We start from the raw sequence: 111,634 nt of genomic DNA, 5'->3' as shown, positions 1-111,634 counted from the left end.
GCCCTCCGGCACCGGCCGGGCTTCGGTGGCTTCCGCCAGCTGGAACCGGCGCGCGGCTTCCTGCCGGGCAATGCCCAGCTTCGCCCGCAGGAAATCCTCATTCGACTTGAAGGCGCCGCGTTTCTGCCGGTCCGGTGCATCCGGATCGTGGGGTTCGTCCGTTTCGCCGACGGCCGCGATGTTCTGCGCTTTGATGATGCGGGCCAAGACCAGCTGGGTTTGGGCAACGGTGTTGGACAGCTCTTCAACTTGTGCTGCCGTCCGGGCGACAGACTTTGTGCTGCGTGTCAGCCCGCCGCTCCTGAGCCGGCTGTTCAGTCCGCTGACTTCGGCGCACAAACGGGCCAGCAGAGCGGACTCATCCTGCTCTGCTCCCGGAGTCGCATCCAGCGCCTCGATCGCCATGAATCCAGCCTATGGAGCACGTGTGCCGGGGAGCAGAGCCGAGATCAGACAGGTGGATAAGGTGCCAGCGATGGGGCCTGTGGAGATGGGGTGCCAGCAAGGGCGGTCTGTGGAGGATAGGTCCTGCGACGCGGTCCTGCGACGCGGTCCTGCGACGCGTGCCCGCGACGTGCCTGGGGTACAGGCGTGCCCCACTTAGTGCGTGGCGCGCGCACCTTCCCTAGGGGCTTCGGCGGGTTCTTCTTCCACCGGTTTACGGACGAAGAACGCGGCTGCGACGGCCACCACGGAGATGATTGCCCCGGCGAGGAAGGCAGCTCGCACACCTCCGGCCACCGCCGTCGACGTTTCCGCGCCGCCAGCCGTCAGCGCAGCTGTCTGCATGGACATCACGGTGATGAACATGGCGGTGCCTGCCGCCCCGGCCACCTGCTGCACGGTGCCGATGATCGCGCTTCCGTGCGAGTACAGTGGCCGCCGCACGGAGCCCAGGCCTGCGGTGAACAGCGGAGTGAACAGCAGAGCCAGACCCAGACTGAGCACGATATGCGCGGCCAGCAGAGTCAGCGGAGCGGTGTTCTCGCTGACCGTGGACAAGTACCAGAGCACGGCGCTGACCAGCACAGTTCCCGGCACCAACAGCACCGTCGGCCCGAACTTGTCGTACAGCCGGCCCACGGCCGGCGCCAGCAGGCCCATCAGCAGCCCGCCCGGCAGCAGCATCAGGCCGATCTGCAGCGGTTCCAGCCCCAGAACCTGCTGCATATATATAGGGAGCAGAATGATGGTGCCGAACAGCGCCGCCATGCTAACGGCCATCAGCCCCACGGACATGGAGAAGTTGCGCGCGCGGAATGGCCGCAGATCCAGCAGCGCCTTGTCCTGGCGCTGCAGCCGCACCTGGCGCAGCAGGAACACCAGCAGCGCCACCCCGCCTGCCGCAAACGCAACCCACATCGCGGCACCCGAGGTGGGCTCCGCCGTCGTTGTTCCGTGTCCGGACCCCACCTGGCTGAGGCCGTAAATCAGCCCGCCGAAACCAATGGCGGACAGCACCACGGACGGAACATCCAGCGGCACCTGCCTGGGCTCGCTCACGTTCTGGATGCGGCGGTTGCCGACCAGCAGCATCGTCAGCGCGATTGGCAGCACCAACCAGAACATCCAGCGCCAGGACAGCGCGTTGAGGATGATGCCGGAGATGGTCGGGCCGATCGCCGGTGCCACCGAAATGACAATCGAGACGTTGCCCATGGTCTTTCCACGGTCCTCCGCCGGCACCAGGTTCATCAGCGTGGTCATCAGCAACGGCATCATGATCGCCGTGCCCGATGCCTGCACCACGCGCGCCACCAGCAGCACCTCGAACCCCGGAGCCAGCCCGGCCAGCAGCGTGCCCGAAGAGAACAGCAGCATGGCGGCGGTGAAAACCTGGCGCGTGGTGAAACGCTGCAAAAGGAAGCCGGTCACCGGGATGACCACCGCCATGGTCAGCATGAAGGCGGTGGTCAGCCATTGGGCCGCGCGGGCGCTGATGTTCAGGTCTTCCATCAGCTCGGTCAAGGCCACGGACATGATGGTCTCATTCAAGATCACCACAAACGCGGAAACCAGCAGGATGCCGATCACCCGGCGGTTGCGGCGCGACTCATCAGCCGTCAAACCGCCGCCCTGGGCCTGTACGGGCTGCGCCGAGGCACTATTCGTCAACGGTTCATTGCTCACGGGAGAATCCTCGGGTGGAGTGCGTACTGTTGTGGTCGGCCGCTAGAGGCCAAGAACGCCGCCGAAAACGCGGAATAGTAGTCTAACCCTGACCCATCAGCGCCTATTCCCGCTCCGCCTCAAGCCCTGCCAAATAACGACGGCGGTGCTCGCCACCTTCGGCTGCGTCGCCCGGGAGTGGCGCGGGGAAGCAAGCGCCGATCCGGATGCCGCGCCCTTGGGTCAGCGCTGAACCGCGTGACGCAGGCACCCTTCAACCGCGTGACGCAGGCACCCTTTAAAGAGGAGAGGCCCCGCCGGCGCACTGCCGACGGGGCTCCCTGTGATCCTGGCCCGGCCGTTGGGGGAATAGCCGGCCCAGGAGACTGTGGTGAACTACATGGTGTAGTAGCCGGTGACCGGCATGGCGCTCACGTCGTGAACCAAGGTGCCCTGGCTCGGGTTGAGCGCGCTGATCATCTTGCCGCCGCCCAAGTAGATTCCGATGTGGGCGCCGCCGTTCTGCACTACCAGGTCGCCGGCCTTCGGGCTGCTGGTCGGCGTCAGGGCGCTGCCCTGAGTCTGGCTGGTGCGGGGCAGATCGACGCCAACCTGGGCGTAAACCCACTGGGTGAAGCCGGAGCAATCCCAGCCGGAGGTGGAGGTGCCGCCCCAGACATAGGGCGTGCCCACACCCTGCATGGCGATGTCCACGATGCTCTGGTTGCCGGCGGTTGAAGCAGGCTTGATGTTGGTGCTGGCCAACGAGACGGTGGCGGTGTCTGCCGGTGCAGCCTGCGTCGCCGCGGCGGCTACGCCAGCGCCTGCGCCGGAGCCCTGGGCAACCTGGCCGCCGCCGGACTGAGTGCCCTGCGCGGAGCCGGTCAGCGCGATCTCGTCACCCGGGTAGATGATGGTGTAGGCGTTCAGCCCGTTGATGGCCAGTACGTCCTGCACGTTCTTTCCGTACTGGGCGGCGATCGTGCCTACGGTGTCGCCAGCGGCCACGGTGTGGGTGGCGGCGTCGGAAGCAGCTTCGGTGCTGGTAACGGAAGCCTGCTCCGCATCGGCGGCGGCGTTGGCCGGGGCCGCAACGGCGTCCGCCACATCGGCTGCACCGTAGGTCGGGACGGTGACATCGGCGGCGGCGTTGGCCGGCATGCCGACGCCCAGCATCAGGCCGCCGGCAGCCGTGACAACGGCGGCGCTGCGGCCGACGGTGCCGGCGTGGGTCGAAACGGCGTTGGACAAGCCGGCCACAGTGGTGTTGCGGACGGGGGTGGCGCGGTGGCGAGCGCGGTTGTTTTTGAGCAGCAAGAAGTAACCTCTCCCAATGCTTACGAGGTGAGCTGTCGGATTCGGATGGGAGTCACCCGGTCGTGCGGCAGTGCGGCATGCACTCCACGCGACTTAACCCCAAGGGCCCCAAGAGGGGCCCGGAAAAGTGGGTCCCCCGCCTCTGCCAGATGTCTAGCGAACGAACTCGAGAAGGTTGGCAGAGCTCAGCAATACCTTCCGAGGACGGCGGCGCATGATCGCCGACGTGATGATTACGTTACATAACGGTCCGATAACTGTCCAAGGCCTGAAATTTACCTGTGGATAACCTGAAAGCCCGACAATTTTTAGGGTTGCAAGGGCCGATTTGCACCGAATCGTAAGAGTCGGGTTGCTACATCCCTTGGGACAGACCGCCGCCGCTCACCCCTTTTTTCTGCCCATTTCCGGGCCTTCCGAGTGAAGATCATCACCAAAATGGGCCCGCTCAGACCGTCTCCACAGGGCGAATAACTGCCATTGTCCGAGCCCGGCGGCGGGAGTAGGCTCCGGACTAACCGGGCCGCGAGAACGGCCGGCGCTTCGGCTTGCGGCCGGCGGCGTGGCCCAGCCACTTCGGAGAGGAATGAAGCGCCATGCCCATCACCCGCGATCTCATCATCAACGGCGAGCACGTCCCGGCGGTTTCCGGCAAGACCACCGAGGACATCAGCCCTTACACGGGTGACACGTACGCCACCGTCGCCGCCGCCGGTCCGGAGGATGTCACGCGCGCCGTCAACGCGGCGTCCTCGGCCTTTGACTCCTGGGCAGCCACGCCTCCCACCCAGCGGGCGAAGATCTTCCTGAAAGCTGCCGACCTGCTGGAGGAGCGGATGCAGCAGGGCATCGAGCTGATGGCCGGCGAGGTCGGGGGAGTAGCGGTCTGGGCCGGCTTCAACGTCCAGTTGGCCGCCAACATCCTGCGCTCTGCCGCGGCGGCTACTACCGCGCCGCGAGGTGATGTGCTCGCCACCGACCTGCCGGGCAAGTTCTCGCTCTCGGTCCGCCAGCCCTACGGTGTGGTGGCGGCGCTCTCGCCCTGGAACGCGCCATTCATCCTGGGCATCCGCGCCATGGCCATCCCGCTGGCCGTGGGCAATACGGTGGTGCTCAAGCCCAGCGAGGACGCACCGCTGGCCTGCGGCCTGTTCCTCGCGGACGCCATGTTGGACGCCGGACTGCCGGCGGGAGTGCTTAACGTGATCACGAACGACCGCGCGGACGCGAACGACGTGGTCAGCACCCTGATCTCCGACCCGCGCGTGCGGAACGTGAACTTCACCGGTTCCACCAAAGTCGGACGGATCATCGGCACGCTGGCGGCGCAGAACCTGAAGCCGGCGGTACTCGAGCTCGGCGGCAAGAACTCGCTGGTGGTGCTGAAAGACGCAGACATCGACTACGCCGTCCAAGCGGCGGCATTCGGCTCGTTCATGAACGCCGGGCAGATCTGCATGTCCGTCGACCGGGTGATCGTTGACCGCAGCATCTCCGAGGAATTCTCCAGCCGATTTGCGGAAAAGGTGGCCAAGCTGCCCACCGGCGACCCGATGAACCAGGCGACGGTTATTGGACCGCAGGTCAACCAGAGCTCGGCCGACCGGCAGTACGCACTGATCGACGACGCCGTCTCCAAGGGCGCGCAGGTCCTGGCCGGCGGAGATAAAGCGGGCCAAGCCGTGGTGCCGGCGACGGTACTGTCCGGCATCACGGAAGAGATGCGGATCTACGATGAGGAGATCTTCGGTTCAGCCACCACGGTGATGGAGGTGGACGGGCCGGAAGAGGCGGTGAAGCTGGCCAACGATACGAATTACGGACTTACCTCCGGCGTGATCACCGAGAACCTGGCCGAAGGCTTTGAGGTGGCGCAGCGGCTAAAGACCGGAATCAGCCACGTCAACGACCAGCCGGTGCAGGACGAACCGATGGCCCCGTTCGGCGGCATCCACGAGTCGGGCTACGGCAAGTTCGGCGGCCAGGCCGGCATCAATTCGTTTACCGAGGAGCGCTGGATCACCATCCAACAAAGCGGGCACGCGCAGTACCCGTTCTAGTTTCAGTCGCGGATGCGCACGGCGGTCTCGCGCATGTAGCGGTCAACATGGGCGTACGCGTCGCGGGTCAGTGCTTTCCACAGTTCGACGGCGAGGCGCGGGTTTTCGCTCTCCAGCCGGCTGATCGTTTCGGCCGGGAGGAGTTTGACCCGTACCGTTCCGTGGGCGCGCACGGTGGTTTCCTGCCGGTCGGCGCTGCCCAGCGCCATTTCGCCGAACGTCATGCCGGCGCTGAGGGTGGAGAGCTTGACCCGGCTGTTCTCCGGACCGGGCGACGTGGTGACGACGCTGCCGGACAGGATGAAATAGACACCGCCGAAGCGCTGGCGGATGCGGCGGATCACGTCGCCGTCGTCATAGCTGTGCTCTTCCATCAGTGCGGCGAGCGCAGCGGCGTCCTCGGCGGCGAGCGGGCTGAGCGCGGGCGAGTCGGCCACGTCCACGGTGGCCGGCTGGCAGAGTTCGTCCCCGTAACTGGCAATCAACTGGTTCTCCGCGAATTCGACGGCGGAGGTGCGGGTGGCGAACGACGGCAGCGCCCGCCCGTCCTCTTCGAACCGCTGCGCCAGGGCGCCCTCGCCGTCGATGAGCACCAAGCCCCGTCCTGCCTTCGCCAGCGACGTCCGGAGCTGCTCCAGCATGTCCAGGGCGACCGGGGCGGTTTCATCCACCCGGCGCATATCCAGGATGATCAGTTCCACCGACTCGTCCAGGTCGCTGACCTCGCGCACCATGGATTCCGTGCCCGCGAAGAGCAGGTCCCCGTTCAGTTCGATCACCCGGGCACGGTGCGCGTTGTCCCGCAGCACGTCTGCGGCCTCGTCGGTGCGGCGGATGCCGGACGGGGCGTCGGCGATGTCGTAGCTGGCACGGATGGCATTGCGGCCGGTGCGGGCCGCCCGGACGAAGTGCAGCCCCATGTCGTGCGAGATCCGCCGGCTGGCCTCCACACCGCGGACGCTGCTCCCGTGATCGTTCAGCGGCGGTGAGTAGACGGCCAGGCCCAGCTGGCCCGGCAGCACCGCGAGCAGCCCGCCGCCGACCCCTGACTTGGCCGGCATCCCCACGTCCGAGAGCCACGCCCCGGCGTCGTCATACATGCCGCAGGTGGCCATGACGGAGAGGACCCGTTCCTCCACCTCCAGGTCCAGCACCTGTTTCCCGGTCAGCGGATTGGTACCGCCGTTGGCCAGCGTGGCGGCCATGACGGACAGATCGCGGCAGGTGACCAGCACCGAACACTGCCGGAAGTAGTCCTCCGCCACCGGGTCCGGCTCCTGCTCGATGATCTCGAAGGAGCGCAGCAGGTGGGCCAGCGCCCGGTTGCGGTAGCCGTGCCGCGCCTCCGACTGGTAGATGCGCTCGCTGACCGACAGGTCCCGGCCGGCGAAGGCCGAATAGTGCTCCACGATGCGGCGGAAGCCGGTCTTGCCGCCGCTGCCCTTGATCAGCGAGGTGGCGGTCAGCGCACCGGCGTTGATCATGGCGTTGGCCGGGCGGCCGGTGCCGGGAGCCAGCGAGATCTCGTTGAACGCGTTGCCCGACGGCTCCACGTCCACCTTCCGGTCCACGGCCTCCAGACCCAGATCGGACAGCGCGAGCCCGTAGGTGAAGGGCTTGGAAATGGACTGGATGGTGAACTCTTCGCCGGAGTCGCCGACCTCATACACATAGCCGTCCACCGTGGCCAGGCAGATGGCGAACCTGTCAGGGTCCACCCCCGCCATCGCGGGAATGCCGCCGAAGGGCTTGCCGTCCTTGAGTCCGGCGAGCTCGGTGTGCAAGGTGCGCAGGTAGCTCTGGATAGGGGAGTCCATGCTTGCCAGCCTATGGGGTTCGGGGGTCGGAACCGGATCCCGTTGCCCGCGGAGCCTGCCCTTGAAACGGAACGCACGCTCACCTGGCTGGGGTATGCGGGCCGCTAAATTAGCTGCATGAGTGATTCCTTGCCGAGGTCTGCCGTCGACAATCCGCTGTTCGACCTGCTGGCTGCCGGCGATCGGGCCGGGACGCTCGCTTACGCGGCAGGGATGGACGACGACGAAAAACGGCGGCAGAAGTCCCTGGTCCGGAAGCTCCGGTTGGTGGTGTCGGCGGAGCCGACCAGTGCACGCTCAACGGGCGGGTGGTGGCTGGGCCGGTTGACGGCAGACCACTGGGCCGCGGCGGACATCGCGCACATGGCCTGCATCGGCGCGGAACGTTCGGCCGACCTCTCCTACACCGACGTCAGGGTGGCCCGCGATGCGCCGCCGGCGCTGTTTCCTGACCGGCTGGACTTGTTCGTTGAATCCTGGTCGGCCCGGTACGAACGGAACCCGAAAGGCTGGGACCGCAACCGCGGTATTGAAGCGATGTTCGACTGGGTCCGTGACGGGCTGATCCCCGCACCGGCCCGGCGCGGGGCAATGCTGCTCCTGCTCAGAGAGACCCAGATGGACCGCGTCGCCTACCTGAAGTTCCTGCGGGAACGACCCGGGCTGATCGACGTGACGCTCAAGGAGTTGTTCCGCGTGCCCGGGGTCACAGGCGCCAGCGCCATGCAGTTCGACGAGACCAACCCCTGGGAGAACCGCAGGCTGTCCGTCCTGCTGCCGCAGCTGGTCAAGCTGGGCTACTGGGACGATGAATGGGTTCGGCAGCGGATCGAACGAGTGCTGGCCAGCGATGAATGGCCGGAGTACCAGAAGCGCTTTTTCAAGCTTCTGCGCAGCAACCTCGCCGAGTGAATGGAGAAAACCAGCCGGTGAAGGAGCGGCACACTGGGGTTATACCGCCCGGGCGCGGTGTTGTCCGATGAACTGTTCGTCTACGCTGTGGGAAACGGCGGCAGCGGCGAAAGGCGGGACAGCAATGACTTCCAATCCGCAGGGCACAGGGCCGGACGGCGTCGAGGCTGAAGGCGGGGGCGCCGGCCGATCGGGCACGGGACTGCCCGGCGGATCCGGCCGTGGCGCATCCGACGCAGTAGAGCCCGGGTCCGGTGGACCGGACAGCGACCGGCCGAAGCGCACACCGGCGAAGCGGATAGGCACACGCCTGGGGGTGATCTGGACGGCGGTTGTCATCGCGCTGATCCTGCTGGTGCTGCTGATCATCTTCATAGCTCAGAACCAGGATCAGGTCCTGCTGCGCTACTTCGGTTTCGAGGGGCAGGTCGCCTTAGGGCTCGCACTGTTCATCGCCTCGGTGGCCGGCGGCATTGTCGTTGCCGCTGCCGGCGCCGCCCGCATCATCCAGTTGCGCTACCGGGACCGCAAGATCCGCAAGAACGGTGCGAAGCCGCGTTAGCTCCGGTGGCGCAGATGAGCCAGAGCGGTGCCCGCCGGCTGTTGACCTTCGGCCACGGCACCAGCACGCCTGACGAACTAGCTGCACTGCTCAACGGAGCCGGCGTGCAGAAAGTCGTTGACGTCCGCCGCTTCCCGGGCAGCCGCAAGCACCCGGACATGGGCAGCGATGCGCTCGCCGGATGGCTTCGCGACGCCGGTCTCGGCTACCGCTGGGAAGAGGCGTTGGGCGGACGACGTCGGATTCCGGCAGGGGAGCCGGAGCCCGACGTTTGGTGGCGGGTTGCAGCATTCCGCGCCTACGCCGCCTACACCCGCACGCCGGAATTCGCCGGTGGCCTGGGGCGCCTGCTGGCCGATGCCGAGGCCGCCGAGGTGGCGATCATGTGCAGCGAGAGCGTGTGGTGGCGGTGCCATCGCCGGCTCATCTCTGATGTGCTGGTAGCCCTGCACCAGGTTGACGTGGTGCATCTGCTGCCGGGCGGCAAGGAATCAATCCATGAGCCGTCGGCCGGCGCCAGAAGCGACGACGGCCAGCTTTTCTGGGACCGCGCGGAGGATTAGGTCAGCGCTTGCGGCCGAAGACCAGCGACGCCACCGCCGTCGCCGCCGTCACTGTATAGACGGACGGCCAGGCGCCGATCTTCTTGGCCAGCGGGTGGGACAGTCCGAAAGCGGCCAAATATCCGGCGGTGAGGGCGGCCGCCCGGCCCGCACCGGCGTTGCGCTTCCACAGCGCGAAGGCGCCGGCACCTGCCGCGAACAGCACGGCTCCGCCCAGCGGCCGGTTCTTGGTGGCGCGTGCGGTTTGGAAGCCGCCGATCAGGCCGGCGCTGGTCAACAGGGTAGGGGCAACGGAGTCCATGGACCTCTCCTCAAATTCGGGACTTCCAGCCTAGCGCCCACTTTGCCGGCGGGGTCCGCCAGCCCCAGTCCTCGTAGCGCCTGCCGGGGAAAACGTGCACTCGTCGCCGCGGCCCATGGTCACTACAACATCGGAGTCCTTGGCCGCCTCGGTGGAACGGCGGCCTAGCAATGGGCTGACTGGGAAGCTTCGGCCTGCTTCGGCGGGCACCGGGTAGTGCCGTACGAGCAAAACACGCAGCAATCTCCCTCGAGCGGCCGTATCCGCGAGTTACAGCGCGGGCAGAACCAGAAAAACTGGCACGCATCAGTGGGCATCTGCGCGGTAGCCGCATGCCCGCAGGCCGGACACGTCAGCACTGATTCCAGTTCAATCTCCACGGCTCCAGTATCCGGCCCGGGGACGGCCGCCGCCAGATCGGTGCTGGGGCCGGTCAACCGCCCGATCAAGGCCGGACCCGGTCCACCGCCGGTCAACCGCCGGTCACCCGCGGGGGATGTTGCGCAGGTTGCTGCGGGCCATGCTCACGGCCTCGCCGGCGCCACGGTTCAGCACCACCTTGGACATGGCCGTCGCGAATCCGAAGACCTGTTCGCCGGTGATCTTAGGCGGCAGCGAGAGCGCTTTCGGGTCGGTGATCAGCTCCACCAAGGACGGCCCGGCGTGGGCGAAGGCCGTGCGGTAAGCGGTCTCGATCTCGGCTGGATCGGTAACGCGCACCGCGTGGAAACCCAGGGCCTGGGCCACGGCCGCATAATTGGCGTCCGGCACGTCCACGCCGAAGTCCGGCAGCCCGTCCACGAGCATTTCCAGCTTGACCATGCCCAGCGTTGAATTGTTGAACACCACCACGTTCACCGGCAGCCGGTAGGAAGCGGCGGTGATCAGTTCGCCCAGCAGCATGGACAGCCCGCCGTCGCCCGAGACCGAGATGACCTGCCGGCCGGGATAGGCGAACTGCGCACCGATGGCGTGCGGCAGGGCGTTGGCCATGGACCCGTGCAGGAAGGAACCGATCAGCCGGCGCGTCCCCAAAGGTCGGATGTAGCGGGCGGTCCAGACGTTGCACATGCCGGTATCGGCAGTGAACACGGCGTCCGGTGCCGCCACCTGGTCCAGCACCGAAGCGGCGTATTCGGGATGGATCGGCACCAGCTCCTCCGCCTTGCGCGTGTAGGCGCCCACCGCCTTATTCATCAGCTTGTCGTGCTTCTTCAGCAGTTTCTCCAGGAACCGGCGGCTGCGCTTGTGTTTGACCAGCGGCAGCAGTGCGGTCAGCGTGGGCAACACGTCGCCGTGGACCGCGATGTCCACGTTCGTCCGGCGGCCCAGATGCTCGGCGGCCCGGTCCACTTGGGCGGTCTTCGTGTCCGGCAGGAACTGCTCGTAGGGGAAGTCCGTGCCGAGAAGGATCAGCAGGTCGGCGTCCTCGATGCCCTCGGCGGCGGCGCCGTAGCCCAGCAAGCCTGTCATCCCGATGTCGAAAGGGTTGTCGTACTGGATAAAGTCCTTGCCGCGCAACGAGTGGCCGATCGGGGCGCCGATCAGCTCGGCCAGTGCGATGACTTCGTCGTGTGCGCCGGCCACGCCCGCGCCGGCAAAAATGGCCACCTTGCCGGCGTCGTTAATGGCGCTGGCCAGCATCCTGACACTCTCCGGATCCGGGCTCAGCGATCCTGGCCGGCACAAGGCCGGCTTCGGGGTGGGCGCCACCGCGTCGAGGCTGGCGATGTCTCCGGGGAGCGTGACGACGGCGACGCCCCGCAGGCCGAGGGCGTACTGGATGGCGCTGTGCATCACCCGCGGAGCTTGTTCTGCCGTGCTGACCATTTCCGAGTACACCGAGCACTCGTTGAACAGCCGGTCGGGGTGCGTTTCCTGAAAGTAAGTGCTGCCGATCTGCTTGCTGGGAATGTGCGAGGCGATGGCCAGCACCGGGGCGCCCGACCGGTTGGCATCGTACAAGCCGTTGATCAGGTGCAGGTTGCCTGGTCCGCAGGAGCCGGCGCAGACCGCCAGCTTTCCGGTCAGTTGGGCCTCGGCAGCGGCGGCAAATGCGGCGGCTTCCTCGTGGCGGACATGCACCCAGTCGATCCCGCCCGCGGCCGAACCGCCGGTCTGCCGCACGGCGTCGACGATTGGATTCAGACTGTCTCCGACAATGCCATAAATCCGGCGCACCCCGGCGGCCTTTAGCTGTTCGATGAGCTGTACTGCGAGTTCCTTGGCCATGGCGGATGCACTCCTGATCCGTTGCGGTGCGGGCTGGCTGATGTGGCCAATATAGCCGCCGCCGGTGCGGCGCGGCAGGCTTAGGCCGTCTCGCCAGACGTCCTCGGGCCACTAGTGCTCCGCGGGCGGAGACCCCCGATGGGTGTGGACCGGTCCTTCCCGGCGGTACCAGACCGTCAGGTACAGGCGGTGGGCGGTGATGACCAGAGCCAGCCACGCTACTCCGAGGGTCCAGGCGACCAGAACGTCAGTGAACCAGTGATGGCCAAGGTAGACCCGGCTCAACCCCATGGTCAGCGCAAACAAAACTGCGGCGCCGCCCGTGAGGAACCGGGATCTTCTTCTGGTCTGGCGGAGCATGAGCAGGTACGCCACGACGCCGGCGATGACCACCGCGTTCAGGGAGTGACCGCTGGGAAAGGACGCAGAAGATTCGAACGGCGGCACGGCATCGGCGAGCGCCGGACGGGCCCGGCCAATAAACTGCTTGGCTACCACCGTCATCAACAAGGACCCTCCGGCAGCAGTGATCATCACGATGGCCGGTGTCCAAGACCGCCGCCGGAACGTCAGGATGACCAAAACCAGGACGGCGAGGATGGGCATGCCGATGGGGCCGCCGATGTTCGTGAACGCGGTCACCGCCGTGTTGAGCCAGGGCGACCTGAGGCTTTCGGCCGCGTCGAGGGCTGGACGGTCCAATTCGGCAACCCCGTCGCCCTCCGTCACAGCCTCGTAGATCTCCGTCGACGCGACCGTGAGCAGCACGGCGACCATCGCGCCGACCGCCAACGTGAGGATCAACGCCGCGTGCGGGCCCAGCATGCTGCTGATCCGGTCCATCCACCGCGCCAGCAACTTTCCTTGCGGCGTGGTCCACCTGGTCAGGTCCCGCCCGCCCACAAAGCGCTCGTCGGCCGGCCCGCGGACGGGCGGCGACGGCTCTTTGGCGGGTCCTCGGTTGAATTCCTCAGGCACAAGTAGCTCTCAGCGCCACGGAAGCACGGTGCCGCCGGCGCACTACTACTGCGCCGCTTTGCGCCGGGCCGCCAACAGCTTGTGCGTGCCGTCGCAGTAGGGCTTGATGCCCGACCCGCCGCAGCGGCACAGCGCTACGGTCTCCCGCGACCGGGCCACCGCCGCGCCGTCGCCGTCCACCAGGTCAAAGTCGCCGCGCACCAGCAACGGCCCGTCGGGGCAAACCACGATCTCCGTCGGTTCCTTGCTCGTCATTTTGGTTCTCCTAGGTTGAGATGGCTCAACTGCCGCCGCAGCGCCGCTGGGCTGCTGGCCGCGGTTCGCAGGCGCCGGCCGGAGTACGGCACGCCTCCCGCGCACCGCCAAGCCAGCGCAATCCACGACGTCACCGCGCGTTCCAGCAGCCAGAGCGGCGCCCACAGCGCAGTCCAGGTATCGAAAACCTGTGTACCGCCGGCACGCCGCCGTCCTGCTTCCGCCAGTAGGACGGCGGTGGCTGCCAGCGCGGCGCAGGCCGCGGGGCGGCGGACCAAGACCAATATCAGTGGCAGCAGCAGCAGTTCGACGGCCAACCGGGCCGGCTGGGTCTGCGAATCGTAGGCCTGCCGGACCCGCTGGTCGGCGAAGTGCCCCAGCGTCGGCGGCAACCGTCGGACATACACCCCGTCGGCCCTGATCTGGCGGCCGCCGGCGGCTTGGACGGTCCGGATGAGCTCCAGGTTCTCGAACAAGACGTCGCCGCGGTACCCCTGTGTCTGCACCAGCACCGAGCGGCGGACCGCCAGCGTGCCGGGGTAGATCGGAGGCGAAGGCCCGGTTCAGCAGCGATCGGGCCGTGTCCCAGCGGGCGTGCCAGGGCAGCGGCTCGTAGTAGTTCTGCGGCCGGACCAGATCGGCCCGCTCCAACAATTCCGCGACCGAGGCCAGCGACTCCGGGGTGTAGCGGACGTCGTCGTCGGCGATGACCACCCACTCATGCCGGGCGTGCCGCAGTCCGGTGAGCACCCCCTGCACTTTCCCGTTGGGGGTGGCCGGCCCGTCCGGGCGAAGGTGCTGTGCACGCTGCCGCCAGAGCCGGTGATGCTGGGCGAAAACCGAATCCGGCGAGCCGTCCACCACCGTGAGGTCCGCCCACACCGGCAGCGACTCCACATAGGCGGTCAGTTCGGCGTCGCCTCCGCCGTCCTGCCATCTCAGCGGCAGGACATACTCGATCCTCACACCGATGCACCGACGGCGACCGCCACCTCCCGGCCCGGATCAAGCGGCTGCCGCAGCGCGGAGCGGCCCGCGGCCCAGGCATCTAGTTGCCAGCCGCCCGCCAGGCCGTCCAGATAGAGCGCGCGTGGCCATTTCGGGTTTACCGAATTTGTGCTGGCACATCCGGAGGCCGGCTACCGTGACCACTGGCTGGCCGAGCTCTCCGCAGGTGCCTTGGTGGGCAACGCTGAGAGCGAGCGCACCGGAACCTTCGCCGCCCAATCCACCCGGGTGGTGGAACAGGACGACAGGCTGCTGCTCAACGGCACCAAGTACTACACCACCGGATCGACCTTCGCCGACTGGATCGTGGTTCGTCGACGTGGAAGTGGACCCGCGCTTTCTGCACTTCCGCGGGAGCGAGGAAGCAGGCGGTGGCATCCAGCACGCGGTGTATCAGCTGGTGCACCTGGCCAACCTGGCCGGCATCGCGTCGGCGGCACTGGAGGAGATCACCGGCTTGTCCGGTCGCGCACCCGCAATCTGTTCAACCCGGCCGTCGCGCCCACCAAGGACCAGGTATCCCTGCAGATCATCGGAGAGGCCTTCGGCACCGTGGAAACGGTGAAGGCCGCGGTCCTCGCGGCGGCGCGCACCGTGCAGCAGGCGAGCACGGCGCAGCAGCAGGGCACCGCCGTCGTCGGCGATTTTTCCCGTGCTGACGCCCACGTCTTTGGGATCCAGCCCATCGTCATTGACCAGGTACTGCGGCTGATCTCGCGGATCTTCGAAGTCGGCGGCGCCTCCGCAACCTCCAGCTCGCGGCAGCTGGACAGACTGTGGCGCAACGCCAGGACCATCTCCTCGCACAACCCCGCCATCTACCGGCAGCAGGCGGTGGGCGACTACGTTATTAACGGAGTGGGCCCCGGCGAGGCGCTGCTGCAGCTGTTGACCGCCGTTCCGGCCGCGCACGGCGGGTAGCCGCCGCGCGGGTCAGGATTTCACCGTGTCGGTTATCCCTTGAACCCGGCCGGGAAACCCTAGACTGGCTGATGTGCTGTTGCGTAGCCATTTGCCCAGCAGGGTGAGCCCATGAGCCGCGGCGGCCGCGAACGCCCCGGCTCCAGACCGCTGCACCTGCAGCTGCCCGCCATGTTGATGGTCATGGGCGGCGGTGCTCTGGGCACCCTGTGCCGGTACTGGCTGAATACGGCCATCCCCTCGCCGGACGGCTGGCCGTTGCCGACCCTGGTCATCAATCTCTGCGGGGCTTTCGCGCTCGGCCTGTTACTGGAGGCACTTGCACGGCGTGGCCCTGATGTTGGCGCACGGCGGACGTTGCGGCTGCTCGCTGGTACAGGGTTCTTGGGAGCCTTCACCACGTACAGCACCCTTGCCCTGGACGCCAATCTTCTCCTGGCAGCCGACAGGATGGCCGATGCCGTGGCCTTTATGCTGCTGTCCGTGATTGGTGGGCTGGCAACGGCTGCGGCCGGGGTGTGGGTGGCTGCCGCCCGCCGTGCCGCCACCGGTCCCGGGAACGCCGGTGGCGCCGAAACGGACCTGACATGACCATCCTTCTGGTGATGCTTGCCGGCGGGGCAGGCGCGGTGGCCCGGTTTGTGCTCGGCGGGCTGATCAGTTCACGCTTCCGTGGCGAGCTGCCCCTGGGCACCATGCTGGTCAACGTCAGCGGTTCGCTGCTCATGGGATTCCTCGCCGGAGCCGTCATTTTTCACGGCGCCCCGGCTGCCCTGCAGACCGTGCTGGGAACCGGGTTTCTGGGCGGCTACACCACCTTCAGCACGGCGAGCGTGGACACCGTCCGCCTCCTGCAAGCCCGACGGCCGATCCTTGCGCTGATCAATGCGGCGGGCACGCTGATCATCACCGTGGCGGCAGCGGCCGCCGGACTGGCCCTGGCGCTGCTTTAACCCGACGATTTAAACCGTCCGCGCAGGTTAAACGCCACGCCGTTGACACTCCAGAATTTTGCCCACTATGCTGGGCCGCACTATCCAACACGTGCTATCCGGACACCGATTACGGTGCGTGGCGTCTAACCTCCTCAAGCGGGGTTTTAGGCCACACTCTTCAGAGCTACACCTCAAGCATCACCTGTATCGCGATGGAGCGAACATGGGCAGTGTCGGTTTATTGTATGTCGGTGCCGTTTTGTTCATCAACGGTCTCATGCTGGTGGGGCTTATTCCGGGAAAATCAGCTGCCATCCTCAACTTTTTTGTCGGTACCATGCAGGTAGTCTTCCCGACGCTCATTATTCTGCAGGCAAATAACGATCCGGCGGTGATTTTCGGAGCGGCCGGGCTATATCTTTTCGGCTTTACGTACCTTTACGTCGGAATTCTCCAGGTTACTGGGTTTCCCGGCGAGGGGCTGGGCTGGTTCTCCCTGTTCGTCGCCATCTGCGCCGTCATCATTGGAGTTATTCAGTTCACGTCGGTCAACGATCCGGTCTTCGGCTCCATCTGGCTCATCTGGGCGGCGCTGTGGTTCATGTTCTTCCTCGTGCTGGGGTTGCACAAGGAATCGCTTACCCTCGCAACCGGTTGGTTCACCATCCTCGTCAGCTTCCTGACCGGTACCATCCCGGCGTTCCTCCTGCTGCTGAACAGATATGAGACCGGAGGGGGCAGTGCCCTGATCATGGCGCTTGCGGGAGCAATCTGCCTGGCCGTGGCCTTTTTCCTGGCCAGCAGGGGCTTCCCTCATTCGACAACCGCTGACGATACAGCCACGGCCTCCACTGCTTAGGGAGTTTGCAGCAGGAAAGGAAACCGCTTCTGATGCCTATTTACGAATACCGGTGCCCCGAATGTGCGGTTTTCGACCTGATGTGTGGAATGGGTGAAGCACCGGATTCGATGCCCTGCCCGTCCTGCGGTGCAACGTCACGTAGGAAAATGAGCGCTCCGCACCTTTCCCGTGCCGGCTCGGCGGAATTTCGGCTGATGGACGACTCCAAACGCAGTGCACACGAACCGCCGGTCGTCACCGGGCTGCCCGGTCAGGGAAAAAATCGCCCGGTCTACACCGCCAACCCGCTGCACCAAAAGCTGCCCAGGCCATGAGGAAACCTATTTTTGCCGAACATCCTAAGGAGAGAGAACAATGCCCGAGGTTATATTCCCCCTTGATTCGACAAAGAAATTCGAGGACCAGGAGAAAGTTGGCCACAACCGGTGGCACCCGGAGATCCCGCCGGTAGCTACGGTCAAGCCTGGTGATGTTTTCCGCGTCCATTGCCGCGAATGGTTTGACGGCGCGATCGTCAACGATGATTCGGCGGAGGACATTCTCAACGCCCCACTTCCGACCGTGCACAAGCTCAGCGGTCCCTTCGCCATTGAAGGGGCGCAGCCGGGGGACCTGCTGGTGGTAGACATTCTGGACGTGGGGCCCGTCCCGCAGGAAGATTCCGGTCCATTGGCCGGACAGGGCTGGGGCTACACCGGCATCTTTTCTACAAACAACGGCGGCGGGTTCCTGACCGAGCAGTTCCCGGATGCCTACAAGGCGATCTGGGACTTTACCGGCCAGGTAGCCTCGTCGCGGCACATTCCGGAGGTTTCCTTCACCGGGCTGATCCACCCCGGACTGATGGGCACAGCACCGTCCGCGGAGCTGCTGGCCAAATGGAACAAGCGCGAGGGCGACCTCATCGCGACGGACCCGAACCGGGTGCCGCCGCTGGCCTTGCCGCCCCTCCCGCAAGACGCTGTTCTTGGGGGCGTGCCGCAATCCGATTTCGACCGGGTGGCCGGGGAAGCGGCCCGTACCGCGCCTCCTCGTGAAAACGGCGGAAACCAGGACATCAAGAACTTTTCGAAGGGCACCCGGGTCTTCTACCCGGTCTTCGTGAACGGCGCCAACCTGTCGATGGGCGACCTGCACTTCTCCCAGGGGGACGGCGAGATCACCTTCTGCGGTGCCATCGAAATGGGCGGCTTCCTGGACCTGCGGGTCGATCTCATCAAGGGAGGCATGGACACCTACGGGGTCAGCGAGAACGCCATCTTCATGCCGGGTATCGTGGATCCGCGGTTCAGCGAATGGCTCGCGTTCTCCGGAACCTCGGTGACCCTGGACGGTGAGCAGAAGTACCTGGATTCACACCTGTCCTATCAGCGGGCCTGTCTGCACGCCATCGACTACCTCACCAAGTTTGGCTACAGCCGGGAGCAGGCCTATCTGCTGCTCGGTGCCGCGCCGATCGAGGGCCGGCTCTCCGGCGTCGTTGACATCCCGAACTCATGCTCCACCGTCTACCTGCCCACCTCAATTTTCGACTTCGACGTCCGGCCCTCCGCTTCAGGCCCGCACCAGGTCGAATCGAGGATGGCGGCGCCCATGGCCAAGAACAAGTAACACAGGTTCCTTCCGGCCCGGAAGGTACCGATGCCGTGGCTTAGCCTCACTGCGAGTGGCTCCGATCGAAAGGATCGGGGCCACTGGCGGTGATTCCACGAGGGGCCGCTAGCCGCGTTCTTCAGGCTCAGCCGGCCGGCTCGGAGTCGCAACCGCTGGCCAACCCGGCGGCAACTGGCAGAATCGAATTCATGGATGCACGCCTGCCGCTCGCTTGGCCAGAGGTTCCGCCGGCGCATGGCGGTGTGGTGCTGCGCCAGTTCCGCAGCGACGACGCACAGTTGGCCGTGGAACTAGCCGAGGACCCGTACATTCCGCTGATCAGTTCCATCCCGTCACCATGCCCGCAGGACGAGGCGGTGGAATGGATCTTGCGCCAGAACGGGCGGTTCACGTGCGGTGCGGGGTACTCGTTCGCCGTGGCGGACGCGCAGACGGACCGGGCGCTGGGCCAGATTGGCCTGTGGCTGACCTACCTGCCGCAGGGCCGGGCCACGGCCGGCTATCTGATGGCTCCGGTGCACCGCGGACAGGGCCGCGCGGCCGACGCGCTGGCGGCGCTGGCGGACTTCGGCTGGACCATCCCGGAGCTGCACCGGCTGGAGCTCTACATTGAGCCGTGGAACACGGCGTCGTTCCGCACCGCCGAAGCGGCCGGCTTCAGCTGCGAAGGCCTGCTGCGCAGTTACCAGGTCATCGGCGGACAACGCCGGGACATGCTGCTCTACGCGGCGGTCCGGCAGCCGGCCCTGATGGCCAGCCTGGCCGCGGACCGCCGGTAGGGAGTGCCGCCGGTAGACAGTGCCGCCGGTAGGGAATGCGGCCAGTAGGCAGTGCGGCCCCCCGTCCTGTCGCTCGCGACTACCGCGGCTCGCTGCGTCAACCGGTTCCTGGAGCCGGCGGATTATCTCCAACTGTTCCCGGTTGATGGCCAGCAGCTGTTCGATCCCTTCCCGGGCGGCAGTGTCGGTCTCGAAGTCATGTTCGGCCATGGCGGCGGCGATCGCATCCTGCCCCTTGGCGGCAATGAGCAGAATGGCGCCCTGCCGCCCGGCCAGCATGGACAGGAACAGGTTCAGCAGGATAAACGGATACGGGTCCCAGGGATCCCTAGCCAAAAATTAACGATGGCCCAGATGATCATGACGGCAATGAGGCCCGCGACAAACCGCCAACTGCCCATGCCGTTGCGCAAGACATCCGCGGCCCGCTCTCCCCGGGTAAGCGACCGCTTGTGGCTGGCATGCCAGTTCTTCTTTTCTGCAGACATGCCTCAGTCTAGACAGCGCGCGTGCAGCACCGAGATGACGACGCCGGCGCCCCTGAGGCGGGCACCGGCGTCGAACGCTTTTGGCTTGGGAAGAATCAGAGGTGGATCTTGACGTCCGCCTTCTCCCGCAGGTCGGTGACCAGCGCCTGGGTGGCCTCGGTTTCCTTCTGCGCCTTCACCTGCTCTTCCAGATTCGGGCGCATTTCCTCCATCGAGGGAACCTCGGCCTTCTGGCCGGACTGTTCGCCCATCGCCTCCTGCTGCTGCTTGGCCTGATCGTAGGCGGCCTTCAGCTCTTTTTCGGAGGGCTTGGTGTCGCCGGCTTCCTCGGCGATGAGCTTGTTCACCTTCACCTGCGTCTGCATTTCGGCATTGACCTCGTTCTGGTCCATGCCCTGTTTCTTGATCGCGGCCAGGAGCTCGTCGACGGTCTTGAAGTCGTTGGACTTAGCCATCTTCTCCAGTTCAGCGTCCACGTCCTTCTGCGGTGCCTTGATGCCGCGATGGTCCGCTTCCTGAATCAACAGCTGAGTGCCGACCATGGCCTCGGCTGTCTGCTTCTTCAGCGCGTCCTGGTCAACCTCCTGGCCCGTCATCTGGGACTGCATGGCCATCTGCTGGAACTGGCCCTCGTAGGCGGCGGTGAACTTGTCCTTGGTGATCTTCGTTCCGTTGACCTCTGCCACCACATCCGGGACGCCCTTCAGGTCCGGCTCCGGCATCTGCGCCTGTCCCTCGGCGCCTGCACTGGACTCGGCCGACGCGGCCGGACTGGCGCCGCCGTCCGCGGGCGCTCCGGCGCAAGCGGTGAGGACGGCGATGGAACCGGCAACAGCCAGGCTCAACAACCATTTCTTAGTCACACTGATCTCCCATCTCGGTGGCCAGTGTGCGACGTTAGCCTGCGCAGATGGGCGCCCGCATGGCAAAAGCTGGGAGAAACCTTGGCGCCCCGGGCGGAAGGTCGTCCGGCGCGGTGGAGAGAGCGATTTCGCAGCCCGGTAGTCTGTGGCCATGAAACGCTTCGAGCGCTGGTTTGGGGCAGTCGCTTTTGCCGCAGCGGCGGTGACACTGTTGGTCTCATCCGGGAAGGACGGGGACTGGCCGGCGGGCATCGTTTTCGCCGCGCTGCTGCTGGCCGCGTGGGTGATCAGTCCGTTTTTCGGCAGCCGGCAGGAGCCGTGGGCTTCGATTAAAGACAAGAACGACGGCGGTGTGGTCATCTTCTGGCGGCCCGGCTGCGTCTACTGCCTGCGGTTGAGGGCATCTTTGGGCCGCAACGGCCGCCGCGCGCACTGGGTGAACATCTGGCGGGACCCCGAAGGCGCTGCGTTCGTACGCGAACACAACCACGGGAACGAAACCGTCCCCACCGTGCTGCTGGGCGGCGAGGTGCTGACCAATCCGGAGCCCGGGATGGTCAGCCGAGCGTTGGCCGGAAGGTAAGCACCGCCGTCGTCAGCCGTACCAAGCCCTATTCATGTACCGGGCGGCTGAGTAGCATGGTGCCTGCAGCCGTACGGGGCCGGTGGGGGCCAGCTATCCGACGGGTTGGGGAAGCACACCAAGGGGGTGGTGCCGCAGTGCGGGTCTTGATCGGTCATGCCAGCGCCCACGGTTCCACCCGGGAAATCGCGCTGCGAATCGCTGGCGTGCTGAAACAAGAGGGCCTGGCCGTGGATGCTCTTCCCATCAGCCGGCTGGGCGTACTCGACGGTTACGATGCAGCGGTGCTGGGCAGTGCCATTCACCAACAGGCGTGGCTGCCCGAGGCCATGGCGTTCGTCCAACGGCATGCAAGTGAACTAGTGGCCCGCCCGGTGTGGCTCTTCAGCGTGGGGATGTCCGCCAGCTTGCCACCTGCGGTTCGAACGTCGGCAAGCAAAGCGCAGGACCGGCGCTTGGCCGGGGCGCTGCGCGATCTGGTCCGTCCGCGTGGGCACCGCCTCTTCTCGGGGGTGGCGCGGGAGGAAGACTTTCCGCGCTGGACTAGCGTCCTGTTCCGCTTGGTGGGCGCACGTTTCGGGGACTTCCGGGACTGGGACCAGATCGAAGATTGGGCACGGGAGATAGCCCATGACGTTCGTTCGGCCCGGCTTCAGGCGTCCGCTGAGTCCTGAAGGACGTTGCAGAAGGAGCACAGCATGGGAGTAGTCGTGGTTTACGAATCTATGTACGGCAATACCCACCAGATCGCGAGAGCCATCGGCCTCGGCCTGACCGAAGCGCATTGCCCAGCAGAAGTTTTCTCCGTCGAAGCTGCACGTGAGCGCGGGATCCGTCCCGACGACGTCCTGGTAGTGGGTGCGCCCACACACGTGCACGGACTTAGCCGGGATTCCACCCGCAAGGCAGCGGCGAAGGAAGCCCCGAAGAATGAGCTGGAGATGGACCCCGCGGCCCAGGGGCCGGCGGTGCGGGAATGGCTGGCGTCGCTGGGAAAGACCACCGGGAAGGCCGCCGCGTTCGACACCCGGATCAAAGCTCCCGCGCTGTTCACCGGCCGGGCCAGCCACACGATTGCCAAGGCCCTGCGCCGGCACGGATTCGAACTGTTGGCCGAGCCGGAGAGCTTTCTGGTCACCTCTACCAACCAATTGATGCCGGAGGAGGAGGCCCGGGCGCGTCAGTGGGGAGCCGATCTGGCCGCCAAGATTCTATCCATCCAGCCCTAGGCGGCCGCGCCGACCACGGTGTTGGCGCGGTGCGAAAGGATCGCCATGACCGCCCAACCAGCCCCATCGTACGCACCCCCTCCTGGCCCGCCGCCGGCCCGGATGAAGCCCGGCAACTGGGTCCTGCTGATCCTTGGCGTGCTGCTGAGCATGCTCGGAATGGGGATGACCATCGCCGGATCGATCGTGTTGGGCGCCTCTGCCGCGCAAAGCGACGGCGGCTACCTGACCGGCGGCACCAAGCGCTACCAGAGCACCGGCTACGCCGTGACCAGTCCGTCCGTGGTGGTCGATCCCTGGTCCGAGGGAATGCCACCGGTCGGTGACCTTGCCAGCGTGCAGGTGCGCGCCGAGGCCGTGGTCCCGGACCAAGAAGTCTTCGTGGGCATCGCCAAGGCCTCCGACGTCCAGACTTATCTGCGGGACGTGCCTGTTACTCCGCTTAGCGGTGCCTCTTGGTCCCAAACCGGGGAAGGGCAGATGTCCTGGCGGGACAACCGTGACCGGACGACACCCGGCAACCGCGCCCCCGCCGCACCGGCGGAGCAGGACTTCTGGACCGAATCCGCCACCGGCTCCGGTTCTCAAACGATCTCCTGGAAGGTGCAACCCGGACAATGGTCGCTGGTGGTGATGAACGCCGATGCCAGCCGTCCGGTCTGGGTGGACCTGCAGGCCGGCGCACGCTCCGACTTGCTGGGGCCGCTCGGGGGCGGTTTGCTGATCCCGGGAATCATCGCGCTGGTCATCGGGATTCCCTTGCTGTTGCTTGGTTCCGCGGGGCTCGGGCGGAATGTCGACCCCGCCCGTGACCGCCCCGGCCAAGGCCCGGGCGCAACCCTGGCCGGAAACGCGGGCTGGCAGAGGACGCCGACGTCGGTGTATCCCGTCCGACTCGCAGGTTACTTGGACAGCCGGCTCTCGCGGGGGCTGTGGCTGGTTAAGTGGTTGCTGGCCATCCCGCACTACATTGTCCTGGCGCTGCTGTGGTTCGCGTTGGTGGTCAGTACCATCGCGGCCGGAATCGTCATCCTGTTCACCGGCCGTTACCCACGGTCCTGGTTCTGCTTCAACGTCGGTGTGCTGCGCTGGTCTTGGCGGGTGGGGTTCTACGGTTACTCGGCACTTGGCACCGACCGGTACCCGCCGTTCACGCTGGCCCAGGCCGAATATCCCGCCGACTTGGACGTTGCCTATCCGCAGCGTCTCTCGCACGGGCTGGTGCTGGTGAAATGGTGGCTGCTGGCGATCCCGCACCTGCTGATCGTCGGCATCTTCACCAGCGGCAGCGGACTCGCCTGGAGCCGGAGTTGGGGCGACGATGTATCGGTGTCCTCCTGGGGCCTGTCCCTGCTGGGACTGCTCATCCTGATCACCGCCGTGATCCTGCTGTTCACCGCCCGCTACCGGTATGACTTGTTTGCCTTCATCATGGGGCTCAACCGCTGGTCTTATCGGGTCGCAGCCTACGTGCTGCTGATGCGTGACGAGTATCCGCCCTTCCGCCTCGACCAGGGCGCCGACGAACCCCCAGCCGCGGCGCCGCCTGAGGGGCCCGCGATGCCCGGAGCACCCGGAACGGCAACGGGAAGCTGGGCCCCCGAGCCGGGGCCAGGGGCTGGCGGCTGGGGAACAGCGCCAGGGGCTGGCGGCTCGGCATCAGGGCCAGGGGCTGGCGGACCGGGAGCAATGCCCGGGGAACCGGGGCCGTGGCCCGCAGCGCCGGGCCCTGATGCAGCGCCGGGCCCAAACGCTGGCGGGCCGGGAGCAGATCCCGGAGCGCCAGGGCCGGGCCCAGGAGGCCCAGATGCTGGCGGGCCGGGAGCGGCGCCAGGCACGCCGGGTCCACCGCGCTAGGAGGACGCCGAGGATTCGCCGCCCGCCAACGCTGTAATCAAGCGCTCCATCCTGACGATGCCGGCAAACCGGCCGGCATTGTCCGTCACGGCCATCGGCTCAAACCGATGCTCTTGCGGGCGCGTCACGGCGCGGGTCAGGGCGGCCGCGATGGGCGTGTCCAGATTCAGCCGCAGCCCGGGTGAAGTCCAGCCCTGGGCCGCTGTGAATGGGTCGAGGATGCAGACCGGCCGCCGGTCGTCGGCCAGGAGCACCACGAACTGCAACCGCGCATCCGCCGCGAAGGCATCGGCCGCGGCCGCAACCGTGGACACCGTGAAGGCCGGCTCAACGATAGGGCGGACAGCGTTCCCGCGGCCCGTTCTGTCCCGGGCGGCCAGCCGGTGCGCGGTTTCCAGCGGGATCGACGCCCAGGGGGCGGACGGCCTGGCCAGATAGTAGCCCTGCACCAGCGGGACGCCAAGGGCCGCCACCGTCTCCAGTTCCTCCGCGGTTTCGATTCCTTCGGCCAAGATCCAGGCATCAACGCGGCTGGCGAAGGTTCCAAGCATTTCGATCAAGGCCCGTTTGGCCTCATCACTGTCAACGTCGCGGATCAGGTCCCGGTCAATCTTGATGATCGAAGGACGCAGAGAGATGAGGTGCCGGAGTCCCGCATAGCCAGCACCGGCGTCGTCAACCGCTATCAAGGCGCCCGCAGCCCGCAACTGGTTCAAATCCGGCGCAAGATGCCCGTATGAATCAATCGGTACTTGTTCGGTGAGTTCAATGACGAGGCCGGAAAGGTCCCCTTGCGCACGCCAAATGCGGCGGATCTCATCCGAAGCCAGCAGGTCGGGCGACACGTTGACGGTGAGGAAGCAGTTGGCCGGAAGCATCGCCCGAGCATTGAGCGCTATCCGCAGGGCGGCAGCCTCCAACTCAGCCGCGCGGCCCTCGGACCGCGCGGCCGAGAACCACACTTCGGGGCTCTTCTCATCGAACCCCGGGAACCGGGCCAAGGCCTCGTAGCCGACCACGGTGCCGCGGGCGGTGTCAACGACGGGCTGGTACGCCACGCCCAAGCCCTCGCCGCGGCAGGCCTGGTCCAGCAAGTCAGTCCACGCGGAGCGGTCCGGAGCCATCCCCACCGACATGTGTGCGGAGCTCCGCTCAGCCGACCGCCACGATGGACCCGCGTACCGCCTGCTCGAGATCATCGGTGATCCGGTCCAGCCCGTGGACTTCACGGGCGTGCGAGGCCACGTTGACCAGGATTTCATCCTCGGAGCTGCACACCCAGCGTGCCTCGCAACCAGGAACCACATCTCCACAAGCAAACGCTTTCACAACAACTCCCTTTAGGTGGCAAACCGCGGCATCGGCGTCAGGTGCTTCTGCCGGCGCTGGGGTTTCGACTCGACTTCTTCCACAGTCGGCGCCGGGAGACAACAAGTTAGCTGTGTATTCGACCGGATTCGACAAATCCATGCAGCCAGCGCCCTGAACCCGGCTAAACCGAGGCGGGCGCAGACACGAACAGGGCCCTGCCCGGCGCGGCCATGCCGCGGTAGGCTTCTCTGCGATGAGTACTCAAGAGATTCTGCTGCAGCGTACCGGCCGCTTGGGGCACATTGTGCTGAACCGGCCGAAGGCCATCAATGCCCTGAACGACTCGATGATCACCGCTGTCACCGCCGCGCTCCGGGAATGGGCGGAGGACGACGCCGTGGAGACCGTCCTCATCTCCGGCGCCGGCGAGCGGGGACTGTGCGCCGGCGGGGACATCGTGGCCATCTACCGGCACATGAAGGACGGCGGCGACGAGATCTTCTGGGAAGACGAGTACCGGATGAACTCGCTGATCTCCCGGTACCCTAAGCCGATCGTCGCGTTCATGGACGGCGTGGTGCTCGGTGGCGGCATCGGCATCTCCGCGCATGCCTCGCACCGGGTGGTGACCGAGCGAACCAGGGTCGGCATGCCGGAGACCCGCATCGGCTTCATTCCCGACGTCGGGGGCTGCTTCCTGTACTCCAGGGCGCCGGGGGAGCTGGGCACCCACCTGGCCCTCACCGCCGGTACCGGCACCGGGGCCGATGCCATCGCCCTGGGCCTGGCCGACTACTTGGTGGACAGCGCCGAGCTTCCGGCCTTGGCCGCCGCGCTCGCCGAGGCCCCTGCCCAGGAAGCCATGGCGGCCTTCTCCCACACGGACGTCCCGGCGTCGGACCTGGAAAAGGAGCGCGGCTGGATCGACGAGTGCTACGCGTTCGACGACGCGGAGCAGATCCTCGCCGCCCTGAAGGAATCGCCGGAGCAGGCCGCACAGGCCGCCGCCGAGGAGATCGAGGCCAAGTCGCCCACCGCGGTGAAGCTCACGCTCGAAGCCCTCCGCCGTGCCGGCAAGATGGAGACGCTCGAGGAAGTGCTGGACCAGGACTACCGGCTGGGGGTCCGGCTGGTCGCCGCCCCGGACTTCGCCGAAGGCGTCCGCGCCCAGGTGATCGACAAGGACCGCAACCCCGCGTGGAATCCGGCCACGCTGGCCGAGGTGGACCGCGCTACCGTCGAGTCCTACTTCGCCGACCTCGGCGAGCACGAGCTGGGGCTGGCGGCGTCGGTGCAAGCGGAGCCGGCAGCCGGAAACTGATACGACGACGGCGCGGGCCCCGTCGTCGGGAACCCGCGCCGCCGCAGCCGGAAGCGGCTGGTGGGCCGGCCCCGCCCCGGTGCGCTTCGGGGCCGTTCTGCCCGCGGGGAGCGCTACACCGGACTCAGGCTCACAGTGCTGGACTGCGGCCGGTTGCCGCTGGCGGTTGTCTACCCGGAGGTCTAGCCGTCTACCCCTAGACCTGGCCCGTCTACCCCCAGGCCTAACCAGTCTCTACCTCCAGACCTAGCGCGTGTGGCCCCAGTCCTAGCCCGTCGAGCCGTCCCGAAAGCAGGCTTCGAAAGACGTGCGTACAGGATGCGCCACATTGTCTTCCGGGTGGTAAGCAAGGCTGGCGCTCGTTCGCTCCTATGGACTGAGACCGCGCGGATCTCTTCACACAAGCATGAGGAATGCTGGCCCTTCCCCAGGGAATGTGGCGCCCAATGTACACGCCCCTGGCTGTGGCGCCCGCGGTTCAGGCCCCTAAATGTGGCCCACTGTCCGGGCTCCTAAATGTGGCCCGCTGTCCGGGCGCAGAACTGTGGCGCCCACTGCACCACTAACCGTGGCGCCCACTGCACCACTAACCGTGGCGCCCGCGGCCTGCAGGCCTAGCCCGTGCGCGACGTCACGCGGAACCGTGAAGCCGGTTCGGTTAAGGGTCGAGGTCGCGCAAGCTCGGAGGTTTTGCCTCATGGTTCTTTTGCCCGTGGGTGCGACGGTCCTCTTTCATCTCGGCCTCGAACAAGTGCTTGCGGCCGTCGGCCAGCTTCTCGCGGGCCTGCCGCTCCAGTTCCTTGCACGGGCCGTAGTAGGTCTCGTCGTACTCGTCGATGATCTGGAAAGTCCAGCGTCCCTCAATTACGTTTCGGCCGACGAGCTCCTGATCGATCCGCTCGGCCAACTCGTCGTGCCCGGCGTTGCGCAGCAGCTCCACGGCGTCGCCCAAGGCGAAGTCTGCCTTGCCGGTGAGCCGGTGGAAAGCGTAGAGGTGACCGCGGGCGTGTTCGATAATTTCGAGCGCCTCGGAGAGCTTGCCCAAGGCCGCCACAGTGGCGTCGTCGAGCCCATCGGGGCGCCGGTAGCGTTCGGACGGTCCATCGTCGTCGGGGTTCATGGTCCGTCAATCTAGCGGATGTTGGCGGCCGCGTCATCAGTCGCACCGAGCGCGGCGGCCCGGTGGATGATGTTGCGTGCCATGGACGGGAAGATCAGGCCGTGGAACGGCAGGACCAGCCACCAGTAGAGCTTGCCGGAGAGCCCGGTGGGGAAGTAGATGGCGCGCTGGCGGTACACGCTGCCGCCGTCCTTGGGGGCCACCGAGAGTTCCAGCCAGGCCTGCCCGGGCACCTTCATTTCCGCGTGCAGCCGCAGCAGCCGGCGCTCCGGTCCCTCCTCGATGGCTTCCACCCGCCACCAGTCCACGGCATCGCCCACGCCGAGCCGGCCGGCATGGCGGCGGCCACGGGTGAGTCCGGCGCCGCCCACCAGCTTGTCCAGCACGCCGCGGATCGCCCACGCCGCGGGCCACGAATACCAGCCGTTCGTTCCGCCGATCCCTTGTATCACGCGCCAGACGTCCTCGGCGGCAACCTCGGAGCCACGTTCCCGGTTGTCCACGAACACGGTCCGTCCGGCCCAGTCGGGGTCACTGGGCAGCGGGTCCGAAGGCGGGGCGTTGGACGCGTTGGTCCAGCTGGTTTCCACCTCGCCGCTGGCCATCTTCCCCAGCGCCAGTTTCACCGCCCGGCGGTAACCCGTCAGCCCGCCGTCGGGCTGGGGGATGTAATCGTCAATGTCGTGCTCGGCGGAAACGGCGTCATGCTGCAGCGACTGCACCAGGGGCACCGCCATGGCGTGCGGGATCGGCGTGGTCAGCGCCACCCACCAGCCGGCGAGCGCGGGAGCGGGGATCGGCAGGGCGTAAATCAGCCGCTGCGCCAGCCCGGCTTCGCGCGCATACCCGTACATCAGTCCCGCGTAGGTGAGTCGTTCCCGCGAGCCGATGTCGAAGGTGCGGTTCAGCCCGGCCGGGAGCTCCGGCGCGCGTTCCAGATAGTGCAGCACATCGCGGATGGCTATCGGCTCCACTGTCCGCCGCACCCAGCTGGGCGCCGGCATGACCGGCAGGTTTTCCGACAGATGCCGGATCATCTCGAAGGACGCGGAACCGGAGCCAATCACGACGCCGGCCTGGAAGACTGCCGCCGGCACCTCGCCTTCCAGCAGCGCACGGCCCACGGCGGCCCGCGAGCGCATGTGGCGGGAGAGTTCGACGTTTTCCGGATGCAGCCCGCCCAGATAGATAATCCGGCGCACCCCGGCAGCCGCGGCGGCGCTGGCGACGGTACGCGCCATCGCCAGTTCGCGTTCCTCGAAGTCGGTCCCGGAGGCCATCGAATGCACCAGGTAGAACACCGTCCGAACATCCGCACAGGCCCGCCGCGCATCATCTTCATCGGCCAGGTCGCCGGCCACAATGTCCACGTCGTCGTGCCACGGCACCGCCGCCAGTTTGCCGGGGGAGCGGACCAGTACGCGGACCTGGTACCCGCGCGCCAGCAGCCGCGGAACCAGCCGGCCGCCAATATAGCCGGTGGCGCCGGTGACCAGCACCCGCTGCGGCGTCACCACGGAACAACCACGGTTGCCACGACGCCACCACGCCCACCGCGGGCCGGCCCGCGTCCCGTCACTCTGTCACCCCACCCAGCGCCCAGACGGGTACGGACGAAACTCCCCATGCTCAGTGCACCCCGCTCATCAGGTTCTTGATCGGCTTCGCGCCCAGGAACAGCGCCACGGCCAGCACCAGCGCCACCAGACCGATCGCGCCGAAGTACGGGACCTCGTTCTCCGGGTTGTAGAAGCCCGCCAGCACACCGGACAACGCGGTGCCCAGCGACACCGAAAGGTAGTTCAGCGCCACCATCTGGGTGCGGAAAATGTGCGGCGCCAGTTTGGTGGACAGCGATAGCCCCACCGGGGAGATGAAAAGCTCGGCCAGCGTGAACATCAGCAGGATCCCCACCATCGCCAGCAGCGGAGCGGTGTTCGGGCCGCCGCCGGCCAGCGGGATGAACGCCAGGATGGCCAGCCCCATGATCGCCAGCCCGATGGCGAACTTCACCGGTGTGATGGGCTGCCTCGGGCCCATCCGCGTCCATACCGCGGCGAAGAGCGGGGCCAGCAAGATGATGAATACCGGGTTGATCGACTGCACCCACTCGATCGGCATCTCCCAGCCGAGGATGTTTCGGTTGAGCCGTTGGTCCGAGTACAGGGTCACCACGGTGAACTGCTGCTGGAACATGGAGAAGAACGCCGCGCTGGCGATGAACATCGGGATGAAGGAGAGCACCCGCCGTCGTTCTGTGTCATTGATGTGCTTGCTGGAGAGGATCACCACAAAGTAGGAAATCGCCGCGACAACCGCCACCAGCGCCACCACCGTGGCCAGGTTTCCGGCGTTCACTAGTCCGGTCAGTACCGCCACCACAATCAGGACCACCACCGCCGCCACGATGCCGCCCACCACCGGCACCTTGCTCCTGGGCAGCGGGTCGGCGATCAGGTGTGCTTCCTCCGGCAGGTTTTTGCGGGTCAGCGCGTACTGGGTGAGTCCGATCGCCATGCCCACCGCGGCCAGTGCGAACGCGTAGTGGAAGCCCAGCGTCTCCCGGGTCAGGCCCGTCAGCAGCGGCCCGAACAGCGCGCCGATGTTCACACCCATGTAGAAGATGGAGAATCCCGCGTCCCGGCGGTCGTCGTCGAGCGCGTACAGCGAACCCACCAGCGAGGTGGCGTTGGCCTTTAGTCCGCCGGACCCGAACGCTACCAGGATCAGGCCGACCGCCAGCCCCGGGATTCCGGGGATCAGCGCCAGCGAGATATGGCCCAGCATGATCATGATGGCGCTGTAGAACAGCGTCTTTTCGGAGCCCAGCAGGCGGTCCGCTACCCACGCGCCGACGATCGTGGACAGGTACACGGTGCCGCCGTAGGCGCCGATGATTCCGGTGGCCACGGCCTCGTCGATGCCCAGACCGCCGTCGGCCACCTCGAAGTACATGTAGAGCAGGACCACAACCTGCATGCCGTAGAAGGAGAAGCGCTCCCACAGCTCCACACTGAACAGATTGGCCAGCATCCGCGGCTGGCCAAAGAACGTCTTGCCGCCCGGACCATGTTCATCAGTTCGGGCTCCGGCCGGAGGGCTCGGTTCTGACGGAATGCTCATGCCGCCATGGTCCCACTCGGGCCGGGGCCTGTCACGGGTTCAATTGAACCGCCCGGATTCAGTCTTCGGCGCCGGCTTTGCCGCTGCTCAGCCCGTGCTGCAGCACGCGCGGCAGGATCCACAGCAGGAAGACCATCACCAGCAGCACCCCGCCGCCGATCGCCAGCGCCAGCACGTCCCCGGCGATCACATCCACAATGAACGCCACGCAGCAGGTGGCCAGCAGCCCGATGCCCAGCACTGCGATCTTCACGATCCGGTGCCCCTGCGCCACCGTGGCCTCCTTGAGGTGCAGGCCGAACAGCCGCCGGTGGATCGCCACCGGCGTGAGGATCAGCCCGGTCATCAGCGCCGAGAGCACCAGCAGCGCGATGTACAGGCCCACTTGATACGGAGCCAGGTCTTGGAACCTGCTCTGGAACGGAAGCGTCATCAGGAACGCCGTGATGATCTGCGCGCCGGTCTGCATCACCCGCAGTTCCTGCAGCAGATCGTTCCAGTTGCGGTCCAGCTTCTCTTCGAAAGTCTCGTTGCGACCCCTCGAGTCTTCGTTAACGCGTTCATCCGTAGCCATACCTAAAACTTAGCGTCTCTGGCGGCACCTCGCGTGCGGGAAAAGCACGACGGCGGTGCCCGGCTTGGGCTCGGACGGTCGCCACCGTGGGCATCCGGCCGTCCTTCGGGCACACTGTTTTCACAGCGCTCAGGACCGCCACCGGCAGCTGCTCGACTCGCGACCGTTCGGGAGGAACCAATGACCCGCACCATCTTCTTCACCGCCACCACCCTGGACGGGTACCTCGCGGATGAAAACGACTCGCTGGACTGGCTGTTCAAGCAGGACATCGACGGCGGCGGCCCGAACAGCTACGACAATTTCATCACCGGAGTCGGGGCGGTGGTGATGGGCCGGACAACCTATGAGTGGGTCCGTGAACACCTGCTGGCGTCGGAGGAACCGTGGCCGTACAAGATGCCCGCCTGGGTCCTCTCGCACGGAGAACTGCCGGGCGTCGAGGGCGCGGACATCCGCTTTGCGCAGGGCGACATCCAGCCGATCCACGCCGCGCTCGCGGCCGCGGCCGCGGGTAAGGACATCTACGTGGTGGGCGGTGGGGATCTGGCCGCCCAGTTTGCCGAGGCGGGGCTGCTGGACGAGCTGGTCCTGTCGATCGCGCCAGCTACGGTGGGCTCCGGCCGCCCGCTGTTCCCGCGCAAGTTTGACCTGGAGCTCACGGATCTGGCGCGCAACAGGTCCTTCATCTGCGCCATCTACAAGGTCTTGGGCCCGGCGAATGAGGGCCGCTCAAAAAATCTTTCATGAGCGTGCATCCAAACACCCAGCCCGGACGGTAGTAGGGGTGTAAGCAGCCACCAGCCTGGTACACCCGGGCCTTCGAAGGAGAAGAAAATGCGCAAGAGCATTGTTACAGTTTCAGCCTTGGGACTTCTGGCATTAGGAACGGCAGCTCCGGCCCAGGCAGCAGAACAGGAGGCCCAGCTCTCGGTCCTGCACGGCGTGCCGGACCTGACCGTGGATGTTTGGGTCAACGGCGAGCGGACGCTGGACGACTTCGTCCCCGGTGAGCTGGCCGGACCGCTGGCGCTCCCTGCGGGCGAGTACACCTTGGCCGTTACGGCCGCGGACGCCGAAAATGCAGACGACCCGGCCATTGGCCCCGTCGATGTCCAGCTCGAGTCCGGCGGCAACTACACGGCTGTGGCCAACCTGGACGCCGAGGGCAATCCCACCGCCAACCTTTTCACCAACGATGTCTCCGCCATTGACGCAGGCAAGGGCAAGCTGACCGTGCGCCACACCGCGGCCGCCCCCGCCGTCGACGTGCTGGCCGGCGGCTCGGCGGTGATCGAAGGCCTGTCCAATCCGGACGAACAAACGCTCACGCTGGACCCGGGAACCATCTCGGCCACGGTGGCAGCGGCCGGGACCACCGAGCCAGTGATCGGACCGGCCGACGTGCCGGTTACGGAGGGCACGCACACCATTGTCTACGCGTGGGGCAGCCTGGATGACGGCAACCTGGCCGTGGCCGTGCAGAACATCGAAGGACTCCACAGCGCTCCCGGCGCAGTGCCGGGTGGTCGGTCGGGAGCAGCTGCCGAAACCGGCCCGGATTACACCAGCGCCGCAGTCGCCGGAGGAGCCGTCCTGTTGCTCCTCGGCGCCGGCGCCGTCGCCCGTCGCAAGCTGGTTCGCGCCACCGATTAGCAGCGACGGGCTCCGAAGCCGGTGGTGCCTGCCCGGGGCGCCATCGGCTTCCTCCGCCGCAGGTTTCGGCCGCGGCCCCGCTGCCTCGAAACCTCGCACCCACCACCCTTCCCAGTAGGAACCATGCCAAACACAACGACGACGACGGTGGCCCGGACCGGGCTTCTGCTCAGTGCGGTCCTGATTGCCGCGGCCGGATGCGCCGCGCCATCGCAGCCGGCCGAAGGCATCATGCTGGCCCCGGCCGCTTCCGATGCCGCAGCCACGCCCTCGGCTGAGGGCCCGGGGAACACCGGCGCTCAGCCGGACGGCCGCACCCCAAACCAAGCAGCCATGTCCGAAACCTCGGTGATCCCGGACCCGGCGGCCATCCCGGTCCACCGCGCACTGCCCGCGGCGGCAGGCGAGAAAGCTCCGCCGACCCGGCTGGTGGTGGCCGGAACCTCGATTGACGTGAGCGTGGTCGCCGTCGGAATTGGAGCTGGCAACGAGATGGAAATTCCCGATTCCGTTGACCGGGCCGGCTGGTACCGCCATGGTCCCGCGCCGGGGGATGACGCCGGAACCGCGGTGATAGCGGCCCACGTGGACACCTTGTCGGGTTTGGCTCCGTTTTCCGAGCTCAGGCAGCTTCGGCCGGACACACGCATCACCGTGGAACGGGCGGACGCTGAGACTCTCACGTACCGCGTCTCGGAGGTTGAGTTGATGGATAAGGATGAATTCGATGCGGCGGCCGTGTTCCGCCGGGACGGAAAACCGCGGCTGAGGCTGGTCACGTGCGGCGGCGAGTGGCTGGACGGACGGCAGGATTACAGCCACAATGTGGTTGTCACAGCGGTCCCAGACTGACTTTTCCGGCCCTTCTGCACCAGTCAGTGGGGTAGCTTTCCCTCCCGACGACCGGAAGGACGCAGGCTTGGTACCTCCTCCTTTCGACGCTTGGGATACCGGCATCGATATGGCCTTCGCTGCCGGTGAGGAGTCGGCAATCGCTGACGCCTACCGTCACTTGGCTCCGCTCGTCCGGACGCTGGCTTCCCGAGCCCTGCGGGATCAGACGGCCGCGGACGATGTCACCCAGGAAGTCTTCATCCGGGCGTGGCGCCTGCGGGAGGGATTCGACCCTTCGCTGGGTCGGCTGCCTGCGTGGATCGTGGGGATAACCCGCCGCGCCATCGCCGATGCGCAGTCGTCCACCGCCCGTGAGCACCGCAAATTCCGCGCCGTTTCGGCGGTCCTGCCTGACCCCGAATATGCCGAAGGCTCCCAGTCCCCGGAAACGCTCGCGGACAGGTTGTTGCTGGATGGCGAGCTGGAACGGCTGGGGGAACCCAAGGGTTCCATCATGCGCCTGGCGTTCTACGAAGACTTGACCCACGAGCAGATCTCCCGCCGGCTCGATCTGCCGCTTGGTACCGTCAAGAGCCATATTCATCGCAGTCTGCAGCACTTGAGGCGCCGATTGGAGGTTGACCATGCAGCACCTTGATCCGGAATTGATCAGTTTGCTCGCGCTGGACGACACCGTCGGCGACCGGTCCGACCGGGATCACCTCCGCACCTGCAGCCAGTGCGCCGACGAGTACCAGGCATGTCGCCGAGCGGTGAACGCGGCCAAGGCCGACCCCAATCCGCAACTGGAGTCCCCGGGACCGCACGTTTGGCAGGCCATCCACCGGGAGTTGGGGCTCTCTCCGGAACTGGCGGAAGACCCCTTGCGGGCAAACAGTGGTCCCGCTCCTGTCCGCAGCCTGCCGTCCAAGCAAACTTCGGCCGGGCGGCCGCCGTCGCGAAAGCGTCCGGCGCGGAACCTTCCGGCTTGGTTGGCCGCGGCGGCAGCCGTGGTGCTCCTCGCGGCAATCGGCGTGTCCTGGATAGTCAATCGAAACGTTGCAACGTTGGCGCAGGCGGATTTGCAGCCGTTGGAGCAGTACGCGGCCACCGGGACGGCGCGGGTGGTGGAGACGAACGGGATCAGGGAACTCGAGATCCGGCTGAGCGCCAACGAGGCCCGGGGGTATCAGGAGGTGTGGTTGATCAAGCCGGACTTGTCCGGTCTCGTCAGCCTCGGCGTGTTGGACTCGGACCGCGGCAGGTTCCCCATCCCGCAAGGACTGGATCTGTCGCAGTTCCCCATTGTGGATGTCTCGGACGAGCCATTGGACGGAAACCCCGCGCACTCTAGCGTCAGCATCGTCCGCGGCAGCCTCGGCACCTGACCGATATTCCATGGTGAACTCTCTTCAGCAATGATCACACCGACGAGGGCCGGAGGAAGCATGCAGCAACGAACGGGTATCAGGACGGGACTGGCGGTGCCGGTCCTTGTGCTGGTCAGCTCCCTGGTGGCCATCGTTGCCGCCTTCATGGGCAGCGGCGTGCTGGTCGGGACTCCCATCCAGGAAGCGGCGGGCGGCTGGCTGAACGAAGATTCCACACCGCTGGCTCCGGCCTCGCCGGCCTTCCGGATCTGGTCCCTCATCTACCTCGGTCTGTTCGCCTACGCGGTGTGGCAGTTGCTGCCGGCCCAGCGGCGGTCCGCCCGGCATGCCGCCCTGCGCCGCTGGGCGGTGGCCTCCATGCTCCTGAACGCGGCGTGGATCTGGGTGGTGCAGGTCGGACTGCTGGTGATGAGCCTTGCCGTGATCATCGTCCTGCTGGCAGTGCTGGCCCGCATCCTGGTGATCCTGGTCGGCACGCCCAACGGGGGAGTGCTGGACGCGCTCATCACCGACGGTACGTTCGGCCTCTACCTGGGCTGGGTCACGGTGGCCACGGTGGCCAATGCCGCGGCCGTCCTCGCCGCGTCGGGCGTAGACGGCTTCGGGCTCCCGGTGACCTTGCTGTCGTCGATCGTGCTTGCCCTGGCGGCGGCGGTCGGCGTCGCCACGGCGTTCTACAGCCGCGGCCGGCTGGCCCCGGCGCTGGCCACCAGTTGGGGCCTGGCCTGGATCGCCGTCGGGCGCGTCGACGGTGGATTGGTCGATCAAGGCACCGCCATCGCCGCCGGCATCTGTGCGGCAGTCGTGCTGATCACGGCGGTGGTCATCCGGGTGGTAGCCGGTACCGGCCCCCGCGATTAGTAAGCCTACTGAATTTCGCCCTTGGCTGACGCAGCGTCGTGCGACGGGACGTTTCAGGGGTTCGCCGCTAGGTTGGAAAACAGCAGGATGCCGACAAGCGGCATCGCCGAGCAAGGAGGTTTCTCATGGCGGAAACGACCGGATCTAAGGCAAGCTACACAGTTCCCGGCCTCAAGCTGGAAGAAGGCCGGAAGGTCGCAAAGATCCTGCAGCAGCGTCTCCATGCGCTCAATGACCTGCAGCTCACGCTCAAGCACGCCCACTGGAACGTGGTGGGCCGGGACTTCATCGGGGTCCACGAAATGCTCGATCCGCAGATCGAAAAGGTCCGCGCAATGATTGACGCCGTCGCCGAGCGCATTGCCACCCTGGGCGTCTCCCCGAACGGGCTGCCCGGTGCCCTGGTCAAGGAACGCAGCTGGGACGACTACGACATTCACCGTGCCGGCACCGCCGAGCATCTCGCCGCGCTGGACGTGGTCTACAACGGGGTGGTCGGCAACCACCGCAAGGCCATCGAGACCATCGGCGAGATCGACCCGATCACCGAGGACCTGCTGATCGGCCAGACCGCCGAGCTGGAACTCTTCCAGTGGTTCATGCGCGCGCATCTGGAGAACAGCGCCGGCGAACTGGCCAGCGGCGGCGAGAAGACGGAAAAGGGCGCGGCCAAGAAGACCAAGTAGCCGGCCGCACGCTGTGAAACATAACGGCGCCTTCAGGGTCCGGCAGCAGCTCCAGCTCGAGTGGGGCGCTGCCGGGCCCTTGTTGGCACAAGCTTCTCGGTGCGCGGGTGATCCGCTGCCGCTGCTCCCGATCCTCCGTGCCGCGCCGGACCCTGCGCCTTTGCCCGGAACCGGCAACACCTTGGCCCTGTGGGAGTTCCTCGCCGCGTTGGCCGCCGAGGACCTGACCGCCGCCCGCGCGGTAGAGCCGCATCTGGATGCGGCAGCCATCCTGGCGCAGGCCGGGGTGGAGCTTCCCGCGGGAATAACGTGGGGTGTGTTTGCGGCGGAATCGTCGGGCACCCGGTTGGACGCCAAGCCCAGCAACGACGGCGATGCCTGGCTTTTGTCGGGCACCAAGCCGTGGTGCTCCTTAGCAGCGCAACTGGACCATGCGGTGGTCACGGCCCATGTTGACGGCGGACGCCGGGCGTTCGCGGTGGACCTGACGCAGCCGGCGGTCACCGTTGAACCCGCCGAGTGGATCAGCCGCGGCCTGGCCGCCGTTCCCAGCGGCCCGGTGTCCTTCCAGCAGGCAGGTGCCACCCCGGTCGGTGGAACCGATTGGTATCTGCACCGCCCGGGTTTTGCCTGGGGCGGGATCGGCGTCGCCGCGTGCTGGTTCGGCGGGGCCGTTGGGCTCTTCCGTACCCTCCGGGCAGCCGCGACCTCGCGGACCCCTGATCAGTTGGCGTTGGCCTGGCTGGGCGAAGCGGACCGCTTGTTGGCGGCCGGTGCCGACGTGCTGGCCGCCGCGGCCGCCGCGGTGGACGACGGCGCCGCCGGTGCGGTCCAAGCACACCGCGTCCGTGGCCAGATCGCGGCGATCTGCTCACGGATCCTGGAGATTTGCGGCCACGCGCTGGGCCCGGCACCCATGGTGTGGGACGAGCAGCACGCCCGGCGGGCGGCTGACCTCAGCATCTACCTCCGCCAGCACCATGCAGCCCGCGACGACGCGGCGCTCGGCGCCATGGTCCTGGAACAGCCGGAGCCGGCGTGGTGACCTTCTCCCACATCGAGGCCGGAACCCCCGAAGCCGATTGGCAGGCGGCCGGGATCGACCGGCTGCCTGCGCTGGCCGAGGGCGTCGTCCCGGGGCGCGGCTGCCGGCTGGTGGTGGCCGCGGCGCATCCCGACGACGAGTCACTCGGTGCCGCAGGGCTGATCCACTCCTCGCTGGCCCGGGGAGCGGATGTCACGGTGCTGCTCTGTACTGCCGGCGAAGCCTCTCATCCGGATTCGCCAACGTACTCTGCCGCAGACCTGCGCAGGCTGCGGCTGGCGGAATTCCGTGCCGCGATGCAGGCCTTGGAAACCTCCGCCCAGGCCCAAGCCCAAGCCCAGACTCAGGACCAGGCCCAAGCACAGGCCCAGGCCGAAGCCCAAGCCCGGTCGGGCCTCGGGGCATCCGCCGGCCGGCTGGAATGGCAGTTCCTGGGCATCCCCGATGGGATGGTCGGCCAGCACGCCGACGCCCTGGATGCGGCCTTCGCCAAAGCCCTGGAGGGCCATGCGCACGCGGTCGTTGCTGCGCCCTACCGTCAGGACGGCCACCCGGACCATGAAGCGGTGGGTCGTGCGGCGGCCCGGTCGGCAACGGCCCACCGAGCGGACCTGCTGGAGTTCCCGATCTGGTACTGGCACTGGGCCGATCCGGAGGCCCAGACCAGCTGGACCAACTGGAAGGCTCTACCGCTGTCTGCGCAGGACGCGGCGGCGAAACAGCTGGCCCTGGCCGCCCACGCCTCGCAGACGCAGCCGTTGTCTCCGGCGGCCGGCGACGAGGTGCTGCTCAGCGAGGCATTCCAGGAACACTTTGACCGCGGTGTCGAAGTTTTCGAGTGGACCCCGGCTGGACCCGCCGGCTCGGAGCACGCCGAGCATATCTTTGACCGGCTGTACCGCGGCGACCCGGACCCGTGGAACTACTTGTCCAGTTGGTATGAACGCCGGAAGCGGGCCGTCACTCTGGCGGCCCTTCCCGCCGAACGGTACGGCAACGCCTTGGAGGTTGGCTGCTCCATCGGCGTGCTGACCGCCGAGCTCGCCGCACGCTGCGATCGGCTGATGGCGGTGGACGCCAGCGGCGTTGCACTGGACCAGGCACGCCGCCGGCTGGCGGAGTATAAGAACGTAGAGCTGGTGCAGGCGCAGTTGCCCGCCGGCTGGCCAAGCTCCGCCGCTGATGGCCTGGACTTGGTGGCCATCTCGGAAATCGGCTATTTCCTGAAAGAAACGGAGCTGCGGGAGCTGCTTCGGAAGGTGCAGGAGACCCTGAACCCCGGAGGCCACCTGCTGCTGTGCCACTGGCTGCATCCGATCGATGGCTGGGAACTGGACGGCGAACAGGTCCACGCGATCGCGAAGGAGGCCACCGGCTGGGACGTCGTCGCCCTGCACCGCGAACGGGACTTCCTGCTGGAAGTGCTCCAAGCGCCGGAGCGCGCGCAGTGACCGCCGCGCCCGTGGCCGGCCCCACCGGGGTCATACCCGCAGACTCTGCCGCCGGGGGCCGGGACTCGGCCCCCACGCTGCGGCGCATCGCCGTCGTTGTTCCGGTGCATAACGAGGAGCAACTGCTGGGAAAATGCCTGCGCCGGCTGCGGCGGGCCATGGACGTGCTCCGAGCCGCGCGGCCGGAGTGCGGCGTGAAGCTGGTGGTAGTGCTGGACCGGTGTACCGACCAGTCCGCCAAGATCGCCCGGCATGCGGCCCGGGCGGATGGGCGGATCGCCGTGCTGGCGGGCGACTTCGGCTCCGTCGGTGCCGCGCGGGCAGCCGGAGTCTGCGCCGCGCTGGAGGCCGATGGCCGCAATGCCGCAGCCGAGGAGACCTGGCTTGCCTGCACTGACGCGGACACCTTAGTGCCGGAAGACTGGCTGACTTCCTTTGCGCTGCTGGCCAACGCCGGAGCGGACGCTGTGGCAGGGACGGTGGAACCCGAGACCTCCTCCCTTGCGCCCGGGCTACTGCGTGCCTGGCGCGACAACTACGCCGGACAGGAACCGAGTACCAGGGTGCACGGCGCCAACCTCGGTGTCCGGGCGTCTATGTACCTGGCTGCCGGCGGCTTCCCTGCGCTCGCAGAACATGAGGACGTCCGGCTGGTCGAGGCCATCCGGACGCTCGGCGGCCTGGTGCTGCCGGCGGCGCACCTGCAGGTCACCACCTCGGGCCGGCTGCAGGGCCGGACTCCGGGCGGTTTCGCCGGCTATCTCGCCAACTTGGAAGCGGCCGGCAGCTGACAATGCTTCCGCGCCCGAGCAGGCGCGGAAGCGTTGTCAGGCCACACCTTAGCGCCGGCGTGTCCGGTCTAAGCCCGGCACTCCACTGCCTTGCCAACCGGTCCTAGGTTGAAAAGGCGTCGGTCCACGATCGTCTCGATCGTCAGCACACTAAACCGCGCGTACCAGGTGATGTCGCCGCAGGGGAGGGCCAAGGCCTCGGCGAGGCCCGCCGTGTCATGGTGCCAGTAACACCGCTCCTGGCCCGCGTCGTCCAGACGGACCGTTCCTTCTGCCTCCAGATGAACGGCGACCGGAACTCCAACATCGTCGTGGAGTGCTTTCCGGGCCTGGATCCAATGGACGTTGTGTCCCGGGCCGAACCACGAGCACGGTTCCGTCCTAGTCTGGGGCTCATCGTTGGCTCGGTTTGGGTAGTTGGCCATGCCAGTTCCTTTCAACGGTCCGCCACCGCGGACGCTCTTGCCTGTTCCGGTTGGGGACAGGCCGCTTCTTCATCCGAACCACCCGTGAGGTTGGGGTTGGTGTGCGGCCATGTCGGAGCATTGCCCTCCTTGCCGGAGGGCGGGCGCGCGTCTCGTGAAGCTGCTTTCAGCCTATGTGCCGTCTCTGACAAAATTGCGAGGTATGGCTCGCCTGCGCAGCGGCGGCGGCCGGCAGTTGACGCGGCGTGGTCAGGACGCCGGGCCGGATTGCAGGATTTCCAGGTAGTGCGGGTTCTGCATGATGCCCAGCACGTTGCCGAACGGGTCGACTACCGAGGCCGTGATGAAGCCGTGCCCCCGCTCTGAACTGCTCCCCGAAAGTTGGACTGAGAAATTAGTTCTGACTCTCGGGGAGCAGTTTTATGCAAGACAGCAGTTCGTTATCTGAGGAACAGCGCGAAGCCGCGGTAGCGTTGTTCGAGACCGGTTGGGGTGCTAAGTCCGTGGCAACAAAGCTAGGGGTCCGGGCAAAAGCTGTCAGCCGGCTACATCAGCGGTGGAGAGTGCGCGGAGGTTCGACACTAGTGACCAAGTCAACCAAGCGGCGGTTTTCGTTTGAGTTCAAGCTCGCCGTCGTGCAGCGGTATCTGGCGGGAGAGGGCAAGGTTGCTCTCGCAAAGGAGTTTGAGCTGTCCTCTCCGGATCTGATCAAAAAGTGGGCTCGATACTACCGAAATGACGGTGAAGACGGCCTGCGCCCGAAACCAAAGGGACGACCTAAGTCACCTCCCGAGACAGGGGCGCAGCCAGAGTCCGAGTTGCAGCGGTTGCGCCGTGAGAACGAGCGCCTACGGGCAGAAGTCGCTTTCCTGGGAAAAGTGCAGGCCTTTAGGGACGAGGAACGGCGCTAAAGGTCCGCGCCGTCATCGCCCTCAAGGCCGAACACCGCCTCAACGTGCTCCTGGACGTGGCCGGGCTGGCCCGCGCAACGTTCTTCTATCACCAGGCCCGCCTGCAGACTCCCGATCCGCAAGCCTCCCTCAAAACCGCTATCACCAAGGTCTTCAAGGACAACCACCGCAGGTACGGACACCGCCGCATCCATACAGAATTACTCAAACAAGGGTGGACGATCGCGAAGAAGACCGTGCTGAAGCTAATGCGTGGCCTCGGGCTGGTCTGCAAAGTCCGGCGCAAGAAGCGCTACAACTCCTATCAAGGCGAGCAGGGCTCTGTTGCCCCGAACCTGCTGAACCGGGAATTCGACTCCGAAACCCCGAACGAGAAATGGGTTACTGACGTGACCGAGTTCAGCGTCGGCGACCGGAAGCTCTACCTCTCACCGGTCATGGACCTCTTCGACCGCCAGATCATCTCCTACACCATCGGCATGTCACCGAACCTTGCCCTCACCAACGCCTCGCTGCGAATGGCGTTGATGACGCTCGAGGGCGGGCAGAAACCAATGGTGCATTCAGACCAGGGTTTCCAGTACCAGCATGTCTCGTGGCGCGATCTCCTGAAGGGCGCCGGCGCGATTCAATCAATGTCCCGCAAAGGCAACTGCTACGACAACGCCGTAATGGAGAACTTCTTCGGCCACCTCAAGGAAGAACTCTTCAACCACGTCCGATTCCTCAACACCAACGCGCTGGAAACAGCACTGCACGACTACATCCGCTGGTACAACACCGAAAGGATCTCAACAAAGCTCAAGGGCCTGAGCCCGGTGCAATACCGTGCTCAGGCCCTCGCGGCTTAGGCTCATTAGTTGGTCCAACTTTTGGGGACCGGTTCAGCTTCGGTGACCGGCTCCAGTTCCGTGGCGCCCTTCTCGAGCAGCCGACGGCGAACGGTCTGCACATCGTCCACGTGCCAGTAGAGGATGGCGCCGCCCGGATCGATGCCGTGTCCCGCCGGAGCATGCCTCGTGTCGATCAGCCCGAGCTCATGCTCGTAGTCGCCGATCCGGAATTCGGCATAGCCTAGCCGCTCGAAATACGGCTTCTTGCCGAGTAGGTCCGAATACCACTCCACGGCCGCCGGCAGATCAGACGTCCAGTAGCTGACCGTGCTCATTCCTCGCAGCATGCGTGCCCTTCCGGTCGATGCCCGCGGGCTGCCCCGGGCGTTTCGCGGTGATGCTGGGGACGCTACCGCAGATCGCCCTCGCTGTCTGCCCTTCCCGGCGACACCACGGACAGCCCCGCGTCCTCTGCGGCGGCGGTCAATTCGCGGTCGTAGGCCACGAACGTGTCCGTACGGAGCCGGATCGCTGTGGCCAGATGGATTGCGTCGGCGGATCTGAGGCGGCCGGGCAAAGCGGCCGCGAACATGAGATCGTCGCGGGATAGGTCAACGAGGTTGATGGCTGCGAGCACGGTATTGATGGTTCGGGCGGGGATGGCGGCGCAGGCCCGCCGCCGCGCAGCACAGTGCAGCTCGGTATAGAGGAGCATCGACGCCGTGAGTATCTCGCCATCCGCGCTGAACCGGGTGAGCGTACGTGCCAGTTCGACAGATTCGTCCTCATCGATAACCAGTTTCAGGACCGCGGAGGTATCGAGATAGATGGTCACCGATCGCCCCGCAGATCGCTCAAAATCTCTTCGGTGCTGACGTCGGCCCGCACCCGCTCCAGCTGACTAAAGTCCACCGGCCCGGCAGGGGATTGCTGCCTCACCGCCCCTGAGCGAAGCAGACGCTCGAACGGGGAAGACGCCGGCGGTATCAAGGTCGCTGCGACTTCGCCGTTGTTCGTGACGTCGATGGTTTCGCCATTCTTGACGCGCTCCAGGATTTTGCTGCTCTCATTGCGCAACTGCCGGTGGGGAATGGTGGTCATAGCAGCCTCCGCATCGCCTGTAGCAAGTGTAGCAATCGAACGGTGGGGCGACTAGACGGCTTCCGACGGTTCCCAGGTCACTCCATTTGCCCTCGTTGTCGAAAGGCGGGTGCATCTCGTGAAGCCGCCTCAGCCTATTGGCTGCCTCCGACAAAATCCGAGTCATAGCTAGCGGGCAGCGAGGTAGAGCCACCCTCCGTTGTGTGAGCAGTGGTGCTCATTACAGCCATGTGTGACGCATTCTTGACTCCGGGTGAATGGAGTCACTAATATCAAGCGTACGAAATGTGTAAACGATGTACGGAATGCGTACGGAACTTCCCAAGCAAGAGAAAGGGGTGCCATGAGTGTCCTGACCGCGTTGCGTTCTACCTCGCGCATCCAGCCCGCTACGGCGGCCGGCATGATCGGCAAAGCGGTCTGTCTCCTCATTTTCACGTGGTTGTTCGTGTGGCCCCTGGGCATGCTGATCTACGGTGCCTTTAGCTCATCCCCGCTCGCAGGCAACCCCAAGTGGACCTTGTCGGGGTTTGAGCGCCTGATCAATGACCCGAACGCCTATGAGGCGCTCGGCGCCACCGTCGTTTACGCGGTAGTTATAACGGTCCTTTCCATGGCGGTCGCCATCTTCATGGCCACGGTTACCACGAGGATGGACGTACCCTTCCGGCGGTTGATCACTCCCGTGATGGTCATTCTGGTAGCCATGCCGACCGTGCTGTATTCGCTGAGCTGGGCGATGCTGGGTGCCGGGCAGACCGGCATGATCAATCGCTTCCTCGATGCGCTCGGCCTTGATTTCCTTGCTGAGACCTTCAATACGCGCAGCTGGTTCGGCTTGGTGTTGGTGACAGTCCTGAAGGCGAGTGCGCTGGCTTACATGATCCTTCTGGGAGCCTTCCGCAATCAAAATGCGGCTTTGGAGGAGGCAGCCCGCATTGGCGGCGCCAGCCGGATTCGTTCGTTCATCGGGATCGAGTTGCCCGCCTTGCTGCCGGCCCTTGGCGCTGCTAGCCTCTTCATTTTCGTCAAAGGACTTGAAGCCTTCGAAACCCCGGCTGTCCTCGGGTTGCCGGCGGGAATCAACGTGTTCGCCACCCAGATCTACGACTACCTTCGCGGCGGATACGAAGCTGATTATCCCGCGGCCTCTGCTTCCTCGCTTGTCATTGTTGCCATCCTTGCAGTTTTGGTGCTGCTTCAGCTCAAGTTGACCGGCGGGGGGAAGACGTTCACGTCGGTGGGCGGAAGGGCCAAGGGTGCGGATCTGCGCAAGCCGGGTAAGTGGACAGGCTCTGTGGTCGCCGGTGTGATGTTCTTCATCGTCGTAGCGCTGATCCTCCCAATAGCCCAAGTCATCCTGAGCGCCTTCCAGCCCTACCTCGGTGCGTCCGAACTGACCCTTCAGAATTTCGAGCGCCTGCTGAACACACCAAGCGTCATGAACGCGTTGGAGACTACCATCATCGTTTCGACGATCGGCGGGCTCCTGACAGTCATCCTCGCACTGGTAGTGAGCTTCGCGTTCGTCCGGATGAAGGGCCGGCTCGGCCGGTACATCCAACTGGCTTCCTGGGTTCCGGCCGCTATGCCGGGCCTCGTGCTGGGTCTGGCCTTTCTCTGGTCGGTCCTGATGACACCGGGAACCAAGACCATCTACGGCACTGTCTGGATCCTGGTCATTGGTCTGGCCGTTGCCACGGTCCCGTTGGCCACCCGGACTCTGGAGGGTGCACTAGCGCAGATCGGCGTCGATATGGAAGAAGCCGCACGGATCTCCGGCGACAACTTCCTCCGAGCCTTCGGAACCGTCACGGTGCGGCTTCTGGTTCCGAGCCTCATCTCGGCTTGGTTCCTCGTGGCCATCACGATGTCGGGCATTCTCGACGTGCCCATCCTGCTGGGAAGCGCCAACACCGAAATGATTGCGACCGTGAGCTTTGGCTTCTACAGCAGCGGCGAAACCGTTCTGGCCTCTGCCCTCTACGTCATCTTTACCTGCGCCATGGCAGGGTTGGCCGCTGCCGCATTCGTGCTCTGGCTGATCGCCCGCACCATCATTCGTCGCCGCGCCTCCCAACTGCGCGGGGAAGTAGAAGGAGTTTCTGCATGACCAGCATCGTCATCAACAACCTGCATAAGTCCTTTGGCACTAAGACCGTGCTTGACCACGTGGGGCTTGAGGTAGAGGACGGAGAGTTCATCTGCTTGCTCGGCCCCTCCGGTTGTGGGAAGAGCACTCTTCTGCGATCCATCGCCGGGCTGGAGAGTCCGGAGGGCGGAACCATCTACCTCGGCGACGACGCCGTCTTCGACGACAAGGCTGGCATCAACAAGACGCCGGAACAGCGAAAGCTGGGCATGGTCTTTCAAAGCTTCGCCCTGTGGCCGCACAAGTCGGTCTTCGAGAACGTCGCCTATCCGCTGAAGCGTGCCAAGGTTTCCAAGTCAGAGATACGTGAACGCGTCCGGGAAGCACTCATCATGGTGGACCTGTGGGAACACCGTGATGCCTACCCGGGAACACTTTCGGGAGGCCAACAACAGCGCGTCGCCCTGGCCCGTGCAGTGGTTCCCCGCCCGCGGCTTCTGCTGCTGGACGAACCGCTTTCCAGCCTGGACACCAACCTGCGCGCACAGATGCGCCGGGAGATCCGCCGGATCCAGCAACATCTCGGGGCCACGGCCGTTTACGTCACGCATGACAAGGAGGACGCGGGCGGCTTGGCAGACCGCGTGCTGGTCCTTCAGGACGGAAAGATCGTCCAACAGGGCGCGCCTCGGGATGTCTTCGTTGCGCCGAAGACGGCCTTCGTGGCTGAATTCGTTGGTTTCGACAACTTCTTCGAGGCACTTGTTGTCGACTCCGGCGAAGAGCAGGCAACCATCGAGATCGGCAATGGCAACCGTCTGACGGCCGCAGTGACGTCGCGGTTGGAAGCCGGTAGCAAGACCACTGTCGCCATCCGTTCCCGGCTTGTGCGTGTCTCGCCCCACGACGGGACGCCGGTCGACGGCGCGATCGTGGGCACAGTGGTCTCCAAGGCCCACCTCGGCGACGACGTGGAAATCGTTATCAGCGATGGCATCGCCGAAGTCGTCGCCCGAGTCCGACCCGGCTACGCCCGCGACATCGAAGTCGGCGGCTTCGCCCTGGCCCAACCGCCCGTCGGGACTGTCGTCGCCGTCGAGGGCAAGCGCAAGGGCGCTCCCGTTGCTCCCACTTCTCCCTCCATCCGAACCAACGCCTAAGAAAGAAAATCCCTCATCATGAAGAACACCACAAGATTCGCCACCATTGCCGTGGCATCCATGCTGCTCATCAGCGGCTGCGGGGGCAGCAGCGAAACGGCCAGCCAAGCGGTCAACGCCACAAGTGCTGCAGAACTCTACGAGGCCGCAAAGGCTGAAGGCAAAATAACCGTCTACGGACCCACGGAAAACCTGTACGCCGCAGTCTATGAAGACTTCAGCGCGGAGTACCCGGGCATCGAGATCGTCACCTCGGACATTTTCGGCCAGGAGCTCGACGCTCGACTCGAAGGCGAGCAGGTAGCGGGCGGATTCGAAGCGGACCTGGTCCACATTGGCGTGTCCGACACTGAACGCTATAACGACAAGGGATACCTGGCCAGCTTCACACCGGTGGAAGCCGACGGCCTGGATGAGAAGTTCGTCGGTCCTGGTGGCTCCTGGAGCGTCCCCTCTCAGCACCTTTATGCCACGGCCTACAACACCAAGGTTCTCTCGGCAGACGAAGTACCGACAACCTGGGCCGAACTGGCTGACTCGGACTTGGCGGGGAAAATCGCAACGGCGACGCCCAAGCAAAGCGGCGTCACCCCACAGGTACTGGCCTCGGCGCTGGCTGCCGGAGCGATTGACGAAGCCTGGGTGAATTCCTTCAAGGCCGAGGCACGGCCCAAGATCTTCCCCTCGGTCGCCAATGCCCTGCAATCCACCGTGACCGGCGAAACGGCAATTTCCCTTGTTGCTGGCTACGGCACCTACATGCGGCAGGTGGAACAGGGCGCACCGCTTGAGTTCGTGGCCATGGACGACGGCGCCTACTATTCCGACGTGGCTTATGCAGTCCTGGACGGCGGCCCCAACCCCAACGCGGCCCGACTCTTGGTTTCCTGGATGTTTAGCGATGCCGGTCAGGCGTCGATTGCCAAGCACATCTTTGAGTTTGGAACCATGCCGGACGCTCCGTTGCCGACCGGCGCGGACAAGATCGGCAACTCGGTGCGCCTCGCGTACCCCGGTGCCGAAAAGTACCGATCCACCCTCGAAATGCTGAACACCAAATTCTAGACCAGCAGTACAGCCGCCGCTGCTGCTGCGGCGGCTGTACTCGCCATTCAGGAGATCCTCCAGTGAATACCGAAGTCCTCATCGTCGGGGCCGGCCCTTGCGGCGTCACGATCGCCAACTTGCTCGGGGTCTATGGCGTAAAGACAACCATCATCGACCGTGCCCCTGACATCATCGACTACCCCCGCGGTGTTGGGGTTGACGACGAATCCTTGCGCGTCTTCCAGTCATGCGGTCTCGGCCCCGAAGTGCACGCAGACATGATCCAGAACCAGGCGCTGATCTGGTTCGATTCGAACCTGACCAAGCTCGCCGAGATTGCGCCGTCCGGGCAACCATTCGGCTGGCCCCGCCGCAACTCGTTCCTGCAGCCGATGCTGGAAACGAAACTGCGGAGAGGAGTGGAGCGGTTCGATCACGTGGACCTGAGGCTCGAGCGGGAACTCGTCGATCTCAAGCAGTCCAGCGACGGCGTCGAGGCGACCGTCGCAACATTGGACGGTTCAACTGAGACCATCTTCGCGCAATACGTTGTCGGAGCGGACGGTGGTCGCAGCACCGTTCGCAAGCTCATCGGTGCGGTTCTGGAAGGAAAGACGCTTCCGGCGCGCTGGCTCGTGGTTGACATCAAAGACTCGACGTACCATGCGCCGTTCTCCGGAAACTACATCAGCAGTTCGCGTCCGTTCGTCTCCATCGACCTGCCCTTTGGATACCGGCGCTTCGAGTTCCGGCTTAATGACGATGAAACCGATGAGCAGATGGTGCAGCCCGAACGGGTGGAACAGCTCATCCGCGACCACTTCAATTGGACCGGTCCTATGCCAGGGCTGGAAAGATCGCGTGTTTATTCACACCACTCTCGAGTGGCAGACCGCTTCGGAAACGGCAAAGTGTTCCTGGCTGGCGACGCAGCGCACCTACAGCCGCCGTGGTTCGGCCAGGGGATGAACTCCGGTATCAGGGATGCAGCCAATGTGGCGTGGAAGTTGGCGGCCGTGATCCGGCACGGAGCTTCCGAGGGCCTGTTGGAGACGTACGGGCAGGAGCGCCGTGGGCACGCCCGGGCACTCGTGGAACTGGCCACCACGCTCGGGAAGGTGTACGGACCGAGAACCAAGCTGGGTGAGAAAGTCCGCAGCTACGGACTGCGCGCCATGCAGCGGATTCCTGCCACCAGGGACTACCTGCTGCAGATGAAGTTCAAGCCGATGCCGTACTACGAACAAGGAGCCGTTCTTGAACCCTCGCCCAAGAACGCCGTCGGCAAGATGTTTATTCAGCCCGACGTCGAGACAGCAGATGGGCGGCGGATCAAGCTGGACGAGGCCGCGGGGGACTGGTTCACGGTCATCGGAATCAACATTGACCCGGCGGACCACCTTGACCCTGAATCGCTCCGCTACTGGCGCTCCCTTGGGGCCCGATTCCTGCGGATGAACCGATCTCGGGCCGGTCAGCATCTGCGGCAGGCCGCGTCCGACACCACCCTGCTGGACGATGTCCAGGGTGGCTTCCGGGACTGGGCGCGCGGCAACAGAAACCGCGACATTCTGGTAGTCCGCCCGGACCGTTACCTGGCCGCCACGTGCGCCCGTGGCGACGCCAACATCATGACCCGCAGCTTCAGCGAAGTGCTGCCGCTGAAGTCCTTCACGCTCATCAGTAATTAAGGAGTCCACATGGCAGAAATCGTCGGATACATCGCGATGTCCCACTCGCCCTTTTGGGACGAATCCTTCGACATCGAAGGGCCAGGTGCCGAATTTGCCGCCGGCGCAGCGACCGTCAAAGAAAAGGTGCAGGCGCTAGCCCCGGACCTGGTAGTCATCTTTGGTCCGGACCATATGCGCAACTTCTTCTACGATCTGATGCCGGCTTTTTGCATCGGTGCCGGAGAGGTCATAAGCTTCGGCGACTACGGGGGACACAAGGGATCGCTCCCCCACCGCGAGGGGATCGGACGCCGGATCATCGACAACGTTCGGGAACAGGGTTTCGACCCGGCCTTCTCCCTCAGGATGGGAATTGATCACGGCATCGTTCAGCCCTACGAGGTACTGCTTCCGGACATGTCCGTCCCGGTCCTTCCGATCATGGTGGACTGCGGAGCGGCTCCACGGCCGTCGATGAAGCGCGCGCACGAATTCGGTGGCGCTGTCGGCAAGGCCCTGCGTGAGCTCGACGAGGATCTTCGCATCCTGCTGGTTTCCTCCGGCGGACTGTCCCACTGGGTCAAGGCTGCATCTCCGTACGACGAGTCGACCGATGAAGAGACCCGGGAGTTCCTGATCGACGGCCGCGAAACCGTCGTCGAATACAACGCGGCACGGGAGGCAGGTCTGGCAGAGCGGATTGCCGCAGGCCACGAAGGCGATATCAACCATGAATGGGACCGTTGGTTTCTGGCACATATGACTTCCGGAAACATCGAAGAGCTTCTCGCCATCGACCCTGACCACATGGAAAAGGTCGCTGGCAACGGAACGCACGAGGTCCGCGCCTGGCTGGCCGGGCTTGGAGCGTGGGATGCTCCGGTGGAGACAATCGCCTACGAACCCGTCCACCGCTGGGTGACCGGTATGGGCCTCGTGGCGGCGTTTTCCGAACCTGCGGTGAGGAACTGACATGGAGATTCAAACCATTCCGGAATTCACAACAGACGAGTACTTCGGCCTCGAAGACCAGTGGTTGGAGACAGCCCCGGGCGAACTGACCCACTACCACGAGGCCGGTGAAGGAACGCCCGTCCTCTTCCTGCATGGTTCAGGAAGCGGTGTTTCGGCAGCAGCGAATTGGTGGCTGAACTTGCCACAGCTTTCCCAGAAGTACCGCACGATCGCCATCGACCTGTTAGGGTTCGGCCAGACAATCGAAGCCCCGGAGAGTGCGTTCGGGATCAAGGCCTGGGTAAAACACATCGTGCGTGTGCTGGACAGCCTGGGGATCGACAAGACTTGGCTGGTAGGCAACTCGCTCGGTGGCTGGGTGGCATTCCAATTTGCTATCGACCATCCTGAGCGGCTGGCCGGCATCATTTCCATGGGAACAGGCGGAGCTCCGCGGACCAAGGCTCTGGCAAGCCATGCGAATCCCACTGTCACCCCGGAAGGAATCCGCCAGGCTCTCCTGGATTTTGTGGTGGATGCATCATTGGTCTCCGACGAACTGGTCGAGGCACGCTACGCGGCCTCGTCCACCGAAGGCGCCAATGAACGTTTCCGCCGTGTGATCACGGCGCGCGACGAGGACCGGGAACAGCTGCCGCTAGATCTGAACGTCCTGGCCACGCTCGAGATTCCCGTGCTGCTGATCCACGGCCGCGAGGACCGCGTCATCCCCATGGGACGCAGCCTGCAGTTGGCAGAGATCATTCCGCACGCTGACCTGCACCTCTTCTCCCAGTGCGGGCACTGGAGTCAGGTGGAACGCGCGGAGGACTTCAACCGCGTTGTCGCCGCCTACCTTCTAACGCACAGCTAGGGTAATCCGTAAGTAATTGACCGCTTGTGTGCGGGGCCGGGTCGCCGGGACCGCACACAAGCGGCCGAGATGAAGAAGGGCAGGCCGAGTGGACCAGACCAGGTTCGTGCACCCCATCGCGCCGGGCGACTACGTCCAATCGCTGGACAAGGGACTCGCGGTGATCAAGGCGTTCAACAGCGACCGCCGCACGATGACCCTGACCGAGGCCGCCGAAGTGACCGGGCTGTCGAAGCCGAGCGCGCGTCGATTCCTCCTCACACTGCAGGCTCTGGGATACGTGGCACAGGAAGAAGGCCGGTTCCGCCTGCGTCCGCGGGTGTTGGATCTCGGCGGCTCTTACTTGACCTCCGGAGAGCTGCCGGGCATCGTCAATCCCTACCTAGCCGACCTCAACGCGGAGCTGCGCGAGGCCTGCTCGGTGGGTGTGCTCGACGGCGACAATGTCGTCTACATCGCCCGTGCCTCGGCCCAACAGCGCATCATGACCTTCAACGTCCAGGTGGGCACGCGGATCGACCCCGTCATCACAGCCTTGGGACGAGTGCTGTTGGCCAACTTGCCCGGGCCGGAACTCGAGACGTATCTCGAGCGCCGGGAGCAACTGGGAACACAGCCGCAGGTGCACCAGCTGGGCGGCTTCCAGGACGACCTCACGGCCATACGCGAGCGGGGCTGGTGCCTCATGGATCAAGAAGTGGAACTAGGCGTCCGGACAATCGCCGCGCCGCTGCATAACGTCGATGGTCTGGTGATTGCCGGCATTAATGTGGCCGTTCACACAGCACGGGTCTCGCTCGAACGCCTAGAAGGGGAGTTCCTTCCCAAGCTCCTTGCGATCCGTGAGCGTATCAACGAAACCTTGGCCGAGTATGGTCCGGAGCTCAAGAACTACTGAGTGGACATGGGACATCCGGCTGCTGCAGCTGCCGGATGTCGGTCGCTTGCCCGCCTAGACGGCGATCGGCTGTTCGGAGAGATGGCGGCGGCTTTCCAGCCTCAGCTCCAAGTCATTCATGACCACGGCGGCCAGATCCTCCAGCGTCAGGGTATCCGCGGCCGTGATTTCACGCGGCTCGAAGTCGAGCACGCACAGCGTGCCCAGGTTGTAGCCATCCCGGGTCTTCAACGGGACGCCGGCGTAGAACTTCAGTCCGAAGTCGCTGGCCACCAGCGAGTTGGTCAACGCGCGGGGGTCAGCCGGCGCGTTGTTGATGATCCACGGACCGTTCTGCAGGATGGCCGACGCGCAGAGCCCGGGCTCCCGGTCGATCTGCTCAATGTCCAGGCCGTGATGCGACTTGAACCAAATGCGGTCGTGGTCCACCACGCTGACAATCGCAATGGGCGTGGAGAGCAGGCGGGCGGCCAGGGCGGTGATGCGGTCGAAGGCACCGTCCGGAGGCGTGTCCAGTATGTCGTAGCGATTGACGGCTTCCATCCGCAACGGCTCGTCGACAGGAATGACCGAGGCATCCACCCTGCGGCGTCCGCGGAATGACATCACCATGTCCGCCAGCGCCAGCGCCACATCGCGTCCGGTGGGGCGGGCCTCCGGATCGGCGGCGGTCATGGCGGTCAGCAGGCTGACCCACTCCGGCCCCAAATCGGCGGGGATGACCGGATCACGCAGGAGCCGGGCCACGGCAGCCTCCAGGGGCGGCCCGGGGAAGGCGGTCTTGCCGGTCAGGCATTCCAGCAGCACCAGGCCCAGCGAATAGATGTCGCTCGCCGGGCCAACCGGTTCGCCTTTCGCCTGCTCCGGGCTCAGGTAGCCGGCAGTTCCATAGATGCCAGAGACATGGGCATCTTCTGAAATCACGACGGCGATGCCGAAGTCGGTGAGTTTGGCGCGCAGGCGTGAGCCGTCGTCGTCGTAATTGAAGAGCATGATGTTGCCGGGCTTAACGTCCCGGTGGACCACAGAGTTGTTGTGGATGTAGGCCAGGCCCTCTGCCAGATCGTGGCCAATCTGCGCAACATGCCGCGGCGGCAAGGAACCCTCCGCCAGGCGAGCCTTCAGGTCTGCACCTTCGATCATTTCCATGACCAGGTAAATCTGCGGATGTCCGGCTTCGAACCGGTCGATGCCCGCGTCCAGGAGTGTCACCAAGTTGACGTGGTTCAGCCGGGCCAGCAGCTTGATCTCCGCGTCGTCGTGGTGGAACTCTTCCTCGTTCATCGAGGGGCGTTGAATGACCTTGACCGCAACCTCGCGACCCAGGACTTCATCTTCCGCGCGGTATACCTTGGCGTTCGCTCCGGTTCCGGCCAGCTCCTTCAGCCGGTACCGCCCGTCAAGCAGCATGCCGGATCGATCTAGGTGAGGCGCCAATGTCTCCTGCTTCCCGGCCGTCACTTTGACAGCACCCTTACTAATCGTACGGGTGGGGGACGGGGACTCTTGACGAAAAAGGGCTGAAGGGCCGAATCGTTACATCAGTCGCCGGCAGGAATGGTGGAACGTTCCCCGAATTGGCGCGATACCCACTTCTCTCGGGTGGTGAAGAAAACCCCAACGATGACAACCAGTGCGCCCATGATCTGCATCAGTGTGATCGCCTCGTTCAGCAGGAGGTAGGCGCCCAGCATGGTGAACACTGGCACGAAATTCAGGAACACCGACGCCTGGGAAGCGCCGAGGGTTGCGACGGCCCGGTTGTAGAGGAGCAGGGCAATCACCGAGGGGAAGATACCCAGGTACAGCAGGCCCGACCATTGCCCGCCGCTGATCTCCGGGACACCCACGATCATCCATTCGCCCGCTACCAGCGGCAGCAGGCACAGGACGGACAACCCCGTCATGGCCAGCACCGCACCGTGGGCCGGAAACAGGTGCAGGTACCGCTTCACGGCTATCGAATAGACCGCCCAGGAGATCGCGCCGGCCACCATGATCGCGTCGCCGACGTTCCACGACGTATCCGCCAGACGCAGCAGTTGCCCGTTGGTCACCACCCACAGCGCTCCGCAGAGTGAGAGCAGAATGCCGAGCCACTGCACAGTCCGGAGGCGTTCGCGCAGCAGCCAGAAGCTCAGCAGCACCGTCACGGCGGGAATGGACGCTTCCAGCACGGACACGTTGGTGGCCGAGGTGAACTGCAGCGCGGAGTAGATCAAGGTGTTGAATCCCGCGATGCCGGTCACCGTCATCAGCAGGAGTGGTTTCCAATGCCGGATAAACAGGTGCCGGGAACGCCAAGCACTGCGGTATCCGATGGGAAGGAGCACCAGGAACGCGACGGCGATCCGGCCGAACGCGATGGTCAGCGGCGGCAGCTCGCTCAGCGCCTTGCCGGTCAGGATATTGCCGGCATAGAAGACCACCACCAACATCAGCAGCAGATAGGCGCGCATGCTGCTCCTCCTGCTTGGCTTGGCGGGTATCCGACAAACACTAGCGCCAATGGCATCGCCGGGCATCCGGGGCCTGACCTCGATCCGGAGCGTGGCGCAAATTACGGCAGGACTATGGCGCGCGGGCCGTCCGAATTGGGTTAAATTAACGTCAAGTAGAACGGAGAAAGGGCAGCGCCATGCCGGGCGAAAATCACGAGGCATCTGCATTGACGGTGGAAGAGTTCCTCCACGACGCGGCAGTCGACAGTACGGACATCGAGGTTTTCCTCAATGCCTTGTCGCGGCTGGCCGTCCACAATCTTTCGCACCTGGACGAGGAACTTCTGTGCGGCATCACGCTGCTGCGCCACAAGAAGGCCGGCACGGTGGCCAGCAGCAGCGAACGCGCCCAGCGAGTGGACGAAATCCAATACGATTACGCCGACGGTCCCTGCCTGAGGGCGGCCCGGGAGGGCGAGCTGGTGCACGTGGCCGAGGTGCGCGACGATGCACGCTGGCCGGAGTACCGGCCGCGTGTCATCGAGGAGGGCATCCGGTCCATCCTGGGCGTTCCGATTCCCATCGACTCCGGCGACTCCGCCGCCTTGAACCTGTACTCAAACGAATCCGGCAGGTTTGACGAGGGAGCCATCGAGTCGGCCCAGCAGTATGCCCGCCAAGCATCCCGGGCGCTGTCCCTGGCGGTTCGCCTGGCCCGTCACCGCGACGCCGAGGCAGATTTGGAAGCCGCACTCGAATCAAGGACCACCGTTGCGCTGGCCATTGGCATCATCATGGGGCAGAACCGGTGCAGCCAGGAGGAAGCATTCGCCCTGCTGAGGTCCGCCTCCAGCAGGCGCAACATCAAGTTGCGCGACCTGGCGGCAGACCTCGTATCCTCCGCCGATCCATCCTCCGAGGGCACACATTTCGACCGGTAATCGGCGCTGCCTAGGGCCCGCGTTGACATCGAGGTGTGTTGCTGTAGCGTGAAACGTGGCTAAGCAGTTGGCCGCAAAAACAGTCGTATCCGAAAGAGACGTCCGTGAAAAACCAGCTGCACTTTCTTGCCCAGCCACACTCTCACCACTGCCTCGCCCTGCACCTCGGTCAACGCGAACCGGAGGTGGCGGCATGAGCACCGTCATTGAAACGCCGGAAGAAACGACTTTCCCCTCGGACTTGACCGTGCTGTCGATCGACGAGCTGCTGATGCTCAGCAGCCGGTGCTACCGGCAGCTAGACCGCAAGCATCCGGTGCGCGACGCCATCGTCCAGTACTACGCCATTGCCCAAGAGCTCGAAATCCGTGAAGCCTGCGACGGCGCCGGGGGAGCGGGCGCACTCTTCGCTTAGTCCTCCAGCCAGGCCGGCGTGAACAGCAGGTTCAACCCCTCGGACACCGTCGGGTGCGTGATGACAGCATCGCGCACGGCGGTGTAGTCGAGTCTGCCGATCATCGCCATCTGCAGCACGGCGATCGCCTCGCTGGCGTCCACTCCGCGCAGCGCGGCCCCCAGGATCTTGCCGGTCTCGCGCTCCAGCACGGCCTTCCACTCGCCGGCCAGCTGTCCCACGGTCCGGGCACGCGGGATCGCGCTCACCGGCATCCTCGCGATCCGCACGTCATGGCCGGCCTCGCGCGCCTGCTGTTCGGTCAGTCCCACCCGGGCGAGCTCCGGCGTGCTAAACACGGTGTAGGGGATCAGCCGTCCCGCCGCGCTCCGCGGCTGTCCCTCGCCGCGCGCTGCGGCAAGGTTGGCCTTGAGGATCCGGTAATCGTCGTAGGACGCGTGCGTGAACTGCGGTGATCCCGCTGCATCGCCCGCGGCCCAGACGCCGTCGGCCGTGGTGTGCAGCCGCTCGTCCACCCGGATCAAGCCCTTCTCCGTCAGCTCCACGCCCACGTCCCCGAGACCGATCCCGTGCGTCACCGGCCGGCGCCCCAGCGCCACCAGCACATCCTCTGCGCTGACAGACTCCCCGGTGGACAGGCCCACAGAGACCGTCCCGTCGTCGGCGCGTTCAATCTTCTCCGCGGACGCGCCAAGCTTCAGCGTGATGCCGGCGTCGGTGAAGTCCTTGGCCACCGCCTCGGCCACGTCGGCGTCCTCGCGCGGCAACAGCTGGCCGGCCCGCTGCACCACCGTGACCTGCACGCCGATGGTGTTCAGCAGGTCCGCGAATTCGCAGCCAATGTAGCCGCCGCCCAGGATCACTATGCTCGCCGGCAGTTGCTCCAGGTGCAGCATCGTGTTGCTGGTTTGCACGCTGGATTCGGCCAGACCCTCGATGTTCGGAAGGGCCGGCTCGGTGCCCAGATTAATCACGACGTCGGTGCCTCGCAGGGTGCGGGTGCTGCCGTCGTTCAGTGAAACCTCAACCGTCTTCGGCGCCACGAATTTGGCCTCGCCCAGGATGAAGTCCATGCCGGAACCGACGAACAGCTTCTCCTGGCCGGCCACCATGGTGCCCACCACGTCCTCCTTGTGATGGCGCAGCAGGTCGATGTCCATTCGCGGATGCTCCGCCCCTGCCACCCCGAACTCCGCCGCCCGGCGCACCGTCTCCAGCACCCGGCCGGAGTGGATGATGGTCTTGGTGGGGATGCACGCCACGTTGATGCACGTGCCGCCGATCATGGCCCGCTCGACCATCGCCACCTTCTGCCCCGACTTGGCCAGATCCATCGCCAACGACTTGCCGGCCTTTCCGCCGCCGACCACCAGCAGGTCGAATTCCTCGGGTTCCATGTCTATCCTTCCCTCGGGTTGCGGCGCGCCCCGCCGCCTTAAGCAACCGTACTCCGGCCGGGGCGGGTGCTGCGGGGCTCCCTGTCGCTGGGCGCAGCGCCGTCCTCGTCGCGGACTCAACGGCGGCGGGCGATCACCACGGTGTCCTCCAACAGGCCCGGTTTACCGTCCGGTCCAATCGCCTTGCGGCTCCTGACTTCGGCGCAGCGGATGTCCCACATGTCTCCGGACAGGTCCAGGGCAGTGAGCTCCTCTTCCGGCGTCGGGAAGAAATGCCGATGGCTGCCCGAGTGCCCGGCCCACGGCGGAGCGCCGGCGTGGGACACCACCAACAGGGTTCCACCCGGCGCCACGGCAGCCGCCGCCCGCTGCAGGATGACCGCGCGGGGAAGCTGGATGGGAGAGGCCAGGAAGCAGGCGGAGACCAGCTCGAACTCGCCGGCCGGGAAGTCAGCCGCCAGATCGATCTGCTGCCAGCTGATCTGTTCCCCTCCCAGACCGCGGGACTCGGAGAGCGCGCCGGCACGTTCCAGCGCGGTGGCAGAAACGTCCACTCCGGTGACCTGCCAGCCGCATTCGGCCAGCCACACCGAGTCGCCGCCCTCGCCGCAGCCCAGGTCCAGGGCACGTCCCGGCGTGAGCCCGGGCGCCGTATCCGCCAGCACCTGATTGACCGCGCCGCTCCAGATCCGTGGGCGCTCGCCGTAACGGGCGTCCCAGAACGTGCGGGCGTCCGCCGCACGGCCGGGGGAGGAGTGGCCGGTCATGATGCCCCCATTTCGCCGGCCGCGGCGGAGACGGCGGCCGGAGTCGCGGCAGAGGTCGTGGCCAGTGCGAAGTCCTCGGTCACCAGATCCGCGTTGATCATCCCGCCGGCCATGGCGCCCGCGGCGATGCTGATCGGCACATTGGCTGCCGGCGCCGTGATGTTTCCAACCGCCCAGATCCTGGGATGGCTGGTGCGCCCGGTCGGATCGGCCTTGAGGAAGCTGCCGAAGACCGAGTCCTCGCGCTCCAGGTCCAATCCGGAGAGGTAGCCATCCTGCGGGATCAGCGTGGCGGCGGTGAAGACCGCGTCCACGTCCACCACCTCCCCGCCCTCGACCCGGACGCCAGTCAGCACGTTGTCCTCGGTCACCAGCTCGGTAACCGGCCTGGGGTCGCTGGCGACGTTCCGCGCCGCGAGCTGGGCGGCAACGGAGCCGTCCACCGGTCCGGCCAAGGCAGTGAAGAAGACCACGTCGTGGCTCCACTGCCGGATCAGCTGGGCCTGGTGGATGCCCATCGGGGAGCTAGCCAGCACAGCCAGCCGCTTCCCGCGGACCTCCCACCCGTGGCAGTACGGGCAGTGCAATACATCCCGGCCCCAGCGCTGTGCCAGCCCGGGGATTTCCGGCAGATCGTCCCGCACGCCGGACGCGGCGATCAGGCGGCGGGCGGTGAGCCGGCCGCCGTCGTCCGTCTCCACCGCGATTCCCGTGGTGGTCTCGGTGACCTGCTTGACGACGCCGGTGCGCACCTCGACGCCGTAGCCAGCCACTTCGGCGCGGGCCCGGGTAAGGAATTCCAGCGGGTTGGTGCCCTCGTTGCCCAGCACCCCGTGCATGTGGCTGGCAAAGCGGTTGCGCGGGTTGCCGCCGTCAAGCACCAGGACCCGGCGCAGCGCCCGGCCCAGCATCAGGGCCGCGCTCAGCCCGGCTGCGCCGCCGCCGACGATAATGACATCCCATTCGTTGTTTTCCATGGTCCAAGGGTGCGGGAGCCAATGTTAGTATTGCAAGTATCTTTGCAGAAATAGCAAGTCGAGGGAGAGGCCTATGAAGGACTCGGTGCTGGAACAGATCGGTCCGCGGCTACGTGCCGCCCGGATCAAGCAGGACCGCACGCTGGAGGACCTGGCAACCAGAACGGGGATGTCCGTGTCCACGCTCTCACGACTGGAAAGCGGGAAGCGGCAGGCCAGCCTGGAAATCCTGCTGCCGCTCACCCGCGAGCTGCGGATCACCATTGATGACCTGATTCCGGCCGAAGTGCCGGACCCGCGGATCAAGCCCACACGGTCCATGCACAACGGCGTGCAGATTGTCCGGCTGTCCCCGCCCGGTTCGCCGACCCGGACCTTCAAGATGACCTACCCCGCGCGCAAGACCATGCCGGTGCAACGAACACACGACGGCTACGACTGGCTCTACGTGCTCTCCGGGCGGCTGCGGCTGATGCTGGGGGAGAAGGATCTGGTGCTGGAACCCGGCGAGGCCGCCGAGTTCGACACCCGCGTGCCGCACAGCATGGGATCCGCCGACGGCAAACGGGTTGAAATCCTTAGCATTTTCGGCCCCGACGGCGAGCAAATGCACACGTACACGCACGGCACGGAAGGGCAGGAATAGTGGCTGACACCTATGTCAAGATCTGCGGACTGCGGACCCCCGAGGCGGTCGCGGCCGCTGTTGACGCCGGCGCGGACGCGGTCGGATTTGTCTTCGCACCGGGCGGCCCACGCACCGTCAGCGCCACACTTGCCCGCTCGCTCGGCGAGGCCGTGCCGGCCGGCGTCGAAACGGTCGGGGTGTTCCGCAATCAGCCCATCGGTGAGGTCATTGAGACCGCCCGGGCCGCGGCGGTGACCACCGTCCAACTGCACGGCGACGAACCGCTCGCCGACATCCGAATGCTTGAGGGCGCGGGGTTCCGCACTCTCCGCGCCTTCTCCGCCGACGCCTACAGCGCGCTGCCGGCGGATGAAAAAGCGGGCTGGGAGACCGGGCGCATCCTGCTCGACGCCGTTGAACCCGGCGCCGGTGTGACCTTTGATGCGAGCGCAATCCAGGCGCAACCGCCGCGCGGATTCTGGCTGCTCGCCGGCGGGCTGACTCCGGCCAACGTTGGCACGCTGATCGCCACGCTCCGGCCGAACGGCGTGGATGTCTCCAGCGGTGTTGAATCCAGCCGCGGCGTCAAGGACATTGGCCTGATCCGCGATTTCGTCCACGCCGCCAAAATGTAGTGAGCTAGCGGCCCACCGCCTCAGCGGCGAGTTGAGGTCCCTCCCATCATCTGCAGCATCTCCGTCAGCACGTCCGCCGGCGCGCTTTGCGCGTCGTCTAACATCTCCTGGGGAGCCCTGCATGGGGCTCCCCAGGAGCGTGCATGACGTCGTGTCTTTAATCGACTGAGAACCCGCCGGCCCGGACCATTCCGATCACGGAGTCCATGTTCACTCAAGGACAACGGGCGGCCTGTTGGTCCGCGACTCCAGCAATTGCCGGGCCCACGGGTGGCGCAGCAGAACCTCCCGGGCGGAGAGTACCCGCTGCCGGACCTCGTTCCGCCAGCCCGATCCGCTCGGCCGCGTGTCGATCTCGCCGACAATCACGTCGACCATCCCGTCCAGCAGCTCTTCCTTGTTCGCGACGTGCTTGTAGATGGCCATCGGCACCACGCCCAGTTCCTGGTCGAGCTTGCGCATGCTGAGCGACTCGACGCCGGCTTCATCCGCAAGTACGACGGCCGCGATCAGCACTCGCTCTCTGTTCAGCGGTGCGTGGCGTGCCGCCTCCGTCTGTCATCGGGACCACCCTTCACACAGACAAAAACTTTCTCTTGACAAGTGTACGGCGTACACCTACGTTGGGAAGCACGAAGGTGTACGACGTACACTAAATGACTGGAGGATCAGGCAAATGATCACAGAAACCACGAGCGCCGCCACCGTCGCCAAGCGCTCCCGAACAGGCTGGCTGGTCCCCGCCGGCTTGATTTTCATCAGCATCATCCCCGTGATCTTCGGGTCGCTGCGGCTGGCCGAGCTGGCGAGGGGTGCGGCGGTCACGCCGGCCAACGAGCGCTTCTTTGACTCGCCCATCCCGGTGCTGATCCACATTCCCGCCGTGATCATTTACAGCCTGCTTGGGGCCTTCCAATTTGTGCCCTCGCTGCGTCGAGGCAAGCGCGGCAGCCGCAACTGGCACCGCATCTCCGGGGTCATTCTCATCCCGGCCGGACTGCTCTCGGCCCTTTCCGGCCTTTGGATGGCTGTCTTCTACGATCTCCCACCCGACGACGGCGTCATCCTGCTCATCCTTCGGCTGGTCTTCGGCACCGCTATGACGGTGAGTATCGTCCTAGGCATTCTCGCGATCCGGCGCCGCAACTTCGCAGCACACGGTGCCTGGATGGCACGCGGCTACGCCATCGGCATCGCGGCGGGAACCCAAGCCCTGGTGAGCATCCCGTGGATCCTACTGATCGGCCCGACCAACGAACTGAGCCGCGCAGTGCTCCTCGGTGCGGCCTGGCTGCTCAACCTTGCAGTCGCCGAGTACTTCATCGGCTGGCGCGCCCAGCCGTCCGGGCAATCGCGTCGCGTGTCCGGCAAGTCCACTGCCACTCCCGGCCGGAGCTTCCCTATGAGGGCCGCGGTGTATCGGAAGTTTGGCCCGCCGGAGGTTGTCAGCGTGGCAGAGATTCCGCAGCCCTCGCCCGGTCTACGCGATGTGCTGGTCAAAGTCCACGCGAGCACGGTGAGCGCCGCCGACTACCGTTCCAGGGGCCGTGACGTTCCCAAAGGGCTCGGGTTGCTGGCCGCGAAAGGCCTCGGCCTCTTCCGGCCACGCAACCAGGTCCTCGGCATGGACTTCGCCGGAGTTGTAGTCTCCGTTGGGCCCGAGGTCACCAAATTCCACCCCGGCGACAAGGTCGTGGGAATGCTCGGCGCCAAGTTCGGCGGCCATGCCGAGTACGTGTGCCTGCCCGAGGACGGCGCCATCACCGTCAAACCCCGCAACATGGACTTTGAGGAAGCGGTCACCCTGGTGTTTGGCGGGCTTACCGCCCTCAACTTCCTGAACGCCGCCGATCTCAAGCCGGGGGACACCGTCCTGATCAACGGAGCTTCCGGCGCTGTCGGAACGGCTGCCGTCCAGCTCGCCAAACAACTCGGTGCGCACGTCACCGGGGTCAGCAGCGCTGCCAACGCCGAACTGGTTTCCTCGATCGGCGCCGACCGCGTCATCGACTACGCTCAGACCGATTTCACCCAGGAGGGCAAGACCTATGACGTCATCATGGACTGCGTCGGCAATGCTCCCTTTGAGCGAGTCGAGGCGTCGCTCATTCCCGGCGGGTCACTGCTGCTGGTGATCGGCGACCTCAAAGCGATCCTTCTCGCCTCCAGCCGCACCCGGAAAAGCGGCAAAAAGGTCGTGGTCAGCAGCAAGTACTCCGCCGACGACCTCAAACACCTGGTCTACCTCGGCGAATCCGGCCACTACCGCGCAGTCATCGACAGAACCTACAACCTTGAAGACATCGTCGAAGCCCACCGCTTCGCCGACACCGGACGCAAAGCCGGCAACGTCGTCGTGCGGATCGCGCCAGCCGCCACAGGCAAGACAGCACCCAATGAAAGTCGCCTCGCCACCAAGATCGAGGTGGTCAATCAGTAAGCGCGCGGCGTCGGGTTAGGGAGCGACTGCAGGGAACCACGAGTGATCCGTCGGCCGCTTCGATCGATCGCAATTGCAACGCCAGCTTGGCGGATTCCTACGGTGAGGCCATCGCCCAAGACTCGAAGGCGTTATATGGGTTGGAGGAAGTGATCAACCTCGCCGAACGCCAACGCTGGGATCCGGAACCGCCATGGCGCTTCAACTCGGGAACCATCCCTGACCGAACAACGATATCCGGGTCTCCTGCCCTGCTCCGGGGGCCTCCGTGACCTCTGCCATCGAGATTGTTGCGGCCGTGATGCAATAACTGTCTGACCACGAATATATGCTTCGATGACCTTTAGGTTTTGTGGGGGAAAACCGTCATGCTGTCTCGTTCACTTCTGCATACAGAAAGCGTCACGGTACGGCATCGTATTCCGAGGCCAGTTTCTGGATTCCCGTGCCCGCAAGGCCATGCAATCCAAGGAGAAATATGATGTCGAACCACGACTCTGAAGCAGACCCGTTAGACGAAACCAAGGACGAGCACGCCCTATTGCCGGAATCTACCCCATATACTTCCGGAACTCCCGATTCTGTTGCTGAAACCCCAGTCAAAGTATGTCGCAAATGCAGCGTGCAAAGTCAAACTAATGGAAACTTCTGCCCGCAGTGCGGCGCCACCTACACCGCACGGCGAACGGGAGTGAAAGTAACTAAGAAGCTCGCCTTGATCACGGCAGCCGTGATTGTCCTCGGTGGCACGGGAACTGGCATTGCCTTCGGGGTTCAGCATTCCAACCAGGTCAAGGAAGAGCAGGCTGCAGCGGCGGCGCAAGCAGCTGAGGAGGCCGCCGCCGCCGAGGCTACGAAACGCGCCGAGGAAGAAGCGGCAGAAGCGCTAGCAGAGCAGGAAGCTGAGGACGCCGCCGCACGCCTCATCCGGGAAACGATCGTCACAGCGCTGGAAAAATCGGTTCAAAAGGATGCTAAGGGCCGAGCCAAGGACGGGTCGTTAACTGGCCCCATAAAGCGAACCGAGTGTACCCCGTTGGGCGGCGGATCTGTCGATGATCTGACCGCAATCACTGGCACGTTTGAGTGCATTGCCGTCAACGAGGTGCGCGACGACGGTTCGGAGTCGGGCTACGTGTTCTCGGCGACAGTCAACTGGGACGAAGCCAGCTACAGCTGGCATCTGGGCAGATAGCGGCAAGGGAGTGGTCCTGGCTGGAGTTCTCTGGCCAGGACCACTCCGTCTAAGGACCTGTAACTGTTCTGGCAAATCCGTTAGGTCTGTTCGACTGACGTGATGGCGTAGGATCGGCGACGGCGGCGGCAGCAACGGGGTCGACAATGGTCGGTGTTCCGGAAACCCCAATCGGACGGAACCGGAACCCAAACAGTCGCAGACTCGAAGAGGAGAGAGACCGGATCGACTTGACGCCCAGACTGCCAGCCGGGCCTGACGAAAACAGGGGTGAAAGCGATCATCGCGAGTCCGTCGCCATAATGTCCCTGTGTTCAATTAGCCTGGCCTGGTGAATGCATTTATTGGGGGAGAAGCAGCAGAAACCCTGCACGAGGGTCTGTACGAGGCTCTGCACACAGAATCTCTGGCGCGCCGCCTGGAACATTTGCCGGACTATCAGGCGAACTTCGAGCAGATCGACGCAGCCGACGCCACAGAGATCCTTTCAAGACATATTGCCGAGGCTGCCAAGAATGCCATATCAGCGGCGAAGCCGGAGGACAGGCTGGCACTCGCCAACAAGCTGCTAGAAGGCATCCAGGCAGAAGACTGGATCAAAGATGGCCCTCAGCAGCTCCTCTCGCTTCATGCACCGGAGAAACTGAGGCGTCGTAACCTCCGTCGTCCGGTTACCCCACTGTCAGATTCTGCCCTTCTCACCAACGGCAAGGATGATCCGAACCTGGCTGCTGAGCTGCGCGCGGAAATGGCATCTGCCAATAGCGTTGATCTCCTTAGCGCCTTCATTAAGTGGAGTGGTCTGCGCCTGCTGGAGACTGCACTCGATGAGCTGGCAGAACGCGGCGCTCGCATCCGCGTCATCACCACAACCTACATGGGCGCAACGGAACGCCGTGCAGTCGATGAACTTGTGCGCCGATACGGGGCCGAGGTGCGGATCAGTTACGAGACACAGGCCACTCGACTCCACGCCAAGGCTTGGCTTTTCCGCCGCAACTCCGGGTTCGACACGGGCTACGTGGGTAGCTCCAATCTCAGCAGGCCAGCCCTGTTGGATGGGCTGGAATGGAACGTCCGCCTGTCATCGGTGACAACTCCGGCTTTGCTGCAGAAGTTCGAGGTCACGTTCGACAGCTATTGGGAACAGCGTGCCTTTGTCCCCTATGACCCGGACACTGATGCCGAAAGGCTCGACGCTGCCCTGCTGCGGAACGGCGGCACCACGGCCATGCAGCCGATGGGCGCCACGGGATTGGAAGTCCAGCCGCATCTGCACCAGGTCGAGATGTTGGAGGAGCTTGAAACGTCCCGCGGGCTCCTCGGTCACCATCGAAACCTAGTCGTTGCCGCCACGGGTACTGGCAAGACCGTCGTTGCGGCATTGGACTACAAACGGCTCTGCGATGAGGCCGACCGTCCGCTGACACTGCTGTTCGTAGCCCACCGCAAAGAGATCCTGGAGCAGTCTCTGCGCACGTACCGCGCTGTCATGCAGAGCGGCTCGTTTGGTGAACTCTACGTGGGCGACCATAAGCCAACCCGATGGAAACATGTGTTCGCCAGCGTCCAGTCTCTTGCCGCCAAGGGGATGGATCAATTCGAAGCCGGCCATTTCGACGTCGTGGTCATTGACGAGTTCCACCACGCGGAAGCACCAACTTACCGGAGCATCATCGACCACCTTCGCCCGCTGGAACTGCTTGGCCTAACTGCGACGCCGGAGCGAGGCGACGGTGTCAACGTGGCCGACGAGTTTTTCGACGGCCGGATCGCCAGCGAATTGCGGCTCTGGGACGCACTGGACGCGGACCTTCTCGTGCCGTTTCACTACTTTGGGCTGGCCGACGATGTCGACCTGAGCCAAGTGGAATGGAAGCGCGGCAACTACGACGCCGAGGCGTTGAGCGTCTTGTACACGGGCAACGACGCCCGTGCAGCCAAGGTGATCAAGGAACTGCGCGACAAGGTGCTCAGCACACGGGAAATGCGGGCCATCGGCTTCTGCGTTTCGGTTCAACATGCGCACTACATGGCGAGGGTCTTCAACCAGGCCGGCATAACCTCCGTGGCCGTTTCAGGTGCCACTGACAGCGATGAGCGTGCCACGGCGGTAACCAAACTCCGCAGCAAGGAGATCAACTGCGTTTTCGCCGTAGACCTCTTCAACGAAGGTTTGGACGTTCCTGAAATCGATACCGTCCTCCTGCTGCGCCCGACGCAGAGCTCCACCATCTTCCTCCAGCAACTAGGCCGCGGACTGCGGCGTTCCGAGGACAAGGCAGTCCTCTCAGTCCTCGACTTCATCGGGCAACAGCGCCGTGAGTTCCGTTTCGACCCCAAGTTCCGGGCCCTCACGGGAACCAGCAGGGCTGGCCTGGTCAAACAGATTGAGGACGAGTTCCCTCTGCTGCCCTCGGGCTGTCAGATCATTCTGGACCGTGTTGCGCAACAGACTGTGTTGGAGAACATCAAGTCCCAGCTGCGGTTCAACCGTAAGCAGCTCATTGCTGACGTCCGCTCGCATGCCGAGGTTCGGCTAGAGGATTACCTGCGCGAATCCGGCCGGGACCTTCGCGAGGTCTATCGGAAAACCGGAGACTCCTGGACCTCGCTGATCCGCGACGCCGGTCTAATCGACAGCGGTAGGCCGCCCGTCCTCCAGCGCGAGGGCCGGTCCGTCTTTGAGGAGCATCTGGTGCTGAAGAAGATGACCGCCCTGCTGCACGTGGATGACCCGGAACGGGCCGGGACCTACACGTCGCTGGTGTCCGCGGATGCGCCGCCCTACGAGGGCCTGGGGGAGCGGGAGAAGGTGCTGGCTCGCATGTTGTTTTTCACTCTCTGGCCGGACGGCGGCGGATTTGAAAAGTACGACGACGGCTTCGAACAGTTGCGCTCCTATCCTCACGCGTGTTCTGAGATCAGCCAATTGATGATGCTCGGTGTCCAGAAAGCCCGCCACATGCCCAAGGGCCTCGGACTCGGACTCCAGTACATTCCCATGTACTCGCATGCCACCTATCGACGTGAGGAAGTGCTGGCGGCGCTGGGAATTGCCAAGATCGGGGGTCGGAATGCGGAGCACCGCGAGGGTGTGGCCTGGAGCGCGGAAACTGCAACGGACGCCTTCTTCGTCACCCTAAATAAGGATGAAAGAAAGCACTCGACCAGCACCATGTACCGGGACTATGCGTTGAGCGAGGACCTGTTCCACTGGGAAACCCAGAACAACACATCCACCACCAGCCACGTAGGCCGACGGTATTTGAATCGTAAGGATCACGGTTCGCAGATCGTTCTGTTCACCCGCGAACGCTCGAATGATGAATTGGGGATGACCATGCCATACACGTGTCTGGGTCAACTCGACTACGTGCAGCACTCGGGAGAGAAGCCGATTGGAATTACATGGAAGCTGCACCGACCGATGCCGGCGGATGTTTACGCGGCAGGAAGCGCGGTTGCACGATGAGCCAGACTGTTGGCGGTGGTGCGCGTGTTCCGACGCGACCCTTGGTGCTCCGTTCAAGCTGAAGAGCCCCTAACGCGTCCGTCTGGGATTCCTAGTTAATCGCGCCATGGTGTGACAACGAGCACCCGGCCCCGGAGGATCAACTCCGCGCCGTTGCAGAGTCAATCTGCGGCAGCCCCAAGTCTTCAAACTGCGACCCCACAAACGTTGAGTGCAAAGAAGTCTCGCCGTGCATGCCGTGCGTCAAAGTTCGCACCTTCTGTTGCCCAAATGGAAAGAGTCCGGAGTGCGTGGACAGTCCCGACCCTGTTCCCTGGACGCGGCCGTTCAGGATCCTCGCACCATGAGCACTTCGGACCGCTGACCCACAAGCACTCGACAAACCAACTTCGTTAGACCATTATGTAGCTAAACTTTCTGATGATCAGATGGGTTGGGATTTGAGCCAGGGTGAGGGGCCGAGAAGGCCGGAGATGCATGCCGCGTCAGTGTTGATGCGGAAGGTACTGGTGCTCAACGACATGGTGGAGTACCAGATGCGTCGCGTGATGGGGACGAACGAGACGGACTTCCAAGCGATGCAGCATCTGATGGCGAAGGGGCCGATGACGCCGTCCCAACTGGCGGATGCCCTGCACATCACCACGGCTGCGGTCACCACGGTGGTGGACCGCTTGGTGCGCGCCGACCACGCACGCCGGGTGCCGCATCCGTTGGATCGCCGCAGCACGATGGTGGAGCCGACAACCCATGCGGCCGACCTGACGATGTCCAAGCTGATGCCGATGATCCAGCAGACGGACCAACTGGTCCGCGACATGCAACCCGACCAGCAGGAAGCTGTGGTCGCCTATTTGGGCGGAGTCATCCAGGCGATGGAGCAACACATTGTAGAGCTGGCGGGGGAACAACCCGTCGTCCCTCAACTGACCGGGAAGGGTTAGGCATGACCGTCAACACCACCACGTGGCAGCCTGCCCCGCCGTCGTCAAACAATGGAAGTTGGACACGGTTCAATTCACTGGTCGAAGCGGAACTGCGGGACTTCGTGGACAAGAACCGTGCTCAGGCGGGCAGGATCTCGCGGTCCTTCCCGCTGATGTGGGACCACATCGGGTCGGCCCTGATCGGCGGAAAGCGGCTGCGCCCGAGAATGGTGCATCTGGCCTACACCGCGTTCGACGGCGGGGATCCCGGCCGCTGCGCGACGATGGCCGCCGCGTTCGAGCTGCTGCACACCGCCTTGGTGGTGCACGACGACGCGATTGACCGCGATTTCGTCCGCCGCGGGCAGCCCACCATCGGCGCCCACTACCGGGACCACGCCTCCGATCAAGGATTGTCCACACCGGACGCCGAGCACTTGGGCCATTCGGCGTCGATCATCGCCGGCGATCTGCTGCTCGCGGGGGCGCTGCGGCTGGCCAGCCGGGCCGCCGCGGGCCTGCCGCAGGCCGATGAATTGACCGCTACCGTGCACGACGCCGTGTTCGCGTCCGCCGCCGGCGAGCTGGAAGATGTGCTGTTCTCCGCCTCCACAGACCGGCCTGATCTGCAGGACGTGCTGGAGATGGAGAGCATGAAGACCGCCGGCTACTCCTTCGAGGCCCCGCTGAAGGCGGGAGCGCTGCTGGCCGGCGCCGGGCTGGACCAGGCCGACGCGCTGGCTGCGATCGGCCGACGCATCGGCGTCGCCTATCAAATTGTGGACGACGTGCTCGGCACTTTCGGCGAACCGGGCACCACTGGCAAGTCGGCGGAGTCCGATCTGCGCGAAGGCAAGCGCACCGTGCTGACCGCCTTTGCCGCAGAGGCCGACGGGTTCGATGACCTGCTGGCCGCTTTCCGCAGGGGAGAAGTGGAAGCGGACGAGGTGCGGTCTGCGCTCAAGGATTGCGGCGCCGATGCCAGGGCGCAGGACCTCGCCCGCAGCCTGCTGGATGAAGGGCTGCGGGAATCCCGGAGACTGCCGCTGCATTCCGCAGCCCGGGCCGAACTCGAAGCTGTCTGCATGCACGTGCTGACCAGGGGGAACTAGGGCCATGGAACTGAACCCGCTGCTGCGCTATACCGACGCCGCCGGCCGCAGCGCCGGCGTCGTGCTTTCCGCATATTCCACGTCCTTTGGCCTGGCCTGCAGGCTGCTGGGCCCGGAGGGGCGCCGGGATATCGCCAACATTTACGCGTTGGTGCGCGTGGCCGACGAGGCGGTGGACGGCGCTGCCGCCGCGGCTGGCCTGGACGCCGCGGCCGTGCGGGACCAACTGGACCGGCTGGAGCGGGAAACTGAAACCGCGATGCTGTCCGGCTACAGCACCAACATGGTGGTGCACGCGTTCGCGGGAACCGCCCGCAGAAGCGGCATCGGCACGGACCTGACCCGCCCGTTCTTCGCCGCCATGCGCGCCGACATCACGGTGGCCGAACATACCGATGATTCGCTGGAGGAGTACATCTACGGCTCCGCCGAGGTGGTGGGCCTGATGTGCCTGCGGGTGTTCCAGGCGATGCCCGGGTCGGTTCCCGGCCATGACGAGGAGCTCGCCGCCGCTGCCCGCCGGCTGGGGGCGGCGTTCCAGAAGGTGAACTTCCTGCGCGACCTCGCGGCGGACAACGTGGAGCTGGGCCGCAGCTACTTCCCGCGGGCGGATGCCGGCAGCTTCGACGAGGCACTGAAACTGAAGCTGGTGGCCGAGATCCGCGACGATCTGGCAGCGGCCCGGCAGGGCATTCCGCTGCTCCCGCCCGGCGCCTGCAGCGCCGTGGAATTGGCCCATGCCCTGTTCAGCGCGCTGGTGGACCGGCTGGAGCGCGTTCCCGCGGAGGAGCTGCTGTCTCGCCGGGTGCGGGTGGGTACGCCGCAGAAAGCGGCGATCGCGTTGCGGGTTCTGTCCCGGCAGCGGCTGCGTGGAAGGAGGGCCGCCTGATGAGCCTGACCTCGTTCAAACATCGGCTGGCCGCGCGCCGGGTGAAGATGGGGCCGGCCGCTCCGCCCCGCGGCTCCGCCGAAAAGCCCGTGGTGGTGATCGGCGGCGGCATCTCCGGGCTGGCGACGGCCGGGCTGCTGGCCAAGGCCGGGCACCGGGTGACCCTGCTGGAGCAGCGCTCCGGCCTGGGCGGCCGCTCCGGCCGGTACGAGCGCGACGGTTTCCGCTTCGACACCGGCCCGTCCTGGTACCTGATGCCGGAAGTGATCGACCACTGGTTCCGGCTGATGGGCACCAGCGCGGCCGAGCAGCTGGACCTGGTGAGGCTGGACCCGGCCTACCGGACCTGGTTCGAAGGGCACGCCGAGGCCGCGGAGGTCCGCTCCGGCCGCGAGCACGCCGTCGGGCTGTTCGAGCAGCTGCAGTCGGGCTCCGGTGCGCCGCTGCGGCGTTACCTGGACGAGGCCGCGGAAACCTACCGGTTGGCCAAGGACCACTTCCTGTACGACGACTTCGCCAGCTTCCGCGGCCTGGCCCACCCGCAGGTGCTGCGCCGGGCGCCGCGGCTGGCCAAGCTGCTGGGCTGGAGCCTGGACCGCTACGTCCGCGAACGCTTCGCCGAGCCGCGGCAGCAGCAGGTGCTCGGTTATCCGGCGGTGTTCCTGGGCACCAGCCCGTTCCGGGCGCCGGCGATGTACCACCTGATGAGCCACCTGGATCTGGACGACGGCGTGTACTACCCGATGGGCGGGTTCGCCGCGCTGGTCGATGCGATGGAGCGGCTGGCCCGCGAGGCCGGCGTCCGGATCGAAACCCGGGCCACCGTCCGCCGGATCATCACCGGGCCGTCGGGAGAGGCGGCCCGCTGCGAGGCGGTGGTGTGGACCGACGCCGACGGCACCCAGCAGCGGACGCCGGCGCGCACCGTCGTCGCCGCCGCGGACCTGCACCACGTGGAGACCGAGCTGCTGCCGGCGCAGCTGCGCAGCCACCCGGAGCCGGCGTGGCGGCGCCGCGACCCGGGACCCAGTGCGGTGCTGGTCTGCCTGGGCGTGCGCGGCAAGCTGCCGGAGCTGGCGCACCACAACCTGCTGTTCACCCGGGACTGGAAGGACAACTTCGGCCGGATCCAGGCCGGCCGCGCCCTGGCGGACGAGACCTCGATCTATGTGTGCAAGCCCAGTGCTACCGACGACGGCGTGGCACCGGCGGGGGACGAGAACCTGTTCATCCTGGTGCCCACCCCGGCGGCGCCGGAGTGGGGGTCGGGCGGGGACGACGGCGAAGGCTCGCCCATCGTGGAGTCCGTCGCTGACGCGGCGATCGATCAGCTGGCTGCCTGGACCGGCGTCGCGGATCTGCGCGGCCGGATTGCGGTCCGCCGCACCTACGGGCCCGGTGACTTTGTGGACGGGTTCAACGCCTGGCGCGGCAGCGCGCTGGGGGCCGCGCACACGCTGCGCCAAAGCGCCTTCCTGCGGCCGGGCAACCGGAGCGGCAAGGTGGAGGGGCTGCACTATGCGGGCAGCTCGGTGCGGCCGGGCATCGGCGTGCCGATGTGCCTGATCAGCGCCGAACTGGTGCTCAAGGCGGTGCAGGGTATCAAGAAGCCGGGAGCGCTGCCGGAGCCCGAGCTGGCCGCCGATGCCGCGGGGAGCAGCGCATGATCTACCTCGCCGTGCTGGTGGCGCTGCTGGGCTGCATGGCCCTGCTGGACGCCCGCTACAAGCTGTTCTTCTTCGCCCGCCCGCTGGCGGCAACCATCACGATGGTCGCCGGGCTGGCCTACTTCCTGGCCTGGGACGTGTGGGCGATCTCGCTGGGAATCTTCCTGCACCGGGAGTCGCCGCTGATGACCGGCATCATGCTGGGCCCGCAGCTGCCGCTGGAGGAAGCCTTCTTCCTGGCTTTCCTCTGCTACCAGACCATGATCCTGTTCACCGGCCTGCTGGCCTGGGGCAGGCACCGCCGCACAGCCCGCCGTGCCGACAGAGAGCAACTGGTGGAGCACGACGGCGGCCCGCGGGCAGGGGGCGCGGCATGAACTTCGTGGAGCTGAACTGGATCTTCCTGGGCCTGGCGCTCGCCGCCGTGGCAGCCTCGCTGCTGGCCCGGCGGGTGCCCCGCGGAGCCGCCGCGGCCGCCGGCCTGACCATCGCCGCGCTGTGGGTGCTGACCGCGGTGTTCGACAACGTGATGATTGCCTCAGGCCTGTTCGACTACGGCGGCCACGCGCTGGCCGGGCTGCGGATCGGGCTGGCACCGGTCGAGGACTTCGCGTACCCGCTGGGGGCGGCCCTGCTGTTGCCCGCGGTCTGGCTGCTGCTCACCGGCGGCCCCCGCCGTCGTCGTTCCGACAACGCAGGCAGGGGAGGGGATAGCCGGTGATCCGCGAACTGGTCATCACCTCCCGGCCGGTGTCCTGGGTCAACACCGCCTACCCGTTCGCCGCCGCCTACCTGCTGGCCGCCGGCCGGATCGACTGGCTGCTGGTGGTGGGCACCATCTTCTTCCTGGTCCCGTACAACCTGGCCATGTACGGCATCAACGACGTATTCGACTACGAATCCGACCTGCTGAACCCGCGCAAGGGCGGGGCCGAGGGGGCCGTGGTGGACCGGGGACGGCACCGCGCCATCCTGAAGGCCTGCGCCGTCGCCACCGTGCCGTTCGTGGTGGTGCTGGCCCTGGCCGGCAGCGTGGCGTCCAACCTGGTGCTGCTGGTCTCGCTGGCCGCGGTGTACGCCTACAGTGCGCCGGGGCTGCGCTTCAAGGAGCGGCCGTTCCTGGACTCGCTGACCTCCAGCACACACTTTGTCTCGCCGGCGGTTTTCGGCCTGGTGCTGGCCGGGGCACAGTTCACGCCGGAGCTGTGGGCGCTGCTGGCCGCCTACTTCCTCTGGGGCATGGCCAGCCACGCGTTCGGCGCCGTGCAGGACGTGGTCCCGGACCGCGAGGCCGGGCTGGGATCGATCGGCACAGTGCTGGGCGCCCGCCGCACCGTGCTGGCGTCCGCCGCCGGCTATGCCGCCGCGGGGCTGCTGATGCTGGCCACCGACTGGCCGGGTCCGCTGGCGGCCCTGCTGGTGCTGCCCTATCTACTCAACGTGCTGCGCTTCGCCCGGATTGACGACGCCGGATCGGCCGCCGCGAACGCTGGCTGGAAGCGCTTCCTCTGGCTGAACTACGTGGTGGGCTTCCTGGTCACCATGCTGCTGATCTGGTACGCGGGGATCCGGTGAGCACGCCGGGCAAGCGGCCCGGTCCGGCGCAGGACCGGTGGTACGCGGCCGACGCCGGCCGGCTGCTCGGTGCGGTGCTGGTCGCTGCTTCCTGGCTGGTGGCCGGCTGGCCGGCGGCCGCCGCCATGTTGCTGGTCTGCGGCGGGCAGTGGCTGCTGCGCTGGTATCTGCTGGACCGGCCGGTGGATGCCGTGGGCCAGTTGGTGCTGCTGGCGGCCGGGTGGTTCAGCGCGGTCGGCCTCTACCATCAGGTGTCCTGGCTGGATGCCGTGATGCACGCGCTGGCCAGCCTGGTGGTGGCGCTGCTGGTGGCGGAACTGCTGCGGGCGGAGCTGTTGGCGCGTGGGACTCCGGCATCGGGTGGCGCGGCCGGTTCTTTGTCGGGGTCCGGCGGGCGCGGCGGCTGGACCGGCGTCGTGATGCCGGCGGTGGTGCTGGTTTGCGCGACGGTGACGCTGGGGGTGGTGTGGGAACTGGGGGAGTGGCTGGGCCACGCATACATCACCCCGGAGATCGGCGTGGGCTATGACGACACCATCGGCGATCTGGCCGCCAACTTCGTCGGGGCCGTGCTCGGCGCCGCCCTCTCCGTCCATTCCCGGCGCACGAGGCACGGCCACACGCCGCACGGCCGCACGCCGCCAGACCATGCCTACCGGCCAGGCCACAACGGGAAAAGCCACGGCGTCCGCCGTCGTGGTGCCGCGGTGGCCGCTGCTCTGGCCAGTGGCCATGTCGGCAGGCGGTGAGCCCGGTGCCGCAAGCTCACGGGACCAGACCCGCCGGGCCTTCTCTGTCCGTGGTGATTCCGGTGCTGGACGACGCCGCCGCGCTCGCCGAGTGCCTGGCATTGCTGGCACGGCAGACGCGTCCCGCGGACGAGGTGATTGTGGTGGACAACGGCTGCTCGGACAGCTCGCTCCAGGTGGCCCTCGCTGCCGGCGCCCGCGTGGTCGCCGAACCGCGGCGCGGCATCCCGGCCGCTGCCGCCGCGGGCTACGACGCCGCCGCCGGCGAGGTGATCGTGCGCTGCGACGCCGACACCCGTCCGCCGGAGGACTGGTTGGCCCGGATCAGCGCCGCGTTCGGCGAAGACCCCGGCCTGGATGCACTGACCGGCCCGGGCCGGTTCTACGACCTGCCCCGACCGGTGGCCTGGCTGGCGTCCGCCGCGTATTCGTCCGGCTACCGCTTTGGCGCGGGCGCCGCGTTGGCGGGCGTTCCGGTCTGGGGGTCCAACTTCGCCATCCGCCGCACCGCCTGGCAGCGCTGTGCAGCGGGCATCCACCGGCACCGGGCCGGGATCCACGACGACCTGGACCTGAGCTTCCAACTGGCCCCGTGGGCTAACGTCCGGTTTGATCGGCAGTTGAGGGTTGGCGCGGCTGGCCGCATGTTCTCCGACGCCGGGGCCTTTGCCCGGCGCTTCGGCTGGGCCTTCGCCACGCTGAAGCTGAACTGGGCGGTGCAGTCCGCCGGGCAGCGGTGGCTGGAACGGGCCACCGGTCGGCGGCCCGCTCTTCGGCGGACTTGAGAGAGTCGGTGGGGGAAGAAAACGCCCTATTGCTGTCCGGGGGCACGGTAGGACGGTGTCTTGCCTGCCGCCGCGTCCAGATCTTCGGGCGTCATCAGCGGTGTCAGGCGCAAATCCACCGCGCCGCTGGAATTGATCATCAGGGACAGCGCGGCGGCACTGGGCTGGTCCGGTATCTCAAAGACACCAACGACGTCGGTCTCGCCGAAGGCGTAGTAGATGCATTCCAGTGAGCCCCCCACCGATTCCAAGGCCCGGATCACAGCCTCCCGTCGCTTGGAACCGCCCTCCTGCATCAGGCCTTTAATTCCCTCGCCCACATACTTTCCCTGGAACAAGTACTTGGTCATGGCGCTTTCCTGTTCTGCTATTCCAGAACGCGGCCCCCGTCCGGACAGGCCGAACGCCCTATGGGCAAAGGTTCCGGAGGTTTTCCCGACTGGGCTGTGGGCGTGAGTATAGGCCTGCACCAAAGACCTGGCAACAGTCGCGACGTTGCGGTGGCTTCAACACGTCAGCGGTCGGCGGCCCGCTTTTCGGCGCTCTCGAGTTTCTGCTGCAGCGCGGCGTTGTCCTCTTCGAGCGCCAGCACCTTGCCCACGCCGGCCAGGTTCACGCCGTCGCCCACCAGTTCGCCGATCCGGCGGAGCCGGTCCACATCGTCCCGGCTGTACCGGCGGGTGCCGCCTTCGGTCCGCTCCGGTTCCACCAGCCCGCGCCGCTCATAGAGCCGCAAGGTCTGTTCGCTCACGCCCACCAGATCGCTGACCACGGAGATGCCGTACACCCCCTGGTCCGCCCTGGGCTGCTTCTTCTCAGCCGCCTTCTCTGCCGCCAAAATTCCTCCCGCTTCAGACTTGAAAAACATTCTAGTCCGGAGTCATAATATCTGTGCTAGCGGACATAGATTAGCTGAGCGAAGAACTAAAGATAGAACCTGAAGGAGGCTGCTGCCATGCTGATGCGAACTGATCCGTTCCGTGACCTTGACCGCTTGACCCAGCAGGTCTTCGGAAACCAGGCCCGGCCCGTTGCCATGCCGATGGACGCGTGGCGCGAGGGCGATCAATTCGTCGTAGAGCTTGATCTGCCCGGCGTCGACCCGTCCACCATCGACCTTGACGTGGAACGGAACGTCCTCACGATTGCTGCAGAGCGCAAGTCCAAGATCGAAGACAAGGACGTCGTGGCCGCCGAACGGCCGACGGGAACCTTTAGCCGACAACTGATCCTGGGCGACACGCTGGACACCGAGAATGTCTCGGCCAACTATGAGGCCGGCGTGCTGGCCCTGCGGATTCCCATCCGGGAGCAGGCCAAGCCGCGCAAGATCGAAATCAGCAGCGGGGACAAACAACAGATGATCGACGCCTGACCGGTGATGGCCCGGGCCGGCGGCTCAGTCCGTTCACGGCGGAGCCGCCGGCCCGCGCCGCTTTCATCGCGGCGCTGTCGTCGGCAGGGAGGAACTCATGAACGAGACCGATCTCTATGCCGTTCTGCAGGTTGCTCCGGACGCCAGCAGCGGGGATATCCGCCGCGCCTACCGAGCCCTGCTCCGCAGCCACCATCCGGACCTCAATCCCGACGGCGGTGGAGCGGCTCCGCGCGGCCCGGAGACGGACGCGGAGCAACGGGCGACGGCGGCGATCCTGCACGCCTACATGGTGCTGGGCGACGCCGAGCGGCGCGCGGACTACGACCGGAACAGCGTCCGGCGCGTCGCGGCCCGGCGCAACGACGAGCCTGGGGAGTCCGGCGAGCACGGGGCCGCGGAGCCCGGGGAGCACCGGGCCTCCGACCGCACTCAACCCGGCGCGCAGCGGCGTCCGCACCCCCATCCTTCGGTTCCCTCCGGCCGGCCGGTGTACCTGGGGTTCGATGACCCCCTCCCGCCGGACGCAGTCCGACTGGGTGAGCGGCCGCCGTCGTCCGCATGGGACTACCACCGATGGATTGTTTTGACCGTTGAAGGAGGGCTAATGCCTGCCACCAGTTGGCGCCGCTACGACCATCATCTGTTTCCGGTGTTCCATGAGCGGTTCGAGGAGCGGTGGGGACCCGGAACCGCTCCGTTCCTTGACCCCAGCGTTTTCGAGGAAGGGCAGCCGCGGCCTCGGGCGCAGTGGATCAACGTGGACACCGGTGCGGCCGCGGCCGTGGTTCCCGTCTGGGAAGACGACGCAGAGCACCGGTCCTTCGCCGTCTTCTACCTGCCGCCGGCGGGCGGGATCTGGGTACTGCGCCGCCCGGGGTTCACCGAGTACACGGAGAGCTTGAAGGGCGGACCCGAACAGCTGGAACTGCGCAACGACTCGTTCAAGAAAGCCGTGGCCCACGCGGAGGAATTCATCTTCGGCCCGGAGGGTGACCGCGCCTAGTACCCCTTGCGGACGAGGGGCCCGCTGCCGGCGGCTCGGCGGTATTCTTGCGGGATGCGGCCGCTTCGGTACTCCATCAACGTCACCTTGGACGGCTGCTGCGATCATCGTGAAATCCCCGCGGACGAAGACTTGCATCGTCACCACGTCGGGAACCTCGAGCAGGCCGATGCCCTTCTTTTTGGCCGGGTGACCTACGAGATGATGGAGGCAGCGTGGCGGCCACCGGCGCCGACCGGAGCGAGGCCGGCTTGGATGGAGCCCTTCGCCCAGACGATCAGCGCGGCGAAGAAGTACGTCGTGTCGAGTACCTTGGAGCAGGTCGATTGGAACGCGGAACTCATCCGCGAGGATCTGGCCACGGCCGTTCAGCGGCTCAAGCAGGAGCCGGGCAAGGGCCTATTCGTAGGAGGCGTGCAGCTCCCACAGGCGCTGACGGAGCTGGGACTGATCGATGAGTACGAGTTCGTAGTGCATCCCAGGCTCGCGGGCCACGGGCCGACGTTGTTCGCAGGGTTATCGAACCCTGCTGACTTGAAGCTCGTGGGCCGGCTGGAGTTCGCCTCTGGGGCGGTAGCGCTGCGGTACGAGCCGAAAAGGTAGGCGGCTAAGAGTCAGACTGCTCGGCAGCGCTCGACCGGTCAATCACGCGCCCGGTGCCGGCGATTTCGCGGGCGAGTTCGATGCCGTCCTTAGCCGCCCGGATGGACGGAAAGGTCACCGATTCGGCCATGAGTGCTCCGTCCGGGTCCAGCATCCGCACGCGGAATCCGCCGTCGGGCGCATCAATTACTTCGAAATGGCCAGCCATATCTTGGGCTCCTGTCCCCGGTGAAACGCCACGGCACTGTGGCGTCCAAACAGTATGCCACCGAGAGCCAGCGGCGTCGTGGGGCTTGCCACAATTTGGCCGAGTGAGGAAAGTGGACAGTGCGCTGACTATCAACGTGGATCGGAGAACACCGTGCAGATCGACAAGCAGCAGATCATCGACATCCTTAAACAGCAGGGCAACCAGGACCAGGCAGCCAAGGCCGATTCCGAATTGCCCGAGAAGGTGGACACGGAGAAGGACTCGGGCCTGTTGTCCAGCCTGGGGATCGACGCGGACGCCCTGCTCAGCAAACTCCCCGGCGGACTGGGGGAGAAGCTGGGCGGATTGAAGGACAAACTGGGCGGATTCGGATAGACCCTTCCTGCCCAGCTATCTGTCAGGCGCCCGGAGGCACTTCAGCCTTCGGGCGTTGCCGTGCCCATCACCATCGGGTTCACGGGAAGCCAAGCCGGCCCCACCGCGAACTCGTCCTGCACGGCCACGGTGAACCCTGCCGCTGAGATGGCGGCCACAGTGTTCCGGTTGAGCTGGCAACCCTGCGCCGCGAAGGACCACACGGGCCGCAGCATGTTTTGGAACCTTGCGTGGCCGCCGGTACCGCGGACATGCTCCAGGAACAGCAGCTGTCCGTCCGGTTTGAGCACGCGCTTGGTTTCGGCGAGGGCGGCGGCCTGCTCGGGGACGCTGCAGAGAACCAGGGTGAAGACGACGGCGTCCACGCTGGCATCGTCGGCCGGCAGCGCTTCGGCGCTGGCATCCACCACCCGGACATTGTTGGCCGGATCGACTCTGGCCTGCAGCCGCTTGCGCATGTTCGGATCGGGTTCCACCGCCGTCACCCGGCAGGACGTCGGCAGGTACGGAAGATTCGCGCCGGTGCCGGCACCGACGTCGTACACAACGCCGTCCAGGCCGGACAGCAGCGCCGCACGGCGGGAGGTCAGTGCCTCGGGCTCGCCGTGGCGGGTGGCAGCCTCATACTGCGCCGCGAACAGCGCGCTTCTCAAACCCATGGGCGTGGTCCTGTCGTCGATCGGGGAGGGCATGCACCACGGTACGGCAGCGGACAGGCGTGCGGGATGGTGATTGGGGGACCGGGCATACGACGCCTGTGGCGGACGGATTGGCGGGCGGCCTTACGGCACACCGACGGACAGGCTGCCGTCGCCGGCCAGGCCGATCCGGGTCCCGAAACCGCTGCTGGCGTCGCCGAGGACGCGATAGAGCCACTCGCCGTCGTCCATGGTGGCGCGCTCCAGACGCATCCGCCGGACCCGTACCGGCACCAGGCGCAGCCCGCGCAGTTCCCTGGATCGGGCGTCCAGCGTGGCGAAGTAGAGCAGCCGCACGTCGTCGCGGAACTGCCGGTGGCCGCCGATTCCCTCGTAGTCGTTGATCAGGTCGCCGCAGCCGTAGAGGATGGGGCGGCCGCGGTAGATCTCGAGCGGGCGCGGATGGTGTGACGAATGCCCGTGCACCACGTCGATCCCGCCGTCGACCAGCCAGCGGGCGAAGCGGACGTGCCCGCGCGGTACCTCGTAGCCCCAGTTGGTGCCCCAGTGCAGCGAGGCCACGGTCAGGTCGCCGTCGCGCTTCACCGCGCGGACCTGGTCTATGAACCGCGAGGCCGTGTGGCTGGACAGGTCCGGGAGAAAGGCCAGTCCGGGAAGGTCGGGGCTTGCGGCGTTCGCAGGTGAAATGCCGCTGGAGGCCAGCCCGGCGGAGAACACCAGCACCCGTCCGTGGCCGGTGTTTACCGCCGCAGGCTGCCAGGCCTGCGCGGCATCGCGGCCGGCGCCGGCGGTGCGCAGGCCGGCGGTGTGCAACACCTCCAGGGTCTCGGTCAGCCCGGCGATGCCGAAGTCCAGCACGTGGTTGTTTGCCAGCACGCAGACGTCCAGACCGGCGGCGGTCAGGCAGCCGATGTTGTCCGGATGCATGCGGTAGTGGATGCCCTTGTCCGGGGCGAAGTCGCCGTCTCCGGTGATGCTGGTTTCCAGGTTGACCACGCGGACGTCCGGTCCGGCCTCGCCGATGATCGCCAGCGCCTCACCCCAAGGCCAAGTCGGGTCGACCGGTTGCGGGATGTGGCCGTTGACTTCTTCGGCCAGAGCCACGTAGTCGCGGGCATCCCGGATGTAGCCTTCGCGCAGCTGGGCCGCGCCGGGATGCGGCAGGATTTGGTCCACGCCTCGGCCGGTCATTACGTCGCCGGCCAGGAACAGGGTGATCGTGCTGGAAGCCATCGCTGCCACTCGATTCTGACGGCTGGCTCCACTGTAGCCCTGCGAGGCCCTGCGAGTGGGGTGGCGAGCCAGCGACTATTCACTCGATCGACGGGTCTTGCGGCAGCGCGTCCCTGGCCTCCTGCTCGTTGATCAGGCCTTCGGCCAGCAGCCAGGTGATGGCATGGTGGCGCATTCGCTGGTCGTGGAAGTTGGACCAGGCTCGCCCGATCTCAGGGTCGCGGTACACAGCATTCTTGAAGTGGTGAAAGGGCCGGTTCCGCTCGATGGCGCGGAGCAGCGTGGCCCGGGCGCGTTCGTCCTCCAGCGTGGCGATGAAATCCTGCATGTCCCGGTAACCGCGGTGCGAGTCCGCGGTCGCCACCTGCACCGCACCGCGTTCCTCGAGCTCCTCGGAGGACAGGCCGCCGTCGACGGCCGCACCGTTCAGCTGGATCTGGCCGGTGGCCGGATCCAGCCACCACTGGAGATCCCAGGAATCAGCGCTTTCCATCGCGGTGGTCAGCATGTCCAGGTCAATGTGCTTGAGGCTGAGCATGGCCGCAGAGTACCGGACAGAGCCGGGCCGCCGCCAGAGCCGGAGCGCGCCAAAAGACATGTTCCCTCCTGCCGGAACGCGTCTGCAAGAATGGCGGCATGCCCGCATCGGAAAAAGCCCTGGACATCCGCGTTGCGCTGGAAGGATCAGACCCGGAAATCTGGCGCAGCCTCCGCCTGCCGCTCGACGCTCCGCTGAACACTCTGCATGAGGCGATCCAGCGCGCGTTCGGCTGGGAGAACCGCCACCTGCATCTGTTCCATCCGCAGGGTGTCTTCGGTGAGGCCCGCCCGATCGCCGGCAGCGATGACTCCGCGGACGAAATGGACCTGGACAGCGCCGAGCGGATGACCGTGGGGCAGTTGCTGTCCGGCGAGGGCAGCACGCTGGTGTACGAATACGACCTCGGCGACAGCTGGCTGCACACGGTCACGGTGACCGGGCACGCCATTGTTCCGGCCGGTCAGATTACCTGCCTGGGCGGTGCCAACCGCGCGCCGCTGGAGGACGCCGGCGGCCTGTGGGGCTATCAGGAGAAGCTGCGCATCCTCGCCGACCCGTCGGATCCCGAGCACGCGGAGATCGCCGACTGGGTCACGTACGTGACCGGCGCCTACGATCCCACAGCGTTCGACCCGGCCGAGTTCGACCTGGACGCGGTGAACAAGAGCCTGGCCCGGCTGGGCATCCTGCTGGTGGATGAGCCGCCGACGCCGGAGGAGTTGGCTACCGTGCTCCGCCCGGTGCGCTGGCTGCTGGACCGGGCCCGGGAGGATGGCCTGGAGCTGACCAAGGACGGCTACCTGAAGCCGGCCGTGGTGCGCGAGGCGGTGCTGGACCTGGAGCTGGGCTTCCCCTGGGACAGCTATAAGGCGCCGCGCGAGGTCAACGTGCCGCCCATCGCGCTGCTGCGCGAACACCTGCAGCAGTGGAACCTGCTGCGCAAGTACAAGGGACGCCTGCAGCCCAGTCCCGCTGCGCGGAAAACGTACGACGACGATGCCCGCCTCTGGGGCTACCTCGCCGACCGTTTGGCGAACCAAGAGAACATTGCGCTGCGCGTCGGGATGGAAGCCATGGTGGGCTGGCGGCTGGCCGACCAGCAGGTGCCGTTCAGCCAGCGCGGCCACGCGATGGTGTCCGTACTTTTCCATGCCGGACTGCGCCCGGCCGGCGGCGGCGAGCTCACCGAGCAGGACGGCGAGGACGTCTACGCCGAGCTGCGGCGCCAGCTCAATTCCCTCGGCATTTTCGAGGGCGACCGCTTCCTCGGCGGTCGGGAACTTACCCCGGCCGGGCTGAAGTTCCTGCTGGCCATCCGCCGCCGAGGCAGCACGCTGAGTGGCGGGGAAGCTATTCCTTGACGACATAAGACTGCGCAGGGAACGCGTCATCCATGCTGGCGATACACCTCTCGGCGGTGGCCAACTTGGATGACCAGAACCACCAGCTCCTCGTCGTGAACCTCGTAGACGATTCGATAGTCGCCGGTCCGAACGCGCCGTTCGCCGTCACCGCCGACCAATTGCTTGCTGGCCGGCGGACGAGGCGCTTCCCGCAAGATTTCAACGGCACCCAAAATGCGTGCCTGGGCTGATTTGTCGAGTTTTCGGATCTGCTTGACGGCAGTCGCGGTATAGCGAACGTCGAACGTGCCGCTCATGGGTCGAGGCCGAGCTCTCGCCTCAGTTCTTCGTGGCTGATCAGCGGCTCGTTATCCTCACGCGCTGCCCGTGCTGCCGCCAGATCTTCGGCGTCCTCCAAGGCTTCGACCGCGCGCTCGTAGAAATCCGGGTCCACCAGAACGGCAACGGTACGGCCACGGCGGTTGATGTGTACCGCTTCCGAACGCACGTTATCGAGAAGTTCTGCCCAGTGGGTCCGCGCTTCATTTGAGGAGGTGAAAGCCATGGGTAAATCTTACGAACCTTACGAAACGATAGCAACACGTCATGGGGCTTGACGGGACGCACCGAGCGAGGTTTCGTCCAATGTTCACACCAAGTTGGTTTCCTTCGGGCGGTTCCCTTTGACTGTCCGGCTAGTGTCCGAATCGGAGGGATGCGGGACGAGCCGGAAGTGCCGGCGCGCGCGTCCGGTTGGGGAGGAACACTGTGGAGAGCAGCGCGCCCGAAAAGCGTGGGGTCATCACCGGAATAGCTCTGTGGAGCGCGACGAACCCGTGGAAGGCGATCGGCGCCTGGCTGCTGCTGATCCTGATCACCTTCGGGCTCAACTTTGTGATGAGCCCACGGCAGGCCACGCAGGCCGAGCTGATGGTGGGCGATGCGCGCGCAGCCTATGAACTGGCGGATGAAGCCGGCTACAAGGCGCGGGCCTCCGAGAGCGTGGTGATCCGCGCAGCGGACGGGGAACTGGACGAGGCACAGGCCGCCGAAGCCGCGGCAGAACTGGTCCGGAAGATGGAGGCCCTGCCAGAGGTGGAGCAGGCGGCCGGTCCGGTTTCGGCGGAGAACGGCGCAGCCGCGCTGGTGATGGTGCAGCTGAGCGGCGATCCGGACACCGCAACCGAGCGGGTTGACCCGCTGCTGGACGTCACCGACCAGATGCAGGCTGCTTACCCGGGACTGGTGCTGGAGCAGGTGGGCGATGCCACCATCACGCTGGAAATCAACGAGTGGTTGAACAAGGACGTGGAAAAGGCGACTCTGCTCAGCGTGCCGGTCACGCTGGTGATCCTGCTGCTGGCGTTCGGTGCCATTGTGATGGCGGGTATCCCGATGGTGCTGGGCCTCGCGTCGGTGGCGTCCGCCGTCGGGCTCTGGGCATTGGCGTCACAGTTGGTGCCGGACCAGGGGATGGTGCTGCACCTGATTGTGCTGGTGGGGATGGCCGTAGGCGTGGATTACTCGCTGTTCTACCTGCGCCGCTTCCGCGAGGAGCGGCGGGCGGGGAAAGCCGACGGCGATGCGATCCGGATCGCGGCCGAGACCGCCGGGCATTCTGTGATTGTCTCCGGTACCGCGGTGGTGCTGTCCATGGCCGGGCTGTTTGTCACGCAGGACACCTTCTTCGGTGGCATGGCCACCGGCGCGATTCTGGTGGTGCTGGTGGCGATGGCCTCCTCGCTGACCGTACTGCCGGCTCTGCTGGCCAAGTGCGGGCGGTGGGCGGACAAGCCGCGGCTTCCGTTCGTCTGGCGGCTGACGGCGGGTCAGAATCCTCGGGTGATGCCGGCGCTGCTGCACCCGGTGGTCCGGCGGCCCAAGCTGGCGCTGGTCGGTTCCGTGGCGGTGCTGTTGCTGCTGGCCGCACCGGCGCTGGGCATGAGCCTGAAGAACGCCCAGATCGCGGACCTGCCGCGCAGCCTGGAGACCATCCAGGCGCTCGACCGGCTGCAGGCGGACTTTCCGAACAGTTCCAACGTCAACACCGTCACCGTGCAGGTGCCGGCCGGTAAGGAAGCGGCGCTGGTCGGCGAGGCCGCGGACTTCAACGCGCTGGTGGGGGAGCGGACCGGGTTGTTCGGTGCGGTGCCGGAACCGTGGATGTCCGATGACGGGCGCACCATGCTGCTGCAGGTGGAAACCCCGCATGCGGTGGGCTCCGAATCCGGACAGGAGTCGGTGACCGAGCTGCGTGAAGTCCTGCTGCCGGGGACCTTCGGCAGCATCGACGGCGCCCAGGCCTATGTGGGCGGGGCTATCGCGTATGACATGGACTACGTGGCGAACGTGATGGAGAAGCTCCCGGTGGTGATCGGGATCGTCGTCGCGCTGACCTTTGTGTACATGTTCGCGGTTTACCGCTCGGTGGCGGTGGCGCTGGGCACGGTGCTGCTGAACCTGCTCTCCACCGCGGCGGCCTTCGGCATCCTGGTGCTGGTCTTCCAGAACACCTGGGCAGAGCCGCTGTTGGGTTTCGAGTCCAGCGGGTACATTGCCCCGTGGGTGCCCACGCTTCTGTTCGTGGTGCTCTCCGGACTGTCGCTGGATTACCACGTCTTTGTAGTCAGCCGCGTGCGTGAGAACTCACTGGCCGGGATGCCGGCCCAGCAAGCGGTGTCCGACGGCGTGGTGCGCACCGCCGGGGTGGTGACCAGCGCCGCCGTCGTGATGGTGGCCGTATTCTCCATCTTCGGTTCGCTGAGCTTTCTGGAGCTGAAGCAGATCGGCGTAGGGCTTGCCGCGGCCATCCTGCTGGACGCCACGATTATCCGTGTCATGACGCTGCCAGCGTTCATGTTGGCTTGCCGCCGCTTTCTCTGGTGGCCGGGCACTGCCAAGGGCAGCACTCACCGCGGGCAGCAGGACGGCAGGCAGGGAAGCGCCGCGGACCAGGACGGTTTCGCGGACGACGACGGAGCCGCTCCGGCCAAGTCACCCGCCGGTGCAGGGGTGTAGGGGAAACCTGCTGCGCAAATCCTCGACCAGAGCGCGGTGGTGACGACGGCGGGTGGCAAGGAGGCAGCGCTCCCGAGCCACCCGCCGTCGTACGTGGTTCCTAGCGGGCTCTACCGCCGGGCGCCGGCCTGCTCGGCGTCACCGGTCAGGGCGGCCAGTGCGCCGGTGTCCATGTCCTCGGAAGGGCCGTTGAGGTAGCGGGACAGGCTGTCATCCATGGCGTTGATCCAACGGGTGTGGTGCCGGGTGGCCATGGTGCCGGTCATGACGGACCGGTGGATGCTGTCCCGGTAGCCAAGGATGTTCTCTTCCTTGTCCTTCATCCACTGCTTGAGCAGGACGGCCACGGTGTCCAAGTCGAACTCCGGGTAGTCCGTCAGTGCGATCAGTTCGCGGAGGTAGTCGGTCTGGAAATCCGCCTCGGCGTCATGGTCGGTGAGCGCGGCCTGGCGGTCCAGCCAGGTCTGGATGTCCGCTTCGCGTTCCTGCGGCGAGGGCAGTTCAATCCTGCCCAGCATCACGTCGCGGGCGAACCATGCCTGCGCGTCGAACATATTGAAGGTGTAGTACTGGTCCTGCGCGCCCAGGTAGAACAGGTTGGTGTTCTGCTGCCAGACCACGCCCTTGTACAGGTTCCCCGGGTAGAGCAGGTTCGGCGACTGCAGCGACAGCTCGCTGGGCAGGAACGGGTACTTGTGCAGGTAGCCGGTGCAGAGGATCACGGCGTCGAACTCGCCGGTGGTGCCGTCGCTGAAGTGCGCGGTCCGGCCCTCGAAGCGGGTCACCAGCGGGCGTTCGACGGCGGACTCCGGCCAGTCGAAGCCCATCGGGGCGCTGCGGTAGCTGAAGGTGACGGACTTGGCGCCCATCTTGTGCGCCTGCATGCCGATGTCCTCGGCGGAGTAGCTGCTGCCGATCAGCAGCACATTCTTGCCGGCGAAGCGCTCGGCACCGCGGAAGTCGTGGGCGTGGAGCACTTCGCCCGGGAAGCTGTTGATGCCCTCGAACGCCGGCACGTTCGGGTAGGAGAAGTGGCCGGTGGAGACCACCAGCTTGTCGAAAACGTGGGTTTCGGTGCGCTGCGCCGCCAGGTCCTCGACCGTGACGGTGAATTCCTGGCTGTCTTCGTTGTAGGAGACCCAGCGGGCCACGGTGTTGAACCGGACGTACTTGCGGACGTCGGACTTCTGGACCCGACCGGCAATGTAGTCGAACAGGACTTCGCGCGGCGGGAAGGAGGAAATCGGGCGGCCGAAGTGCTCGTCGAACGTGTAGTCGGAGAACTCGAGGACTTCCTTGGGGCCGTTGGACCACAGGTGCCGGTACATGCTGCTGTGCACGGGCTCGCCGGCGGCATCCAGGCCGGTGCGCCAGCTGCTGTTCCACTGTCCGCCCCAATCGGACTGCTTTTCAAAGCACACAATGTCCGGGATTTCGGCTCCCAGTTTTCGGGCCGATTCGAACGCGCGCAGTTGGGCCATGCCGCTGGGTCCTGCACCAATGATTCCGACTCGCATGTTAAATGCTTCTCCTCATCCATTGGATCTTTCCGTCAGGTTCGACGCTCCGAATCCACAGAACGGCCGTATCGGCGCACCGGTGGCGGTGGCAAAGGCGCATGGTGCGCAGCGGTATAACACTGGCGGCGCGAGAGACGCGCCGGGCCCTGAAAAATCAATCCCGAGAGGGAGACGGGCACCGTGTCCGCGGGCAGGCGAGGGGCCTGCACGAGCGATTCGGAGCGGCCACCCGAAGATCCAATAACACCGGGTGGCCTGCTGTCCATGTCAACACCTAAGCGCGATTAAGTCAAAATGCCACCGGGATTAAGCGCTCCTCAACAGTGCTGCAGTTAGTCCGGAAAAGTGCCTCTGGCGATGCCGCGAATCAAGCTGACGTGGCCGCCTGCACAGGCACGTTGACGGGCCGATGATGGGTGGATTCGGCGGATGTCATCCGGGACGGATTCCGATGGGGGTTCAATGGCGCAGGTGGACCCGGTTCCCCCATGGGTCGGCGACGGCGATTGAATCCTCGGCGCGCTGGTAGTCGATGCCTGCGGCGTCCAAGCGTCCGGCTACGGCGTCTAGCTCGGTGGGACCGTCCAACCGCACGGTGAACGATCCGAGTCCGAGGCTGTCGGGCCGGCTTCCTGAACCGGCCGAACTCCACACATTGGCGGCCAGATGGTGGTGATAGCCGCCGGCGGACATGAAGAGTGCTCCGTTGACTTCGGAGGTCACGGCGAATCCGAGGGTGTCCATGTAGAACTCGCGGGCCCGCGCCAGGTCCCCGACCTTGAGGTGGACGTGTCCCAGAGCGGCGGTGCCGTCGCCGGTTTGGCCAAGGTGCCGGGCGATGAAGTCGTTCGGATCCAGCGGCGCGCTGCCCATCTGGACCTGGCCGTCCTGCCACTTCCAGGTGTCCGCCGGCGTGTCGATGTAGAGTTCCACGCCGTTGCCTTCGGGGTCGGTGAAATAGAACGCGTGGCTCACCGCATGGTCGGCCGACCCCTGATAGAGGCTTGGTGCCATCTGGATCAGGCGCACCAGCGTCTGGGCCAGGGCCGGACCATCCGAGTAGAGGACCGCCGCATGGTAGAGCCCGGCATCGGCCGGATTCGTATAGTCACCCTCGGCGTCGGTGAGGCGGATGATCTCTTCGCCGCCCGCGCCCAGGCTGACGCTTCCGGCGGTTTCGTCGAGCGACTCGAGCCCGACGCCTTCTTCGTAGAACCTACGCACGGTCTGCAGGTCTTTCACGCGCAGTTCCACGGCTCCCATTCTCGTTTCCGCGGCCAGAACACTTTGCGGGATCTCCGCTGGGGACGGCCGGGAATTGGCTGTGAACACGCAGCCGGCGACCACGGCCAGGACAAGGGCAGCGATCACAGCTGACACCAAGATACGGGTGCGGGGATTTAGGCTCACGACAGGCTTGAACCGCCTTCGGCAGGAGGGTATTTCCGGATTTCGCCGCCCACAGCCGGATGTGACCAAGCGCTCCCTCCTGGGAACGGGGACCAACCAGTCGACTGACTCCGCGACCAGGGCAAGGGCCGCCTTCAGCCCACCCCCGCTGCGCGGCGAACGTACGACGACGGGGCAGCTTCACGCTGGCGCCGGAGTGCTGGTCACGCACTGCTGGAGCGACGCTCGGTCAGGACCAGGCGACGACGAGGCGGGCGGCTTGTTGGGGGATAGTCACGTCGATGCCGACTAATTCCGTGAAGCGGCGCAGCCGGTTCATGAGGGTGTTTCGATGGCAGAAGAGCTGCTCTGCAGACTGGGCGATGCTGCCGGTGGTGAGGTAGGACCGTACCGCTTCTACCAGCCGGGCTCGTTCCACTGGGCCGCATCGGGCCAGCGCGGCGTCGACATCGGGCACGATGGGAACTCCGGTTTCGGAGAGGCGGTGGCGGGCCAGTCGTGCCCAGTCGTTTTGCATGGTGAGGGCCTGCTGATCGCGGTCTTCGACCAAGGATGCCAGGGCGCGGGCGGTCTGGGCGGCAACGCGCAGGTCCGTGAGGCCGCGAACCTGTTCAACCAGGCCGCATCGGATGTTCTTGATCTGCTCGGTGGCTTCACGGGCGGCGCTGCCCGGGCGGTCATCGGCTGCCCAGAAGGCGACCAGTCCGTCGGGCAGGGGGTGGGTGAACATTTCCGTACCGCGGCGCGAAGCCGAGGCAACCTCCACACGCAGGGCGGCGGCGTCGTCCGTTGTGGCTGCCGCGACAACGAGGGGAGCAAACTGGTCGATGCCGAGCTCGGCGGCGATGAGGGTGAGCATTTCCGATGCCGGGCTGACCTGCCCAAACATGGTGGCCACATGGCCTTGCCGCACCGAAGATTCTTCCTGGGCCATGCGCTGGCGCTCGGCGATGTAGATGGCTTGGGTTTGCGCTGCGTAGGAGTCCACCACCTGCCATACCGTTTCGGCCCGTCGCACCAGCAGTTCCGCATCGCCCGGATCGGCCAACGCCATGAGCTCGCCCCAGATCACGGTGAAGTCGATCCGGATGGCGGTCATCAGCGACTCCACGGGGATGCCTGTTCTGGCGCGGGAGACACCAACGTCCAATGAGATGCCTTGCCGCTCGGCAATGAGGCGTTTGCTGTCTGCGCCCGGGCGCAAGCTTTCGATCAGCGCTTCGAACGAGGCGGCTCCTGTGCGGCGGATCTCGCTGGCCGGCAGGACGCCGTCCCGGTAATCGTCGAGTTGCAGGACGCGCTCGATGAAGAGGTCCGTCAACTTGTCCACGGATAGCTGGTCTAGCAGGCTATTCCAGCGGGCGGCGGAGGCAACGTCGTCGTTCTTCTGAATCTGCGGAGTTTCCATGGTGTTCTCGGCCCCGATCGTGTGCTTTTGCACATTCTAGCCTCCGAAAGCCGCGACGATTCGTGCGGGTGTGACGCGGCCCACTCTGGAATGCTGGTGTGCATTATTCGTTCGTTGCGGCCGTACAGCGCAGCGGGACACCCGAACACCAAACATGGAGGAACCATGTCAGAAACCTTGAACCTTGAGGCCGGGGCTACCCGGCGGATCACTGACAAGGAGGCGATGAAGGTTTCCATCGGTGCCCTCATTGGCACTGCGATGGAGTGGTACGACTTCTTCCTGTTTAGTGCGGCGGCGGCACTGGTGTTCAACGTCCAGTACTTCGCCAATGAGAACGCCACGGCAGCGGCGCTGGCATCCTTCGCCACGTTTGGCGTCGGCTTGGTGGCGCGTCCGCTGGGCGGCATGTTCTTCGGCGCTATGGGGGACAGGATCGGCCGCCGTAAGACCCTGATGGTCACCATCGTGGGCATCGGCGCGGTGACCGGCCTGATCGGCCTGCTGCCTACCTACGCGGCCATCGGCATTGCCGCTCCGGTGCTGCTGGTGCTGCTGCGCGTGGCCCAGGGCCTGTTTGTGGGCGGCGAGTGGTCCGGCGCCATGACGATTGTGGTGGAAAATGCCCCGCTGGAGCGCCGTGCCCGCTACGCCGCGCTGCCGCAGATCGGTTCACCGATCGGCACCATCCTCTCCTCCGGTGGCTTCTTCTTGATGACACTGTTCTTCTCGCAGGAAACCTTCAACTCCTTCGGCTGGCGCATCCCGTTCCTGGCCGCCATCCCGATGCTCCTGATCGCGCTCTACATTCGCAGCCGGCTGGAAGAATCCCCGGTCTTCGCGGAGCTGATGGAGCACGACCAGGTGGAGAAAGCCCCGATCCGCACCACGCTGCGGCAGTCTTGGAAGCACATCATCATCGGCATGGCCGCCGCCCTGCTCGGCGTGGGCGGCTTCTACCTGGTCACCGCGTTTGTGGTCTACTACGGCGTGAACATCCTGGGCTACTCCGCCCAGTTGATGCTGCTGGGTGGCATGATCGCGGCCATCGTCGAAATTCCCGTCCTCATCCTGGGCGGCCGCCTGGGCGAGCGGTTCGGCGCCAGCCGCGTGATTTTGGTGGGCGGCATCGCTTCCGCCCTGGCCGCGGTCCCGGCCTTCCTGCTGGTGGCCAGTGGCAACCCTGTGTTGGTGGTTATGGGTATGGTCCTCGCGGTGGCGACGCTCTCCTTCCCCTACGCGGCTTCCGGCACGGTGCTGACCGGTCTGTTCCCGGCCCGCACCCGCTACACCGGCGTGGGCTTCGCCCAGAACACTGCCGGCATGCTCTCCGGCTTCATCCCGCTGCTGGCTACCGGCTTGGTGGCGTCCGCCGGAAACCACTGGTGGCCGGCCGCCGTGATGCTGGTGTTCTTGAGCCTGTTCACCGCCGTGGCCGGTGCCGTGGCTCCGCGCATGAGCGTGAACCTGCCCGGCTTCAAGCACTGATTCCAACTTCCGACGACGAACGTCCCGACGAAAGAGCACCACGCAATGACCCAGTCCGCAGGCCACCTGATTGTCCGCCAGCTTGAGGCGCACGGCGTCCGCCGCGTGTATTCGGTTCCCGGCGAGAGCTTCCTCGACGTCCTGGACGGGCTGCACGACTCGCCCGTTTCCACGGTGGTCTGCCGTCAGGAGGGCGGTGCCGGGTTCATGGCGCTGGCCGAGGGCCGCCTGACCGGCATCCCGGGCATCGCGATGGTCACCCGCGGGCCGGGCGCGGCGAACGCGATGATTGCCGTGCATACCGCGTGGCAGGACGCGACGCCGCTGGTGCTCTTTGTCGGCCTGATTCCGGTGGCGGACCGGGGACGGGACGCGTTCCAGGAATTCAGCCTGGAGGGCTGGTTCTCGACGACGGCCAAACGCGTGGTGGTGCTCGACGACGAACACCGCGCCGCCGAGACCGTGGCCGAAGCGATGCAGCTGGCCGTCTCCGGCCGGCCCGGACCGGTGGTGATCGGTCTGCCGGAGGATGTACTGGTTCGGGCGACCGATGCCGGCGCAGTTCCGCCGCGGGCGCTGGCCACTGCGGTACCGCCGCCTGCTGCGATGGAGGAACTGGCGGGCCGGCTGGCCGCTGCTGCCCGTCCGCTGATCATTGCCGGCGGCGACGGCTGGGGCGACGCTGGTGGGAGGCTCGCCCAATGGGCGGCTGAGGCACAGATCCCGGTGGCCGCCGACTGGCGCGCCTACGACGTGGTTCCGCATTCTTCTCCGGCGTGGGCCGGCTGGCTGGGCTACGGGCGGGCAGACACACTCGCCGCAAGGTTGGACGAGGCCGACCTGCTGGTGTTCATCGGCAGCGGCCGAAGCGACGTGCTCAGCGACGGCTACACCAAGGGGTTCAACGCACCGACCGTGCTTGTGCTGCCGGATCCGGATGCCGCCACCCACTCCGGCCGGATCGACCAGCACCTGGCGGTCCCGCCGTCGTCGTTCGTTAACGCCCTTCCTGATGCCGCCGAGGTGCGGGGTTCCCGCGGCGGCTGGATGGACGCGCTCGCCGAAGACCAGCGCCGGTTCGCCACACCCCGCCCGGACAACAGCCCCGGCGTTGACCTGGGAATAGCCTTCAGCGTGCTGGAAGACCGGCTGCCCGCGGACAAGGTGGTGACGTACGGCGCGGGCAACGCAACGATCTGGGGCCACCGCTACCTGACCCACCATGGCGCCGGCTCGCTGATCGGGCCGCGCAACGGAGCCATGGGGCTGGCTGTTCCAGCTGCCGTCGCCGCCGCTCTGATCGAACCGGGCCGGCAGGTGGTGGCGGTCTGCGGCGACGGCGACTTCCTGATGAACGCGCAGGAACTGGCCGTGGCCGCGGCCCACGGTGCCGCCCCGCTGGTGATCGTGGTGGACAACGGCATTTACGGCACGATCGTGCAGCACCAGCGCAAGCACTACCCGGAGCGGCCGTCCGGGACCTCGATGGTCAACCCCGACTTCGCTGACTGGATCCGCAGTTTCGGAGGGCACGGCGAAAGGGTCGAAACGGCCGCTGAATTCGGTCCGGCGCTGGAGCGTGCGCTATCCAGCGGGCGGCTGGCGCTGCTGCACCTGGTGACGGATTCGGAGACAATGCCGCCGGGCACCGCGAACGCACCGGAGGAGCTCGCGGGCCTGGCTTCCGCCGGGCTGGGTGCGGATGCCGGCAATTCCCTTGCCCGGTCGGGGGAGGGAAGGCGATGAAGCTGGACCTGATCCTGCGCGACGCCGAGATCCTCACCCTTGAGGCAGGGCGTCCCCACGCCCACGCCGTCGGCGTGCTCAACGGACGTATTGTCGGCTTCGATGACGAGCTGGACGGCTGCACCGCAGCCCGTGAGATTCTGCTGGGCGGTGCCGTGGTGGTCCCCGGCTTCATTGATGCGCACTGCCACACCACCTGGTGGGGGCTGGGCTTGGGCGCCGTCGACTTGGACCAGGCCCGCGGACTCGACGACCTGTACGCACGGCTCGAAGCCGAGGTCCGGCGGCTCGAGGATCAGCCTGGCGCTTGGGTCAATGGCACCGGATTCAACCACAAGCATCATGGCGGTGCCTTCCCTGACATCCGCCGGCTGGACGAGATTACCGGCGACCGGCCGTTGTACTTGCGGCACGTCTCGGGGCACCTGTCCATCACTAACTCCGCCACCTTGCGGCTTGCTGGCGTCTTTGAACCCGGCTTCACCGATCCAACCGGGGGCGCCGTGCTAACCGGCCCGGACGGCTACCCGACCGGCGTCGTCGAGGAATCCGCGCAGCAGCTGATCCAGAACCTGCTGCTGCCTTATCCGGTGGAGCGGATTGTCGAGGCACTGGACGCGGCGACCACGCGTTACGCGGCCGAGGGAATCACCAGTTTCACCGAGGCAGGCATCGGGGGCGGCTGGATCGGGCACAGCCCGGTGGAAGTCCAGGCCTATCTGAAAGCTAAGCGGGCCGGCAAGCTCCACGCCCGCGCCCAGCTGATGCCCGCGCTGGACTCGCTGCGGCCGATTAAGGCCAACGCCGCCGACATGCACGGCACCGGCAACGGACGCGGTCTGGACCTCGGAGCGGTTGCGGGCTTCGGCGACGAGTGGGTGTCCCTGGGACCGGTGAAGGTCTTTATGGACGGCTCATTGCTGGGCGCCACGGCGGCCGTGACCGAGGACTACTGCGGCCACCAGCACAACACGGGCTACCTGCTGGATTCACCCGAGGCCTACCGCGAACGCGTGGACGCGGCCTACCGTGCCGGCTGGCCGATCGCGCTTCATGCCATCGGCGACGCGGCCATTGATCTGGCCACCGACATCATTACCGGCTGCCAGGAGCGCTACGGCCGGAACCACCTGCCCAACCGGATTGAGCACTTCGGCATTTCGCGGCCGGACCAGCTGGCGCCCGTCGCCGCGGCCGGGATCGCGGTCACCCCGCAGGCCGCGTTCATTGGCCCGCTGGGTGATCAGTTTGCTGCCTTGGTGGGTACCGGGCGCGAGGGCTGGCTGTACCGGGGACGCTCGCTGGTGGACGCCGGCATTCTGGTGGCCGGCAGCTCCGACCTGCCGGTGGCCGATAACAACGTGCTGCGCGCCATGCAGTCCTGGGTGGACCGGCGCACCGAACGAGGACTGATACTCGGCGGGACATCCGAAGGCCTCACCGCAGAAGAAGCGCTGCGGACTTACACCGACTGGGCCGCCCAAGCCACGGGCGCAGCCAGCGAGAAGGGCACATTGCGCAGGGGCAAGCTCGCGGACTTCGCAGTGCTGTCCGGCTCACCGCTGGATGCTGCCGACATCTCCGCGCTCAAGGTCCTTGCCACGATCGTTGGCGGCGAATTTACCTTCGACAATATTGGCGCGGGTATGGCTCTCAGCCCGGGGCCCGGCCCCGCTTCCGGCCCCCAAATGGAGCCGCTGTCCGCGCTCGAGCCAGGCGCCGGGGTGGTCAGCAAAGTCCCTTCGGAGAAACCAGAAACTTTAGGAGTGCCATCATGACCATCACTGCCTCGCAGCAAGCCGGAACTTCCAACGACGACGCCCGCTCCTTCCTGCACGATTTCCGCTCGATGAGCACGTATGGTGCCACGGCGGGCGGCGGAGTGGACCGTCAGGCAGGGACCCTCGCGGACGGGCAGACGCGGAACTGGTTCCGCGGGTTGGTCGAGGGACACGGTTTCGAGGTCCGCTACGACGCGGTGGGCAACCAATTCGCGCTGCTTGAGCTGGTGCCCGGCGCGCCGTATGTCGCCGTCGGCTCGCATTTGGATTCGCAGCCGCTCGGCGGGCGTTTCGACGGCGCCTACGGCGTGCTGGCCGGAGCCCATGCAGCGATCCGGCTGAAGGAGCGGATGGCGGCGCTGGCAGCCACGGGCGCCGAGAGCTCCGGGGCCGCGGATGCCCGGCCATTGTTCAACATAGCGGTGATCAACTGGTTCAACGAGGAAGGCTGCCGCTTTAAGCCGTCCATGATGGGCAGCTCGGTGTTCACCGGCAAGCTGCCGGCCGAGAAGGTCCTGGCCACCACAGATCCGTCCGGAACCACAGTGCGCGAGGCGCTGGCAGCGATCGGCACCGTCGGCGACTTTTCCCTGGATGTCGCTGCCTACGTGGAGATCCATATTGAGCAGGGTCGGTCACTGGAGGACAACGGGCTGGCCATTGGTCTGGTCGAGTCCACCTGGGGCGCCAACAAATACGAATTCATTGTGCACGGCGAGCAGGCGCACACCGGCGCCACGGTTATTGCAGACCGACACGACGCGTTGCTCGGGGCGTCGTCGCTGGTGGTCGCGGCGCGGGATATCGCCGACGAATTCAGCATGGACGATCACGCCGTCATCACATCCTGCGGTGAGTTCACGGTTTACCCGAACTCGCCGGTGGTGGTGGCCAACCGGGTGGAGCTGCTGGTGGACGTTCGCAGCACCGACCCGGACGTCCTCGCGGCAGCCGACGCCGAGTTGCACCGACGCGTCGCTCAGATCGAGGGGCGCGCCAGCGTGCGGATCGAGCGGGGTGCCGAACATGTCTGGGCCGCTAAGGCCTATGACGAAGCCGGCCTGCGTCTGGCAGCCAAGAGTGCGGAGGCACTGGACCTGACTTACGGAACGGTCCGCACGCTCGCCGGGCACGATTCGACCAACATGAAGGACATCGTCCCCACCATCATGCTGTTTGTGCCCAGCGTGGACGGCGTCTCGCACAATGAGAAGGAGCTGACCAACGACGACGATATGCTCGCCGGCGTGGACCTGCTCACGGAGCTGCTGGGCCGCGTAGTAGCAGGGGAGTTTGTTCCTGCGGACCGGCCGAGCGAGTGATTGAAAGGAACGATAGGGACTACTTCGCCGACCGCCCGGCGGACCGGGATCGGTGAACATCTTAGGCGGAGAGCGTCTGCCCGTCCGGGTGCGCGGCCGGCGGCTGGCCTTTTCGGCACTGGTCTGTGAAGGTGCGCATCAGCGCGGCGAGTTGCCCGAAGGTCGTGTCAGGATCCTCGGGGTGCCACTGCACTCCAAGGACCCAGTGATCCTCGTGTTCGATGGCTTCAATGACTCCGTCCGGAGCCTCTGCTGTGGCTAGCAGCCCGGCGCCGAGATCCTGGACAGCCTGATGGTGGCCGGAGCGGACCATCGTGCTTCCCGCGCCCAAGGCTGAGGCGAGCAGCGTGTCAGGCCCAATCACTACCTCATGGTCGCTCATTCCCGGAGCTTCCGTATGCACCTGATGGATGGAAGCCGGGCCAAGGTCCTGGATGAGAGTCCCGCCGAAAGCAACGTTGATGACCTGCATACCGCGGCAGATTCCCATGACCGGCAGCCCCGAAGCAGCTGCGCTTCGAACCAGCGCAATCTCCGCCTGGTCGACGCGCTCATCCACTCCGTAACCGGGCGCCGCTATCGGGCGCTGTCCGTAGAGGGACGGGTGGATATCTCCTCCTCCCAGAACCAGCAGACCATCGAACCCTTGGAGGCCTGTGGCAGCGTCCATCTCCCAGGAGGCAGCGGCTCCTACGTCCAGGAGCTCGAAGTCCGCACCCTGGGCGCGTAGTTCCTGGCCGACATTGTCAGCGTAGTCAGTCAAGTCTTCGATCAACCAAGCGTCGTTCGCCGGTCCGCTGAGGGAACAGCTGACAAGAATGCGGGGGCGGACAGATGCCTGGGTTGTCAGGACATCGGCGATAGGTTCGGGCACTGTTACCTCATCGTCTCTAGGAATGATGCTCTGGATGCGAGATGTTCTAGATGTTACGTCGAACACCAGATGTCCGGGCCAGCCGTGCGGCGGCAATGAATTCAGTAGCTGTACCAGCCCCGACCTGTCCTTCGGCCCAGCCGGCCCTGGCCGACCAGCTCGGTGATGGCCGGATGCGGGCGGTCTGCTTCCGTGCCGGTTTCGTCGTACGTGGCCTGAGCAATGAAATCGATGACGTCCAGGCCCACCATGTCCATCAGTTCAAACGGCCCCATGGGGTGGCCGAGCGCGGTTTTGGCGGTGGAGTCGATGTCCTCGAGGCTGGCGATGCCGGCCGCGTGCAGGGCCAGGGCTTCCTTCTGGATGGCACCCATGAGGCGGTTGGCGACGAAGCCGGGTACCTCCCGGTTGATCAAGACCGGTTCTTTCCCGAAGCGGCGCGCCAGTTCCATGGTGGTGTCGACGGTGGTCTGTGAGGTCGCTTCGTTCCGCACCACCTCCACGCACTTCATGACCAGGGCGGGGTTGAAGAAGTGCATGTTGCAGACCTGGGTGGGGCGGCCGCTGGCGGCGGCGACCTTGGAGGAGCCGAGAGTGGAGGAATTGGTGGCGAGGATGGCGTGCGGCGGGGCCAGCTCGCCGAGCCGGGCGAAGATTTCCTGCTTGATGTCCAGCCGTTCGGTGGCGGCCTCGATGACGAAATCGGCGTCGGCCACGGCCGCCAAATCGGTCCTGAAAGACAGCCGTGCGAGCGCCGCGTCGGCGTCGGCCGCAGAGGCTTTGCCCTTGGCCACGTTCGCCTGCAGCCGGGAGGCCAGTTGGGACTTTGCCGCCGCCAGCATCTCCGCCGAAATGTCCTGGATCGTGACGCGGTAGCCGGCGAGGGCCGCGACCAGGCCGATCTGCGAGCCCATCGCCCCGGAGCCGACGACGAGGATATGCCTGATGTTCTCGATGCTGGGAGTGCTCATGGTTCCTTCGGGAGAGAGTGCGACGGCGGCCGCCTGGCTTGCAAGCGAATGTTAGGCTCCGGCGGTTCCGCCGCGCAGGTAGACGGTGGTGGTGTGGGTGAAGAACTCCTTGGCCGCGGCGCCCTGTTCCTTGGGCCCGTACCCGGACTTCTTCGCACCGCCGAAGGGGACATGCGGATCGGCGCCGGCGGATTCGGAGTTCACGTGCAAAATGCCAACGTCGAGGTGGTCGACCGCCTCCAGCGCACGGGTGACGTCCTGCGTGAAGAGCGCGGCGGACAGACCGAATTCGCTGTCATTGGCCAGCACGAATGCCTGCTCCGCGGTAGCAGCGCGACGGACCGCGAGCACGGGGCCGAAGAGCTCCTCGCGCCAGACGTCCAGCTCCTGGTCTGCGGGAAGTTCCAGGATGGTCGGCGGGACGAAGTAGCCGGAGATGGGGTCGCCGTCGTCGTATTTCTGGCCGCCCACGATCAGTCTGGCACCCTGAGAGAGCGCGGCATCGATTCCGTCGTGGATGGACTTGCGGGCGCCATCGTTGACCACCGGCCCTATCTGCACCGCCGGGTCCGTGGGATCCCCGACCACCAGTGCACTGGCGCGTTCGGCCAGGGTGGCCAGGAAATCGTCGGCAATGGACTCGGCGACGATGAGGCGGGAGGTGGCCGTGCACTTCTGGCCAGTGGAGCGGAAGGCTCCGAGCAGGACCTGTTCGGCGGCCAGATCCAGGTCCGCGTCCGCGAGCACGACGGCGGCATTCTTGCCGCCCATCTCGGCCTGTATGGGGACGCCGCGACCGGCGGCAGCGGCCACCAGCCGGCGGCCGACCGAAGTGGAGCCGGTGAAGGTGAGTCCGTCCAGCGCGGGGTGCTCAACGATTGAGTTGCCCATGGAACCCGGGCCGATCAGCAGGTTCAGCACCCCGGCCGGCAGGCCCGCTTCATCCAAAGCCTGCGCCAGCCGCAGTGCGAGCAGCGGCACGGTGCTCGCTGGCTTCCAGACCACGGTGTTGCCGTAGGCCAGTGCCGGCGCGATTTTCCACGCGGGGATGGCGATGGGGAAATTGAACGGGGTAACCACGCCGACCACCCCGAGCGGCTTGCGGGTAATGAGGATCTTTTCGCCGCGCCGCGGAGAGGAGAAGATCTCGCCGGCGGTGCGGTCGCCATCGTTGCCGTAGTAGCGGAAGATCTGCGCCGCGCGCAGCACCTCTCCCTGGCCTTCCGCCCGAGTCTTGCCCTCCTCGCGCGCCAGCTCAAGACCCCAGTTTTCGGCGTTTCGCTCAATAACGACGGCGGCGCGCAGCAGCACTGCGCCGCGCTCGTGCGCCGGGGTGCGTGACCACTCGCGCTTGGCTGCGACGGCGGCCGCCATCGCCTTATCGACCTCGGCCGGGCCGGCCTGAAGGCCTTCCGCCACAACCTCGTCCGGGTGGGCGGGGTTGTAGCTGGCGATGGGGGTTCCGGTGCCGGGGCGCCAGACGCCGTCGATGTAGTGCTGAAGCCGTACGGGGGAGGTCATGCTCGCTCCTTTGTGCTGAGGTATGGGCACAGCGGCCGCGCCGCTCGGGGCGAGCCTGCGCGGTGCGGATCGTCTAGCGGAAGGCGGGGATGCCGGTGATTTTCTGGCCGAGGATCAGGGTGTGGACTTCGTCGGTGCCTTCGTAGGTGCGGACGGATTCGAGGTTGTTGGCGTGGCGCAGCGGTGAGTAGTCCAGGGTGATGCCGTTGCCGCCGAGGATGGTGCGGCATTCGCGGGCGATTTCGATGGCTTCGCGGCAGTTGTTGAGTTTGCCCACGGAGATCTGGTGGGGCTGCAGGTTCCCGGCGTCCTTGAGTCGGCCCAGGTGCAGGGCGAGCAGGAAGCCCTTGTTGATTTCCAGCGCCATGTTGACCAGTTTTTCCTGGGTCAGTTGGTAGCCGGCCAGCGGTTTGTCGAACTGCAGGCGTTCCTTGGAATAGTCGACGGCGGTCTGCCAGGCGTCGCGGGCGGCGCCCATGGCGCCCCAGATGATGCCGTAGCGGGCTTCGTTCAGGCATTCGAACGGCCCGCGCAGGCTATTGGCCCCGGGCAGGAGCGCGTCGGCGGGCAGGCGGACGTCGGTGAGTTCGATGTCGCACTGGATGGAGGCGCGCATTGAGAGCTTGGGCTCGATCGGGGTGGCCTTGAAACCCGGGGTTTCGGTGGGCACCACGAAGCCGCGCACGCCGTCGTCGGTTTGGGCCCAGATGATCGCTACCTTGGCCACGGAGGCGAGGCCGATCCAGCGCTTGGAGCCGTTGAGTACCCAGTCGGCGTCGGGGCCGGAGCCGTCGCGGCGTGCAAAGGTTTTCATGCTTCCCGGGTCGGAGCCGGCGGTGGGTTCGGTCAGGCCGAAGCAGCCGATCGCTTCGCCGGCGGCCATCTGCGGGAGCCACTGCTGTTTTTGTTCGTCGGAGCCGTGTTTGTGGATGGCGCTCATGGCCAGGGAGCCCTGCACGGAGACGAAGGTGCGCAGGCCGGAGTCGCCGGCTTCGAGCTCCGCGCCGGCGAGCCCGTATTCCACGGCCGAGCGGCCGGCGCAGCCGTAGCCGTCCAGGTGCATGCCGAGCAGGCCGAGTTTGGCCATCTCGGGCACGATCTCCAGCGGGAAGACCGCCTTCTCGTACCAGTCGGCGATGTTCGGCTTGATCGCCGAGTCAACGAAGGAGCGGACGTTCTTCTGCAGCAGCCGCTCCTGTTCGGTCAGGAGCGAGTCGAGGGCGATGAGGTCATGGTCCAGGGACATGATGCCTTCCTTCTGTGAAGCAGGGGATGTGGGAAAGATGCGGTGCCGGTGCGGTTGTCTGGGCTTAGGCGCGTGCGGCAGCGTTCGGGGCGCCGTGCTCTGCCGTGACGTCGAGGATGGTCTGGCGCAGCACCTGCAGGCCGTCGGCGAGCAGGTCCTGGCCGATCACCAGCGGGGGCAGCAGCCGGATGACGTTGCCGTATGTACCGCAGGTCAGGGTTAGCACTCCCTGCGCATGGCAGCGGGCGGAGACCTCCTTGGCAAGGTCCGCGCGGGGTGCCAAGGTGCCGCGGTCGGCGAATTCCAGAGCCAGCATGGCCCCGCGTCCGCGGAACTCGGCCACAGCTTCGGTCTCGGTGACGAGGGGCTCGAGCACCTCGCGTGCGGCGGCTTCGATGGCACGGGCGTTGGCCAGGAGGGTTCCGTCCTCGAACGCCTCGAAGACGGCCAGAGCCGCCTCACAGGCCAGCGGGTTGCCCGCGTAGGTGCCGCCGAGTCCACCGGCGTGGACAGCGTTCATCAGTTCGGCGCGGCCGGTCACGGCGCTGAGCGGAAGACCGCCGGCCAGGGCCTTGGCGGTGAGCGTGATGTCCCCGGCGACGCCTTCGTGTTCGCTGGCGAACAACGTTCCGGTGCGGCCCATTCCGGCCTGGATCTCGTCGATCACCAGGATGATGCCGTACCGGTCCGCGATCTTACGCAGTCCGGCGAGGAAACCCGGTGCCGGCACCACGAAGCCGCCTTCGCCCTGAATTGGTTCAATGACCATGGCGGCGAAGTTGTCGGCGCCATGCTCGGCAAGGGTGGCCTCCGTCGAGGCGAGGGCCGCGGCGGTGACATCCGCCGCGGAAGCGTGAGCCCCGACGTCGTGATGACCGGCACCGGGGCGCAGCGGGTTGGCCGAGGCCGCCCGGACAACCTCAGCCGGGAACGGTCCAAAGCCGAGCCGGTAAGGGTTTTCCTTGGCTGTCATCGCCATGGTTAGCAGCGAGCGGCCGTGGTAGGCCTCGTCGAAGACCAGCACTTTGCTGCGGCCGGTGGCCGCACGGGCGATCTTGACCGCGTTCTCCACCGCTTCGGCTCCGGTGGAGAAGAGGGCGGTACGCTTCTCAAAATCTCCGGGCGTGTGCTCGTTCAGCCACCGGGCAACCTGGGTGAAGGACTCGTACTCGGTCACCATGAAGCATGTGTGGGTGAACTTCTCCAGTTGGGCGGCCACCCGCTCGCGGACGCGGGGATGGCTGGCACCGATGCTGGTCACCGCGATCCCGGAGGCGAAGTCGATCAGCCGGTTGCCATCCACATCCTGCAGGATGCCGCCGTCAGCGCGGTCGACGAAGACCGGCAGGACGACGCCGAAGCCGCCGGTCACGTGGGCCTGGCGTTCTTGGTGCAGGGCTTGGGAACGGGGGCCGGGGATGGCGGTGGCGAGGTGGCGGGACTGGGGGAGGGTGGATGCGGGCGCGCCCGCCGCGGTGAGGACATCGGTCATACGGCAACGCTAAGCGCGGGACCGCCGCGGGTCATTGGATGTTCTGCCCAAAGCTTCCGGTTTATTGGATAATCAATCCATGGTTTCCCTTGCCCAGCTCAGCAATGAACTCGGAGATGCACTCCGGCCGGCGGCTCCGGGGCCTGCACCGGGGATCCAGCTCTCGGGCGTGCATGTCTCCGAACTGGCGGACCCAGGCGCCTACTTGGAGGGCGGGGAGTTGCTGCTGACCACCGGCATACCGCTGGGCGGAACCGCCGATGCGGTGGACGATTACGTGCGGCGGCTGGCTGCCAAGGGCGTAGCCGCTTTGGGGCTCGGGTTGGGTGAAGGCCTGGACACTGTGCCGCCGGAGCTGGTCCGGGCTTGTTCTGCCGAAGGGGTGGAGTTGCTGGTGGTCCCCGACGGCGTCCCGTTCTTGGACGTCTCGCGGATGTTCTGGGAGCTGGCATCGCGAAGTGATCAGGCCGGGCTGATAGCGAACCTGGGAACGCAGACCGCCTTGGCCCGGGCGACCATGCGCGCGGATGCTTTGCCGTCCGTCGTGAAGGGGCTGGCCCAGGCCCTGGGCGGGTGGGTAGCCTACCTGCCCGCCGGCGACGGGACAGAAGCCACGGTCTGGCCGGCGAGCGCGCTCTCGCTGCTGCCGCATCTCAAGCTGGAAACCACGCGGCTCAACGTTGCCGGTACGCATTCCGCGGCCACATTCTGGTTGCACGGCACACCCGTTGTGGAGTATCCGATCCTCGTCGGAGGGCGGATCGACGGCTTCCTCGCGATCGGCTCCGGCCGGACCCTGACCAAAGCTGACCGCCAGATCATCACGACGGTTTGCGTGCTGCTGGCCTTGAAGGCCCAGCAACGCGATGAACTCTTGGGCACCACCGCGGTGCTGGGTTCCGTTGTTGCCAAGCTGATTGCCCGGGGCCAAGTGGAGGCCGCCCGCTTGGTGGCCGGCGACGGAAACCTCGGCCCGCTGCCGGAACGTGTCCGCGTGCTGGCAGCGCGTATCCCCACGGCGGACTCCCTCCCCACACTCGCCGGTGCAGTGTCCCGGCTCCAGTTGGCCGACGGCGGCAGCCCGCCGGCGGCGGCGGTGGCCAGCTGCATACTTCGCTATGACGAAGACGCGGTGGCCTACTTCGTGCTGGACGCCGGGCTGGCGCAACCCGAGCCGGCTGGCCTGCAGGGAGATGAGCCTGACGATGGGGGACTACTGGCTTGGGCAGGGCCGGCAGTGCCCGCCGGCCCTGCTGGGGCGTTGGGCTCCGGGACAGCCGACGTGGAAACGGCTGCTGCCTGGACCGAACCGCTCACCCTGGAGGACGTCGCGGGCGCGATGGCGGCGCTGCGCCGAGCTGCGGTCGCCGCTCCGGCGGGCGCGCTGGTGGGCATGGCAGCTGATGATGAGGCGCGGGCCGATGCCTGGATCGCGACGCTTGCGGCATATCCTCGGGCTGAGCTCCTGGAGACAGTGGCGGCCTACTTGCGCCATCAGGGCCGCTGGGAAGATGCCTCCCGCCAGCTGAATGTCCACCGGAACTCGCTGCGCCACCGGATGGCGGTGGCCGAACGGCTGCTTGGAGTTGCCCTCGACGATCCGGATGTTGCCGCGCACCTGTGGCTGGCCTTGCGCCGTCGGGGCCTCTGACGTTAGTCCAGGGCGCGCAGCCACTCCAGCACGGATTCGGTATGTTCGCCGAGCATGGGTGGGGCGGCCGTGCGCGGTTCAAACGCGGGGCTCCAGGACACCGGGTGGCGGACCTGCCGGCCGACGGGCCGCCCGGTGGCGTCATGGACCTCGATGGTGGGCGCCAGCCCGAGTGACTCGGCGTAGGTGATGCCCTCGTCGATGCTGGCCACCGGGCCGGCAGGAACGCCCACGCCGGTCAGTTTGTCCTGCCACACTGCGGCGGACGCCGAGGAGAGTGCCTGCTCCAACAATGGAATGAGTTCCCGGCGATGTTGGACCCGCGCGCTGTTGGTGGCGAAGCGCTCGTCGTCCGCGAGCCGTGGGACGCCCAAGACGGCCGCCAGCTGGCGGAACTGCCCGTCGTTGCCGCAGGCCACTGCCAAGGGGCCGTCGGCGCAGTCCAGCAACTGGTAAGGAACGATGGATGGGTGCTCATTGCCCATCCGCTGCGGGACCTTGCCTGCACCCAAATAGGCCTGGGCCTGGTTGGCCAGGGCACCCTGCAGGCTGGAGAGCAGGTTAACCTCGAGCCGGCGGCCGAGTCCGGAGACGGCGCGGGCGTTAAGCGCCGCGAGGATCCCGATCGTCGCGTCCTTCGCGGTCAGCACATCAACCAGGGCGACACCTGCTTTATAGGGTGAGCCGTCCGCATCGCCGGTGATGCTCATCAAACCGCCGACCGCCTGGACAATGAAGTCGTAGCCGGGCAGGGAAGCTCCTTCGGCTGAACCGAAACCGGAGATCGAGGCATAGACCAGTCCCGGGTTCTCGGCCGCGAGCTGCTCATAGCCCAGCCCCAGCTTGTCCATCCCGCCCGGCTTGAAATTTTCGACGACGACGTCGGCGGCCCCTGCCAGTTTCCGGGCCAGCTGCCGGTCTTCGGGCTGAGACAGATCCAGGCAGACGGATTCCTTGTTGCGGTTCACGCTCTCGAAGTACGTGGCTCCGGTGGGGGAGTACGGCGGGCCCCAACTGCGGGTGTCATCGCCGGTGCCTGGGCGCTCCACCTTGATGACCCTCGCGCCGAGGTCAGCCAAGGTCATGGTGGCCAGCGGGCCGGCAAGGACCCTGGAGAAATCTGCGACCAGGAGCCCTTCGAGGGGACTCTCTGCTGGAGTTGGCGCCGAAGCGCTGGACGAGTCAGGCACGATCGGTCCTTTCCAAAAGCATGATGTGCCGTCGAGTTTACGGCAGGGCAATCAGCCTGAGGGTGGACATCCGGGCCAGAGCCTTGGTCATTTCATCCAATGAACCTCTTCGGTGGCTTCGCCAGTTCGTTGTCCGCAGGAATGTCTTCGGGGATTGCCTACTAAAAGCTCTGTCGATGCAGCTTTTCAGTGGCGGCGGTGGGCCCAAGTGAGCGACGGACAGGGTCGCTGATTCGCCCTTCCGGCAAAAGTCAATAGCTTCACCTCCAAACCACTCCTGTGGCGGAGGGGAAACCGCCTGCAAAAGAAACCCTTGCCAAACAAAACATTCATTTGTAGGGTTTTTCCGTGATCGCCGTTACTGTGAGCCCGATCACAAGCGGGGGCAACAAACTCCTGTGCACCGTCCACCGCACTGACTATTCGTTTTGAAGGAGCGCAATGTCAGCCGAAATGACGAGACCCGCTGGCGGTCAGGGCGTCGATGAAGACGCCGAGCACCTTGCCAGCCTTGGCTACTCGTATGAGAAGCAATTCAAGCGCGAAATGACGTTCTGGGGGAACGTATCCCTGGGCTTCACTTACCTGTCCCCGGTCGTGGGGATCTACTCGCTCTTCGCTGCCTCGCTGGGCATCGCGGGGCCACCCATGTTCTGGTCTCTGGTCATCGTCGGCCTGGGCCAACTGCTGGTCGCCACCGTGTTCGGCGAGATCGTTTCCAATTACCCGGTGGCCGGGGGCGTCTACCCATGGTCACGCCGCCTCTGGGGTCGCAAGTGGGGCTGGATGAACGGGTGGATCTACCTCTGTGCCCTGCTGGCTACCATCGCGAGTGTTTCCTACGGTGCCGGGCCGTTCCTCAGCCTGCTCCTGGGCCTGGAAAGCACGGTCGACTCGGTGATCATCTCCGCACTCGTGGTCATCGCGCTCGCCACCATCTTGAACCTCGGCGGCACCAAAGTGCTGAGCAAGGTCGCCATGCTGGGTCTGCTGGCGGAACTGGGCGGCGCCATCGCCGTCGGCATTTGGCTGCTGACCACTGCCCGCGAACATGACCTGAGCGTGCTGTTCCAGAGCTTCGGTGCAGGCGAAGGCAGCAACTACTTCATCGCGTTCGCTGCTGCCGGCCTGATCGGCATTTACCAGTATTACGGTTTTGAAGCCTGCGGCGATGTGGCCGAAGAGGTGCCGAACCCGGGAGTACGGATCCCCAAGGCCATGCGGATGACCATTTATATCGGCGGTTTCGCGGCGATGTTCGTGTGCCTGTCCCTAATCCTGGCCGTGCCGGACTTCGGCGCCGTGATCTCCGGTGCGGACACCGACCCGATTGGCAACGTATTGCTCTCGGCGTTCGGACCGGTTGGCTTCAAGGTGGTCCTCGGGATCGTGCTGATCTCCTTCGTGTCTTGCGCTTTGAGCCTGCAGGCAGCATCCTCGCGGCTGGCCTACTCGATGGCCCGCGACGGCATCCTGCCGGGCAGCAAGCTGCTGAGCAAGTTCAGCGAAACCCGCCACGTCCCGCCGTACGCCCTGCTGCTGGCCGGCCTGGTCCCGGCCATCATCGTGGTTGGCTCCAAGGTTTCCGAAGACGCCCTGGTCACCATCATTTCGTTCGCGGCAATGGGCATGTACATGGGCTTCCAGATGGTGGTCCTGGCCTCGCTGCGGGCCAAGCTCAAGGGTTGGAAGGCCAAGGGCGCTTTCCGACTCGGCGCTTGGGGAATCCCGGTCAACATTGCGGCACTGACCTGGGGTGTGATCGGCATGGTCAACATGGCTTGGCCGCGGACGCCCGAGGCAGGCTGGTTCGTCAATTACCTGGTGCTGATCTCCGCCGTCGGCGTTGTGGTTGTCGGCCTGATCTACATGGTCTGGAAGAAGCCCTACCTGAAGGGCGACGCACCCGCAGGAGATGCCGCGCCTGCCGCCGCGCTGTCCGCCTAGCACCACAGCCCCGGCCTTCCAGCCCAGCAATTCACCTATAGCAAGATGAGGAAAAGGTTCCAACCATGAGTACGCCGACTGTTGAAATTCCGTACCTGAACATTTCGGATCCGTCGTTCGCCATGCAGTCCGAAGAACTGCGCAACGCACGCGCGGCCAGCTGGTACGCGAGGACCAATTACGGCTTCGCCGTACTGCGGTACGACGAGGTGAGCAAGCTGCTCAAGAGCCCCAAGCTCAAGCAGGGCAGTGCTCAATGGCCCGCCCACAACGGGGTGCACGGCGGCTTGTTCTACGACTGGTGGACCAAGAATCTGCTGGTGCTGGAAGGCGAGGACCACCACCGTATCCGCCGGCTGCTCAACCCGGCGTTCTCACCGCGCCTGATCAAGGACCTGGTCCCGCGGTTCCAGGCCCTGGCCAACGAGCTGATTGACGCGTTTATCGACCAGGGCGAGTGCGAGTTCATTCGCGACTTCGCCGAGCCTTACGCCACCCGGGTGCTCACCATCCTGTTGGGCATCCCGGAGAGCGAGTGGCCGAAGATCGCCCGGCTGGCCTCCACTGTGGGACTCGCGCTCGGCGTGACGTTCAAGCGGGATCTGGACAAGGTCGAGGCCGCCGTCGCGGAGCTGTACGAATACGCCGACGAGCTGATCAAGGACCGCCAGGCCAATCCCGGCGAGGACTTCGTCAGCCGCCTGGTGCTGGCCAGCCGCGACGGCGACCGGCTCAGCGACGAAGAGCTGCGCAACGCGCTGGTACTGCTGATCTTCGGCGGCATGGACACCACCCGCAACCAGCTGGGCCTGGCGATGCAGTCCTTCATCCGCAATCCGGGGCAATGGGACCTGCTGGCGGAGCATCCGGAGCTGGGCGCCAAGGCCGTCGAAGAAGTCATGCGGACCAACCCGACGGTCACCTGGGTCACCAGGGAAGCCGTGGAGGACTTCACCTACCAGGACCTCTTCATTGAAAAGGGCACCACGGTCCACCTCTTCACCCAGTCCTCGGGCACCGACCCGCTGGCCTTCCCCAACCCCGATATGGATTTGCTCGGCGAACACGCGCCGCACTACGGCTTCGGCGGCGGCGTGCACCACTGCCTGGGCCACTTCGTGGCGCGGGCGGACATGAGCGAGGCCCTGCCGCTGCTGGCCAGCCGCATTGCCGACCCGCACCTGACCGGGGGAGACGAGTGGCTGCCGGATTCCGGCAATACCGGCCCCACCCGCCTGCCGATCGGCTTCACCCGACGCAGCTGACCGGCGGACAGCACTCCACTGCACTACAGCACCAACAGAAAGCAGGATTCCCATGAAAACCGTTGATGTCGACCGCAGCCTATGTGACAACCACGGACAGTGCGCCATCGCCGCCCCTGAAGTTTTCCGGATGAACCCGGATGGCGTCCTCGAATACGAGCCGACGTTCGACGACTCGCTCCTGGGTGAGGTCGAAGAAGCGATCGACGTCTGCCCTGTCCAAGCGATCTTCCTCAAGGACTGATCATGGCCCGCAGAATCGCCATCGTCGGAGCCTCGATGGGAGGTTTGCGCGCCGCCGAACAACTGCGATCGGCCGGCTGGGAGGAGGAGATCCTCGTCATCGGCGGGGAAATCCATCCTCCGTACAACCGGCCGCCACTCTCAAAGGAACTGCTGAAGTCGCCCGGCTCGATCCAGGAAGCTCTGGCGGCGGTGACGCTGCGGCAGCGGCGCACCGCCACCGGCATCGACTGGAAGCTCGGCGCACCGGTGACCGGCGCGGACCTCAAGGGACGGACCCTTACCCTCGCTACCGGCGAGCAACTGGGCTACGACGGACTGGTGGTCGCCACCGGACTCCGGCCCGCCCGCGTCCGGGTTCCCGGGCCGCTGCACGGCCGGCACGTCATCCGCACGCTGGAGAACTCGCTGGGACTGCACCGGGAATTGCAGCCGGATGCCCGGATTGTGGTGGTCGGTGCAGGATTCATCGGCTGCGAGGCAGCTGCCACCGCCACGCTGCTGGGATGCCGGGTGACATTGATCGAGGGCAGCAGCGGGCCGATGCAGCGCACGCTCGGCCGCGAACTCAGCGAGGGCATGCGCAGCTTCCTGACCCAACGCGGCGTCGAGTGCATCTCAGGTGAACGTGTTGCAGCGTTCACCTGGAACGACGACGGCGCCGGCGGGACGCAGCGGTGCACCGGCGTCCGCCTAGCCGGCGGACGCGAGGTGCAGGCCGATGCCGTGATTGAGGCAGTCGGTTCGCAGCCCAACGTCGAGTGGCTGGCCGGAAACGGCCTGGACCTATCCGACGGCGTGCTCTGCGACGGGCACTTGCGGGTGCTCGGGACCGAGCATGTGGTGGCAGTCGGCGACGTGGCCCGCTACCCGGACCGCCGCACCGGCACGGGCCCGCGCCGGGTTGAGCACTGGGCCACCCCTGCCGACACCGCCAAGATCGCCGCACCGGCCCTGGTCGCCGGCCTGAACGGAACCGAAACACCGGAACCGGTCGCGCCGCTGCCCGCGTTCTGGACGGACATTTTCGGCATCCGCGTCCAGGGTGTGGGCAGCCCGGCCGTCGCCGACCGGATCGAGGTCCTTGAAGGGGACCCGTCCCGGCCCGCGGACGGGGCAGCCCTGGCCTACTACCTCGGCGGCCGGCTCATCGGCGCCGTGACTTCCGCACTGCCCGCCGACCGCCAATTGCACTACCGCAAGCTCGTGACCGAGGCCGGCCTGCTTGCCAGCTCCCAGTTGGCCGCCGTCTAACCGGACGGCCTGGCCACCGACCCGAAGGAAGACTGAGATGACACTAACCCCCCTACGGCCAGACACGGCCGCTACCGAGATACAGGCGGCATTGAGCGACCGCGACGCCTTCGCCCGTCACCAAGAGCGCAACCTGCGCCCCGAAACGGTGCGCGAACTCGGCCGCAAGATCGAAGAAGCCGGCGTTGAATACGTCTACTACGCCCTACCGACCATCGGCTCACGCATGGTGGCGAAGATGGTTCCCGCCAACCACTTCCGCCGCAACCTGGAAAAGGGAATCTGCTTCCACCGCACCGCGCTGTCCGACCTGCAGAACGACCGCCACGGCAACCTGATCGGCGGCGGCATCGAGGCCCGCGAGTTCTGGGCATTGCCGGAGCCGGACACCTTTGTGGTGCTGCCGTGGGACACCAAGGTCGCCCGGATCTTCTGCACCGCCTACGAGCCCCCGCATCTGCCGGAGGTCGGCGGACGCCTGATGTCAATTGACACCCGGTCCCTGCTGATCCGCTCGCACGAGGCGTTCACCGCCCGCACCGGCTTCGAAGTCCGCTCCGGCACCGAGCCGGAGATGACGTGGGAGGGCCCCGGTCTGGAGGTCGTCAAAAAGCCCGGCACCAGCCCCGCCTACCAGGTGGAGAACCTGGAGCGGATGCGCCCCATTTACAAGCAGCTGATTACCTATGCCAAGGCCATGGGCCTGGACATGATTGAGGGCGACTACGAGGACGATGGCCAGCTCGAGCTGAACTGGATGTACGACCGGGTGGAAAACACCGCCGACCGGCTGGTGACCTACCGGCAGATCTGCAAGCAAGTGGCCCGCGAATTCGGTGTCACCGCAAGCTTCATGCCGAAGCCGTATAACGGTCAGATGGGCAACGGCTGCCACCACAACCTGAGCCTGTGGGACGGCGATACCAACGTCACCGAGGACGCCGGACGGGTGGAACTGCACGTCTCGGAGACGGCGAAGCACGCCATTGGCGGCATACTCGCCCATGCGCCGGGTTCGATGGCCGTGATGGCCTCCACCGTCAACTCCTACAAGCGGTTCTGGGATGCCGGCCAGTTCGCGCCGAGCCTGGCCAACTGGGGGCTGGACAGCCGCGGCTGCCTGATCCGCATCTCGTCGAACGGCCGGATGGAGTACCGTGTGCCGGATGCCGCGGTGAACCCCTACCTGTCCCACACGCTGCTGATCGCCGCCATGCAGGACGGACTGGACCGGCAGCTGGATCCCGGAAGGCCCGACGGCGGTGGTGACGGCCCGGTCGGCGGCCAACTGCCGCTCACCCTGGGTGACGCCATCGACGCGTTCGTGTCCGACACCTACCTGACGTCGGCGCTGCCCGAGGACCTTGTGGCCATCTACACCCAACTCAAGCAAGAGGAATGGGCCCGCTACTGCGGCGCCATTACCGAATGGGACCGCGAGATGTACTGGGAGACCATCCCGTGAGCGCCGTGACTACTTTGACCCCGGGAATTCTGCGGCTGGCCTGCATCGACTCCGAAGCACCGCCGCTGTTCAGCCTTGCCGACGC

112 protein-coding genes, 4 pseudogenes and 2 riboswitches (2 of these 118 only partly in view) are annotated in these 111,634 nt (G+C 65.9%); of the genes and pseudogenes, 69 read left to right on the top strand and 47 right to left on the bottom strand.

Annotation, left to right across the window (positions count from 1 at the left end; all coding sequences use genetic code 11):
• From MNQ99_RS15280 to MNQ99_RS15270, 3 genes are all read right to left on the bottom strand, one after another.
• Positions 1-405, bottom strand: the 5' portion of a protein-coding gene (locus MNQ99_RS15280; protein ID WP_241913540.1) for an HNH endonuclease signature motif containing protein. Its footprint begins 1,416 nt before the window's first position; only the first 405 of its 1,821 coding nucleotides appear in the window; it begins with the start codon at positions 403-405; its stop codon lies off the left edge, out of view.
• 195 nt (positions 406-600) lie between these two features.
• Positions 601-2,130, bottom strand: a complete 1,530-nt coding sequence (locus MNQ99_RS15275) for an MDR family MFS transporter (protein ID WP_422387467.1) — start codon at positions 2,128-2,130, stop codon at positions 601-603.
• A gap of 375 nt (positions 2,131-2,505) precedes the next feature.
• Positions 2,506-3,426: a C40 family peptidase gene (locus MNQ99_RS15270; protein WP_241913539.1), complete on the bottom strand. Its 921-nt coding sequence runs from the start codon at positions 3,424-3,426 to the stop codon at positions 2,506-2,508.
• Between the two features lie 3 nt (positions 3,427-3,429).
• Positions 3,430-3,595, bottom strand: a riboswitch (cyclic di-AMP (ydaO/yuaA leader).
• A gap of 427 nt (positions 3,596-4,022) precedes the next feature.
• On the opposite strand from MNQ99_RS15270, the gene MNQ99_RS15265 reads away from it, so the two are divergent.
• Positions 4,023-5,486: an aldehyde dehydrogenase family protein gene (locus MNQ99_RS15265; RefSeq protein ID WP_241913538.1), complete on the top strand. Its 1,464-nt coding sequence runs from the start codon at positions 4,023-4,025 to the stop codon at positions 5,484-5,486.
• Positions 5,487-5,488: 2 nt separating this feature from the next.
• On the opposite strand, the gene glsA is transcribed toward MNQ99_RS15265, so the two are convergent.
• Positions 5,489-7,303, bottom strand: a complete 1,815-nt coding sequence (gene glsA / locus MNQ99_RS15260; RefSeq protein ID WP_241913537.1) for a glutaminase A — start codon at positions 7,301-7,303, stop codon at positions 5,489-5,491.
• Between the two features lie 117 nt (positions 7,304-7,420).
• On the opposite strand from glsA, the gene MNQ99_RS15255 reads away from it, so the two are divergent.
• The 3 genes from MNQ99_RS15255 (at position 7,421) to MNQ99_RS15245 (ending at position 9,340) form a co-directional block, all read left to right on the top strand.
• Positions 7,421-8,215: a hypothetical protein gene (locus MNQ99_RS15255; protein ID WP_127513538.1), complete on the top strand. Its 795-nt coding sequence runs from the start codon at positions 7,421-7,423 to the stop codon at positions 8,213-8,215.
• Between the two features lie 124 nt (positions 8,216-8,339).
• On the top strand, positions 8,340-8,777 hold the full coding sequence (locus MNQ99_RS15250; protein WP_241913536.1) for a lipopolysaccharide assembly protein LapA domain-containing protein: 438 nt from the start codon (positions 8,340-8,342) through the stop codon (positions 8,775-8,777).
• 14 nt (positions 8,778-8,791) lie between these two features.
• Complete coding sequence (locus MNQ99_RS15245) at positions 8,792-9,340, top strand: DUF488 domain-containing protein (protein WP_241913535.1); 549 nt, start codon at positions 8,792-8,794, stop codon at positions 9,338-9,340.
• Between the two features lies 1 nt (position 9,341).
• Here MNQ99_RS15245 and MNQ99_RS15240 read toward each other — a convergent pair whose 3' ends face one another.
• The 8 genes and pseudogenes from MNQ99_RS15240 to MNQ99_RS15210 all read right to left on the bottom strand — a co-directional run.
• Positions 9,342-9,641: a hypothetical protein gene (locus MNQ99_RS15240; RefSeq protein ID WP_127513535.1), complete on the bottom strand. Its 300-nt coding sequence runs from the start codon at positions 9,639-9,641 to the stop codon at positions 9,342-9,344.
• Between the two features lie 41 nt (positions 9,642-9,682).
• Positions 9,683-9,797 (bottom strand): annotated as a pseudogene (locus tag MNQ99_RS15235) (heat-shock protein HtpX); the annotation flags it as partial.
• 8 nt (positions 9,798-9,805) lie between these two features.
• Positions 9,806-10,000: a GDCCVxC domain-containing (seleno)protein gene (locus MNQ99_RS19040; RefSeq protein ID WP_277883636.1), complete on the bottom strand. Its 195-nt coding sequence runs from the start codon at positions 9,998-10,000 to the stop codon at positions 9,806-9,808.
• Between the two features lie 124 nt (positions 10,001-10,124).
• Entirely contained in the window at positions 10,125-11,873 is a 1,749-nt protein-coding gene (locus MNQ99_RS15230) for a pyruvate dehydrogenase (RefSeq protein ID WP_241913534.1), read from the bottom strand.
• A 111-nt stretch (positions 11,874-11,984) separates the two neighbouring features.
• Positions 11,985-12,851 carry a phosphatase PAP2 family protein gene (locus tag MNQ99_RS15225; protein WP_241913533.1) on the bottom strand — a complete coding sequence of 289 codons (867 nt, stop codon included), beginning with the start codon at positions 12,849-12,851 and terminating at the stop codon, positions 11,985-11,987.
• Between the two features lie 45 nt (positions 12,852-12,896).
• Positions 12,897-13,106 carry a CDGSH iron-sulfur domain-containing protein gene (locus MNQ99_RS15220; protein ID WP_127513532.1) on the bottom strand — a complete coding sequence of 70 codons (210 nt, stop codon included), beginning with the start codon at positions 13,104-13,106 and terminating at the stop codon, positions 12,897-12,899.
• Positions 13,103-13,612, bottom strand: a complete 510-nt coding sequence (locus MNQ99_RS15215; RefSeq protein ID WP_241915438.1) for a hypothetical protein — start codon at positions 13,610-13,612, stop codon at positions 13,103-13,105. The genes MNQ99_RS15220 and MNQ99_RS15215 overlap by 4 nt, the downstream gene beginning before the upstream one ends.
• A 133-nt stretch (positions 13,613-13,745) precedes the next feature.
• Positions 13,746-13,856: pseudogene (locus MNQ99_RS15210) on the bottom strand (glycosyltransferase); the annotation flags it as partial.
• Between the two features lie 366 nt (positions 13,857-14,222).
• Here MNQ99_RS15210 and MNQ99_RS15205 point away from each other — a divergent pair.
• The 7 genes from MNQ99_RS15205 to MNQ99_RS15175 all read left to right on the top strand — a co-directional run bounded on the left by MNQ99_RS15205 (position 14,223) and on the right by MNQ99_RS15175 (position 19,225).
• Positions 14,223-15,035 (top strand): acyl-CoA dehydrogenase family protein, encoded by an 813-nt coding sequence (locus tag MNQ99_RS15205; protein WP_241913532.1) that lies wholly within the window; start codon positions 14,223-14,225, stop codon positions 15,033-15,035.
• 111 nt (positions 15,036-15,146) lie between these two features.
• Positions 15,147-15,626: a fluoride efflux transporter FluC gene (locus tag MNQ99_RS15200; protein ID WP_127513523.1), complete on the top strand. Its 480-nt coding sequence runs from the start codon at positions 15,147-15,149 to the stop codon at positions 15,624-15,626.
• Complete coding sequence (gene crcB, locus MNQ99_RS15195; protein WP_241913531.1) at positions 15,623-15,988, top strand: fluoride efflux transporter CrcB; 366 nt, start codon at positions 15,623-15,625, stop codon at positions 15,986-15,988. Before MNQ99_RS15200 ends, crcB begins: the two co-directional genes overlap by 4 nt.
• Positions 15,989-16,193: 205 nt before the next feature.
• Positions 16,194-16,829, top strand: a complete 636-nt coding sequence (locus MNQ99_RS15190) for an AmiS/UreI family transporter (RefSeq protein ID WP_127513521.1) — start codon at positions 16,194-16,196, stop codon at positions 16,827-16,829.
• 32 nt (positions 16,830-16,861) lie between these two features.
• Positions 16,862-17,146 carry an FmdB family zinc ribbon protein gene (locus MNQ99_RS15185; protein ID WP_241913530.1) on the top strand — a complete coding sequence of 95 codons (285 nt, stop codon included), beginning with the start codon at positions 16,862-16,864 and terminating at the stop codon, positions 17,144-17,146.
• Between the two features lie 40 nt (positions 17,147-17,186).
• A complete protein-coding gene (gene fmdA, locus MNQ99_RS15180; protein WP_127513520.1) occupies positions 17,187-18,443 on the top strand; it encodes a formamidase in 1,257 nt (418 codons plus the stop codon).
• A gap of 191 nt (positions 18,444-18,634) precedes the next feature.
• The gene (locus MNQ99_RS15175) at positions 18,635-19,225 is read left to right on the top strand and encodes a GNAT family N-acetyltransferase (protein WP_241913529.1); all 591 of its coding nucleotides are present in this window, start codon (positions 18,635-18,637) and stop codon (positions 19,223-19,225) included.
• A 195-nt stretch (positions 19,226-19,420) separates the two neighbouring features.
• Here the strand turns inward: MNQ99_RS15175 and MNQ99_RS19090 are convergent.
• Together MNQ99_RS19090 and MNQ99_RS15165 are read right to left on the bottom strand one after the other, a co-directional pair.
• Positions 19,421-19,504 (bottom strand): annotated as a pseudogene (locus tag MNQ99_RS19090) (DUF1003 domain-containing protein); the annotation flags it as partial.
• 304 nt (positions 19,505-19,808) lie between these two features.
• Positions 19,809-20,576: a SurA N-terminal domain-containing protein gene (locus MNQ99_RS15165; RefSeq protein ID WP_241913528.1), complete on the bottom strand. Its 768-nt coding sequence runs from the start codon at positions 20,574-20,576 to the stop codon at positions 19,809-19,811.
• A gap of 151 nt (positions 20,577-20,727) precedes the next feature.
• Here MNQ99_RS15165 and MNQ99_RS15160 point away from each other — a divergent pair, with 151 nt between their 5' ends.
• The 4 genes from MNQ99_RS15160 (at position 20,728) to MNQ99_RS15145 (ending at position 24,245) form a co-directional block, all read left to right on the top strand.
• Positions 20,728-21,159 (top strand): glutaredoxin family protein, encoded by a 432-nt coding sequence (locus MNQ99_RS15160; protein WP_241913527.1) that lies wholly within the window; start codon positions 20,728-20,730, stop codon positions 21,157-21,159.
• 137 nt (positions 21,160-21,296) lie between these two features.
• Entirely contained in the window at positions 21,297-21,833 is a 537-nt protein-coding gene (locus MNQ99_RS15155) for a flavodoxin domain-containing protein (RefSeq protein ID WP_241913526.1), read from the top strand.
• A 24-nt stretch (positions 21,834-21,857) separates the two neighbouring features.
• Entirely contained in the window at positions 21,858-22,388 is a 531-nt protein-coding gene (locus MNQ99_RS15150) for a flavodoxin domain-containing protein (protein ID WP_241913525.1), read from the top strand.
• A gap of 45 nt (positions 22,389-22,433) precedes the next feature.
• Positions 22,434-24,245 carry a DUF4389 domain-containing protein gene (locus MNQ99_RS15145; protein ID WP_241913524.1) on the top strand — a complete coding sequence of 604 codons (1,812 nt, stop codon included), beginning with the start codon at positions 22,434-22,436 and terminating at the stop codon, positions 24,243-24,245.
• On the opposite strand, the gene MNQ99_RS15140 is transcribed toward MNQ99_RS15145, so the two are convergent.
• Together MNQ99_RS15140 and MNQ99_RS15135 are read right to left on the bottom strand one after the other, a co-directional pair.
• Positions 24,242-25,381, bottom strand: coding sequence for an EAL domain-containing protein (locus tag MNQ99_RS15140; RefSeq protein WP_241913523.1), 1,140 nt, complete (start codon positions 25,379-25,381; stop codon positions 24,242-24,244). The two genes, MNQ99_RS15145 and MNQ99_RS15140, sit on opposite strands and share 4 nt — an antisense overlap.
• 16 nt (positions 25,382-25,397) lie before the next feature.
• On the bottom strand, positions 25,398-25,574 hold the full coding sequence (locus MNQ99_RS15135) for a DUF1059 domain-containing protein (RefSeq protein ID WP_241913522.1): 177 nt from the start codon (positions 25,572-25,574) through the stop codon (positions 25,398-25,400).
• 235 nt (positions 25,575-25,809) lie between these two features.
• On the opposite strand from MNQ99_RS15135, the gene MNQ99_RS15130 reads away from it, so the two are divergent.
• Positions 25,810-26,877 (top strand): enoyl-CoA hydratase/isomerase family protein, encoded by a 1,068-nt coding sequence (locus tag MNQ99_RS15130; protein WP_241913521.1) that lies wholly within the window; start codon positions 25,810-25,812, stop codon positions 26,875-26,877.
• Positions 26,878-27,535: 658 nt separating this feature from the next.
• Here the strand turns inward: MNQ99_RS15130 and MNQ99_RS15125 are convergent.
• From MNQ99_RS15125 to MNQ99_RS15110, 4 genes are all read right to left on the bottom strand, one after another.
• Positions 27,536-27,997, bottom strand: a complete 462-nt coding sequence (locus MNQ99_RS15125; protein ID WP_241913520.1) for a hypothetical protein — start codon at positions 27,995-27,997, stop codon at positions 27,536-27,538.
• A gap of 11 nt (positions 27,998-28,008) precedes the next feature.
• Complete coding sequence (locus MNQ99_RS15120) at positions 28,009-29,514, bottom strand: SDR family oxidoreductase (RefSeq protein ID WP_241913519.1); 1,506 nt, start codon at positions 29,512-29,514, stop codon at positions 28,009-28,011.
• Between the two features lie 112 nt (positions 29,515-29,626).
• On the bottom strand, positions 29,627-31,120 hold the full coding sequence (locus tag MNQ99_RS15115; RefSeq protein WP_127513510.1) for a peptide MFS transporter: 1,494 nt from the start codon (positions 31,118-31,120) through the stop codon (positions 29,627-29,629).
• Between the two features lie 58 nt (positions 31,121-31,178).
• Entirely contained in the window at positions 31,179-31,694 is a 516-nt protein-coding gene (locus tag MNQ99_RS15110; RefSeq protein WP_241913518.1) for a DUF6328 family protein, read from the bottom strand.
• Between the two features lie 180 nt (positions 31,695-31,874).
• Between MNQ99_RS15110 and MNQ99_RS15105 the strand changes: the two genes are divergently transcribed.
• From MNQ99_RS15105 to MNQ99_RS15060, 10 genes are all read left to right on the top strand, one after another.
• Positions 31,875-32,444: a dihydrofolate reductase family protein gene (locus MNQ99_RS15105; protein ID WP_241913517.1), complete on the top strand. Its 570-nt coding sequence runs from the start codon at positions 31,875-31,877 to the stop codon at positions 32,442-32,444.
• An 87-nt stretch (positions 32,445-32,531) separates the two neighbouring features.
• Positions 32,532-33,350 carry a DUF4397 domain-containing protein gene (locus MNQ99_RS15100; protein WP_241913516.1) on the top strand — a complete coding sequence of 273 codons (819 nt, stop codon included), beginning with the start codon at positions 32,532-32,534 and terminating at the stop codon, positions 33,348-33,350.
• A gap of 123 nt (positions 33,351-33,473) precedes the next feature.
• Entirely contained in the window at positions 33,474-34,202 is a 729-nt protein-coding gene (locus MNQ99_RS15095) for a class F sortase (RefSeq protein WP_241913515.1), read from the top strand.
• A 109-nt stretch (positions 34,203-34,311) separates the two neighbouring features.
• Complete coding sequence (locus MNQ99_RS15090) at positions 34,312-34,842, top strand: RNA polymerase sigma factor (RefSeq protein ID WP_241915392.1); 531 nt, start codon at positions 34,312-34,314, stop codon at positions 34,840-34,842.
• Positions 34,829-35,572 (top strand): anti-sigma factor, encoded by a 744-nt coding sequence (locus MNQ99_RS15085; RefSeq protein WP_241913514.1) that lies wholly within the window; start codon positions 34,829-34,831, stop codon positions 35,570-35,572. The genes MNQ99_RS15090 and MNQ99_RS15085 overlap by 14 nt, the downstream gene beginning before the upstream one ends.
• A 60-nt stretch (positions 35,573-35,632) precedes the next feature.
• Entirely contained in the window at positions 35,633-36,436 is an 804-nt protein-coding gene (locus MNQ99_RS15080; RefSeq protein ID WP_241913513.1) for a tryptophan-rich sensory protein, read from the top strand.
• 125 nt (positions 36,437-36,561) lie between these two features.
• Positions 36,562-37,122 carry a Dps family protein gene (locus MNQ99_RS15075; protein ID WP_127513503.1) on the top strand — a complete coding sequence of 187 codons (561 nt, stop codon included), beginning with the start codon at positions 36,562-36,564 and terminating at the stop codon, positions 37,120-37,122.
• Between the two features lie 160 nt (positions 37,123-37,282).
• Complete coding sequence (locus MNQ99_RS15070; protein ID WP_241913512.1) at positions 37,283-38,167, top strand: acyl-CoA dehydrogenase family protein; 885 nt, start codon at positions 37,283-37,285, stop codon at positions 38,165-38,167.
• Positions 38,164-39,618 (top strand): PIG-L family deacetylase, encoded by a 1,455-nt coding sequence (locus MNQ99_RS15065; protein WP_338423100.1) that lies wholly within the window; start codon positions 38,164-38,166, stop codon positions 39,616-39,618. Before MNQ99_RS15070 ends, MNQ99_RS15065 begins: the two co-directional genes overlap by 4 nt.
• Positions 39,615-40,409 carry a glycosyltransferase family 2 protein gene (locus MNQ99_RS15060; protein ID WP_241913510.1) on the top strand — a complete coding sequence of 265 codons (795 nt, stop codon included), beginning with the start codon at positions 39,615-39,617 and terminating at the stop codon, positions 40,407-40,409. The genes MNQ99_RS15065 and MNQ99_RS15060 overlap by 4 nt, the downstream gene beginning before the upstream one ends.
• A gap of 68 nt (positions 40,410-40,477) precedes the next feature.
• On the opposite strand, the gene MNQ99_RS15055 is transcribed toward MNQ99_RS15060, so the two are convergent.
• Positions 40,478-40,834, bottom strand: a complete 357-nt coding sequence (locus MNQ99_RS15055) for a hypothetical protein (RefSeq protein WP_241913509.1) — start codon at positions 40,832-40,834, stop codon at positions 40,478-40,480.
• 28 nt (positions 40,835-40,862) lie between these two features.
• Positions 40,863-40,994, bottom strand: a riboswitch (SAM riboswitch).
• Between the two features lie 424 nt (positions 40,995-41,418).
• Between MNQ99_RS15055 and MNQ99_RS15050 the strand changes: the two genes are divergently transcribed.
• Both MNQ99_RS15050 and MNQ99_RS15045 read left to right on the top strand, forming a co-directional pair.
• Positions 41,419-41,745, top strand: a complete 327-nt coding sequence (locus tag MNQ99_RS15050) for a helix-turn-helix domain-containing protein (RefSeq protein ID WP_241913508.1) — start codon at positions 41,419-41,421, stop codon at positions 41,743-41,745.
• A 44-nt stretch (positions 41,746-41,789) separates the two neighbouring features.
• The gene (locus tag MNQ99_RS15045) at positions 41,790-42,596 is read left to right on the top strand and encodes an IS3 family transposase (protein WP_241913507.1); all 807 of its coding nucleotides are present in this window, start codon (positions 41,790-41,792) and stop codon (positions 42,594-42,596) included.
• A gap of 5 nt (positions 42,597-42,601) precedes the next feature.
• On the opposite strand, the gene MNQ99_RS15040 is transcribed toward MNQ99_RS15045, so the two are convergent.
• From MNQ99_RS15040 to MNQ99_RS15030, 3 genes are all read right to left on the bottom strand, one after another.
• The gene (locus MNQ99_RS15040; protein WP_241913506.1) at positions 42,602-42,913 is read right to left on the bottom strand and encodes a VOC family protein; all 312 of its coding nucleotides are present in this window, start codon (positions 42,911-42,913) and stop codon (positions 42,602-42,604) included.
• A gap of 74 nt (positions 42,914-42,987) precedes the next feature.
• A complete protein-coding gene (locus tag MNQ99_RS15035) occupies positions 42,988-43,413 on the bottom strand; it encodes a type II toxin-antitoxin system VapC family toxin (RefSeq protein ID WP_241913505.1) in 426 nt (141 codons plus the stop codon).
• Positions 43,410-43,679: a type II toxin-antitoxin system Phd/YefM family antitoxin gene (locus MNQ99_RS15030; RefSeq protein WP_241913504.1), complete on the bottom strand. Its 270-nt coding sequence runs from the start codon at positions 43,677-43,679 to the stop codon at positions 43,410-43,412. The genes MNQ99_RS15035 and MNQ99_RS15030 overlap by 4 nt, the downstream gene beginning before the upstream one ends.
• A 253-nt stretch (positions 43,680-43,932) precedes the next feature.
• Between MNQ99_RS15030 and MNQ99_RS15025 the strand changes: the two genes are divergently transcribed.
• The 7 genes from MNQ99_RS15025 to MNQ99_RS14995 all read left to right on the top strand — a co-directional run bounded on the left by MNQ99_RS15025 (position 43,933) and on the right by MNQ99_RS14995 (position 52,377).
• Complete coding sequence (locus tag MNQ99_RS15025) at positions 43,933-45,792, top strand: ABC transporter permease (RefSeq protein WP_241913503.1); 1,860 nt, start codon at positions 43,933-43,935, stop codon at positions 45,790-45,792.
• Positions 45,789-46,931, top strand: coding sequence for an ABC transporter ATP-binding protein (locus tag MNQ99_RS15020; protein ID WP_241913502.1), 1,143 nt, complete (start codon positions 45,789-45,791; stop codon positions 46,929-46,931). The genes MNQ99_RS15025 and MNQ99_RS15020 overlap by 4 nt, the downstream gene beginning before the upstream one ends.
• 18 nt (positions 46,932-46,949) lie before the next feature.
• On the top strand, positions 46,950-47,996 hold the full coding sequence (locus MNQ99_RS15015) for an ABC transporter substrate-binding protein (RefSeq protein WP_241913501.1): 1,047 nt from the start codon (positions 46,950-46,952) through the stop codon (positions 47,994-47,996).
• A 62-nt stretch (positions 47,997-48,058) separates the two neighbouring features.
• The gene (locus MNQ99_RS15010) at positions 48,059-49,669 is read left to right on the top strand and encodes a bifunctional 3-(3-hydroxy-phenyl)propionate/3-hydroxycinnamic acid hydroxylase (RefSeq protein ID WP_241913500.1); all 1,611 of its coding nucleotides are present in this window, start codon (positions 48,059-48,061) and stop codon (positions 49,667-49,669) included.
• 9 nt (positions 49,670-49,678) lie between these two features.
• The gene (locus tag MNQ99_RS15005; protein WP_241913499.1) at positions 49,679-50,623 is read left to right on the top strand and encodes a DODA-type extradiol aromatic ring-opening family dioxygenase; all 945 of its coding nucleotides are present in this window, start codon (positions 49,679-49,681) and stop codon (positions 50,621-50,623) included.
• Between the two features lies 1 nt (position 50,624).
• Positions 50,625-51,479: an alpha/beta fold hydrolase gene (locus MNQ99_RS15000; RefSeq protein ID WP_241913498.1), complete on the top strand. Its 855-nt coding sequence runs from the start codon at positions 50,625-50,627 to the stop codon at positions 51,477-51,479.
• Positions 51,480-51,567: 88 nt separating this feature from the next.
• On the top strand, positions 51,568-52,377 hold the full coding sequence (locus MNQ99_RS14995; protein WP_241913497.1) for an IclR family transcriptional regulator domain-containing protein: 810 nt from the start codon (positions 51,568-51,570) through the stop codon (positions 52,375-52,377).
• Positions 52,378-52,431: 54 nt separating this feature from the next.
• On the opposite strand, the gene MNQ99_RS14990 is transcribed toward MNQ99_RS14995, so the two are convergent.
• Complete coding sequence (locus tag MNQ99_RS14990; RefSeq protein WP_241913496.1) at positions 52,432-53,787, bottom strand: GAF domain-containing serine/threonine-protein kinase; 1,356 nt, start codon at positions 53,785-53,787, stop codon at positions 52,432-52,434.
• Between the two features lie 131 nt (positions 53,788-53,918).
• Positions 53,919-54,836: a DMT family transporter gene (locus MNQ99_RS14985; protein ID WP_241913495.1), complete on the bottom strand. Its 918-nt coding sequence runs from the start codon at positions 54,834-54,836 to the stop codon at positions 53,919-53,921.
• A 179-nt stretch (positions 54,837-55,015) separates the two neighbouring features.
• On the opposite strand from MNQ99_RS14985, the gene MNQ99_RS14980 reads away from it, so the two are divergent.
• On the top strand, positions 55,016-55,759 hold the full coding sequence (locus MNQ99_RS14980; RefSeq protein ID WP_241913494.1) for a GAF and ANTAR domain-containing protein: 744 nt from the start codon (positions 55,016-55,018) through the stop codon (positions 55,757-55,759).
• A 193-nt stretch (positions 55,760-55,952) separates the two neighbouring features.
• On the top strand, positions 55,953-56,174 hold the full coding sequence (locus MNQ99_RS14975) for a hypothetical protein (protein WP_127513488.1): 222 nt from the start codon (positions 55,953-55,955) through the stop codon (positions 56,172-56,174).
• On the opposite strand, the gene MNQ99_RS14970 is transcribed toward MNQ99_RS14975, so the two are convergent.
• The 3 genes from MNQ99_RS14970 to MNQ99_RS14960 all read right to left on the bottom strand — a co-directional run bounded on the left by MNQ99_RS14970 (position 56,171) and on the right by MNQ99_RS14960 (position 59,315).
• Complete coding sequence (locus MNQ99_RS14970) at positions 56,171-57,571, bottom strand: dihydrolipoyl dehydrogenase family protein (protein ID WP_241913493.1); 1,401 nt, start codon at positions 57,569-57,571, stop codon at positions 56,171-56,173. The genes MNQ99_RS14975 and MNQ99_RS14970 overlap by 4 nt on opposite strands.
• 116 nt (positions 57,572-57,687) lie before the next feature.
• Positions 57,688-58,338: a class I SAM-dependent methyltransferase gene (locus tag MNQ99_RS14965; protein ID WP_241913492.1), complete on the bottom strand. Its 651-nt coding sequence runs from the start codon at positions 58,336-58,338 to the stop codon at positions 57,688-57,690.
• Positions 58,335-59,315 (bottom strand): NAD(P)/FAD-dependent oxidoreductase, encoded by a 981-nt coding sequence (locus MNQ99_RS14960; protein ID WP_241913491.1) that lies wholly within the window; start codon positions 59,313-59,315, stop codon positions 58,335-58,337. The genes MNQ99_RS14965 and MNQ99_RS14960 overlap by 4 nt, the downstream gene beginning before the upstream one ends.
• Positions 59,316-59,388: 73 nt before the next feature.
• Here MNQ99_RS14960 and MNQ99_RS14955 point away from each other — a divergent pair, with 73 nt between their 5' ends.
• Positions 59,389-59,961, top strand: a complete 573-nt coding sequence (locus tag MNQ99_RS14955; protein ID WP_241913490.1) for a helix-turn-helix domain-containing protein — start codon at positions 59,389-59,391, stop codon at positions 59,959-59,961.
• Positions 59,961-60,578, top strand: coding sequence for a phosphoribosylanthranilate isomerase (locus MNQ99_RS14950; protein ID WP_338423099.1), 618 nt, complete (start codon positions 59,961-59,963; stop codon positions 60,576-60,578). The genes MNQ99_RS14955 and MNQ99_RS14950 overlap by 1 nt, the downstream gene beginning before the upstream one ends.
• Positions 60,579-60,788: 210 nt before the next feature.
• Here the strand turns inward: MNQ99_RS14950 and MNQ99_RS14945 are convergent, their stop codons facing one another.
• Positions 60,789-61,094: a TetR family transcriptional regulator gene (locus tag MNQ99_RS14945; RefSeq protein ID WP_241913489.1), complete on the bottom strand. Its 306-nt coding sequence runs from the start codon at positions 61,092-61,094 to the stop codon at positions 60,789-60,791.
• A gap of 160 nt (positions 61,095-61,254) precedes the next feature.
• On the opposite strand from MNQ99_RS14945, the gene MNQ99_RS14940 reads away from it, so the two are divergent.
• From MNQ99_RS14940 to MNQ99_RS14885, 12 genes are all read left to right on the top strand, one after another.
• A complete protein-coding gene (locus MNQ99_RS14940) occupies positions 61,255-63,018 on the top strand; it encodes a DUF2306 domain-containing protein (protein ID WP_241913488.1) in 1,764 nt (587 codons plus the stop codon).
• Between the two features lie 478 nt (positions 63,019-63,496).
• Positions 63,497-64,213, top strand: a complete 717-nt coding sequence (locus MNQ99_RS14935; protein WP_241913487.1) for a hypothetical protein — start codon at positions 63,497-63,499, stop codon at positions 64,211-64,213.
• A gap of 367 nt (positions 64,214-64,580) precedes the next feature.
• Complete coding sequence (locus MNQ99_RS14930; RefSeq protein WP_277883635.1) at positions 64,581-67,688, top strand: DEAD/DEAH box helicase; 3,108 nt, start codon at positions 64,581-64,583, stop codon at positions 67,686-67,688.
• 473 nt (positions 67,689-68,161) lie between these two features.
• Positions 68,162-68,632, top strand: a complete 471-nt coding sequence (locus MNQ99_RS14925) for a MarR family winged helix-turn-helix transcriptional regulator (RefSeq protein ID WP_241913485.1) — start codon at positions 68,162-68,164, stop codon at positions 68,630-68,632.
• 2 nt (positions 68,633-68,634) lie between these two features.
• On the top strand, positions 68,635-69,726 hold the full coding sequence (locus tag MNQ99_RS14920) for a polyprenyl synthetase family protein (RefSeq protein ID WP_241913484.1): 1,092 nt from the start codon (positions 68,635-68,637) through the stop codon (positions 69,724-69,726).
• A 4-nt stretch (positions 69,727-69,730) separates the two neighbouring features.
• The gene (locus MNQ99_RS14915) at positions 69,731-70,615 is read left to right on the top strand and encodes a phytoene/squalene synthase family protein (protein WP_241913483.1); all 885 of its coding nucleotides are present in this window, start codon (positions 69,731-69,733) and stop codon (positions 70,613-70,615) included.
• On the top strand, positions 70,615-72,282 hold the full coding sequence (gene crtI, locus MNQ99_RS14910; protein ID WP_422387466.1) for a phytoene desaturase family protein: 1,668 nt from the start codon (positions 70,615-70,617) through the stop codon (positions 72,280-72,282). Before MNQ99_RS14915 ends, crtI begins: the two co-directional genes overlap by 1 nt.
• Positions 72,279-72,659 carry a lycopene cyclase domain-containing protein gene (locus MNQ99_RS14905; RefSeq protein WP_277883558.1) on the top strand — a complete coding sequence of 127 codons (381 nt, stop codon included), beginning with the start codon at positions 72,279-72,281 and terminating at the stop codon, positions 72,657-72,659. The genes crtI and MNQ99_RS14905 overlap by 4 nt, the downstream gene beginning before the upstream one ends.
• Positions 72,656-73,003: a lycopene cyclase domain-containing protein gene (locus MNQ99_RS14900; protein ID WP_241913482.1), complete on the top strand. Its 348-nt coding sequence runs from the start codon at positions 72,656-72,658 to the stop codon at positions 73,001-73,003. Before MNQ99_RS14905 ends, MNQ99_RS14900 begins: the two co-directional genes overlap by 4 nt.
• On the top strand, positions 73,000-73,857 hold the full coding sequence (locus tag MNQ99_RS14895; protein WP_241913481.1) for a prenyltransferase: 858 nt from the start codon (positions 73,000-73,002) through the stop codon (positions 73,855-73,857). The genes MNQ99_RS14900 and MNQ99_RS14895 overlap by 4 nt, the downstream gene beginning before the upstream one ends.
• On the top strand, positions 73,854-74,606 hold the full coding sequence (locus tag MNQ99_RS14890) for a DUF2238 domain-containing protein (RefSeq protein ID WP_241913480.1): 753 nt from the start codon (positions 73,854-73,856) through the stop codon (positions 74,604-74,606). The genes MNQ99_RS14895 and MNQ99_RS14890 overlap by 4 nt, the downstream gene beginning before the upstream one ends.
• A 50-nt stretch (positions 74,607-74,656) precedes the next feature.
• Positions 74,657-75,391: a glycosyltransferase gene (locus MNQ99_RS14885; RefSeq protein WP_277883556.1), complete on the top strand. Its 735-nt coding sequence runs from the start codon at positions 74,657-74,659 to the stop codon at positions 75,389-75,391.
• Between the two features lie 26 nt (positions 75,392-75,417).
• Here the strand turns inward: MNQ99_RS14885 and MNQ99_RS14880 are convergent, their stop codons facing one another.
• Both MNQ99_RS14880 and MNQ99_RS14875 read right to left on the bottom strand, forming a co-directional pair.
• The gene (locus MNQ99_RS14880; protein ID WP_127513475.1) at positions 75,418-75,741 is read right to left on the bottom strand and encodes a GYD domain-containing protein; all 324 of its coding nucleotides are present in this window, start codon (positions 75,739-75,741) and stop codon (positions 75,418-75,420) included.
• A gap of 164 nt (positions 75,742-75,905) precedes the next feature.
• On the bottom strand, positions 75,906-76,229 hold the full coding sequence (locus MNQ99_RS14875) for a MerR family transcriptional regulator (protein WP_241913478.1): 324 nt from the start codon (positions 76,227-76,229) through the stop codon (positions 75,906-75,908).
• A gap of 117 nt (positions 76,230-76,346) precedes the next feature.
• Between MNQ99_RS14875 and MNQ99_RS14870 the strand changes: the two genes are divergently transcribed.
• The 4 genes and pseudogenes from MNQ99_RS14870 to MNQ99_RS14855 all read left to right on the top strand — a co-directional run bounded on the left by MNQ99_RS14870 (position 76,347) and on the right by MNQ99_RS14855 (position 78,375).
• Entirely contained in the window at positions 76,347-76,766 is a 420-nt protein-coding gene (locus MNQ99_RS14870) for an Hsp20/alpha crystallin family protein (RefSeq protein WP_241913477.1), read from the top strand.
• A gap of 97 nt (positions 76,767-76,863) precedes the next feature.
• A pseudogene (locus MNQ99_RS14865) lies at positions 76,864-77,034 on the top strand (J domain-containing protein); the annotation flags it as partial.
• A gap of 339 nt (positions 77,035-77,373) precedes the next feature.
• Positions 77,374-77,772 (top strand): hypothetical protein, encoded by a 399-nt coding sequence (locus tag MNQ99_RS14860; protein WP_241915389.1) that lies wholly within the window; start codon positions 77,374-77,376, stop codon positions 77,770-77,772.
• Between the two features lie 54 nt (positions 77,773-77,826).
• On the top strand, positions 77,827-78,375 hold the full coding sequence (locus tag MNQ99_RS14855; RefSeq protein ID WP_241913476.1) for a dihydrofolate reductase family protein: 549 nt from the start codon (positions 77,827-77,829) through the stop codon (positions 78,373-78,375).
• A gap of 4 nt (positions 78,376-78,379) precedes the next feature.
• Here the strand turns inward: MNQ99_RS14855 and MNQ99_RS14850 are convergent, their stop codons facing one another.
• Positions 78,380-78,583: a YegP family protein gene (locus MNQ99_RS14850; RefSeq protein ID WP_338423098.1), complete on the bottom strand. Its 204-nt coding sequence runs from the start codon at positions 78,581-78,583 to the stop codon at positions 78,380-78,382.
• Between the two features lie 153 nt (positions 78,584-78,736).
• Between MNQ99_RS14850 and MNQ99_RS14845 the strand changes: the two genes are divergently transcribed.
• A complete protein-coding gene (locus tag MNQ99_RS14845; RefSeq protein ID WP_241913475.1) occupies positions 78,737-78,961 on the top strand; it encodes a hypothetical protein in 225 nt (74 codons plus the stop codon).
• Positions 78,962-79,002: 41 nt separating this feature from the next.
• Here MNQ99_RS14845 and MNQ99_RS14840 read toward each other — a convergent pair whose 3' ends face one another.
• The 3 genes from MNQ99_RS14840 to MNQ99_RS14830 form a co-directional block, all read right to left on the bottom strand.
• A complete protein-coding gene (locus MNQ99_RS14840) occupies positions 79,003-79,620 on the bottom strand; it encodes a class I SAM-dependent methyltransferase (RefSeq protein ID WP_241913474.1) in 618 nt (205 codons plus the stop codon).
• 123 nt (positions 79,621-79,743) lie between these two features.
• Positions 79,744-80,853 carry a CapA family protein gene (locus MNQ99_RS14835; protein ID WP_241913473.1) on the bottom strand — a complete coding sequence of 370 codons (1,110 nt, stop codon included), beginning with the start codon at positions 80,851-80,853 and terminating at the stop codon, positions 79,744-79,746.
• Positions 80,854-80,932: 79 nt separating this feature from the next.
• On the bottom strand, positions 80,933-81,451 hold the full coding sequence (locus MNQ99_RS14830) for a UPF0158 family protein (protein WP_241913472.1): 519 nt from the start codon (positions 81,449-81,451) through the stop codon (positions 80,933-80,935).
• A 38-nt stretch (positions 81,452-81,489) separates the two neighbouring features.
• Here MNQ99_RS14830 and MNQ99_RS14825 point away from each other — a divergent pair, with 38 nt between their 5' ends.
• Positions 81,490-82,755 carry a plasmid pRiA4b ORF-3 family protein gene (locus MNQ99_RS14825; protein WP_241913471.1) on the top strand — a complete coding sequence of 422 codons (1,266 nt, stop codon included), beginning with the start codon at positions 81,490-81,492 and terminating at the stop codon, positions 82,753-82,755.
• Between the two features lie 26 nt (positions 82,756-82,781).
• On the opposite strand, the gene MNQ99_RS14820 is transcribed toward MNQ99_RS14825, so the two are convergent.
• Positions 82,782-83,054: a type II toxin-antitoxin system RelE family toxin gene (locus tag MNQ99_RS14820; protein ID WP_241913470.1), complete on the bottom strand. Its 273-nt coding sequence runs from the start codon at positions 83,052-83,054 to the stop codon at positions 82,782-82,784.
• On the bottom strand, positions 83,051-83,302 hold the full coding sequence (locus tag MNQ99_RS14815; protein ID WP_241913469.1) for a type II toxin-antitoxin system Phd/YefM family antitoxin: 252 nt from the start codon (positions 83,300-83,302) through the stop codon (positions 83,051-83,053). The genes MNQ99_RS14820 and MNQ99_RS14815 overlap by 4 nt, the downstream gene beginning before the upstream one ends.
• Before the next feature lie 203 nt (positions 83,303-83,505).
• On the opposite strand from MNQ99_RS14815, the gene MNQ99_RS14810 reads away from it, so the two are divergent.
• Positions 83,506-85,755 carry an MMPL family transporter gene (locus tag MNQ99_RS14810; protein ID WP_241913468.1) on the top strand — a complete coding sequence of 750 codons (2,250 nt, stop codon included), beginning with the start codon at positions 83,506-83,508 and terminating at the stop codon, positions 85,753-85,755.
• 110 nt (positions 85,756-85,865) lie between these two features.
• On the opposite strand, the gene MNQ99_RS14805 is transcribed toward MNQ99_RS14810, so the two are convergent.
• From MNQ99_RS14805 to MNQ99_RS14795, 3 genes are all read right to left on the bottom strand, one after another.
• Complete coding sequence (locus MNQ99_RS14805; RefSeq protein WP_241913467.1) at positions 85,866-87,272, bottom strand: NAD(P)-binding domain-containing protein; 1,407 nt, start codon at positions 87,270-87,272, stop codon at positions 85,866-85,868.
• A 462-nt stretch (positions 87,273-87,734) separates the two neighbouring features.
• On the bottom strand, positions 87,735-88,646 hold the full coding sequence (locus MNQ99_RS14800) for a VOC family protein (protein WP_241913466.1): 912 nt from the start codon (positions 88,644-88,646) through the stop codon (positions 87,735-87,737).
• 268 nt (positions 88,647-88,914) lie between these two features.
• The gene (locus MNQ99_RS14795; protein WP_241913465.1) at positions 88,915-90,126 is read right to left on the bottom strand and encodes an RsbRD N-terminal domain-containing protein; all 1,212 of its coding nucleotides are present in this window, start codon (positions 90,124-90,126) and stop codon (positions 88,915-88,917) included.
• 132 nt (positions 90,127-90,258) lie between these two features.
• Here MNQ99_RS14795 and MNQ99_RS14790 point away from each other — a divergent pair, with 132 nt between their 5' ends.
• Genes MNQ99_RS14790 through MNQ99_RS14775 form a run of 4 tightly spaced genes read left to right on the top strand, consistent with a single transcriptional unit; the run spans position 90,259 to position 96,430 of the window.
• Positions 90,259-91,581, top strand: coding sequence for an MFS transporter (locus MNQ99_RS14790; protein ID WP_127513453.1), 1,323 nt, complete (start codon positions 90,259-90,261; stop codon positions 91,579-91,581).
• Positions 91,582-91,626: 45 nt separating this feature from the next.
• Positions 91,627-93,327 carry a thiamine pyrophosphate-dependent enzyme gene (locus MNQ99_RS14785; protein WP_241913464.1) on the top strand — a complete coding sequence of 567 codons (1,701 nt, stop codon included), beginning with the start codon at positions 91,627-91,629 and terminating at the stop codon, positions 93,325-93,327.
• Positions 93,324-95,105, top strand: coding sequence for an amidohydrolase (locus MNQ99_RS14780; RefSeq protein ID WP_241913463.1), 1,782 nt, complete (start codon positions 93,324-93,326; stop codon positions 95,103-95,105). Before MNQ99_RS14785 ends, MNQ99_RS14780 begins: the two co-directional genes overlap by 4 nt.
• Positions 95,102-96,430: a M20 family metallo-hydrolase gene (locus tag MNQ99_RS14775; RefSeq protein WP_241913462.1), complete on the top strand. Its 1,329-nt coding sequence runs from the start codon at positions 95,102-95,104 to the stop codon at positions 96,428-96,430. Before MNQ99_RS14780 ends, MNQ99_RS14775 begins: the two co-directional genes overlap by 4 nt.
• A gap of 61 nt (positions 96,431-96,491) precedes the next feature.
• Here MNQ99_RS14775 and MNQ99_RS14770 read toward each other — a convergent pair whose 3' ends face one another.
• From MNQ99_RS14770 to MNQ99_RS14750, 5 genes are all read right to left on the bottom strand, one after another.
• The gene (locus MNQ99_RS14770) at positions 96,492-97,304 is read right to left on the bottom strand and encodes a gamma-glutamyl-gamma-aminobutyrate hydrolase family protein (protein WP_241913461.1); all 813 of its coding nucleotides are present in this window, start codon (positions 97,302-97,304) and stop codon (positions 96,492-96,494) included.
• A gap of 101 nt (positions 97,305-97,405) precedes the next feature.
• A complete protein-coding gene (locus MNQ99_RS14765; protein WP_241913460.1) occupies positions 97,406-98,275 on the bottom strand; it encodes a 3-hydroxyacyl-CoA dehydrogenase family protein in 870 nt (289 codons plus the stop codon).
• 51 nt (positions 98,276-98,326) lie between these two features.
• Positions 98,327-99,796, bottom strand: a complete 1,470-nt coding sequence (locus MNQ99_RS14760; protein WP_241913459.1) for an aldehyde dehydrogenase family protein — start codon at positions 99,794-99,796, stop codon at positions 98,327-98,329.
• 73 nt (positions 99,797-99,869) lie between these two features.
• A complete protein-coding gene (locus MNQ99_RS14755) occupies positions 99,870-101,042 on the bottom strand; it encodes an acyl-CoA dehydrogenase family protein (protein WP_241913458.1) in 1,173 nt (390 codons plus the stop codon).
• A 64-nt stretch (positions 101,043-101,106) separates the two neighbouring features.
• Entirely contained in the window at positions 101,107-102,534 is a 1,428-nt protein-coding gene (locus MNQ99_RS14750; protein ID WP_241913457.1) for an aminotransferase class III-fold pyridoxal phosphate-dependent enzyme, read from the bottom strand.
• A 79-nt stretch (positions 102,535-102,613) separates the two neighbouring features.
• On the opposite strand from MNQ99_RS14750, the gene MNQ99_RS14745 reads away from it, so the two are divergent.
• Positions 102,614-104,185, top strand: coding sequence for a PucR family transcriptional regulator (locus MNQ99_RS14745; RefSeq protein WP_241913456.1), 1,572 nt, complete (start codon positions 102,614-102,616; stop codon positions 104,183-104,185).
• Positions 104,186-104,187: 2 nt separating this feature from the next.
• On the opposite strand, the gene MNQ99_RS14740 is transcribed toward MNQ99_RS14745, so the two are convergent.
• The gene (locus MNQ99_RS14740) at positions 104,188-105,378 is read right to left on the bottom strand and encodes a CaiB/BaiF CoA transferase family protein (RefSeq protein ID WP_422387540.1); all 1,191 of its coding nucleotides are present in this window, start codon (positions 105,376-105,378) and stop codon (positions 104,188-104,190) included.
• 438 nt (positions 105,379-105,816) lie between these two features.
• Here MNQ99_RS14740 and MNQ99_RS14735 point away from each other — a divergent pair, with 438 nt between their 5' ends.
• The 6 genes from MNQ99_RS14735 to MNQ99_RS14710 form a co-directional block, all read left to right on the top strand.
• Positions 105,817-107,322, top strand: a complete 1,506-nt coding sequence (locus tag MNQ99_RS14735; RefSeq protein ID WP_241913454.1) for an APC family permease — start codon at positions 105,817-105,819, stop codon at positions 107,320-107,322.
• 65 nt (positions 107,323-107,387) lie between these two features.
• Positions 107,388-108,587 carry a cytochrome P450 gene (locus MNQ99_RS14730; RefSeq protein WP_241913453.1) on the top strand — a complete coding sequence of 400 codons (1,200 nt, stop codon included), beginning with the start codon at positions 107,388-107,390 and terminating at the stop codon, positions 108,585-108,587.
• Between the two features lie 52 nt (positions 108,588-108,639).
• Complete coding sequence (locus MNQ99_RS14725) at positions 108,640-108,831, top strand: ferredoxin (protein WP_127512103.1); 192 nt, start codon at positions 108,640-108,642, stop codon at positions 108,829-108,831.
• Positions 108,832-108,833: 2 nt separating this feature from the next.
• Positions 108,834-110,084 (top strand): NAD(P)/FAD-dependent oxidoreductase, encoded by a 1,251-nt coding sequence (locus tag MNQ99_RS14720; protein WP_241913452.1) that lies wholly within the window; start codon positions 108,834-108,836, stop codon positions 110,082-110,084.
• A gap of 37 nt (positions 110,085-110,121) precedes the next feature.
• Positions 110,122-111,549 carry a glutamine synthetase family protein gene (locus MNQ99_RS14715; RefSeq protein ID WP_241913451.1) on the top strand — a complete coding sequence of 476 codons (1,428 nt, stop codon included), beginning with the start codon at positions 110,122-110,124 and terminating at the stop codon, positions 111,547-111,549.
• Positions 111,546-111,634, top strand: partial view of a substrate-binding periplasmic protein gene (locus MNQ99_RS14710; RefSeq protein WP_241913450.1) — the 5' end (the start) only. Its footprint extends 643 nt past the window's final position; only the first 89 of its 732 coding nucleotides appear in the window; the start codon lies at positions 111,546-111,548; the stop codon falls past the right edge of the window. The genes MNQ99_RS14715 and MNQ99_RS14710 overlap by 4 nt, the downstream gene beginning before the upstream one ends.

Origin of the sequence: Arthrobacter sulfonylureivorans, from assembly GCF_022637435.1 — a bacterium.
Lineage (GTDB): Bacteria > Actinomycetota > Actinomycetes > Actinomycetales > Micrococcaceae > Crystallibacter > Crystallibacter sulfonylureivorans.
This window is presented reverse-complemented; position numbering and strand designations above follow the sequence as displayed.

Bases quoted from the DNA above. Each gene is read 5' to 3' on its own strand.
- MNQ99_RS14790 (WP_127513453.1), top strand. From the start codon at position 90,259: ATGTCAGAAACCTTGAACCTTGAGGCCGGGGCTACCCGGCGGATCACT.
- MNQ99_RS15140 (WP_241913523.1), bottom strand. From the start codon at position 25,381: ATGTCGGTGGGGATGGCTCCGGACCGCTCCGCGTGGACTGACTTGCTG.
- MNQ99_RS14805 (WP_241913467.1), bottom strand. From the start codon at position 87,272: ATGCGAGTCGGAATCATTGGTGCAGGACCCAGCGGCATGGCCCAACTG.
- MNQ99_RS15250 (WP_241913536.1), top strand. From the start codon at position 8,340: ATGACTTCCAATCCGCAGGGCACAGGGCCGGACGGCGTCGAGGCTGAA.
- MNQ99_RS14990 (WP_241913496.1), bottom strand. From the start codon at position 53,787: ATGCTGCTTGACGGGCGGTACCGGCTGAAGGAGCTGGCCGGAACCGGA.
- MNQ99_RS14850 (WP_338423098.1), bottom strand. From the start codon at position 78,583: ATGGCTGGCCATTTCGAAGTAATTGATGCGCCCGACGGCGGATTCCGC.
- MNQ99_RS14900 (WP_241913482.1), top strand. From the start codon at position 72,656: ATGAACTTCGTGGAGCTGAACTGGATCTTCCTGGGCCTGGCGCTCGCC.
- MNQ99_RS15150 (WP_241913525.1), top strand. From the start codon at position 21,858: ATGGGAGTAGTCGTGGTTTACGAATCTATGTACGGCAATACCCACCAG.
- MNQ99_RS14925 (WP_241913485.1), top strand. From the start codon at position 68,162: ATGCATGCCGCGTCAGTGTTGATGCGGAAGGTACTGGTGCTCAACGAC.
- MNQ99_RS14855 (WP_241913476.1), top strand. From the start codon at position 77,827: ATGCGGCCGCTTCGGTACTCCATCAACGTCACCTTGGACGGCTGCTGC.
- MNQ99_RS15200 (WP_127513523.1), top strand. From the start codon at position 15,147: ATGAGCCGCGGCGGCCGCGAACGCCCCGGCTCCAGACCGCTGCACCTG.
- MNQ99_RS15175 (WP_241913529.1), top strand. From the start codon at position 18,635: ATGGATGCACGCCTGCCGCTCGCTTGGCCAGAGGTTCCGCCGGCGCAT.
- MNQ99_RS15190 (WP_127513521.1), top strand. From the start codon at position 16,194: ATGGGCAGTGTCGGTTTATTGTATGTCGGTGCCGTTTTGTTCATCAAC.
- MNQ99_RS14815 (WP_241913469.1), bottom strand. From the start codon at position 83,302: ATGGCTTTCACCTCCTCAAATGAAGCGCGGACCCACTGGGCAGAACTT.
- fmdA (WP_127513520.1), top strand. From the start codon at position 17,187: ATGCCCGAGGTTATATTCCCCCTTGATTCGACAAAGAAATTCGAGGAC.
- MNQ99_RS14745 (WP_241913456.1), top strand. From the start codon at position 102,614: ATGGTTTCCCTTGCCCAGCTCAGCAATGAACTCGGAGATGCACTCCGG.
- crtI (WP_422387466.1), top strand. From the start codon at position 70,615: ATGAGCCTGACCTCGTTCAAACATCGGCTGGCCGCGCGCCGGGTGAAG.
- MNQ99_RS14725 (WP_127512103.1), top strand. From the start codon at position 108,640: ATGAAAACCGTTGATGTCGACCGCAGCCTATGTGACAACCACGGACAG.
- MNQ99_RS14980 (WP_241913494.1), top strand. From the start codon at position 55,016: ATGCCGGGCGAAAATCACGAGGCATCTGCATTGACGGTGGAAGAGTTC.
- MNQ99_RS15015 (WP_241913501.1), top strand. From the start codon at position 46,950: ATGAAGAACACCACAAGATTCGCCACCATTGCCGTGGCATCCATGCTG.
- crcB (WP_241913531.1), top strand. From the start codon at position 15,623: ATGACCATCCTTCTGGTGATGCTTGCCGGCGGGGCAGGCGCGGTGGCC.
- MNQ99_RS15220 (WP_127513532.1), bottom strand. From the start codon at position 13,106: ATGACGAGCAAGGAACCGACGGAGATCGTGGTTTGCCCCGACGGGCCG.
- MNQ99_RS14785 (WP_241913464.1), top strand. From the start codon at position 91,627: ATGACCCAGTCCGCAGGCCACCTGATTGTCCGCCAGCTTGAGGCGCAC.
- MNQ99_RS15230 (WP_241913534.1), bottom strand. From the start codon at position 11,873: ATGGCCAAGGAACTCGCAGTACAGCTCATCGAACAGCTAAAGGCCGCC.
- MNQ99_RS14720 (WP_241913452.1), top strand. From the start codon at position 108,834: ATGGCCCGCAGAATCGCCATCGTCGGAGCCTCGATGGGAGGTTTGCGC.
- MNQ99_RS15265 (WP_241913538.1), top strand. From the start codon at position 4,023: ATGCCCATCACCCGCGATCTCATCATCAACGGCGAGCACGTCCCGGCG.
- MNQ99_RS14870 (WP_241913477.1), top strand. From the start codon at position 76,347: ATGCTGATGCGAACTGATCCGTTCCGTGACCTTGACCGCTTGACCCAG.
- MNQ99_RS14775 (WP_241913462.1), top strand. From the start codon at position 95,102: ATGACCATCACTGCCTCGCAGCAAGCCGGAACTTCCAACGACGACGCC.
- MNQ99_RS14940 (WP_241913488.1), top strand. From the start codon at position 61,255: ATGATCACAGAAACCACGAGCGCCGCCACCGTCGCCAAGCGCTCCCGA.
- MNQ99_RS15240 (WP_127513535.1), bottom strand. From the start codon at position 9,641: ATGGACTCCGTTGCCCCTACCCTGTTGACCAGCGCCGGCCTGATCGGC.
- MNQ99_RS14735 (WP_241913454.1), top strand. From the start codon at position 105,817: ATGTCAGCCGAAATGACGAGACCCGCTGGCGGTCAGGGCGTCGATGAA.
- MNQ99_RS15145 (WP_241913524.1), top strand. From the start codon at position 22,434: ATGACCGCCCAACCAGCCCCATCGTACGCACCCCCTCCTGGCCCGCCG.
- MNQ99_RS14935 (WP_241913487.1), top strand. From the start codon at position 63,497: ATGATGTCGAACCACGACTCTGAAGCAGACCCGTTAGACGAAACCAAG.
- MNQ99_RS14780 (WP_241913463.1), top strand. From the start codon at position 93,324: ATGAAGCTGGACCTGATCCTGCGCGACGCCGAGATCCTCACCCTTGAG.
- MNQ99_RS15095 (WP_241913515.1), top strand. From the start codon at position 33,474: ATGCCAAACACAACGACGACGACGGTGGCCCGGACCGGGCTTCTGCTC.
- MNQ99_RS15085 (WP_241913514.1), top strand. From the start codon at position 34,829: ATGCAGCACCTTGATCCGGAATTGATCAGTTTGCTCGCGCTGGACGAC.
- MNQ99_RS14905 (WP_277883558.1), top strand. From the start codon at position 72,279: ATGATCTACCTCGCCGTGCTGGTGGCGCTGCTGGGCTGCATGGCCCTG.
- MNQ99_RS15075 (WP_127513503.1), top strand. From the start codon at position 36,562: ATGGCGGAAACGACCGGATCTAAGGCAAGCTACACAGTTCCCGGCCTC.
- MNQ99_RS14830 (WP_241913472.1), bottom strand. From the start codon at position 81,451: ATGTCTTTTGGCGCGCTCCGGCTCTGGCGGCGGCCCGGCTCTGTCCGG.
- MNQ99_RS15005 (WP_241913499.1), top strand. From the start codon at position 49,679: ATGGCAGAAATCGTCGGATACATCGCGATGTCCCACTCGCCCTTTTGG.
- MNQ99_RS15125 (WP_241913520.1), bottom strand. From the start codon at position 27,997: ATGAACCCCGACGACGATGGACCGTCCGAACGCTACCGGCGCCCCGAT.
- MNQ99_RS15020 (WP_241913502.1), top strand. From the start codon at position 45,789: ATGACCAGCATCGTCATCAACAACCTGCATAAGTCCTTTGGCACTAAG.
- MNQ99_RS14715 (WP_241913451.1), top strand. From the start codon at position 110,122: ATGACACTAACCCCCCTACGGCCAGACACGGCCGCTACCGAGATACAG.
- MNQ99_RS14860 (WP_241915389.1), top strand. From the start codon at position 77,374: ATGCCTGCCACCAGTTGGCGCCGCTACGACCATCATCTGTTTCCGGTG.
- MNQ99_RS15110 (WP_241913518.1), bottom strand. From the start codon at position 31,694: ATGGCTACGGATGAACGCGTTAACGAAGACTCGAGGGGTCGCAACGAG.
- MNQ99_RS14820 (WP_241913470.1), bottom strand. From the start codon at position 83,054: ATGAGCGGCACGTTCGACGTTCGCTATACCGCGACTGCCGTCAAGCAG.
- MNQ99_RS15055 (WP_241913509.1), bottom strand. From the start codon at position 40,834: ATGGCCAACTACCCAAACCGAGCCAACGATGAGCCCCAGACTAGGACG.
- MNQ99_RS15030 (WP_241913504.1), bottom strand. From the start codon at position 43,679: ATGACCACCATTCCCCACCGGCAGTTGCGCAATGAGAGCAGCAAAATC.
- MNQ99_RS14975 (WP_127513488.1), top strand. From the start codon at position 55,953: ATGAGCACCGTCATTGAAACGCCGGAAGAAACGACTTTCCCCTCGGAC.
- MNQ99_RS14835 (WP_241913473.1), bottom strand. From the start codon at position 80,853: ATGGCTTCCAGCACGATCACCCTGTTCCTGGCCGGCGACGTAATGACC.
- MNQ99_RS14955 (WP_241913490.1), top strand. From the start codon at position 59,389: ATGAAGGACTCGGTGCTGGAACAGATCGGTCCGCGGCTACGTGCCGCC.
- MNQ99_RS14750 (WP_241913457.1), bottom strand. From the start codon at position 102,534: ATGACCGATGTCCTCACCGCGGCGGGCGCGCCCGCATCCACCCTCCCC.
- MNQ99_RS15100 (WP_241913516.1), top strand. From the start codon at position 32,532: ATGCGCAAGAGCATTGTTACAGTTTCAGCCTTGGGACTTCTGGCATTA.
- MNQ99_RS15040 (WP_241913506.1), bottom strand. From the start codon at position 42,913: ATGAGCACGGTCAGCTACTGGACGTCTGATCTGCCGGCGGCCGTGGAG.
- MNQ99_RS15255 (WP_127513538.1), top strand. From the start codon at position 7,421: ATGAGTGATTCCTTGCCGAGGTCTGCCGTCGACAATCCGCTGTTCGAC.
- glsA (WP_241913537.1), bottom strand. From the start codon at position 7,303: ATGGACTCCCCTATCCAGAGCTACCTGCGCACCTTGCACACCGAGCTC.
- MNQ99_RS14965 (WP_241913492.1), bottom strand. From the start codon at position 58,338: ATGACCGGCCACTCCTCCCCCGGCCGTGCGGCGGACGCCCGCACGTTC.
- MNQ99_RS15160 (WP_241913527.1), top strand. From the start codon at position 20,728: ATGAAACGCTTCGAGCGCTGGTTTGGGGCAGTCGCTTTTGCCGCAGCG.
- MNQ99_RS15245 (WP_241913535.1), top strand. From the start codon at position 8,792: ATGAGCCAGAGCGGTGCCCGCCGGCTGTTGACCTTCGGCCACGGCACC.
- MNQ99_RS14915 (WP_241913483.1), top strand. From the start codon at position 69,731: ATGGAACTGAACCCGCTGCTGCGCTATACCGACGCCGCCGGCCGCAGC.
- MNQ99_RS14760 (WP_241913459.1), bottom strand. From the start codon at position 99,796: ATGACCTCCCCCGTACGGCTTCAGCACTACATCGACGGCGTCTGGCGC.
- MNQ99_RS14755 (WP_241913458.1), bottom strand. From the start codon at position 101,042: ATGTCCCTGGACCATGACCTCATCGCCCTCGACTCGCTCCTGACCGAA.
- MNQ99_RS15130 (WP_241913521.1), top strand. From the start codon at position 25,810: ATGAGTACTCAAGAGATTCTGCTGCAGCGTACCGGCCGCTTGGGGCAC.
- MNQ99_RS14960 (WP_241913491.1), bottom strand. From the start codon at position 59,315: ATGGAAAACAACGAATGGGATGTCATTATCGTCGGCGGCGGCGCAGCC.
- MNQ99_RS14880 (WP_127513475.1), bottom strand. From the start codon at position 75,741: ATGACCAAGTACTTGTTCCAGGGAAAGTATGTGGGCGAGGGAATTAAA.
- MNQ99_RS15105 (WP_241913517.1), top strand. From the start codon at position 31,875: ATGACCCGCACCATCTTCTTCACCGCCACCACCCTGGACGGGTACCTC.
- MNQ99_RS15090 (WP_241915392.1), top strand. From the start codon at position 34,312: ATGGCCTTCGCTGCCGGTGAGGAGTCGGCAATCGCTGACGCCTACCGT.
- MNQ99_RS14840 (WP_241913474.1), bottom strand. From the start codon at position 79,620: ATGGGTTTGAGAAGCGCGCTGTTCGCGGCGCAGTATGAGGCTGCCACC.
- MNQ99_RS14765 (WP_241913460.1), bottom strand. From the start codon at position 98,275: ATGAGCACTCCCAGCATCGAGAACATCAGGCATATCCTCGTCGTCGGC.
- MNQ99_RS14825 (WP_241913471.1), top strand. From the start codon at position 81,490: ATGCCCGCATCGGAAAAAGCCCTGGACATCCGCGTTGCGCTGGAAGGA.
- MNQ99_RS15000 (WP_241913498.1), top strand. From the start codon at position 50,625: ATGGAGATTCAAACCATTCCGGAATTCACAACAGACGAGTACTTCGGC.
- MNQ99_RS14730 (WP_241913453.1), top strand. From the start codon at position 107,388: ATGAGTACGCCGACTGTTGAAATTCCGTACCTGAACATTTCGGATCCG.
- MNQ99_RS14970 (WP_241913493.1), bottom strand. From the start codon at position 57,571: ATGGAACCCGAGGAATTCGACCTGCTGGTGGTCGGCGGCGGAAAGGCC.
- MNQ99_RS14985 (WP_241913495.1), bottom strand. From the start codon at position 54,836: ATGCGCGCCTATCTGCTGCTGATGTTGGTGGTGGTCTTCTATGCCGGC.
- MNQ99_RS14920 (WP_241913484.1), top strand. From the start codon at position 68,635: ATGACCGTCAACACCACCACGTGGCAGCCTGCCCCGCCGTCGTCAAAC.
- MNQ99_RS15080 (WP_241913513.1), top strand. From the start codon at position 35,633: ATGCAGCAACGAACGGGTATCAGGACGGGACTGGCGGTGCCGGTCCTT.
- MNQ99_RS15115 (WP_127513510.1), bottom strand. From the start codon at position 31,120: ATGAGCATTCCGTCAGAACCGAGCCCTCCGGCCGGAGCCCGAACTGAT.
- MNQ99_RS15185 (WP_241913530.1), top strand. From the start codon at position 16,862: ATGCCTATTTACGAATACCGGTGCCCCGAATGTGCGGTTTTCGACCTG.